Source organism: Pseudomonas sp. HLG18, from assembly GCF_051903985.1.
In the GTDB taxonomy this organism is placed as follows: domain Bacteria; phylum Pseudomonadota; class Gammaproteobacteria; order Pseudomonadales; family Pseudomonadaceae; genus Aquipseudomonas; species Aquipseudomonas fluorescens_BT.
In genome coordinates, this window is sequence record NZ_CP195831.1 from 679,414 (window position 1) to 791,152 (window position 111,739).

The 111,739-nt window shown below is 60.1% G+C and carries 113 protein-coding genes, 4 tRNA genes and 1 riboswitch (2 of these 118 running past the window's edge); of the genes, 63 read left to right on the forward strand and 54 right to left on the reverse strand.

Annotated elements, in window-relative coordinates:
- The 5 genes from sucC to ACSPX5_RS03230 all read left to right on the forward strand — a co-directional run.
- On the forward strand, positions 1–34 hold the end of the coding sequence (gene sucC / locus ACSPX5_RS03210; protein WP_007959029.1) for an ADP-forming succinate--CoA ligase subunit beta. 1,133 nt of this gene lie to the left of the window's left edge; only the last 34 of its 1,167 coding nucleotides appear in the window; its start codon lies beyond the left edge, outside the window; its stop codon occupies positions 32–34.
- A complete protein-coding gene (sucD, locus tag ACSPX5_RS03215) occupies positions 34–918 on the forward strand; it encodes a succinate--CoA ligase subunit alpha (RefSeq protein WP_011333119.1) in 885 nt (294 codons plus the stop codon). Before sucC ends, sucD begins: the two co-directional genes overlap by 1 nt.
- A gap of 329 nt (positions 919–1,247) precedes the next feature.
- Positions 1,248–2,561, forward strand: coding sequence for a branched-chain amino acid transport system II carrier protein (brnQ, locus tag ACSPX5_RS03220; protein ID WP_169429452.1), 1,314 nt, complete (start codon positions 1,248–1,250; stop codon positions 2,559–2,561).
- 150 nt (positions 2,562–2,711) lie between these two features.
- On the forward strand, positions 2,712–3,449 hold the full coding sequence (locus tag ACSPX5_RS03225) for a DUF599 domain-containing protein (protein WP_115077041.1): 738 nt from the start codon (positions 2,712–2,714) through the stop codon (positions 3,447–3,449).
- The gene (locus tag ACSPX5_RS03230; RefSeq protein WP_169429453.1) at positions 3,449–3,850 is read left to right on the forward strand and encodes an MAPEG family protein; all 402 of its coding nucleotides are present in this window, start codon (positions 3,449–3,451) and stop codon (positions 3,848–3,850) included. Before ACSPX5_RS03225 ends, ACSPX5_RS03230 begins: the two co-directional genes overlap by 1 nt.
- A gap of 77 nt (positions 3,851–3,927) precedes the next feature.
- Here the strand turns inward: ACSPX5_RS03230 and ACSPX5_RS03235 are convergent, their stop codons facing one another.
- Positions 3,928–4,164 (reverse strand): hypothetical protein, encoded by a 237-nt coding sequence (locus ACSPX5_RS03235; RefSeq protein WP_007959016.1) that lies wholly within the window; start codon positions 4,162–4,164, stop codon positions 3,928–3,930.
- Positions 4,165–4,322: 158 nt separating this feature from the next.
- Between ACSPX5_RS03235 and ACSPX5_RS03240 the strand changes: the two genes are divergently transcribed.
- The 4 genes from ACSPX5_RS03240 to ACSPX5_RS03255 all read left to right on the forward strand — a co-directional run bounded on the left by ACSPX5_RS03240 (position 4,323) and on the right by ACSPX5_RS03255 (position 8,031).
- Entirely contained in the window at positions 4,323–4,799 is a 477-nt protein-coding gene (locus tag ACSPX5_RS03240) for a PaaI family thioesterase (protein ID WP_085710556.1), read from the forward strand.
- Positions 4,796–5,248, forward strand: a complete 453-nt coding sequence (locus ACSPX5_RS03245) for a PaaI family thioesterase (RefSeq protein ID WP_439820937.1) — start codon at positions 4,796–4,798, stop codon at positions 5,246–5,248. Before ACSPX5_RS03240 ends, ACSPX5_RS03245 begins: the two co-directional genes overlap by 4 nt.
- A gap of 81 nt (positions 5,249–5,329) precedes the next feature.
- Positions 5,330–7,234, forward strand: a complete 1,905-nt coding sequence (gene htpG / locus ACSPX5_RS03250; protein WP_439820938.1) for a molecular chaperone HtpG — start codon at positions 5,330–5,332, stop codon at positions 7,232–7,234.
- Between the two features lie 68 nt (positions 7,235–7,302).
- The gene (locus ACSPX5_RS03255; protein WP_439820939.1) at positions 7,303–8,031 is read left to right on the forward strand and encodes a dienelactone hydrolase family protein; all 729 of its coding nucleotides are present in this window, start codon (positions 7,303–7,305) and stop codon (positions 8,029–8,031) included.
- A 42-nt stretch (positions 8,032–8,073) separates the two neighbouring features.
- Here the strand turns inward: ACSPX5_RS03255 and ACSPX5_RS03260 are convergent, their stop codons facing one another.
- Together ACSPX5_RS03260 and ACSPX5_RS03265 are read right to left on the reverse strand one after the other, a co-directional pair.
- On the reverse strand, positions 8,074–8,964 hold the full coding sequence (locus tag ACSPX5_RS03260) for a pirin family protein (RefSeq protein ID WP_169429457.1): 891 nt from the start codon (positions 8,962–8,964) through the stop codon (positions 8,074–8,076).
- A 61-nt stretch (positions 8,965–9,025) separates the two neighbouring features.
- Entirely contained in the window at positions 9,026–9,442 is a 417-nt protein-coding gene (locus tag ACSPX5_RS03265; protein ID WP_007959010.1) for an OsmC family protein, read from the reverse strand.
- A gap of 128 nt (positions 9,443–9,570) precedes the next feature.
- Here ACSPX5_RS03265 and ACSPX5_RS03270 point away from each other — a divergent pair, with 128 nt between their 5' ends.
- Together ACSPX5_RS03270 and ACSPX5_RS03275 are read left to right on the forward strand one after the other, a co-directional pair.
- Positions 9,571–10,626, forward strand: coding sequence for an amidohydrolase family protein (locus tag ACSPX5_RS03270; protein WP_439820940.1), 1,056 nt, complete (start codon positions 9,571–9,573; stop codon positions 10,624–10,626).
- 130 nt (positions 10,627–10,756) lie between these two features.
- Positions 10,757–12,382 (forward strand): methyl-accepting chemotaxis protein, encoded by a 1,626-nt coding sequence (locus tag ACSPX5_RS03275; protein WP_439820941.1) that lies wholly within the window; start codon positions 10,757–10,759, stop codon positions 12,380–12,382.
- Positions 12,383–12,435: 53 nt separating this feature from the next.
- On the opposite strand, the gene ACSPX5_RS03280 is transcribed toward ACSPX5_RS03275, so the two are convergent.
- Genes ACSPX5_RS03280 through purM form a run of 3 tightly spaced genes read right to left on the reverse strand, consistent with a single transcriptional unit; the run spans position 12,436 to position 14,866 of the window.
- Positions 12,436–13,149, reverse strand: a complete 714-nt coding sequence (locus tag ACSPX5_RS03280) for a DUF3108 domain-containing protein (protein WP_169429460.1) — start codon at positions 13,147–13,149, stop codon at positions 12,436–12,438.
- 8 nt (positions 13,150–13,157) lie between these two features.
- Positions 13,158–13,808 (reverse strand): phosphoribosylglycinamide formyltransferase, encoded by a 651-nt coding sequence (gene purN, locus ACSPX5_RS03285; protein ID WP_439820942.1) that lies wholly within the window; start codon positions 13,806–13,808, stop codon positions 13,158–13,160.
- The gene (gene purM, locus ACSPX5_RS03290) at positions 13,808–14,866 is read right to left on the reverse strand and encodes a phosphoribosylformylglycinamidine cyclo-ligase (protein ID WP_169429462.1); all 1,059 of its coding nucleotides are present in this window, start codon (positions 14,864–14,866) and stop codon (positions 13,808–13,810) included. The genes purN and purM overlap by 1 nt, the downstream gene beginning before the upstream one ends.
- Before the next feature lie 376 nt (positions 14,867–15,242).
- Between purM and ACSPX5_RS03295 the strand changes: the two genes are divergently transcribed.
- From ACSPX5_RS03295 to ACSPX5_RS03315, 5 genes are all read left to right on the forward strand, one after another.
- The gene (locus ACSPX5_RS03295) at positions 15,243–16,298 is read left to right on the forward strand and encodes a DUF2066 domain-containing protein (protein ID WP_439820943.1); all 1,056 of its coding nucleotides are present in this window, start codon (positions 15,243–15,245) and stop codon (positions 16,296–16,298) included.
- Positions 16,299–16,334: 36 nt separating this feature from the next.
- Complete coding sequence (locus tag ACSPX5_RS03300; RefSeq protein ID WP_169429464.1) at positions 16,335–17,408, forward strand: AI-2E family transporter; 1,074 nt, start codon at positions 16,335–16,337, stop codon at positions 17,406–17,408.
- Between the two features lie 221 nt (positions 17,409–17,629).
- Positions 17,630–18,334: a DnaA regulatory inactivator Hda gene (gene hda / locus ACSPX5_RS03305; RefSeq protein WP_025111852.1), complete on the forward strand. Its 705-nt coding sequence runs from the start codon at positions 17,630–17,632 to the stop codon at positions 18,332–18,334.
- Positions 18,335–18,548: 214 nt separating this feature from the next.
- Positions 18,549–19,169, forward strand: coding sequence for a C40 family peptidase (locus tag ACSPX5_RS03310; protein ID WP_169429466.1), 621 nt, complete (start codon positions 18,549–18,551; stop codon positions 19,167–19,169).
- A 218-nt stretch (positions 19,170–19,387) separates the two neighbouring features.
- Positions 19,388–19,924: a C40 family peptidase gene (locus tag ACSPX5_RS03315; RefSeq protein WP_169429467.1), complete on the forward strand. Its 537-nt coding sequence runs from the start codon at positions 19,388–19,390 to the stop codon at positions 19,922–19,924.
- Between the two features lie 70 nt (positions 19,925–19,994).
- Here the strand turns inward: ACSPX5_RS03315 and ACSPX5_RS03320 are convergent, their stop codons facing one another.
- Both ACSPX5_RS03320 and ACSPX5_RS03325 read right to left on the reverse strand, forming a co-directional pair.
- A complete protein-coding gene (locus ACSPX5_RS03320) occupies positions 19,995–21,308 on the reverse strand; it encodes a PQQ-dependent sugar dehydrogenase (RefSeq protein ID WP_323162071.1) in 1,314 nt (437 codons plus the stop codon).
- 66 nt (positions 21,309–21,374) lie between these two features.
- On the reverse strand, positions 21,375–21,959 hold the full coding sequence (locus tag ACSPX5_RS03325; protein ID WP_169429469.1) for a hypothetical protein: 585 nt from the start codon (positions 21,957–21,959) through the stop codon (positions 21,375–21,377).
- Positions 21,960–22,125: 166 nt separating this feature from the next.
- Positions 22,126–22,351: riboswitch (cobalamin riboswitch) on the forward strand.
- A gap of 81 nt (positions 22,352–22,432) precedes the next feature.
- Between ACSPX5_RS03325 and cobO the strand changes: the two genes are divergently transcribed.
- From cobO to ACSPX5_RS03395, 14 genes are all read left to right on the forward strand, one after another.
- On the forward strand, positions 22,433–23,044 hold the full coding sequence (gene cobO / locus ACSPX5_RS03330) for a cob(I)yrinic acid a,c-diamide adenosyltransferase (RefSeq protein ID WP_007950401.1): 612 nt from the start codon (positions 22,433–22,435) through the stop codon (positions 23,042–23,044).
- Positions 23,041–24,336: a cobyrinate a,c-diamide synthase gene (locus ACSPX5_RS03335; protein ID WP_439820944.1), complete on the forward strand. Its 1,296-nt coding sequence runs from the start codon at positions 23,041–23,043 to the stop codon at positions 24,334–24,336. The genes cobO and ACSPX5_RS03335 overlap by 4 nt, the downstream gene beginning before the upstream one ends.
- Complete coding sequence (gene bluB / locus ACSPX5_RS03340) at positions 24,333–24,983, forward strand: 5,6-dimethylbenzimidazole synthase (RefSeq protein ID WP_439820945.1); 651 nt, start codon at positions 24,333–24,335, stop codon at positions 24,981–24,983. The genes ACSPX5_RS03335 and bluB overlap by 4 nt, the downstream gene beginning before the upstream one ends.
- Positions 24,980–25,888, forward strand: a complete 909-nt coding sequence (gene cbiB / locus ACSPX5_RS03345) for an adenosylcobinamide-phosphate synthase CbiB (protein ID WP_439820946.1) — start codon at positions 24,980–24,982, stop codon at positions 25,886–25,888. Before bluB ends, cbiB begins: the two co-directional genes overlap by 4 nt.
- A complete protein-coding gene (gene cobD, locus ACSPX5_RS03350; RefSeq protein ID WP_207866246.1) occupies positions 25,881–26,891 on the forward strand; it encodes a threonine-phosphate decarboxylase CobD in 1,011 nt (336 codons plus the stop codon). Before cbiB ends, cobD begins: the two co-directional genes overlap by 8 nt.
- Positions 26,888–28,390: a cobyric acid synthase gene (locus ACSPX5_RS03355; RefSeq protein ID WP_323162066.1), complete on the forward strand. Its 1,503-nt coding sequence runs from the start codon at positions 26,888–26,890 to the stop codon at positions 28,388–28,390. Before cobD ends, ACSPX5_RS03355 begins: the two co-directional genes overlap by 4 nt.
- Before the next feature lie 99 nt (positions 28,391–28,489).
- On the forward strand, positions 28,490–29,011 hold the full coding sequence (gene cobU, locus ACSPX5_RS03360) for a bifunctional adenosylcobinamide kinase/adenosylcobinamide-phosphate guanylyltransferase (protein ID WP_439820947.1): 522 nt from the start codon (positions 28,490–28,492) through the stop codon (positions 29,009–29,011).
- Complete coding sequence (cobT, locus tag ACSPX5_RS03365) at positions 29,008–30,063, forward strand: nicotinate-nucleotide--dimethylbenzimidazole phosphoribosyltransferase (protein ID WP_439820948.1); 1,056 nt, start codon at positions 29,008–29,010, stop codon at positions 30,061–30,063. The genes cobU and cobT overlap by 4 nt, the downstream gene beginning before the upstream one ends.
- Positions 30,060–30,635 carry an alpha-ribazole phosphatase family protein gene (cobC, locus tag ACSPX5_RS03370; protein ID WP_439820949.1) on the forward strand — a complete coding sequence of 192 codons (576 nt, stop codon included), beginning with the start codon at positions 30,060–30,062 and terminating at the stop codon, positions 30,633–30,635. The genes cobT and cobC overlap by 4 nt, the downstream gene beginning before the upstream one ends.
- 1 nt (position 30,636) lies before the next feature.
- Positions 30,637–31,368 carry an adenosylcobinamide-GDP ribazoletransferase gene (locus tag ACSPX5_RS03375; protein ID WP_439820950.1) on the forward strand — a complete coding sequence of 244 codons (732 nt, stop codon included), beginning with the start codon at positions 30,637–30,639 and terminating at the stop codon, positions 31,366–31,368.
- 43 nt (positions 31,369–31,411) lie between these two features.
- On the forward strand, positions 31,412–31,816 hold the full coding sequence (locus ACSPX5_RS03380) for a MarR family winged helix-turn-helix transcriptional regulator (protein WP_169429479.1): 405 nt from the start codon (positions 31,412–31,414) through the stop codon (positions 31,814–31,816).
- Between the two features lie 54 nt (positions 31,817–31,870).
- Positions 31,871–33,079: an MFS transporter gene (locus ACSPX5_RS03385; protein ID WP_169429480.1), complete on the forward strand. Its 1,209-nt coding sequence runs from the start codon at positions 31,871–31,873 to the stop codon at positions 33,077–33,079.
- Complete coding sequence (locus ACSPX5_RS03390; RefSeq protein ID WP_439820951.1) at positions 33,076–33,201, forward strand: hypothetical protein; 126 nt, start codon at positions 33,076–33,078, stop codon at positions 33,199–33,201. The genes ACSPX5_RS03385 and ACSPX5_RS03390 overlap by 4 nt, the downstream gene beginning before the upstream one ends.
- Positions 33,202–33,252: 51 nt before the next feature.
- Positions 33,253–33,813: a glutathione peroxidase gene (locus ACSPX5_RS03395; protein ID WP_323162061.1), complete on the forward strand. Its 561-nt coding sequence runs from the start codon at positions 33,253–33,255 to the stop codon at positions 33,811–33,813.
- Between the two features lie 81 nt (positions 33,814–33,894).
- Here the strand turns inward: ACSPX5_RS03395 and ACSPX5_RS03400 are convergent, their stop codons facing one another.
- The 3 genes from ACSPX5_RS03400 to ACSPX5_RS03410 form a co-directional block, all read right to left on the reverse strand.
- The gene (locus tag ACSPX5_RS03400) at positions 33,895–35,166 is read right to left on the reverse strand and encodes an OmpP1/FadL family transporter (protein WP_169429482.1); all 1,272 of its coding nucleotides are present in this window, start codon (positions 35,164–35,166) and stop codon (positions 33,895–33,897) included.
- 146 nt (positions 35,167–35,312) lie between these two features.
- Positions 35,313–35,795 carry a hypothetical protein gene (locus ACSPX5_RS03405; protein ID WP_085710598.1) on the reverse strand — a complete coding sequence of 161 codons (483 nt, stop codon included), beginning with the start codon at positions 35,793–35,795 and terminating at the stop codon, positions 35,313–35,315.
- Positions 35,796–36,071: 276 nt separating this feature from the next.
- A complete protein-coding gene (locus ACSPX5_RS03410) occupies positions 36,072–36,296 on the reverse strand; it encodes a hypothetical protein (protein ID WP_007950419.1) in 225 nt (74 codons plus the stop codon).
- 956 nt (positions 36,297–37,252) lie between these two features.
- Between ACSPX5_RS03410 and ACSPX5_RS03415 the strand changes: the two genes are divergently transcribed.
- Complete coding sequence (locus ACSPX5_RS03415) at positions 37,253–37,576, forward strand: sel1 repeat family protein (protein ID WP_207866236.1); 324 nt, start codon at positions 37,253–37,255, stop codon at positions 37,574–37,576.
- 175 nt (positions 37,577–37,751) lie between these two features.
- The gene (gene rmuC / locus ACSPX5_RS03420; protein ID WP_169432607.1) at positions 37,752–39,116 is read left to right on the forward strand and encodes a DNA recombination protein RmuC; all 1,365 of its coding nucleotides are present in this window, start codon (positions 37,752–37,754) and stop codon (positions 39,114–39,116) included.
- A 9-nt stretch (positions 39,117–39,125) separates the two neighbouring features.
- Here the strand turns inward: rmuC and ACSPX5_RS03425 are convergent, their stop codons facing one another.
- Positions 39,126–42,596 carry a hybrid sensor histidine kinase/response regulator gene (locus ACSPX5_RS03425; RefSeq protein WP_207866234.1) on the reverse strand — a complete coding sequence of 1,157 codons (3,471 nt, stop codon included), beginning with the start codon at positions 42,594–42,596 and terminating at the stop codon, positions 39,126–39,128.
- A gap of 134 nt (positions 42,597–42,730) precedes the next feature.
- Positions 42,731–43,273 (reverse strand): TetR/AcrR family transcriptional regulator, encoded by a 543-nt coding sequence (locus ACSPX5_RS03430; protein WP_323162059.1) that lies wholly within the window; start codon positions 43,271–43,273, stop codon positions 42,731–42,733.
- 91 nt (positions 43,274–43,364) lie between these two features.
- Between ACSPX5_RS03430 and ACSPX5_RS03435 the strand changes: the two genes are divergently transcribed.
- The 4 genes from ACSPX5_RS03435 to ACSPX5_RS03450 all read left to right on the forward strand — a co-directional run bounded on the left by ACSPX5_RS03435 (position 43,365) and on the right by ACSPX5_RS03450 (position 48,158).
- Complete coding sequence (locus ACSPX5_RS03435; protein ID WP_169429486.1) at positions 43,365–44,552, forward strand: MFS transporter; 1,188 nt, start codon at positions 43,365–43,367, stop codon at positions 44,550–44,552.
- Positions 44,553–44,604: 52 nt separating this feature from the next.
- Entirely contained in the window at positions 44,605–44,916 is a 312-nt protein-coding gene (locus ACSPX5_RS03440; protein ID WP_439820952.1) for a cupin, read from the forward strand.
- Positions 44,917–45,021: 105 nt separating this feature from the next.
- On the forward strand, positions 45,022–46,173 hold the full coding sequence (locus ACSPX5_RS03445; RefSeq protein ID WP_169429488.1) for a TDT family transporter: 1,152 nt from the start codon (positions 45,022–45,024) through the stop codon (positions 46,171–46,173).
- A 110-nt stretch (positions 46,174–46,283) separates the two neighbouring features.
- The gene (locus ACSPX5_RS03450; protein ID WP_207866226.1) at positions 46,284–48,158 is read left to right on the forward strand and encodes an MFS transporter; all 1,875 of its coding nucleotides are present in this window, start codon (positions 46,284–46,286) and stop codon (positions 48,156–48,158) included.
- A 42-nt stretch (positions 48,159–48,200) separates the two neighbouring features.
- Here ACSPX5_RS03450 and sugE read toward each other — a convergent pair whose 3' ends face one another.
- The 3 genes from sugE to rdgC all read right to left on the reverse strand — a co-directional run bounded on the left by sugE (position 48,201) and on the right by rdgC (position 50,594).
- The gene (sugE, locus tag ACSPX5_RS03455; RefSeq protein ID WP_039769847.1) at positions 48,201–48,515 is read right to left on the reverse strand and encodes a quaternary ammonium compound efflux SMR transporter SugE; all 315 of its coding nucleotides are present in this window, start codon (positions 48,513–48,515) and stop codon (positions 48,201–48,203) included.
- A gap of 118 nt (positions 48,516–48,633) precedes the next feature.
- Positions 48,634–49,599 carry a bile acid:sodium symporter family protein gene (locus ACSPX5_RS03460; protein WP_207866224.1) on the reverse strand — a complete coding sequence of 322 codons (966 nt, stop codon included), beginning with the start codon at positions 49,597–49,599 and terminating at the stop codon, positions 48,634–48,636.
- Positions 49,600–49,673: 74 nt separating this feature from the next.
- A complete protein-coding gene (gene rdgC, locus ACSPX5_RS03465; protein WP_169429491.1) occupies positions 49,674–50,594 on the reverse strand; it encodes a recombination-associated protein RdgC in 921 nt (306 codons plus the stop codon).
- Positions 50,595–50,753: 159 nt separating this feature from the next.
- Here rdgC and ACSPX5_RS03470 point away from each other — a divergent pair.
- The 4 genes from ACSPX5_RS03470 (at position 50,754) to ACSPX5_RS03485 (ending at position 51,288) form a co-directional block, all read left to right on the forward strand.
- Positions 50,754–50,829: transfer RNA gene (locus ACSPX5_RS03470), tRNA-Val, on the forward strand.
- 20 nt (positions 50,830–50,849) lie between these two features.
- Positions 50,850–50,926: transfer RNA gene (locus ACSPX5_RS03475), tRNA-Asp, on the forward strand.
- A 190-nt stretch (positions 50,927–51,116) separates the two neighbouring features.
- Positions 51,117–51,192: transfer RNA gene (locus tag ACSPX5_RS03480), tRNA-Val, on the forward strand.
- 19 nt (positions 51,193–51,211) lie between these two features.
- Positions 51,212–51,288: transfer RNA gene (locus ACSPX5_RS03485), tRNA-Asp, on the forward strand.
- A gap of 145 nt (positions 51,289–51,433) precedes the next feature.
- Here the strand turns inward: ACSPX5_RS03485 and ACSPX5_RS03490 are convergent.
- Positions 51,434–52,570 (reverse strand): catalase family protein, encoded by a 1,137-nt coding sequence (locus ACSPX5_RS03490; RefSeq protein ID WP_323162057.1) that lies wholly within the window; start codon positions 52,568–52,570, stop codon positions 51,434–51,436.
- Positions 52,571–52,596: 26 nt separating this feature from the next.
- Positions 52,597–54,405, reverse strand: a complete 1,809-nt coding sequence (locus ACSPX5_RS03495; RefSeq protein WP_439820953.1) for a di-heme-cytochrome C peroxidase — start codon at positions 54,403–54,405, stop codon at positions 52,597–52,599.
- A 270-nt stretch (positions 54,406–54,675) separates the two neighbouring features.
- Here ACSPX5_RS03495 and ACSPX5_RS03500 point away from each other — a divergent pair, with 270 nt between their 5' ends.
- The 9 genes from ACSPX5_RS03500 (at position 54,676) to ACSPX5_RS03540 (ending at position 63,583) form a co-directional block, all read left to right on the forward strand.
- Entirely contained in the window at positions 54,676–55,392 is a 717-nt protein-coding gene (locus ACSPX5_RS03500; protein WP_169429493.1) for an FKBP-type peptidyl-prolyl cis-trans isomerase, read from the forward strand.
- A gap of 294 nt (positions 55,393–55,686) precedes the next feature.
- Positions 55,687–56,142, forward strand: a complete 456-nt coding sequence (locus tag ACSPX5_RS03505) for a YkvA family protein (protein WP_065260414.1) — start codon at positions 55,687–55,689, stop codon at positions 56,140–56,142.
- Between the two features lie 114 nt (positions 56,143–56,256).
- Positions 56,257–56,598: a helix-turn-helix domain-containing protein gene (locus tag ACSPX5_RS03510; protein ID WP_007950435.1), complete on the forward strand. Its 342-nt coding sequence runs from the start codon at positions 56,257–56,259 to the stop codon at positions 56,596–56,598.
- The gene (locus tag ACSPX5_RS03515; protein WP_003223109.1) at positions 56,595–56,966 is read left to right on the forward strand and encodes a hypothetical protein; all 372 of its coding nucleotides are present in this window, start codon (positions 56,595–56,597) and stop codon (positions 56,964–56,966) included. Before ACSPX5_RS03510 ends, ACSPX5_RS03515 begins: the two co-directional genes overlap by 4 nt.
- The gene (locus tag ACSPX5_RS03520; RefSeq protein ID WP_169429494.1) at positions 56,967–57,374 is read left to right on the forward strand and encodes an SEL1-like repeat protein; all 408 of its coding nucleotides are present in this window, start codon (positions 56,967–56,969) and stop codon (positions 57,372–57,374) included.
- Between the two features lie 225 nt (positions 57,375–57,599).
- Entirely contained in the window at positions 57,600–62,366 is a 4,767-nt protein-coding gene (locus ACSPX5_RS03525; RefSeq protein ID WP_439820954.1) for an RHS repeat-associated core domain-containing protein, read from the forward strand.
- Positions 62,366–62,716: a hypothetical protein gene (locus ACSPX5_RS03530; RefSeq protein ID WP_439820955.1), complete on the forward strand. Its 351-nt coding sequence runs from the start codon at positions 62,366–62,368 to the stop codon at positions 62,714–62,716. The genes ACSPX5_RS03525 and ACSPX5_RS03530 overlap by 1 nt, the downstream gene beginning before the upstream one ends.
- 43 nt (positions 62,717–62,759) lie before the next feature.
- Positions 62,760–63,167 carry a hypothetical protein gene (locus ACSPX5_RS03535; RefSeq protein ID WP_439820956.1) on the forward strand — a complete coding sequence of 136 codons (408 nt, stop codon included), beginning with the start codon at positions 62,760–62,762 and terminating at the stop codon, positions 63,165–63,167.
- Positions 63,167–63,583 carry a hypothetical protein gene (locus tag ACSPX5_RS03540; RefSeq protein WP_439820957.1) on the forward strand — a complete coding sequence of 139 codons (417 nt, stop codon included), beginning with the start codon at positions 63,167–63,169 and terminating at the stop codon, positions 63,581–63,583. The genes ACSPX5_RS03535 and ACSPX5_RS03540 overlap by 1 nt, the downstream gene beginning before the upstream one ends.
- A gap of 89 nt (positions 63,584–63,672) precedes the next feature.
- Here ACSPX5_RS03540 and ACSPX5_RS03545 read toward each other — a convergent pair whose 3' ends face one another.
- Together ACSPX5_RS03545 and ACSPX5_RS03550 are read right to left on the reverse strand one after the other, a co-directional pair.
- On the reverse strand, positions 63,673–65,463 hold the full coding sequence (locus tag ACSPX5_RS03545; RefSeq protein WP_439820958.1) for a bifunctional diguanylate cyclase/phosphodiesterase: 1,791 nt from the start codon (positions 65,461–65,463) through the stop codon (positions 63,673–63,675).
- A gap of 133 nt (positions 65,464–65,596) precedes the next feature.
- Positions 65,597–67,681: a carboxy terminal-processing peptidase gene (locus ACSPX5_RS03550; protein WP_439820959.1), complete on the reverse strand. Its 2,085-nt coding sequence runs from the start codon at positions 67,679–67,681 to the stop codon at positions 65,597–65,599.
- Positions 67,682–67,862: 181 nt separating this feature from the next.
- Between ACSPX5_RS03550 and ACSPX5_RS03555 the strand changes: the two genes are divergently transcribed.
- Positions 67,863–68,825, forward strand: a complete 963-nt coding sequence (locus ACSPX5_RS03555) for a zinc-binding dehydrogenase (protein ID WP_439820960.1) — start codon at positions 67,863–67,865, stop codon at positions 68,823–68,825.
- Positions 68,826–68,870: 45 nt separating this feature from the next.
- Here the strand turns inward: ACSPX5_RS03555 and ACSPX5_RS03560 are convergent, their stop codons facing one another.
- The 6 genes from ACSPX5_RS03560 to ACSPX5_RS03585 form a co-directional block, all read right to left on the reverse strand.
- Complete coding sequence (locus ACSPX5_RS03560) at positions 68,871–69,524, reverse strand: HAD family hydrolase (RefSeq protein WP_169429498.1); 654 nt, start codon at positions 69,522–69,524, stop codon at positions 68,871–68,873.
- Between the two features lie 34 nt (positions 69,525–69,558).
- Positions 69,559–70,548, reverse strand: a complete 990-nt coding sequence (locus ACSPX5_RS03565) for an ABC transporter ATP-binding protein (protein WP_207867729.1) — start codon at positions 70,546–70,548, stop codon at positions 69,559–69,561.
- Positions 70,545–71,345, reverse strand: a complete 801-nt coding sequence (locus tag ACSPX5_RS03570) for an ABC transporter permease (protein WP_169429500.1) — start codon at positions 71,343–71,345, stop codon at positions 70,545–70,547. Before ACSPX5_RS03570 ends, ACSPX5_RS03565 begins: the two co-directional genes overlap by 4 nt.
- On the reverse strand, positions 71,332–72,168 hold the full coding sequence (locus ACSPX5_RS03575) for an ABC transporter permease (RefSeq protein WP_169432609.1): 837 nt from the start codon (positions 72,166–72,168) through the stop codon (positions 71,332–71,334). Before ACSPX5_RS03575 ends, ACSPX5_RS03570 begins: the two co-directional genes overlap by 14 nt.
- A 5-nt stretch (positions 72,169–72,173) precedes the next feature.
- On the reverse strand, positions 72,174–72,980 hold the full coding sequence (locus ACSPX5_RS03580) for an alkaline phosphatase family protein (RefSeq protein WP_169429501.1): 807 nt from the start codon (positions 72,978–72,980) through the stop codon (positions 72,174–72,176).
- Between the two features lie 181 nt (positions 72,981–73,161).
- The gene (locus tag ACSPX5_RS03585) at positions 73,162–74,226 is read right to left on the reverse strand and encodes an ABC transporter substrate-binding protein (protein ID WP_323162095.1); all 1,065 of its coding nucleotides are present in this window, start codon (positions 74,224–74,226) and stop codon (positions 73,162–73,164) included.
- Between the two features lie 352 nt (positions 74,227–74,578).
- Between ACSPX5_RS03585 and ACSPX5_RS03590 the strand changes: the two genes are divergently transcribed.
- The 3 genes from ACSPX5_RS03590 (at position 74,579) to ACSPX5_RS03600 (ending at position 76,604) form a co-directional block, all read left to right on the forward strand.
- Positions 74,579–75,292, forward strand: coding sequence for a UTRA domain-containing protein (locus ACSPX5_RS03590; protein ID WP_085701120.1), 714 nt, complete (start codon positions 74,579–74,581; stop codon positions 75,290–75,292).
- Positions 75,293–75,450: 158 nt separating this feature from the next.
- Entirely contained in the window at positions 75,451–75,744 is a 294-nt protein-coding gene (locus ACSPX5_RS03595; RefSeq protein ID WP_169428789.1) for a transposase, read from the forward strand.
- Positions 75,741–76,604: an IS3 family transposase gene (locus ACSPX5_RS03600; protein ID WP_439820716.1), complete on the forward strand. Its 864-nt coding sequence runs from the start codon at positions 75,741–75,743 to the stop codon at positions 76,602–76,604. Before ACSPX5_RS03595 ends, ACSPX5_RS03600 begins: the two co-directional genes overlap by 4 nt.
- 291 nt (positions 76,605–76,895) lie before the next feature.
- Here ACSPX5_RS03600 and ACSPX5_RS03605 read toward each other — a convergent pair whose 3' ends face one another.
- From ACSPX5_RS03605 to minC, 8 genes are all read right to left on the reverse strand, one after another.
- A complete protein-coding gene (locus ACSPX5_RS03605; protein WP_169429503.1) occupies positions 76,896–79,055 on the reverse strand; it encodes a mechanosensitive ion channel family protein in 2,160 nt (719 codons plus the stop codon).
- A gap of 76 nt (positions 79,056–79,131) precedes the next feature.
- The gene (locus ACSPX5_RS03610; protein ID WP_169429504.1) at positions 79,132–79,308 is read right to left on the reverse strand and encodes a hypothetical protein; all 177 of its coding nucleotides are present in this window, start codon (positions 79,306–79,308) and stop codon (positions 79,132–79,134) included.
- 130 nt (positions 79,309–79,438) lie between these two features.
- Positions 79,439–80,728, reverse strand: a complete 1,290-nt coding sequence (locus ACSPX5_RS03615; protein WP_007960074.1) for a M18 family aminopeptidase — start codon at positions 80,726–80,728, stop codon at positions 79,439–79,441.
- 76 nt (positions 80,729–80,804) lie between these two features.
- On the reverse strand, positions 80,805–81,905 hold the full coding sequence (locus tag ACSPX5_RS03620; protein ID WP_169429505.1) for a hypothetical protein: 1,101 nt from the start codon (positions 81,903–81,905) through the stop codon (positions 80,805–80,807).
- 46 nt (positions 81,906–81,951) lie between these two features.
- Positions 81,952–82,587: an RluA family pseudouridine synthase gene (locus ACSPX5_RS03625; RefSeq protein ID WP_169429506.1), complete on the reverse strand. Its 636-nt coding sequence runs from the start codon at positions 82,585–82,587 to the stop codon at positions 81,952–81,954.
- Positions 82,588–82,678: 91 nt separating this feature from the next.
- Positions 82,679–82,933 (reverse strand): cell division topological specificity factor MinE, encoded by a 255-nt coding sequence (gene minE, locus ACSPX5_RS03630; protein WP_003223146.1) that lies wholly within the window; start codon positions 82,931–82,933, stop codon positions 82,679–82,681.
- Entirely contained in the window at positions 82,933–83,745 is an 813-nt protein-coding gene (gene minD, locus ACSPX5_RS03635; RefSeq protein WP_096822931.1) for a septum site-determining protein MinD, read from the reverse strand. Before minD ends, minE begins: the two co-directional genes overlap by 1 nt.
- A 169-nt stretch (positions 83,746–83,914) precedes the next feature.
- The gene (minC, locus tag ACSPX5_RS03640; RefSeq protein ID WP_207867731.1) at positions 83,915–84,652 is read right to left on the reverse strand and encodes a septum site-determining protein MinC; all 738 of its coding nucleotides are present in this window, start codon (positions 84,650–84,652) and stop codon (positions 83,915–83,917) included.
- Positions 84,653–84,768: 116 nt separating this feature from the next.
- Between minC and ACSPX5_RS03645 the strand changes: the two genes are divergently transcribed.
- Together ACSPX5_RS03645 and ACSPX5_RS03650 are read left to right on the forward strand one after the other, a co-directional pair.
- On the forward strand, positions 84,769–85,701 hold the full coding sequence (locus ACSPX5_RS03645; RefSeq protein WP_169429508.1) for a lipid A biosynthesis lauroyl acyltransferase: 933 nt from the start codon (positions 84,769–84,771) through the stop codon (positions 85,699–85,701).
- Positions 85,702–85,736: 35 nt separating this feature from the next.
- Positions 85,737–86,909 carry a patatin-like phospholipase family protein gene (locus ACSPX5_RS03650; RefSeq protein WP_169429509.1) on the forward strand — a complete coding sequence of 391 codons (1,173 nt, stop codon included), beginning with the start codon at positions 85,737–85,739 and terminating at the stop codon, positions 86,907–86,909.
- Positions 86,910–87,032: 123 nt separating this feature from the next.
- Here ACSPX5_RS03650 and ACSPX5_RS03655 read toward each other — a convergent pair whose 3' ends face one another.
- The 9 genes from ACSPX5_RS03655 to puuE form a co-directional block, all read right to left on the reverse strand.
- Positions 87,033–87,818 (reverse strand): outer membrane protein OmpK, encoded by a 786-nt coding sequence (locus ACSPX5_RS03655; RefSeq protein ID WP_169429510.1) that lies wholly within the window; start codon positions 87,816–87,818, stop codon positions 87,033–87,035.
- 30 nt (positions 87,819–87,848) lie between these two features.
- Positions 87,849–88,190, reverse strand: a complete 342-nt coding sequence (locus ACSPX5_RS03660; protein ID WP_439820961.1) for a hypothetical protein — start codon at positions 88,188–88,190, stop codon at positions 87,849–87,851.
- Between the two features lies 1 nt (position 88,191).
- Entirely contained in the window at positions 88,192–88,977 is a 786-nt protein-coding gene (locus ACSPX5_RS03665) for an outer membrane protein OmpK (RefSeq protein ID WP_439820962.1), read from the reverse strand.
- A gap of 159 nt (positions 88,978–89,136) precedes the next feature.
- Positions 89,137–90,495 (reverse strand): nucleobase:cation symporter-2 family protein, encoded by a 1,359-nt coding sequence (locus ACSPX5_RS03670; protein ID WP_207867734.1) that lies wholly within the window; start codon positions 90,493–90,495, stop codon positions 89,137–89,139.
- A 168-nt stretch (positions 90,496–90,663) separates the two neighbouring features.
- A complete protein-coding gene (locus tag ACSPX5_RS03675) occupies positions 90,664–91,977 on the reverse strand; it encodes a urate hydroxylase PuuD (RefSeq protein ID WP_323162092.1) in 1,314 nt (437 codons plus the stop codon).
- A 51-nt stretch (positions 91,978–92,028) separates the two neighbouring features.
- On the reverse strand, positions 92,029–92,532 hold the full coding sequence (locus tag ACSPX5_RS03680; RefSeq protein ID WP_027613342.1) for an ureidoglycolate lyase: 504 nt from the start codon (positions 92,530–92,532) through the stop codon (positions 92,029–92,031).
- A 120-nt stretch (positions 92,533–92,652) separates the two neighbouring features.
- Positions 92,653–93,648 carry an allantoicase gene (gene alc, locus ACSPX5_RS03685; protein ID WP_169429515.1) on the reverse strand — a complete coding sequence of 332 codons (996 nt, stop codon included), beginning with the start codon at positions 93,646–93,648 and terminating at the stop codon, positions 92,653–92,655.
- Positions 93,649–93,735: 87 nt separating this feature from the next.
- Positions 93,736–94,251, reverse strand: a complete 516-nt coding sequence (gene uraD, locus ACSPX5_RS03690; RefSeq protein WP_039769895.1) for a 2-oxo-4-hydroxy-4-carboxy-5-ureidoimidazoline decarboxylase — start codon at positions 94,249–94,251, stop codon at positions 93,736–93,738.
- Positions 94,248–95,174 (reverse strand): allantoinase PuuE, encoded by a 927-nt coding sequence (gene puuE / locus ACSPX5_RS03695; RefSeq protein WP_039769896.1) that lies wholly within the window; start codon positions 95,172–95,174, stop codon positions 94,248–94,250. The genes uraD and puuE overlap by 4 nt, the downstream gene beginning before the upstream one ends.
- Before the next feature lie 430 nt (positions 95,175–95,604).
- Between puuE and uraH the strand changes: the two genes are divergently transcribed.
- Positions 95,605–95,958: a hydroxyisourate hydrolase gene (uraH, locus tag ACSPX5_RS03700; protein ID WP_169429516.1), complete on the forward strand. Its 354-nt coding sequence runs from the start codon at positions 95,605–95,607 to the stop codon at positions 95,956–95,958.
- Between the two features lie 107 nt (positions 95,959–96,065).
- Here the strand turns inward: uraH and ACSPX5_RS03705 are convergent, their stop codons facing one another.
- The 4 genes from ACSPX5_RS03705 to ACSPX5_RS03720 all read right to left on the reverse strand — a co-directional run bounded on the left by ACSPX5_RS03705 (position 96,066) and on the right by ACSPX5_RS03720 (position 100,562).
- Positions 96,066–97,658 carry a hypothetical protein gene (locus tag ACSPX5_RS03705; RefSeq protein ID WP_439820963.1) on the reverse strand — a complete coding sequence of 531 codons (1,593 nt, stop codon included), beginning with the start codon at positions 97,656–97,658 and terminating at the stop codon, positions 96,066–96,068.
- A 140-nt stretch (positions 97,659–97,798) separates the two neighbouring features.
- On the reverse strand, positions 97,799–98,428 hold the full coding sequence (locus tag ACSPX5_RS03710) for a LysE family translocator (RefSeq protein ID WP_169429518.1): 630 nt from the start codon (positions 98,426–98,428) through the stop codon (positions 97,799–97,801).
- A gap of 87 nt (positions 98,429–98,515) precedes the next feature.
- Positions 98,516–99,865: an NCS2 family permease gene (locus ACSPX5_RS03715; protein ID WP_439820964.1), complete on the reverse strand. Its 1,350-nt coding sequence runs from the start codon at positions 99,863–99,865 to the stop codon at positions 98,516–98,518.
- A gap of 250 nt (positions 99,866–100,115) precedes the next feature.
- Positions 100,116–100,562, reverse strand: a complete 447-nt coding sequence (locus ACSPX5_RS03720; RefSeq protein WP_169429519.1) for a MarR family winged helix-turn-helix transcriptional regulator — start codon at positions 100,560–100,562, stop codon at positions 100,116–100,118.
- A gap of 82 nt (positions 100,563–100,644) precedes the next feature.
- Here ACSPX5_RS03720 and ACSPX5_RS03725 point away from each other — a divergent pair, with 82 nt between their 5' ends.
- Entirely contained in the window at positions 100,645–101,811 is a 1,167-nt protein-coding gene (locus tag ACSPX5_RS03725) for a PLP-dependent aminotransferase family protein (RefSeq protein ID WP_439820965.1), read from the forward strand.
- Positions 101,812–101,844: 33 nt separating this feature from the next.
- Here ACSPX5_RS03725 and ACSPX5_RS03730 read toward each other — a convergent pair whose 3' ends face one another.
- The 5 genes from ACSPX5_RS03730 to ACSPX5_RS03750 all read right to left on the reverse strand — a co-directional run bounded on the left by ACSPX5_RS03730 (position 101,845) and on the right by ACSPX5_RS03750 (position 104,617).
- Entirely contained in the window at positions 101,845–102,216 is a 372-nt protein-coding gene (locus ACSPX5_RS03730; protein WP_007960011.1) for a glutathione S-transferase N-terminal domain-containing protein, read from the reverse strand.
- 102 nt (positions 102,217–102,318) lie between these two features.
- Positions 102,319–102,864 carry a GTP cyclohydrolase I FolE gene (gene folE / locus ACSPX5_RS03735; RefSeq protein ID WP_003204506.1) on the reverse strand — a complete coding sequence of 182 codons (546 nt, stop codon included), beginning with the start codon at positions 102,862–102,864 and terminating at the stop codon, positions 102,319–102,321.
- A 77-nt stretch (positions 102,865–102,941) separates the two neighbouring features.
- On the reverse strand, positions 102,942–103,499 hold the full coding sequence (locus tag ACSPX5_RS03740) for a Smr/MutS family protein (RefSeq protein ID WP_439820966.1): 558 nt from the start codon (positions 103,497–103,499) through the stop codon (positions 102,942–102,944).
- Between the two features lie 75 nt (positions 103,500–103,574).
- Positions 103,575–103,895, reverse strand: coding sequence for a hypothetical protein (locus ACSPX5_RS03745; protein WP_169429522.1), 321 nt, complete (start codon positions 103,893–103,895; stop codon positions 103,575–103,577).
- A 131-nt stretch (positions 103,896–104,026) separates the two neighbouring features.
- Positions 104,027–104,617, reverse strand: coding sequence for a cysteine hydrolase family protein (locus tag ACSPX5_RS03750; RefSeq protein WP_169429523.1), 591 nt, complete (start codon positions 104,615–104,617; stop codon positions 104,027–104,029).
- Positions 104,618–104,856: 239 nt separating this feature from the next.
- Between ACSPX5_RS03750 and prmB the strand changes: the two genes are divergently transcribed.
- Positions 104,857–105,765 (forward strand): 50S ribosomal protein L3 N(5)-glutamine methyltransferase, encoded by a 909-nt coding sequence (prmB, locus tag ACSPX5_RS03755; RefSeq protein WP_085710643.1) that lies wholly within the window; start codon positions 104,857–104,859, stop codon positions 105,763–105,765.
- A 42-nt stretch (positions 105,766–105,807) separates the two neighbouring features.
- Here the strand turns inward: prmB and ACSPX5_RS03760 are convergent, their stop codons facing one another.
- On the reverse strand, positions 105,808–106,599 hold the full coding sequence (locus ACSPX5_RS03760; protein ID WP_439820967.1) for a hypothetical protein: 792 nt from the start codon (positions 106,597–106,599) through the stop codon (positions 105,808–105,810).
- 97 nt (positions 106,600–106,696) lie between these two features.
- Positions 106,697–107,650 (reverse strand): alpha/beta hydrolase, encoded by a 954-nt coding sequence (locus tag ACSPX5_RS03765; protein ID WP_169429524.1) that lies wholly within the window; start codon positions 107,648–107,650, stop codon positions 106,697–106,699.
- A 130-nt stretch (positions 107,651–107,780) separates the two neighbouring features.
- Here ACSPX5_RS03765 and aroC point away from each other — a divergent pair, with 130 nt between their 5' ends.
- The 5 genes from aroC to mtnC all read left to right on the forward strand — a co-directional run.
- A complete protein-coding gene (aroC, locus tag ACSPX5_RS03770) occupies positions 107,781–108,872 on the forward strand; it encodes a chorismate synthase (RefSeq protein WP_439820968.1) in 1,092 nt (363 codons plus the stop codon).
- 31 nt (positions 108,873–108,903) lie between these two features.
- Positions 108,904–110,049, forward strand: coding sequence for an MFS transporter (locus tag ACSPX5_RS03775; RefSeq protein WP_169429526.1), 1,146 nt, complete (start codon positions 108,904–108,906; stop codon positions 110,047–110,049).
- Positions 110,046–110,672 (forward strand): methylthioribulose 1-phosphate dehydratase, encoded by a 627-nt coding sequence (locus ACSPX5_RS03780; RefSeq protein ID WP_169429527.1) that lies wholly within the window; start codon positions 110,046–110,048, stop codon positions 110,670–110,672. The genes ACSPX5_RS03775 and ACSPX5_RS03780 overlap by 4 nt, the downstream gene beginning before the upstream one ends.
- Before the next feature lie 91 nt (positions 110,673–110,763).
- Positions 110,764–111,309, forward strand: coding sequence for a 1,2-dihydroxy-3-keto-5-methylthiopentene dioxygenase (locus tag ACSPX5_RS03785; protein WP_085710649.1), 546 nt, complete (start codon positions 110,764–110,766; stop codon positions 111,307–111,309).
- A gap of 4 nt (positions 111,310–111,313) precedes the next feature.
- Positions 111,314–111,739 carry the 5' portion of an acireductone synthase gene (mtnC, locus tag ACSPX5_RS03790; protein WP_439820969.1) on the forward strand. Its footprint extends 258 nt past the window's final position, so the window shows 426 of its 684 coding nt (coding positions 1–426); it begins with the start codon at positions 111,314–111,316; its stop codon lies beyond the right edge, outside the window.

Consider the following 111,739-nt stretch of genomic DNA (forward strand, 5'->3'; position numbering starts at 1 on the left):
TCAACAAGTCGTTAAAGCTGCGGAGGGCAAGTAATGAGCGTCCTGATCAATAAAGACACCAAAGTAATCTGCCAGGGCTTCACCGGTGCGCAGGGTACTTTCCACTCCGAACAAGCCATTGCCTACGGCACCAAAATGGTTGGCGGCGTGACACCAGGCAAAGGTGGCACCACTCACCTGAACCTGCCTGTGTTCAACACTGTGAAAGAAGCTGTAGAAGCCACTGGCGCCACCGCCAGCGTGATCTACGTTCCGGCTCCTTTCTGCAAGGACTCGATCCTGGAAGCAGCGTTCGGCGGCATCAAGCTGATCGTCTGCATCACCGAAGGCATTCCTACCCTGGACATGCTGGACGCGAAAGTTAAGTGCGACGAGCTGGGTGTTACCCTGATCGGCCCTAACTGCCCAGGCGTGATCACTCCGGGCGAGTGCAAGATCGGCATCATGCCAGGTCACATCCACTTGCCAGGCAAGGTCGGTATCGTTTCCCGTTCCGGCACCCTGACCTACGAAGCTGTTAAGCAGACCACTGACGCCGGTTTCGGTCAGTCGACTTGCGTCGGCATCGGCGGTGACCCGATCCCGGGCTCGAACTTCATCGACATCCTGAAGCTGTTCCAGGAAGACCCGAAGACCGAAGCGATCGTCATGATCGGCGAGATCGGCGGTTCGGCTGAAGAAGAAGCGGCTGCCTACATCAAAGCCAACGTGACCAAGCCGGTTGTTTCCTACATCGCTGGTGTGACTGCTCCTCCGGGCAAGCGCATGGGCCATGCGGGTGCAATCATCTCCGGCGGCAAAGGCACTGCAGACGAGAAATTCGCTGCGCTGCAAGACGCAGGCGTGAAAACCGTGCGTTCGCTGGCAGACATCGGCAAGGCTCTGGCCGAGCTGACTGGCTGGGAAGTGAAGAAGTAAGCTTCGGCTGACTTCTCTGCTCCAGCAACAAAGGCCACCTTCGGGTGGCCTTTGTCGTTTCTGTTGGGTGAGTTGACGAAGGTGAGTTATAGGCACCTGCCCAATTACATGCAAAAACGCGACACAGACATGTCGCGTATCGGATAGTTCGCCCTCAAACAGTGCGTTTGTCAGACAAATTCGTTAGGCTAGCAGCCATTTTTGCGTCTGCCGCCCACAAGGCATGCAACGCGCTAAACGGGTCAGTCCCATACGGATTGACAGCATTTCCCTAACCCCACAGGGAAATCCCCCTCTAAATTCCGATTCAGTAGTGTGGTATTTCCTTAATGAAAGTTTTGAAAGGTCAGGACATCCTGGCACTTGGCTTTATGACATTCGCCCTGTTCGTCGGGGCCGGCAACATCATTTTCCCGCCTATCGTCGGTTTGCAGTCCGGGCCAAACGTCTGGATGGCGGCGCTGGGCTTCCTGATCACGGCGGTTGGTCTGCCGGTGGTCACCGTCGTGGCGCTGGCCAAGGTCGGCGGAGCGATGGATGCCTTGAGCACGCCGATCGGCAAGATTGCCGGTGGCGTACTGGCAGCCGCGTGCTATCTGGCGGTCGGCCCGTTGTTCGCCACGCCGCGTACCGCAACCGTGTCTTTCGAAGTGGGCCTGGCGCCGCTGACCGGTGAAAGCCCGCTGGCGCTGTTCCTCTACAGCTCGGTGTATTTCCTGCTGGTATTCTTCATCTCGCTCTATCCGGGCCGTCTGCTGGATACCGTAGGACGTTTCCTGGCGCCGCTGAAGATCATTGCCCTGGCCGTACTCGGCATCGCTGCGTTCGCGCTGCCGGCCGGTGATATCGGCGTGGCCACTCCGGAATACGTCGCGGCACCGTTCTCTCAAGGCTTCATCAATGGTTACCTGACCATGGATACCCTGGGCGCCCTTGTGTTCGGCATCGTCATCGTCAATGCGATCCGCTCCCGTGGCGTCGAGTCGCCGGCCCTGATCACCCGTTACGCGATCATCGCCGGGCTGATTGCCGGTGTCGGTCTGGCGCTGGTGTATGTCAGCCTGTTCCGTCTGGGTTCCGGCAGTCATGAAGTGGCCGCTGGCGCTACTAACGGCGCGGCGGTGTTGCACGCTTATGTGCAACATACCTTCGGTTCGCTGGGCAGTGGCTTCCTCGCGGTACTGATCTCCCTGGCGTGTCTGGTGACGGCGGTCGGCCTGACCTGTGCCTGCGCTGAATACTTCAGTCGCGTAGTGCCGCTGTCCTACAAGACGCTGGTCATCATCCTCGCCGCATTCTCGTTGCTGGTGTCCAACCTGGGCCTGACCAAGCTGATCGCGTTCTCGATCCCGGTGCTGACCGCGATCTACCCGCCGTGCATCGTGCTGGTGGCCCTGAGCTTCTGTGCCGCGTTCTGGCATGAACAGAGCCGCATCATGGGCCCAGTGATGCTGGTGTCGTTCGTGTTCGGCACCATCGATGCGCTGAAAGGCGCCGGTCTGGCTGACTGGATGCCATCGCAACTGGCCCACCTGCCGCTGAGCGAGCAAGGCCTGGCGTGGCTGGTGCCTTGCGTGATGACCCTGGTAGTTGCCGTCGTTTGTGATCGCCTGCTGGGCAAGCGCGCCGAAGCACTTGCCTAAGATTGCCGGGCTGCCACAAGCGGCCTTGGGCGATTAAACAGAAATGCCCCGTATCAATCGATACGGGGCATTTTTTATGGGCGTGAGGCAGTGTCTTTTTCCCTCGACTAACGTCGAAGGGGAGCCGAAATCTTCATCACAGGGAATTGCATGTCGTTCATACAAGCCAACCTGATTCATCTGCTGGCCGCGCTCTGGTTCGTCATCTGCTGGGGCGGTTACACCCGTTATGCCACCTGGAAGGGCCGTGACACCGCGTGCCTGGCCAGTGTGTTGCACCTGTACCGCGAAGACTGGATGCGTCGCATGCTGCTGCGTGACAACCGCATCGCCGACGCCAGCGTGATCGGCAACCTTGAGCGCAATGCGTCGTTCTTCGCCTCCAGCACGTTGATTATCCTGGCCGGCATTCTGACTGTGCTCGGTGCTTCGGAGCGTGCAGTGTCGTTGCTGGCAGACATCCCGATGGTGCAGCAGGCCTCCCAGGGTATGTCAGAGATCAAGTTGCTGTGCCTGGCGCTGGTGTTTGTGTATGCCTTCTTCACCTTCAGCTGGTGCATGCGCCAATACAACTTCGCCGCCATTCTGGTCGGCTCGGCCCCGATGATCGGTGAGCGTCAGGTTTCCGAGCAGGAGCGCAAGGCGTTCGCTTCACGGGCGGCACGGGTGATTTCGATGGCGGCCAACCAGTTCAACTTCGGTCTGCGTTCCTACTACTTCGGGATGAGCATGCTGGCGTGGTTCGTCAGCCCGTGGCTGTTCATGTTGATGAGCGCTGGCGTTGTGCTGGTGTTGTATCGCCGCGAGTTTCATTCCGACGTGCTCGATGTAATGGTCTATACCCCTACAGAGGCGCCATTGCCCGAAGCGAACAAAGAGGTTGCTTGATGAGTATTCCGTTCTGGTGTGTGTTGATCAGTGCGTTGTTGATCTACGTGGCGCGCATGCCCGTGGGCAAGGCCATGAAAGAGCAGGGTGGCTACAACAACCACCTGCCGCGTCAGCAGCAGGCGCAGCTCACCGGTTACGGAGCCCGGGCGTTGGCGGCCCACCAGAACAGCATCGAAGCCTTCATCCTGTTTGCCGTCGGCGTGCTGATGGCGCATACCACGCAGACGGCGGGATGGCTCATCGATACATTGGCGATCATCTTCGTGATCGCACGGATACTCTATTTGTGGTTCTACCTCGCGGACATTCCCGCGCTGCGCAGTCTGGTCTGGCTGGTCGGCTTAGTTTGCTCATTGTTGTTGATGATTAGTCCGACTTTTAGAACTGTCTTGCTCTAAGGCGGCATGGGCAAAAAATCACAGGCAAAAGAAAACCCGCACTTGGCGGGTTTTCTTTTTTGCCAGCGAGAAGCGGTTTATTGCTTCTTGGCAGCTTCTTCTTGCGCTGCAGCGTTCGATTCAGCCTGAGCTTTGGCAGCTTCGGCGTTTTCTTTCGCTGCGTCGTTCACTTTATCCTGAGCTTTGTTCATGTCTTGCTGAGCTTGTTCAGCATGTTGGTTGGCATCTTGAGCTTTGTCCTCGGATTTTTTATCGCAGGCAGCGAGACCGAGGGAAGCGGTCAACATCAAGGCAATAGCTAAAGTCTTACGCATGGGGTGTTTCTCCTTATGGAAAATAACTACTGGCCTTAAGAGCTCGGGCCCAAGGGTTAAGTTCCTCATTTCTCACAGATATATAAGTTTGTTTTGCAATGGAACTTTTGCTGTTCTTGCCACTACCGGGAGCAGTGATTAACAAGAGTAATTATCAAATGGCCGAAAACCCTGTTTTTGAGCGCGCGACACGCTTTCTCTCGGCCCTGCGCCACTGCCAGGTACTGGGTTTGAAAGTGCACAGCGCCAGCAGCGAAGGCCTGACGGTGGTCCTGCCGTACAGCGCACAGATCGTTGGTAACCCGCTGACCGGCGTGGTCCACGGCGGGGCGATCACGTCGCTGATGGACACCGCGTGTGGCATGGCCACCCTGTGCGTGCTGCCGGAATTTGAAGTTTGCCCGACCCTTGATCTGCGCATCGACTACATGCACGCCGCCGAGCCGCATAAAGACGTCTATGGCTTCGCCCAATGTTATCGAGTCACCACCGATGTGATCTTCGCTCGCGGCTTCGCGTATCAGGATGATCCCGAGCAACCGATTGCGCATGTCGTCGGCACCTTCATGCGCATGGGCAAGGGTCTTAAAGGCACAAAAGGCTTTGGTGGCGCGATCAAGGGAGAGAACCCATGAGCGATGATTTCAAGCTGCAACTGCTAGAAGCTCACGAGAGGGGTGACTACGCGCCGCTGCTCAAACTGATTCCCTACGCCGGACTCATCGGCGTCGAGTGTTCGCGGGTCGGAGATGACCTGCTGTTCAAGCTGCCGGCCAACAAGGACAACATTGGTAACCCTTTATTGCCGGCGATCCACGGCGGAGTGATCGCCGGATTCATGGAGCTGTCTGCCGCCCTGCACCTGCTGATTTTCACCGGTGCGCCCGGTGTGCCGAAAATCATCGATTTCTCCCTCGATTACCTGCGGGCCGGGCAGTTTCGCGACACCTGGGCCCGGTGTCAGGTCTGCCGTCAGGGCCGGCGGGTGGCCAATGTCGCGGTCACTGCCTGGCAAAGCACGGAAAGTGAACCGATTGCTACCGCCCGCGCGCATTTCAAAATCGATGAGCCCTTGAAATCCTGAAGCACGCCCCCAACTCACAGAACAACCCGCCGCCGACCAGCAGGGTCGCGGCCAATGCCATCTGATTGGAGTTTGATGACCATGAGTGTGGAAACTCAAAAGGAAACCCTGGGCTTCCAGACCGAGGTGAAGCAGCTGCTGCACCTCATGATCCATTCGCTGTATTCCAACAAGGAAATCTTCCTTCGCGAATTGATCTCGAACGCCTCTGACGCCGTCGACAAATTGCGCTTCGAAGCCCTGGCCAAGCCAGAGTTGCTCGAAGGTGGCGATGAACTGAAAATCCGTGTGAGCTTCGACAAGGACGCCAAGACCGTCACCCTCGAAGACAACGGCATCGGCATGAACCGTGACGATGTGATCACCCACCTGGGTACCATCGCCAAATCCGGCACCGCCGATTTCATGAAGAATCTCTCGGGCGATCAGAAAAAGGATTCGCACCTGATCGGTCAGTTCGGTGTGGGCTTCTACTCCGCATTCATCGTTGCTGACAAAGTTGACGTGTACAGTCGTCGCGCCGGCACTGCCGCCAGCGAAGGCGTGCACTGGTCGTCGAAAGGCGAGGGCGAATTCGAAGTCGCCACCATCGACAAGCCAGAGCGCGGCACCCGCATCGTCCTGCACCTGAAACCCGGTGAAAACGAGTTCGCCGATGGCTGGCGCCTGCGCAACATCATCAAGAAGTACTCCGACCACATCGCGCTGCCGATCGAGCTGCCGAAAGAAGTGGCCGCTGCCGAAGGCGAAGAGAAGCCAGAGGTTGAGTGGGAAACCGTCAACCGCGCCAGCGCCCTGTGGACCCGTCCTCGTACCGAAGTGAAGGACGAGGAATACCAGGAGTTCTACAAACACATCGCTCATGACTTCGAAAATCCGCTGTCGTGGAGCCACAACAAGGTCGAAGGCAAGCTCGAGTACACCTCGCTGCTGTACCTGCCGGCCCGCGCACCGTTCGATCTGTATCAGCGTGAAGCGCCGAAAGGCCTGAAGCTGTACGTACAGCGCGTGTTCGTGATGGATCAGGCCGAGTCGTTCCTGCCGCTGTACCTGCGCTTCATCAAAGGCGTGGTCGACTCCAACGACCTGTCGCTGAACGTGTCGCGGGAAATCCTGCAGAAAGACCCGATTATCGACTCGATGAAGTCGGCGCTGACCAAGCGTGTGCTGGACATGCTGGAAAAACTGGCGAAGAACGAGCCTGAGCAATACAAGGGCTTCTGGAAAAACTTCGGTCAGGTCATGAAAGAAGGCCCGGCAGAAGATTTCGCCAACAAGGAAAAAATTGCCGGTCTGCTGCGTTTCGCATCGACCAACGGCGACGACGGCGAGCAGATCGTCGGTCTGGCCGAGTACCTGGCGCGCGCCAAGGAAGGTCAGGACAAGATCTACTACCTCACCGGCGAAACCTACGCGCAGGTCAAGAACAGCCCGCACCTGGAAGTCTTCCGCAAGAAAGGCATCGAAGTGCTGCTGCTGACTGACCGCATCGACGAGTGGCTGATGAGCTACCTCAACGAGTTCGACGGCAAGAGCTTTGTCGACGTCGCGCGCGGTGACCTGGACCTGGGCAACCTGGACTCGGAAGAGGACAAGAAGGCCGCAGAAGAAGTCGCCAAGTCGAAAGAAGGTCTGGTCGAGCGTCTGAAAACCGCACTGGGCGATTCCGTTGCCGAAGTCCGGGTTTCCCATCGCCTGACCGATTCGCCGGCCATTCTGGCGATCGGCGAGCAGGACCTGGGTCTGCAAATGCGTCAGATCCTCGAAGCCAGCGGGCAGAAGGTGCCGGATTCGAAGCCGATCTTCGAATTCAACCCGAGCCACCCGCTGATCGAGAAGCTCGACAACGAGGCCAGCGAAGATCGCTTCAGCGACCTGTCGCACATCCTCTTCGACCAGGCCGCTCTGGCGGCTGGCGACAGCTTGAAAGACCCGGCCGCTTACGTGAGCCGCCTGAACAAGCTGCTGGTCGAGCTGTCGGCTTGATCCAACTGTAGAAAAACCCGCTTCGGCGGGTTTTTTCATTCTGGAGTTCAACCAATCTGGAGTCAGAAATGAGCCAAGTCACTGTACGTTCCGTGGTCTATCAGATTGACGGCCAGCCTTATGAAGGTCGCCTTGCGTTTGACGCCGAGCACAAGGGCGCGCGTCCGGGCCTGCTGATGGCGCCGAACTGGATGGGTGTCAGCGCTGGCGCTGAGGAGATCGCCAAATCGGTGGCGGCCAAGGGGTATGTGGTGCTGATCGCTGACGTGTACGGCCAGGCCGTGCGTCCGCAGAACGCTGATCAGGCCGGTGCGGCGATGATGCCGCTGAAGAATGATCGCGCACTGCTGCGCAAGCGTATGCAGGCCGCGTTCGAACACTTGCAGAAGCAGGGCGAGGCGGCGGTCGATACCTCGAAACTGGCGGTGTTCGGTTTCTGCTTCGGCGGTTGCTGTGCACTGGACCTGGCCCGTACCGGTGCCCCGGTGAAAGCGGCGGTGTCGTTCCACGGCACACTGGATTCGCCGAACCCGGCGGACGCAAAGAACATCAAGGGCTCGGTGCTGGTGCTGCACGGTGCTTCCGATCCGTTGGTGCCGAAAGAGCAGTTGCCGGCATTCGAAGACGAGATGAACGCCGCTGGCGTGGACTGGCAGTTGTTGAGCTACGGCGGCGCGGTGCACTCGTTCACCGATCCGCACGCCAATGTGCCGGGCAAGATGATGTACGACGCGAAGACCGCAGCGCGGGCGTTCAAGTCGATGCATGACTTGCTGAATGAAGTGTTCAAAGGCTGATTCGGTTGAAAGCACTCCCACGCCTGGCGTGGGAGTGCTGGTTTAAAGCGGTGTCGGCTCGCTGCGTGATTTCGGCAGCTCGATCCGCTCGACTTCCCCCGGCACTGTCGGCCAGTCACCGGCCGCCCACTTGCGCCGCGCCTCATCGATTGCCGCCGGATCGCTCGCAACAAAATTCCAGTTGATCCGCCGTGGCCCGTCCAGTGGCGTACCGCCGAACAACACCGCGTGGCTGTCGCTCTCGGCGAACAAACTCATTTCTTCCCCGGTCGGCAATACCACAAGCGCATGGGGTTCGACCGCTTCGCCGTTCAATTGCACATCACCGCTCAAGACATACAGCGCCCGTTCTTCATGCTCGGTCGGGATCAGCAGTGTGGTCGCGGTTTGCATCTTCAGTTCGGCATAGAGCGTAGGAGAAAGCACCGGCACCGGTGATTCCAGACAAAAGCCTGACCCGGCGATCATGCGGATCTGCACGCCGAGGTTATCGCTGACCGGCAAGGTCGAGGCCGGGTGATGGCTGTAATGCCCCGGGCCTTGTTCGTGATCTTTGGGCGACGCGAGCCAGATTTGCAGGCCGTGCATCTTGAAGCTCTGATCCCATAGCGGTTCGGGTGTGCGCTCGACGTGAGCGATCGCCGTGCCGGCCGTCATCCAGCTGACATCGCCAGCACTGACCACCTGATCCGAACCCAGGCTGTCCTTGTGCTGGATCTGCCCTTCGAACAGATAGGTCAAAGTCGACAGACCGATGTGCGGGTGCTGTCGGATGTTCATGCCTTTGCCCGCCGGATAAACCGTTTCGAGCATGTGGTCGAAAAACACGAAAGGCCCGACGCTGCGGCATTTGGCTGACGGCAGCGGACGCAGGATCGGCTGGCCTTCGACGTCTTCGGCGCGCGGGCGGATGATCAGGGGTTGGGTGTCCATGGTCCATTCCAGGCTGAGCGGGTGATGCGTGGAGCATAACCCGCCGGTGTCGTCGGGGTGATTACTGGCTGTCGAAACCGACTGGCGCGTGGGTTTCGATGGTGACTTCGCTGGTGGTCATCAGCTTGTGAATCGGGCATCGATCGGCGACGCGCAGCAGTTCTTCGCGCTGGGCATCGGTGAGCACGCCCTTGAGGGTGAGGGTCACGTGCAGGGCGTATTTGCCTTTCTGTTCCTGGCTGTTGTCGCGTTTGACTTCAACACCGACGCCGGTCAGCGGGATGTCCTTTTTCTTTGCGTACAGCTTCAGGGTCAGGGCCTTGCAGGCGCCGAGGGCGGCGTCGAAGTAATCGTGCGGCTCCGGAGCCGAGCCTTCGCCGCCGGCGGTCGTCGGGACATCGGCGAACAGCTCATGCTCATCGATCTGTACAGTGTGGCGAAAACCTTCGGCAGACACGGTATTGACGGTAACGGTCATATGAACCTCGCAAGCTGTAGGAAAAGGGATTCGATCAAAAAAGACCTTGCAGGTATAGAGCATTCCCACACAGGCGCGTTCCACTTTCTTGCCGGGTGAACCCTCGTTGTCCGGCGAGGGTCTAGGCTATGCCTGTCTGCCGGAGAATGCTTGTGTCCGTGTTTCGTTTGAGTCTTGCCTGCCTGATGGTTTTCACCGGCGCCGCCAATGCCCGGGAATACATCTACAGTGACGCGCACCTGCATTACGTGGATTTTTTCCAGGAAACCGCCGGCATGCCGAAATTGCTGACGGCTATGGAGGAGAATTCCGTCGAGCATGTGATGATTTCCGGCATTCCCGTGGCGAAGAAATGGCACGAAGACGAGCCGAAGCGCCCGCGTTATTACGCTGGCGATGATGCCGATGCCTATTGGTACAGTGCGACTGACGTGATCGTCGCTGACGCGGTGCAGAAACTCGCCCCGGAACAGCGCCAGTACTTTCATCCGTTCCTTTCAGGCTTCAATCCCAACGACAAGAACTCCGCCGCGCACATCCAGCGCATGCTCGATCTGTATCCCGGCTTGTGGCAGGGCATCGGCGAAGTCTTCACCCGTCACGACGACCTGACCGCGCTGACCTCTGGCGACACGCCACGCGCCAACAACGAAGCGATGACTCGCATCTATCACCTGGCCGCCGAAAACGATCTGCCGGTGATGTTGCATTCCAACATCACCTCCAAGCGTGAGAAGAATCCGCTGTACCTGAAGGAAATCGAAGAGCCGCTGCGTAATCATCCGCACACCCGGTTCATCTGGGCCCATGCCGGTACCAGTGCCGAAATCCATCGTCATCAAACGCAACTGGATTTTCTGCTGCCGACCCTCGCGCGAATGCTGGAGGCGTACCCGAACCTGTTCATTGATCTGTCGTGGAGCCTGCTGACGCCTTATCTGCTGGATGAAAAGGGCCAGCCGCGAGCGGAGTGGGTGCAACTGGTGGAACGTTATCCGGATCGCTTCATGCTCGGTTCGGACGTGGTCGGGCGATTCAACAAACTCGGCAAGGAAATCCACGGCTTCAAGCCGTTTCTCGACGCCTTGCCGGAAGCGGTGGCGAAAAAAGTCGCACGGGACAACTTCCTGGCGATATTGCCGCGAACAGCGCTCAAGTCCGGCAAACCCGCGCTGAATCGATAATGCCGGAGGTTCGTAGGATCAAGGCCTTTTGATATCGCGTTTTGGTCTTACGCATTTTTTAAAAGGGCCGATACCTTCTAGAGCAACCAGCTGCAGGGTTGATGCAGCGCTTTTGGAAGGAACCAGAGCAATGAGTATCCGTAGTCTCAATATTGCACCCCGGGCCGGGCTGGGTTTTGGCGTGCTGGCGCTGATGGTGTTTGCCCTTGGCGCGTTCGCCCTGCTGCAGATGTCGAACATGCGAGCCCAGTCCGACGAGGTCGACAAGAACTGGCTGCCCAGCGTGATGGCCGTGGGTGAAATGAGTCAGGACATGCTGCGTCTGCGCGCCCTGACCATGCGTCTGTTGCTCAATCGCGATCCGCAGGCCCTGGACCAGAATGTGGCCAAGCTCAATGAGCTGCGCAGTGTGTTGAGCGAAGCCCAACAACGTTACGACATATTGATCGTGCTGCCCGAGGAGCGGGCGTTGTTCGACCGCTTCAAGGTCGCCGAACACAAATATCTGGAGTTTCAAGCGCAGGTGATGACCTTGTCCGCTCAAGGACGAGTGGAAGAGGCGGCCGCCATTCTCAACGGGCAGATGAGCCCGCTGGCGGATGAAATCGCAGTGACCCTGCGTGAACTGGTCGAGCTGAACAAGCACAACGCCAATCTGGCCACTGAGGCCGCACGGCTGGTGTTCACCAATTCGCGGGTCTGGGTCGGAGTGATGATCGGCATTACCGCGCTGATTACCATTGCGCTGGCGTTATTGCTGACCCGCAGCATCGTGGTGCCGCTCTCGCAGTCGCTGGGCGTTGCCGAAGTGGTGGCCGGCGGTGATCTGACCGGTGATATCAGCATCATCGGCAAAGATGAGCCGGCGCGACTGCTGCATGCGCTCAAGAGCATGCAGCACAGCCTGCGCGATACCATCCGACAGATTTCGGAGTCTTCCAGCCAATTGGCCTCGGCCTCGGAGGAATTGAGCTGCGTTACCGAAGACGCCACGCGCGGATTGCACCAGCAGAGTCTGGAAATCGAGCAGGCCGCCACGGCGGTCAACCAGATGACCGCCGCCGTGGAGGAGGTAGCCAGCAATGCCGTCGCGACCTCTGAGGCATCGCGGGAATCGGATCGCATCGCCCAACATGGTCGCGAGCAGGTGCAGCAGACCGTGTCGTCCATCGAGCTGCTGGCGGATGACGTAACCGCCAACGCTACGCAAGTTGAGGATCTGGCACAGAAGGTCTACAGCATCAGCAAGGTGCTGGACGTGATCCGCTCGATTGCCGAACAGACCAATCTGCTGGCGCTGAACGCGGCGATCGAAGCCGCGCGGGCGGGGGATGCCGGGCGGGGTTTTGCGGTGGTGGCGGACGAAGTGCGGGCGCTGGCCCATCGCACTCAGCAGTCGACCCAGGAGATCGAGCAGATGATCGGCGGCATTCAGCAGGGCACCGATTCGGCAGTCAGCTCGATGCAGCAGAGCAACATTCGCGCACGCTCGACCCTGGAGCTGGCGAAGGCCGCTGGCGTGGCGCTGGAGGAAATCGCTTCGGCGTTTACCTTGATCAACGAGCGCAACCTGGTGATCGCCAGTGCGTCGGAAGAGCAGGCCGCCGTGGCGCGGGAAGTGGATCGCAACCTGATGAACATCCGCGATCTGGCGATGCAGACTTCGGCGGGGGCCAATCAGACCAGCGCTGCGAGCCAAGAGCTGTCGCGGCTGGCGGTGGACCTGAACAGCATGGTGGCCAGGTTCTCGGTCTGATCAGCGTTCGACAGGCGAAAAAAAGCCCCGCGTTTGCGGGGCTTTTTGTTGAATCAGCTGCCTTTGACTGTCTTGCCGTTGACCGTGCCGTCCTGGAGCATGATGTTGTACTCCTTGCCGTCGGTCTCGACCTGTTGCAGGCGAACCAGCAGGTAATCCCAATCCTTGGCGAACCACATGACAGTGGTGCGCTTGCTTTGTGTCGGATCACGCACGCGTTCGACCTTGATCGCATCGATCTGGCCGGCTTTGGTTTCGACCTTCTCCGAACCCAGCACGCGGAAGTCGTAGGTATCGACTTCGCCATCATCGACTACCTGATAGCTCATGCTTTTCTTGCCGGCGGCCACGTCATGCTGCAGCGCCAATTGATAGGTGGATTTGTCGACCATGCCGCGGTTGAGCGGGACTTTCACCGCGTCGCCACGGTCGGTGCCGGTGACGAGCTTGTTGTTCCAGTCGAAGTCCAGATCAGCCTTTTTCGCCTTGCCCAGGCCACCACGTTCGAAGTGGTAGGACTGTGGCAGCAGGGTGTCCTTGTCCAGGGTCAGGGTGCTTTCTTCAGTCAGGCTGGCGATCATCATCGAAGCCTTGAAGCTGAGTTTCCAGACGCCGTTCGCTTCCTTGGTCAGGCTGCGTTCGGCGGTTCCGCTCATGGGCAGCTGCTTCCAGTCGGCGGTGTAGCTGGCGGAGAACGGTTGAAGGTCTGCCGCCTGCGCGAAAGGCAGGGTGAGCAGAGCGCAAGCGAAGAGCAGGGCGCGACGCATAAAATCTCCTAGTTTCGAATCAAGTGACCGCTGGCCCCGAGTAACTGGCCATCCAGTAAAGCACCTTGCTCGCCGAGGGCCAGCCGTCCTTCGGCAAACCAGCGTACGGCCATCGGGTAGATCAGGTGCTCCTGAACATGAACCCGTTGCGCCAGACTCTGTGGCGAATCGTGCAACTCTACCGGTATTACTGCCTGTACGACCAGTGGCCCGCCATCGAGTTCCTCGGTGACGAAGTGCACGGAGCAGCCGTGTTCGGCGTCGCCGGCTTCCAGCGCGCGCTGATGAGTGTGTAACCCTTTGTATTTGGGTAGCAGCGAGGGGTGGATGTTGAGCAGGCGACCCTGGTAGTGACGGACGAAGTCAGCGCTGAGAATGCGCATGAAGCCTGCCAGTACCACGAGTTTCGGATTGAATTCGTCGATCAGTTCGATCAGGGCGGCATCGAAGGCCTCGCGACCTTCGAAACCCTTGTGATCCAGCGAGCGGGTGGCGATACCCGCGTCACTGGCGCGTTGCAGGCCATAGGCGTCGGCGCGGTTGGAAATCACCGCAGCGATGCGGACCGGGCTGTCGCCGGTCCGCGTGCTGTCGATCAGGGCCTGCAAGTTACTGCCGGTGCCGGACAACAGCACCACGACATCACAGGTATTAGGCATTAGTGAGCCTTGAGGTTTTTCAGCTCGACCTGGGCCGCGCCTTCGGCAGCGACACCGATCTGGCCGATGACCCAAGGCTGTTCGCCGGCTTCACGCAGGTTGCTCAGTGCAGATTCAACGTGCTCCTGAGCCACGCAGATGACCATGCCCACGCCGCAGTTCAGTACGCGGTGCATTTCGGTTTCGTCGACGTTGCCTTGCTCTTGCAGCCAGTCGAAGACGGCCGGGCGAGTCCAGCTGGCCACGTCAACCACGGCTTGAGCGCCTTTTGGCAGAACGCGCGGGATGTTGTCCAGCAGGCCGCCACCGGTGATGTGGGCCATGGCCTTGACGGCGCCGGTGTCCTTGATCAGCTTGAGCAGCGGCTTCACGTAGATGCGGGTCGGGGCCATCAGCAGATCGGTCAGCGGCTTGCCGTCGAGCTGAACGGTTTCGATGTCGGCGCCGGAGACTTCGATGATCTTGCGGATCAGCGAGTAGCCGTTGGAGTGCGGGCCGGACGATGGCAGGGCGATCAGGGCGTCACCGGTGGCGACTTTCGAGCCGTCGATGATTTCCGCTTTTTCTACAACGCCGACGCAGAAGCCGGCCAGGTCGTAGTCTTCGCCTTCGTACATGCCAGGCATTTCAGCGGTTTCGCCGCCCACCAGCGAGCAGCCAGCCAGTTCGCAGCCTGCGCCGATACCGGTGACGACGGTGGCGGCAACGTCGACGTTCAACTTGCCGGTGGCGTAGTAATCGAGGAAGAACAGCGGCTCGGCACCGCATACCACCAGGTCGTTGACGCACATGGCGACCAGATCCTGGCCGATGCTGTCGTGCTTGTTCAGGTTCAGTGCCAGACGCAGTTTGGTGCCGACGCCGTCGGTGCCGGAAACCAGTACGGGCTGTTTGTAGCCGGCCGGGATTTCGCAGAGGGCGCCGAAACCGCCCAGTCCGCCCATGACTTCCGGGCGCGCAGTGCGCTTGGCGACGCTCTTGATGCGTTCGACCAATGCTTCACCGGCGTCGATGTCTACACCGGCGTCCTTGTAGCTCAGGGAGGGTTGCTTGCTCATGATCCAGGCCTTTAGGGGAGGGGATTCAGGGGTAACGACCGAGTCCAGCGGGAACGCCGAAACCGACGGGGGCGATTGCCTCACGCGAATTTCGATGTGCCCGGCTGTTGCCGGTCTGCGAAGGCGCGCGATTTTATCAGGCTTGAGGGGCAGCGGCCATCCTCGCGCCGACGGGCAGGGCCATATCGGCCGAAAAATTTTGCAATTGAAGCTGTGGGTGACATCACGGGTGCCTGTATAAGGAACCGTCTATCGTTAGGACTGTGCAAAAACTTACCGCCAGCGTGTGAATGTTTTGCAACGGCTTGTGGTCACAGGCTTGCTCTATCCGGTTCACGCGGCCTGTTCCAGCCGCTCTTGTCGACGGGAATTCTCCATGCGTTTGTGTAAATTGCTGTTTGTGGGCTGCTTGTCTCTCTTCAGTCTGGCGAGCCAGGCCGAAAACCTCAAAGGTCTTTATCAGGTTCGCGAGCCGGTTAATGGCCAGTCGCCCGAGGAGCGTGATCGCGCTACCCAGGCTGCACTGGATACGCTGGTGTTGCGTCTGACCGGTGACCCGAAGGCGCCGCAGAACCCCGGGCTGGCGCCGATTCGCAAGGATCCGCAGCAGATCATCAGTCAGTTCGGTTTCGATGCCGGGCCGCCGGAAGTATTGAAGGTCGATTTCGACCCGGCTACCACCGAGCAGGCGCTGCGCCGTGCCGGGTTGTCGCTGTGGGGCGCCAGTCGGCCGTCGATCCTGGGCTGGTGGCTGAACGACTCCGCTGAGGGGGCGAGTCTTGTGGGTGATGGTCAGGCCAGTGCCGCGCCGTTGCGACGTGCCGCCCAACACAGAGGTTTGCCATTGCGTTTGCCGCTGGCGGACCTGAGTGAGCAATTGGTTGCAACCGCTCCGACGCTCGAAGGTTCCGACCCCGCGCCGCTGAATGCCGCCTCGGAACGTTACAGCGCCGATGCACTGCTCGCCGTGCATGCCCGTGAAGAAGGCGGTCAGTGGCAGGCCAAGTGGCATTTGTGGCTGGGGGATCAAAAAGAGGCGGGAAGCGTGCAGGGGGCTGATCAGGCCGCTGTTGCCGATGCTGTGATGCTGGCGGTCGCCGAGCGCCTGGCGCCTCGCTTTGTCGCCAAACCGGGTGCCTCGGGGCAGCAGACTCTGGAAGTGCAGGGCATGAATCTGGAGCATTACGCAACGTTGCTGCGGATGCTCGAACCCTTTGGTGTGCGGCTGCAGAGTGTCGATGCCGATCGTATCGTCTATCGGGTCAACGGCAGTGCCGATCAGTTGCGGGCGCAGTTGTCGCTGGCGAAGTTACAGGAAATGCCGGCCGAGGCGCCGGCTCCGGTGGCTCCGCAGCCTGCGGTGCCAGGCGGTGCGCCTGTCGTTGCACCGGCGCCGGTTCCTGCGGCGCCGTCGTTGCGATTCCGCTGGTAGGTTTTTCTTTCATATATAGAAGCAATGGAGTGTTACATGGCCGATACGCGGCGTTGGTTCTGGCTCGGTGGGGTGCTCCTGCTTTGCGCGTTTGTCTGGTTGCTGCATCCGATCCTCACGCCGTTTCTGGTGGCGCTGTTGCTCGCGTATCTGTTCGACCCGCTGGTGGACCGTCTGGAGCGCCTCGGACTATCCCGCACCTGGGGCGTGATCGCGGTATTTGCCGTGTTCACTCTGATCGTCACTACGTTGTTGCTGGTGCTGGTGCCGATGCTCGCCAAGCAACTGCTGCGTCTTTACGAGCTGGCACCGCAGATGCTCGACTGGCTGCAGCACACGGCGCTGCCTTGGGCGCAGTCGAAGCTGGGGCTGGCGGATGGCTTCTGGAAGTTCGACAAGGTCAAGGCTGCGATCACCGAGCACATGGGCCAGACCACCGACATCGTCGGCGTGGTGCTGAGTCAGGCCACAGCCTCCAGTCTGGCCCTGATCGGCTGGCTGGCGAATCTGGTGTTGATCCCGGTGGTCAGTTTCTATCTGCTGCGCGACTGGGACGTGATGATGGCCAAGATCCGCAGCCTGTTGCCGCGTGATCGTGAAGAGCGCGTGGTGGCGCTGGCGGGCGAATGTCACGAGGTGCTTGGCGCTTTCGTGCGGGGGCAGTTGCTGGTGATGCTGGCGCTGGGCGTGATCTATGCGGCGGGCCTGATGATTGTCGGTCTGGAACTGGGCCTGTTGATCGGCCTGATCGCCGGGCTGGCGGCCATTGTGCCTTATATGGGGTTTGTGATCGGGATCGGCGCGGCGCTGATTGCCGGGCTGTTCCAGTTCGGCGGCGACCTGTACCCGATGATCGGGATTGTCGCGGTATTCATGGTGGGGCAGGCCCTGGAGGGTATGGTGCTGACGCCATTGCTGGTCGGTGATCGAATCGGCCTGCATCCGGTGGCGGTGATCTTTGCCATTCTGGCTGGCGGCGAGCTGTTCGGTTTTACCGGTGTGTTGCTGGCGTTGCCTGTGGCGGCGGTGATCATGGTGCTGGTGCGTCACGTTCATGACTTGTACAAGGACTCTGACATGTACAGCGGAGTGGATGATCCGAAGCTGTAACGTGAGGGAGGGCCCGCCCGGTGGATTGCCGGGTTGGCCCGTCTCGTGCAAAGCAATGCTGACGCCTGTGCGCCAAAGAAACTGTCATAAAACCAGCGTGTTAACGCAAACCTTTGATTTTGCTTGGGGTCTGTCGCATTGTGCGCTCCGCTTCACGGGTATAAACTTCGCACACTTTACACAGAGGCCACTAACGGTTCCTTGGGAACTGTTCAGTCAGCATGAAACCGATTCAGCTGCCCCTAGGTGTGCGTCTGCGTGACGACGCCACCTTCATCAACTACTACCCAGGCGCCAATGCCGCTGCACTCGGCTATGTCGAGCGTCTATGCGAAGCCGACGCCGGCTGGACCGAAAGCCTGATCTATCTGTGGGGCAAACACGGGGTGGGGCGTACGCATCTGTTGCAGGCCGCGTGCCTGCGTTTCGAACAGATGGGCGAACCGGCGGTGTACCTGCCGCTGGCCGAGTTGATGGATCGCGGCATAGAAATTCTCGACAACCTCGAACAGTACGAACTGGTCTGCCTGGATGACCTGCAGGTGATTGCCGGCAAGCCCGATTGGGAAGAGGCGATGTTTCACCTGTTCAATCGTCTGCGTGACAGCGGTCGCAGGTTGCTGATTGCCGCCTCCACCTCGCCACGTGAATTACCGGTGAAACTGGCGGACTTGAAATCGCGCCTGACCCTGGCGCTGATTTTCCAGATGCGTCCTCTCTCCGATGAAGACAAATTGCGCGCCCTGCAATTACGCGCATCCCGTCGCGGTCTGCACCTGACCGACGAAGTCGGGCATTTTATTTTGACTCGCGGTACCCGCAGCATGAGCGCGCTGTTTGACCTGCTCGAGCAGCTCGATCAGGCCTCTTTGCAGGCTCAACGCAAGCTGACCATTCCCTTCCTGAAAGAAACCCTGGGCTGGTAAAACCGGGGCTCTCAGCTGGTTTCGGCATATTTCAGGCGCCAGAAAATCCGCTTTCCTGTGCATTGCGCAGGCCGCGTCTCGATTCAAATAGGCTTAAGCGCTTAGATGTAAACGAGAAACCGAGAAGTCACAAAAAGATCGATTGAATTTGCAAATGAGGCTGATAGCGGGCATAGTCTCGGCTTCTTTACAACTATCAGCCACGGTCGTGCCCATGCTAAAGCGCTTCGCACCCCTCGTGCCTCTCGCACTCGTCACCCTGTTGTTCGGTTGCGCTGCTCATTCACCTGTCAATCAAGAGCAGCAACAGCAGGCTAAAAATTCTGCCACCGCCCAGTCTTCCGTTATTTATCAGGAAGAACTGGACACCGAAAAGGAACTGGCCGACTTCAACGGCAAGAAGCCTTACCAGCTTCCGGTTCTGGCCGACAGCATTCTTGAACGCGGCATGTCCCTGATCGGTACCCGTTACCGTTTCGGCGGCACCTCTGAAGCCGGGTTCGATTGCAGCGGTTTCATCGGCTACCTCTTCCGCGAAGAAGCCGGCATGAACCTGCCACGCTCCACTCGCGAAATGATCAACGTGGATGCCCCGCTGGTTTCGCGCGGCAACCTCGAGCCGGGCGATCTGCTGTTCTTCGCCACCAATGGTCGTCGCGGTCGTGTAAGCCACGCCGGGATCTATCTGGGCGACAATCAGTTCATCCACTCCAGCAGTCGTCGTAGTGGCGGTGTCCGTATCGACAGTCTGGGTGACAGCTACTGGAGCAAGTCCTTCATCGAAGCCAAACGTGCTTTGGCGAACGCTCCAACCGTGGTTACCGCTCGCAAGTAATCACGCCTATGTCGCCACGCTCGTGGCGACAAGCGGTCCTTCAGGGGCAATAGACTTAAACTTTACAAGGTGAAGTTAAAGTCTTACTTGAAGTTTGCCGCGTAGCCGCTAGAATCCTGATCTATATTGATGGCAAACCGCCTGCGTTCCCCCGCAGGCGGTTTTGTTTTCTGTCGAATCGGCAGTAAAAGCCGCAGCCAGATCAGGATGTTCTGCTTATGACGATGACGGCCCGCCTTGCCCTGATGTTCTTCGCAGCGCTGCTCAGCGCTTGCGCCAGTCGCACTCCGCCGCCAGCCCCCGTGGTTCGCGCGCCGGTTGTGTTCGGATCCTCCCAGGCTTTTTCTCCCGCTGCCGAAGACGTACTGTTCCGTGCGCTCGGGCTGGTTGGGACGCCTTATCGCTGGGGCGGCAACACGCCGGATTCCGGTTTTGATTGCAGCGGCCTGATTGGCTTCGTCTACCGCGATGCTGCCGGCATCAGCCTGCCGCGCTCTACCCGCGAGATGATCGTCATGCAGGCGCCGAATGTCGGCAAGGAAGGGCTGCAGACCGGCGACCTGATCTTCTTCGCCACCAATGGCGGCTCCCAGGTCAGTCATGCGGGGATTTACGTCGGGGAGGGGCGCTTCGTTCATGCGCCAGCCACCGGCGGTACCGTGAAGCTGGACAGCCTGTCGAAGGCCTATTGGCAGAAGGCCTATCTGAGTGCCAAGCGCGTTCTGCAGCCGGAGCATCTGGCGCATAACCCTTAGTCATTCGAAGCAATAAAAAAACCTGTGGGAGCACATCGGCTCTCACAGGTTTTTTTGTTTCAGGGTCGGGCTATTTGGCTGCCGACACTCGCCAGACCTTGTTCCCGACGTCGTCTGCCACCAGTAAGTCGCCTTGTTGATCAATCACCACGCCAACAGGGCGTCCCAGGGCGTTTTCATCCTTGTCGAGGAAGCCTGTCAGTACGTCTACAGGTGTTCCATTCGGCTTGCCGGCGCTAAACGGTACGAAGATCACCTTGTAGCCACTGTGGGGCTTTCGGTTCCACGAGCCGTGCTGACCGATGAACGCGCCTTCCTTGAATTGGGCCGGCAGCGTGTTGCCCTCGGCAAAGGTCAGGCCCAGTGAGGCGGTATGCGGACCGACGGCGTAATCCGGGGCGATGGCCTTGGCCACCAGGTCCAGGTTTTGTGGCTCGACGCGGACATCGACGTGCTGGCCGTAATAGCTGAACGGCCAGCCATAGAAACCACCGTCCTTTACCGAGGTGATGTAGTCCGGCACCAGATCGCTGCCGATCTCGTCCCGCTCGTTTACCGCTGTCCACAGCGCGCCGCTTTTCGGTTCCCAGGCGAGGCCGTTGGGGTTGCGAATGCCTGAAGCGAAGATCCGGTGATTGCCGGTGGCGCGGTCCACTTCCCAGATCGCCGCGCGGCCCTCTTCCTGATCCAGGCCGTTTTCGCCGACGTTGCTGTTCGAGCCGACGGTGACGTAGAGCTTGCTGCCGTCCTTGCTGGCAATGACGTTCTTGGTCCAGTGATGGTTGAGCGGGCCGCCCGGCAGGTCCACGACCTTGATTGGCTGGCTCTTGATTTCCGTTGCCCCGGGTTCGTAGTGGAAGCGTAACAAACGGTCGGTATCAGCGACGTACAGGTCATTGCCGACCAGTGTCATGCCGAACGGCGAGTTCAGGTTCTGCAGAAACACCGTGCGCGTTTCCGCCACGCCGTCGTGGTCGGCATCGCGCAGCAGGGTAATGCGGTTCGGGCTGGGAACCCCTGCGCCCGCACGGCCCATGACTTTCTTCATCACCCAGCCGCGTATGCCCTTGCTGTCGTCCGGTTTCGGCGGGGCATTGGTTTCCGCCACCAGTACATCACCGTTGGGCAATACGTAGAGCCAGCGCGGGTGATCGAGGTTTTCGGCGAATGCGGCCACTTGGGTGCCGGCGGCTGCGGTTGGTTTCGCACCGGCCGGCCAGCCGATCGCCGGGGCGATGTTCACCGTCGGAATCAGGGTTTTATTCGGTTCGGGCAGTTTGGGGGATGGGCCGGTGCCGTCCGAGACTTGCAGGCTGGAGGATTCACCACAGGCGGTGAGCCCTCCGGCGAGTGCGATGACGAAAACGAGCTGGGGCTTGCGCATTACTGATCTTCCCTATGAATGCATTCCTAATCATAGAGAAGTGCGCGAGCCCGATGGTTCAACCGCTCAGCCGCGCGCCTCCTTGAACAGCACGGCAATGCCGGGATGGTAGTTGCCGGCCTCGCTGCGCAATTTGCGGTAGGCGTAGGGGAAGTACCAGGCGACGGCGCAGGTGTGTTCCTTTTGCAGGTCGTCGACCATGTCCTGCAGTTCTTCCGGGCTGGCGCTGTGCTGGGCTTTCTGTGGGGCGACGAACAGGCAGCCGAGTTTGAGATCGCTGGCGTAGCTGATGCGCTTGGCATCGCTGGTGATATCGGCCAGGGCCTGAGTCAGATTCAGGTTGTTGACGCGCGGCCAGCGTTGGGTCGCCTGAATGTAAGCGCGATCTTCGGCGCCGGCCAGGAACAGGTCGGCACGGGCATTGCGTTCGCCTTCCTCATTCTGTTTGCGCGTGGCGGTGTCACGCAGGGTGACCAGTTCGGCCATCCATGCGGCGGCGGACAGCAGGCCGAGGTTGGCTTTTTCGTCGTGCCAGTAGGGCGTGTCGTTGTCGCCACGCACGGTGTTGTAGCGGTCGATACAGTCAAACCAGCGTTCCAGCACCGGGCGCAGGAATTCCAGCCGCGGATTGCTGATGATCATGCCTTGCATGGTGCTCTCCCTTGTTATTGTGATGTGCTCTCTGCAGTCAAAAAGCATGGCTCTTTGATATCACTGCTGGCAGTGTGGCACAAGATTGGCGTCAGTTAATTGATCGGCGGCAGTTATTCGCCGCACAAGCCCCTCTTCAATTGACGCTCCACCCCCAACCCTCTAACCTTCGCGGCTTGTTTCAGGTGCTCTGTGGCGCATGTCGACAGAGTGAAACAGGGAAGCCGGTGAGGCGGGTCTTCAAGTGATGAACCCTCACGATCCCGGCGCTGCCCCCGCAACGGTAAATGAGTAAAAGCTGCGTTCGATGCCACTGCTGCAAAGCGGGAAGGCGCGCAGCCAGGCACCAGCCGCTCATGAGCCCGGAGACCGGCCTGATCCATCCAGCGGCATCACGGTGGGCGATGCCAGGCTTGTTGCCGTCTGTTCTTGTGCCTGCCCGCCGTTATCCAGCCTCAACGGAGAGCTTCCCCATGACTGATTCCCCCGAACGCGACGAGCGTCACCTGGCGCGCATGCAGCGTAAAAAAGCCGTGATCGACGAGCGCATCGCCAATTCGCCAGACGAATGCGGCCTGGTGCTGGTGCTGACCGGTAATGGCAAAGGCAAAAGCAGCTCGGCGTTCGGCATGCTCGCCCGCGCCATGGGTCACGGCATGCAGTGCGGCGTGGTGCAGTTCATCAAGGGCCGCAACAGCACCGGTGAGGAACTGTTCTTTCGCCGCTTCCCGGAGCAGGTGCGCTTCCATGTGATGGGTGAGGGATTCACCTGGGAAACCCAGGACCGCCAGCGTGACATCGCCGCCGCCGAAGCTGCATGGGAAGTGTCCCGCGAGCTGCTGCGTGATCCGTCGATCGGTCTGGTGGTGCTCGATGAACTGAACATCGCCCTCAAGCACGGTTACCTCGATCTGGATCAGGTGCTCAGCGATCTGCAGGCCCGCCCGCCGATGCAGCACGTGATCGTCACCGGTCGCGCCGCCAAGCCGGAAATGATCGAGATGGGCGACACCGTCACCGAAATGGGCATGATCAAGCACGCCTTCCAGGCCGGCATCAAAGCGCAGAAAGGCGTCGAACTTTGAATCAACCACGTCACTGCCCGGCGGTACTGATCGCCGCGCCGGCCTCCGGTCAGGGCAAGACCACCGTCACCGCCGCGCTGGCCCGTTTGCATCGCAATCAGGGGCGCAAGGTTCGCGTGTTCAAGTGCGGTCCGGACTTTCTCGATCCGATGATCCTCGAGCGCGCCAGCGGTGCGCCGGTCTATCAATTGGACATGTGGATGGTCGGCGAGCAGGAAAGTCGACGTCTGTTGTGGGAAGCCGCCGATGAAGCGGATCTGATCCTGATCGAAGGCGTGATGGGTTTGTTTGACGGTACGCCGTCGAGCGCCGATCTGGCGCGGCATTTCGGCGTGCCGGTGCTCGGCGTGATCGATGGTACCGCGATGGCCCAAACGTTCGGCGCACTGGCCCTGGGCCTGGCGCGTTATCAGCCGGACCTGCCGTTCGCCGGGGTACTGGCCAACCGCGTTGGCACCGTGCGCCATGCGCAATTGCTCGAAGGCAGCCTTACCGAAGGCCTGCGCTGGTACGGCGCGCTGTCCCGTGAAACCGGGATCGAACTGCCAAGCCGTCATCTCGGTCTGGTGCAGGCCAGCGAACTCAATGACCTCGACGTGCGTCTCGACGCCGCCGCCGAAGCGCTGGCCGGCACCTGCGAGGTAGCGCTGCCGCCGGCCGTGGAATTCGCCGCGCCAGAAATCGTTGAGACTGAAAAGTTGCTCGAAGGCGTGCGAATTGCCGTTGCCCGCGACGAAGCCTTCGCGTTCACCTACGGTGCCAGTCTCGATCTGTTGCGGGCGATGGGCGCCGAGTTGAGTTTCTTCTCGCCGATCCGCGATGCGCAATTGCCCGACGCCGACAGCTTGTACCTGCCCGGCGGCTACCCGGAATTGCACCACGTTGCCTTGTCGCAGAACGCCGACATGCTCAACGCGATCCGCGCGCATCACGCCGCTGGCAAACCGCTGCTCGCCGAATGTGGCGGCATGCTGTACCTGCTCGGCTCGCTGACCGATGTCGAAGGCACCCGCGCTGACTTGGTCGGCCTGTTGAGTGGCGATGCCGTGATGCAAAAGCGCCTCGCCGCTCTGGCCTTGCAAGAGGTCGACCTGCCGGAAGGCCTGTTGCGCGGCCACACCTATCACCACTCCCTGACCACCACCGAGCTGACGCCAATCGCCCGTGGCCACAGCCCCAACGGCGGGCGCGGTGCCGAAGCGGTGTATCGGCAAGGGCGGATGACCGCCTCGTACGTGCATTTTTACTTTCCATCGAATCCGTCGGCGATTGCCGCACTGTTGGTGCCATGACCGACAACGCATTCACTGAAACCGAGCGCGAAGCGGTCTACCGCGCCATCGCCGAACGCCGCGACATGCGCCACTTCAGCGGCGGCACGGTCGAGCCTGAATTGTTGCGTCGTTTGCTGGAGGCCGCGCATCAGGCGCCGAGCGTCGGCCTGATGCAGCCGTGGCGCTTTATCCGCATCAGCGACCGCGCTTTGCGTGGCCAGATCCAGAACCTGGTTGAAGAAGAACGCGTGCGCACCGCTCAAGCCCTGGGCGAGCGCAGCGACGAGTTCATGAAGCTCAAGGTCGAAGGCATCAATGACTGCGCAGAAGTGCTGGTCGCAGCCTTGATGGACGATCGTGAACGACACATTTTCGGTCGTCGCACGCTGCCGGAAATGGACATGGCCTCATTGTCCTGCGCGATCCAGAACCTGTGGCTGGCGGCGCGTGCCGAAGGCCTGGGCATGGGCTGGGTGTCGCTGTTCGAACCGCAGGCGCTGGCCGATCTGCTGAAACTGCCAGCCGGGGCCAAGCCGCTGGCAGTGCTTTGCCTGGGGCCGGTCAAGGAATTCTATCCGGCGCCGATGCTGGTACTCGAAGGGTGGGCGCAGGCGCGTCCGCTCAATGAGCTGCTGTATGAAAATTTCTGGGGAGTGAGTCAATGAGTGTGGCGTTGTTGAGTGTCGCCGCGGTCGCGCTGGATGCGCTGCTGGGTGAACCGAAGCGCTGGCATCCACTGGTGGCGTTCGGCAATTTTGCCGGGCGCATCGAGCAACGTTTCAACACCGGCGGGCGTGGGTGGCGCAGCCATGGTGTCACCGCTTGGGTGATCGCGGTGCTGCCATTGACGTTAATTGCCACGGCATTGTCCTGGGCGCCTTATGTGGGCTGGGTTGTCGAGATCATCGCGCTGTATTGCGCCCTCGGCATGCGCAGTCTCGGTGAGCACGTCGAGCCGGTGGCCAAGGCTTTGCGCAGCGATGACCTGGAAGAGGCGCGCAAGCGCGTGGGTTACCTGGTCAGCCGTCAGACCAGTGAGCTGGACAGCACGGCTGTCGCCCGTGCCGCCACCGAGTCGGTGCTGGAAAACGGCAGCGATGCGGTGTTCGCTGCAATCTTCTGGTTTGTCGTGGCCGGTGTTCCGGGCGTGGTGCTCTATCGTCTGAGCAACACCCTCGACGCGATGTGGGGTTATCGCAACGAACGCTTCGAGCGTTTCGGTTGGGCCGCGGCAAAAATCGACGATGTCCTCAACTACATTCCCGCACGGCTTGTGGCGTTGACCTACGCGCTGCTCGGCAAAACCCGACTCGCGCTGAAATGCTGGCGCACCCAAGGCCCGAAATGGGACAGCCCGAACGCCGGCCCGGTGATGGCCGCCGGCGCAGGTGCCCTGGGCGTGGAGCTGGGCGGGCCGGCGATCTATCACGGCGAGCTGCACGAGCGTGCGCAACTGGGCGAGGGTGCGCCGGCGGATGCCGATTCCATCGATCGCGGCTGGCAATTGGTTCAGCGCGGGGTATGGTTATGGCTGCTGATTCTCTGCGTGGGGGCTGAATTCTATGCTTGAGCACGGTGGCCGGCTGCGCAGGGCGGCGCTTGAATACGGCATCGCGGAAGAAGACTGGCTCGACTTGTCCACCGGTCTGGCGCCGTGGCCGTTTCCGGTTCCGGAAATTCCGCTGCGGGCCTGGGCGCGCTTGCCGGAATCCGATGACGGTCTGGAGCAGGCCGCGTGCGACTACTACGGCGCCGCGCAGGTTTTGCCGGTGGCCGGTTCGCAGATGGCCATCCAGTTGTTGCCGCGATTGCGCCGGGCCGGCAAGGTTGGCGTGCTGTCGCCGTGTTATGCCGAGCATGGCGAAGCCTGGCGGCGCAGCGGTTACATCGTCCGCGAAGTGTTGGAGCAGGAAGTCGATTTCTTCCTCGACGGCCTCGACGTGCTGGTGGTGGTCAACCCGAACAATCCCACCGGCCTGAGCCTGACTCCGGCGCGCCTGCTCGACTGGCACGCACGGCTGGCCCAGCGCGGCGGCTGGCTGGTGGTTGATGAAGCGTTCATGGACAACACGCCGCAGTTAAGCCTTGCCCCGCATGCGCATCAGGTGGGGTTGATCGTCCTGCGTTCGTTCGGCAAGTTTTTCGGTCTGGCCGGTGTTCGACTCGGGTTCGTGCTGGCGGAGCGCAAGCTGCTCAGATTGCTGGCCGAGCAGGTCGGACCCTGGGCTGTCAGCGGGCCGACCCGGGTATTGGGGCAGGCCTGCCTGCAAGACACCGAAGGTCATACCCGCCAGCGGATCCGCAGTGACGAAGCCAGCGAACGGCTGGCTGCACTGCTCGAACGCTATGGCTTCAAGCCTCAGGGCGGCTGTGCGCTGTTTCAGTGGCTGATCACCGAGCATGCTCACGCACTGCACGAATTCATGGCCCGTCGCGGCATCCTCCTGCGTCTCTTCACGCACAACAGCAGCCTGCGTTTCGGTCTGCCCGCCAATGTCGCCGATGAAGCGCGTCTTGAGCAGGCCCTGCAAGCGTTTGCCATGGACCGCTCTATGGACAAGAAACCCGCATGACTACGTTAATGGTGCAAGGCACCACCTCCGACGCCGGCAAAAGCACGCTGGTGACGGCGCTGTGCCGCTGGGCAACCCGTCAGGGCGTTGCCGTAGTGCCGTTCAAACCGCAGAACATGGCGCTCAACAGCGCAGTGACCGCCGACGGCGGCGAGATCGGCCGGGCGCAAGCGGTGCAGGCGCAGGCGGCGTTTCTCGAGCCACACACCGACATGAATCCAGTGCTGCTCAAGCCCAACAGCGACACCGGTGCCCAGGTCATCATTCATGGACGTGCGGTCACCAGCATGAACGCCGTCGCCTATCACGACTACAAAGCCATCGCCATGCAGGCCGTACTGGCCTCTCACGAGCGCTTGAGCGCTGCGTATCCGCTGGTGATGGTCGAGGGCGCGGGCTCGCCGGCGGAGATCAATCTGCGCGCCGGTGACATCGCCAACATGGGCTTCGCCGAAGCGGTGGATTGCCCGGTGCTGTTGATCGCGGACATCAATCGGGGCGGCGTGTTTGCCCATCTGGTGGGCACGCTGGAACTGCTGTCGCCGAGCGAACAGGCACGGGTGAAGGGCTTCATCATCAACCGCTTCCGTGGCGATATCGCCTTGCTGCAACCGGGCCTCGACTGGCTGGAACAGCGCACCGGCAAACCGGTGGTGGGCGTGCTGCCGTACGTGATGGACCTGCATCTGGAAGCCGAGGACGGCATCGACCAGCGCCAGATCGACAAGGCCGAGCAAGTCTTGAAAGTGGTGGTGCCGGTGCTGCCGCGCATCAGCAATCACACCGATTTCGATCCCCTGCGACTGCATCCGCAGGTTGACCTGCAATTCATCGGCCCGGGGCAAACGATTCCGCCGGCCGATCTGATCATCCTGCCGGGATCGAAAAGCGTGCGCAGTGACCTGGCGTATTTGCGCGCCAATGGCTGGGAAACCGCCATCCGCCGTCATCTGCGCTATGGCGGCAAGCTGCTGGGGATCTGCGGCGGTCTGCAAATGCTCGGCGAGCAAGTGCATGATCCGCTCGGCCTGGAAGGCGCACCGGGCTCCAGCACCGGTCTGGGGCTGTTGGCGTTTGAAACGCAGCTCGAAGCCGAGAAGCAATTGCGCAATGTGCGCGGGCGTCTGGCGCTGGAAGATGCCGAGGTCAGCGGTTATGAAATTCATGCGGGTGTGACGACAGGGGCTGCGCTGGAAAACGCTGCTGTCCATCTGGATGACGGCCGCTGTGATGGCGCGCAAAGTCTCGACGGGCAGATTTTCGGTACCTACCTGCATGGCCTGTTCGAATCGCCGGCGGCCAGTGCGGCGCTGTTGCGCTGGGCCGGTCTGAACGATGTGCAGGAGGTGGATTACCACGGCCTGCGCGAACGCGATATCGAGCGTTTGGCGGATCTGGTGGAGAAGCATCTGGATACCGGGCTGTTGTGTGAACTCTGTGGTATCCAGGCCGGATGTGATGGCCTCTTCGCGGGCAAGCCCGCTCCCACAGGGTGTTGAGGTGTACTCAAGTGCCATGTCCGGCCGACATCCATTGTGGGAGCGGGCTTGCCCGCGAAGAGGTCAGTTGTCTCAACGAATTTTTTTCAGGATGCCTCCATGCTCCAGTTGATCCTCGGCGGCGCCCGCTCCGGCAAAAGTCGCCTGGCCGAAAAGCTCGCCACTGACAGCGCGCTGGCCGTGACGTACATCGCCACCAGTCAGCCGCTGGATGGCGAGATGAATGAACGCGTCGCCCATCACCGTGCCCGTCGTCCCGCCGAATGGGCGTTGATCGAGGAGCCGCTAAAGCTCGCCCGGGTGCTGCGCGAGAACGCCAGTGCCGAGCGTTGCCTGCTGGTGGATTGCCTGACGCTGTGGCTGACCAATCTGCTGATGCTCGAAGACGCCGAACGCCTCGCCGCCGAGCGCGAAGCCCTGCTTGAATGCCTGGCGTCGCTGCCGGGTGAAATCATTTTTGTCAGCAACGAGACCGGAATGGGTGTCGTGCCGCTGGGCGAATTGACTCGCCGCTACGTCGATGAAGCCGGTTGGCTGCATCAAGCTCTGGCCGAGCGTTGTCAGCGAGTCGTCCTGACCGTCGCCGGCCTGCCCCTGACTCTTAAAGGACCTGCGTTATGACTCAAGCCTGGTGGCTGAACCCGTGCAAGCCGGTGGATACGGACGCCGTTGAAAGCGCGGCAGCCCGTCAACAGCAATTGACCAAACCCGCAGGCTCCCTCGGGCGACTGGAATCTGTAGCAGTGCAACTGGCCGGATTGCAGGGGCAGATCAAGCCGAAACTCGATCAGGTCTGGATCGCGATTTTTGCCGGCGACCATGGTGTTGTCGCCGAGGGTGTTTCCGCGTTTCCGCAGGAAGTCACCGGTCAGATGCTGCTGAATTTCGTCAGCGGCGGCGCGGCGATCAGCGTGCTGGCGCGGCAGCTCGGTGCGCAACTGGAAGTGGTGGATCTGGGCACCGTGACCCCGTCGCTGAACCTGCCGGGCGTGCGCCACTTGAATATCGGCCAGGGCACGGCGAATTTCGCCAAGGGTGCGGCGATGACTTCGGCTCAGGGCGAGTTGGCCTTGCAGGGCGGCCGCGACAGTGTGCTGCGCGCGAAGGCGGCGGGCGCGCAATTGTTCATCGGTGGCGAAATGGGCATCGGCAACACCACGGCCGCCAGTGCGCTGGCCTGTGCGCTGCTCGATTGTCCGGTGGCACACCTGACCGGTCCCGGCACCGGGTTGAATGCCGAAGGCGTCAGCCACAAGGCGCTGGTGATCGAGCGGGCGCTGGCGCTGCACGCGGCGCAGCGTGGGGATGTGCTGCAGACCCTGTTCAATCTCGGCGGCTTCGAGATTGCGGCTTTGGTCGGCGCGTATCTGGCCTGTGCTCAGGAAGGTGTGGCGGTGCTGGTGGACGGCTTCATCTGCACGGTCGCTGCGCTGGTGGCGGTGCGTCTGAATCCGGCTTGCCGTGAGTGGCTGCTGTTCGGTCATCGCGGCGCCGAGCCGGGCCATCGTCATGTGCTGGAAACTCTGAGTGCCGAGCCGCTTCTTGAACTGGGCCTGCGTCTGGGCGAGGGCAGCGGCGCTGCGCTGGCGGTGCCGTTGTTGCGTCTGGCCTGTGATCTGCACGGCCAGATGGCGACCTTCGCCGAGGCCGCGGTGGCGGATCGTCCGGCATGACCTTGCGTCTGGACCTGCTGCGCCACGGTGAAACCGAACTCGGCGGCGGCCTGCGCGGCAGCCTCGACGACGCGCTGACTGAAAAAGGCTGGGCGCAGATGCGCGAGACGGTGAGCGGGCAGGGGCCGTGGGATCGGCTGGTCAGTTCGCCGTTGCAGCGTTGTGCGCGGTTTGCTGAAGAGCTGAGCGCGCAGCGGGATCTGCCGGTATCTCTGGACAAGAATCTGCAAGAGCTGCATTTCGGTGCCTGGGAAGGGCAGAGCGCGGCGGCGCTGATGGAAACCGATGCCGAAGCGCTTGGGCTGTTCTGGGCGGATCCGTATGGGTTTACCCCGCCGCAGGGGGAGCCTGTCAGCGAGTTTTCTGCGCGGGTGCTGGCGGCGGTCATGCGACTGCATGCGGCGCACGCGGGGGAGCGGGTGTTGCTGATCAGCCATGGCGGCGTGATGCGTCTGTTGCTGGCCCGGGCCCGTGGTTTGCCTCGTGAGCAGTTGCTGAATGTCGAAGTGGGTCACGGCGCGCTGTTTTCGCTGATCGTCGAGGCCGACGGTTCGCTCAGGGAAGTGTGCTGACATGCTGCCCCTGTGGATCGCCCTGCAATTTCTCAGCAGCCTGCCGATTCGTCTGCCGGGCATGCCGGCGCCTGAACAGCTCGGGCGCTCGTTGCTGTTTTATCCGCTGGTGGGCTTGCTGTTCGGGGTGATTCTCTGGGCACTGAACATTGCGTTGACTGGCGCGCCACTGCTGTTGCATGCGGCGCTGTTGCTGACGGTGTGGGTGCTGCTCAGCGGCGCTTTGCACCTTGATGGCCTGGCGGACAGCGCCGATGCGTGGCTCGGCGGCTTCGGTGATCGCGAGCGTACGCTGACAATCATGAAGGACCCGCGCAGCGGGCCGATTGCCGTGGTGACGCTGGTGCTGGTGTTGTTGCTCAAGTTTGCCGCGTTGCTGGCCTTGATCGAACAGCAGCAGGGTATGGCATTGATCATCGTGCCGCTGATCGGGCGAGCGGCGCTGCTCGGACTGTTCCTCACCACGACTTATGTGCGGGCCGGCGGGTTGGGTCAGGCGCTGGCCGATCATCTGCCGCGCAAGACGGGTTGGCAGGTGCTGGCGGTGAGTGCGGCGGTGTGCGTGGTGATTGCCGGGTTCAATGCTGTCGTGGCGTTGCTGCTGGCGGTCGTCGTGTTCATCTGGCTGCGACATTTGATGGTGCGGCGCCTGGGCGGAACCACGGGCGATACGGCCGGTGCGCTGCTGGAATTATTGGAAATGTCGGTGCTGGTCGGGCTGGCCTTGTTTTGATCTGTAACTTGATTTGACAGACTCGCGGGTATATACACGCATCATGCTTCCTTCTCAGTGTTTGTGCATCAACCTGCGTCGCGCCGCTCGTGGCGTCAGCAGGCATTACGACGGCGCTCTCGACGGCTTCGGGATCAACGTTGCCCAGTATTCTCTGCTGTGCAATCTGCAGCGGCTGGATCAGCCGAGCATCTCCGAGCTGGCCGAAGCGATGGGCCTGGATCGCAGCACTCTCGGACGCAATCTGCGGGTACTGGAAGGCGAAGGGCTGGTGGCGCTGGCTGAGGGCGAAGACATGCGCAACCGCATTGTCCGGCTCACCGAAACCGGTGCGCAACGCCTGGCAGCAGCCCTGCCGGCCTGGGAAGCGGCGCAGCAGCGGTTGATCGACCGACTGGGTGCCGAGAAGCGTGAAACCTTGCTGCGGCTATTGGATGAACTGGCCTGAGGGCCGGTTTTTTCCGAATCTAAGCGGGTATATACCCGCGACTGGAGAATAACAATGAGTTCGATGTGGCGTACGTGCGGTTGGGTGTTATTGGGGAGTGCGCTGATTCTGGCGTTGTCATTGGGCGTGCGGCACGGTTTCGGCCTGTTCCTGTCGCCGATGAGTGCCCAGTTCGGTTGGGGCCGTGAGGTGTTCGCCTTCGCCATCGCCTTGCAGAACCTGATCTGGGGCCTGGCGCAACCCTTCACCGGCGCACTGGCCGACCGCTTCGGCGCGGCAAAAGTGGTACTGATCGGCGGCGTGCTCTACGCCCTGGGCCTGGTGTTCATGGGGCTTTCGGAGACCGCTTTGGGCTTGTCCCTGAGCGCTGGCCTGCTGATCGGCATTGGGCTGTCCGGGACCTCGTTCTCGGTGATTCTCGGCGTCGTCGGCCGCGCCGTGCCACCGGAGAAACGCAGCATGGGCATGGGCATTGCCAGCGCCGCCGGATCCTTTGGTCAGTTCGCCATGCTGCCGGGCACCCTCGGGCTGATCGGCTGGCTCGGCTGGTCGGCGGCGTTGCTGGTGCTGGGCCTGCTGGTGGCGCTGATCGTGCCGCTGGTGAGCATGCTCAAGGACAAACCGCTGCCGGTGCTCGGCCATGAGCAAACCCTGTCCGAAGCCCTGCGCGAAGCCTGTTCGCATTCCGGGTTCTGGCTGCTGGCGTTCGGTTTCTTCGTCTGCGGTTTTCAAGTGGTGTTTATCGGCGTGCACCTGCCGGCCTATCTGGTCGACCAGCATCTGCCGGCCACCGTCGGCACCACGGTGCTGGCGTTGATCGGCCTGTTCAACATCTTCGGCACCTACACCGCCGGCTGGCTCGGCGGGCGCATGTCCAAGCCGCGACTGTTGACCGGCCTGTACCTGCTGCGCGCGGTGGTGATCGTGCTGTTCCTGTGGCTGCCGGTGACGACCACATCGGCTTATCTGTTCGGTATGGCCATGGGCTTCCTGTGGTTGTCGACGGTGCCGTTGACCAACGGCACGGTGGCGACTCTGTTTGGCGTGCGAAACCTGTCCATGCTCGGGGGGATCGTGTTCCTGTTCCATCAACTCGGCTCTTTCCTGGGCGGCTGGCTGGGCGGGGTGGTGTATGACCGAACCGGGAGTTATGACTTGATCTGGCAAGTGGCGATTCTCTTGAGCCTGTTGGCGGCCGCGCTGAACTGGCCGGTGCGCGAGCGCCCGGTCGCGCGTCTGCAGGTCCGTACGAGCGCAGCATGAAGCGGATCTGGCCGCAAGTCGCTATCACTGCACTGGGCGCCGCCTTGCTGACGCTGGTGTGGTGGGGCTGGCACCAGGGTGGCCTGGCACTGATGCAGTTGGGCATGGGTGCTTGCCTGTAGGCTTTGGTGGCGAGTAACGTCGGGTTCTGACGACTCTCAAGGATGCCCGACATGCTCAAGCGCTGGTGTGCTGTTCCTGTGTTGCTGATGGCGTTGACCGGACTGGCCCAGGCCGCGGATTGTCCGGATCTGTTGCAAGGTTCGTTGCCCAGGTTGCGGGCCAAGGAATCCATCGACCTGTGTCAGCGCTACGCCGACAAGCCGCTGGTGGTGATCAACACCGCCAGCTTCTGTGGTTTCGCCCCGCAGTTCGAGGGGCTCGAAGCGCTCAATCAGCGCTACAAGTCCCAGGGGCTGGAAATGCTCGGCGTGCCCTCCAATGACTTCAAGCAGGAGTCCAAGGACAGCGCCGAGACCGCCAAGGTCTGCTACGCCAACTACGGCGTGACGTTCACCATGACCGAGCCGCAGAAGGTGCGGGGTGACGATGCGACTCACTTGTTCCAGGTGCTGGCAAAACAGAGCAGCGCACCGAAGTGGAATTTCTACAAATACGTGGTTGATCGCCAGGGCAAGGTGATCGCCAACTTTTCCAGCCTGACCAAGCCGGATGATCCGGAGTTTCTCGCGGCTATCGAGAAAGCCATCGCCTCAAAACCCCTGAAACCCTGATCGACGCCCACTAAAAAGCCCCGCCTCTGTCGAGAGGGCGGGGCTTTTTAGTGGGCGAGGGGTTAGCCTCGCCGTACAGCATCAGAAGCGGTAGGTCGCGCCGACACCGAAGCCGTTTGCCGAGTTTTCATACTTGGCATCGTAGGTCTGGCCACGATTGTTTTCGTTGTGGACCTTGACGGCCTCTTCCTTCAGGTACGAGTACGCGACGTCGATGGTCAGGTCGTCAGTCGGGCTCCAGCCGGCACCGATGCTGAAGATGGTCCGGTCACCGGTAGGGATGCGCGGCGAACGGTCGACGTTGTTGGTCGGCGACTGGTCGAAGGTCAGACCGGTACGCAGTACCCATTCCTTGTTCAACTGGTAGGACGTACCGATGGCGTAAGCCCAGCTGTCATGCCAGTTCTGCTCTTCGGTGATTTCGCCAAACTGGCCGGCCAGCAGCGGCTGGACACCGGAGTTCTTGACGGTGATCTTTTCCAGCTGGCTCCAGCGGGTCCAGGTGGTACCGGCATAGACGTTCCAGCGATCGTTGATCGCCTGGGTAACCGAGAAGTCCACGGATTCAGGTGTGGTGATCTTCAGCGAAGCGTCGTACTTCTGGCTGGCACCCAGACCGACTGCGGCCAGTGCGCCGTAGTTGACCTTGGTGTTGCCTTCGAGCTTGTAGTCGACCTTGGAATGGTAGGTCAGACCCAGTCGAGTGGTGTCGGTCGCTTGTACCAGCACACCGATGTTGTAGCCCAGCGCGGTGTCATCACCCTTGATCTTGACCTTGCCGTCCGGCAGGGCCTGAGTGATCGACAGGTTCGATTCCAGGGTGCCGTCGATACGGTTGATGGTCGGACCGAAACCGACCGATACCACATCGTTGAACTTGTAGCTGACGGTTGGCTGGAAAGTGATGACCTGTACTTCGGACTTGCTGCCGAAGTAGCGGCCGGCGAAACCTTTTTCATAGTCGGTAATCAGGCCGAAGGGTACGTACACACCCAGGCCGAATGCCCAATGCTCATCGATTGGCTTGACGTAGAAACCCATAGGAACTGAGGTGAAGGGCACCATGTCGCCTTTGTTGCTGCCGCCGTTGGGGCTGGAGCTGGCGTCGCTGATATCGGTCTTGGCATCGAGGAATGCAACACCACCGGTGACTTGTTCGCGAGTGAGACGCGACATGCCGGCAGGGTTGCCATAAACAGTGCTTGCATCGTCGGCAGAAGAAGATCGCCCGGCGTACCCAGTCCCCATCCCGCTGATGCTGTGCTCGTTGATGGCAAAGCCAGCGGCGAAAATCTGCGTGGATGCCAGGGAAACGGCGAGGCTGATGGTGGTTTTGAGCATTACTTTTTTCATTATTAGAACTCCTGGTGATCACCGGGGCGGAAATTACCAACATTTTCGTCCCAGCGCTATAGTCCCTAAAGCCTGAGTTAGAGCGGTTTTGTAGGACAATCCGACCAGATTCGCGACCCGTTGGACGATCTTGCGAAACTGACGAGTCAGCACGCGACCTGATTCAGCGGTGAAACACAGGTCTGCCAGGCACAGGTGAAGTCACGCAGACGACCCTGGGGTTGAAAGGTCTGGCGCCAGATGCGGGCCATTGCGAGCAGGTCGTCCGGGTCGGGGAGGGTGGGGGTCTGTTCTTCCACCAGCAGCCAGGCGATGGCGGTGGCGTAACGCAGGTTGACGGTCAGTTCGAGGTGCGGACTGCTGAGAAAGGCATGCTGGCTGGCCAGGCCGCGAACCAGGCTGGCGCGCTCCGGATCGAGCGCCAGGTAATGGTCCCAGAGGGCCTGGTGGCGATGCTCGGCAATCCGGTACAGGCCGTGGCCACGGCGGTCATGCAGGGCGGAACCCAGGGCGGACTGACTGGCGGCGATGCCCAGCAGCAGGGATTCGGCGGTGGCGCAGTGACGTCCCAGATAAATCAGCGTTGGACGGATCACATAGCGGCACAGTTCGCTGGCAGCGATACCCATAAAACCCTCGGTTCTTGTTATTGGGCGGCGAGGCCTGAAGGGGAGCTTGGCAGCTGTGAATCGAATCAGGCCCGCCGAAAGCGGATCAAGCCGCTTGAGTTGAAGTGTAGTGTCATATTCGCGCCGTAAAGGCCTGTTTTTAAAATATTTCCGGCGAGCAGTTATAACCGTTATATCGGTTGGTGCTTAACCGTGAGCGGTAAAAAGAGAAACATCGGGCAATAAAAAGCCCCGCGTTTCAAGCGGGGCTTTTGCTTTTGCAGCCACTTCGGCCTCTCAGGCGATCAATGCCTGACGAGTGCGATCGATCACGGCCTGCAGCGGTTCGGCGCTGGAGTACTGATCGGGGTACAGACGCTCGCTGTGGCGGGCGATCCCGTGTTCATTGACCACGGTGAAGCTGAAGCAGCCTTTGCGAGCGGCCATGATCAGGCAGTTCATTGGAGCAAAAGCGTTGGTTAGGGTGCGAATGGCATCCTGAGTCTGGATTTGAGTAGACATAGTTATTAGGTGTTCCTACAAATGACACGGATAAGAACCGTGCAACGTTAAAACGTTCCAGTAACGCAGACCACCATTGGTCGAACGAAGAACCCGACTGGAACAAAGCAGCCAGTTTGAAGCGCTGAAAAGTTGGCGCGCTTGGGCTGGCAGGTAGGTACTTAGGAGGACAGGCAACACATCGAGGGCAGAGGTTCTGGGCCCGGGGTGAAGATCCTGATCAATTTGCAGGTTGGTTCGGTCAGAGTAAGTGGTCTTCGCAACACCCTTTGTATTCGATTCAAAGGCTGTGTCGTCGCAAGATTTACCTGGAAACCATCGAGGGGTCGGACCCGCTTTTATCGGTAGAGGCTTCTGTGAAGGAAGGCTGACCGTGGGGGTTTGTTCGACCGGAATTGACTTTCAGCTTGGTACTAACGCCGCGGATACTAACGGAACGCATCGAGGAAGGCAAACCTCATTTCTAAAATGAACCTGCGGGATGTTCTTCCGGCACCGGCCGCGCCCCGATTTGGCTCACATCCCGACCGTCGGTCGTCTCGCGGGGGCGGCGAGGTGGTTGCATCGCAGCCGCTTATCCCCAATCAGAATGCCGGAACGACCCGAAAAAGCGCATCGATATAACCGCGTAACAGGTACTTGTGCACATTAGTTGCGCAGACGGTAACCACACTGTCACATCGTTCCTGACCCCGATGGCTGCCTGTAACGAAAGTTTAAGTCAATGAAAAACATCGCTTTTTTTTACTGGTGAAAAAATCGTCAGTTTGACTGCGGGCCCCATTCCACAAGGCTTTGCGGCGTGTCGAGAGGGGTTGTCCACTGAGTTATCCACAGCTTCTGTGGATTGTCCCGAGCGCTTGCTCTAGCACGGGCGTGCCGGGATTTTTTTCGACTTTACCTGTGCGAAAAAAAGAGTAGAGTGGCGCGCCTTCCGATCTGCCCCACAGTGCTTTATGAAGTTTCGCTCAGCTCCAGATTCTGTTACTTCCCAACCCCCTCGTGTTACCGCCCCCAAGCGATTTTCCGTACGTGTGGCCGAATGGCTGCTCGACAGCCCGCGCCTGAGCGACAGCCAGAATGCCAAGCACCTCGCCGGCCGACTGCTCAAGCAACCGGCCCGCGAAGGCGTGATTGTGGCGCAAAGCCGTCTCGGACAGTTGATGTGTCGTGAGTGCGGCAATGCCCGGGATCGCCGCATCGGGCAGGACCTGCTGCGTCAGGCCGCCCGTGCGGGTGACCGGCGTGCGCAACAGGAACTCGGCCTGATCGAAGACTGAGCTGTCCAAGACCTGACGCCTTGGTTAACCTTCAGGCTTTATCGGATCGGCGGGAATGACTATGGCGATGGACTTGACCAGCATCTTGCTCGGGTTGGCAGGCGCGGCCTTGCCGCTGCTGGCGCTGGCCTGGCAACTGCAGCGCCGGGCCAGTCATGGCGAGTCTGAAGTTGCGTTGCTCGAAGAGCGACTGGCCATGGCGCAAATGGCCCAGGACGGCCTCAATGCCCAGCTTGAAGCCTGTCGCGACGAAATCGCCGACCTTGGCCAGGCCAATGCCTCCAAACAAGCCGATCTCGCGGCCGTGCGCCGGGAAGTCGAACTCTTGCAGATCGAGCGCGACGACGCCCGTGACGCCGCCCATGCCTGGAATCTCGAGCGCGCCAGCAAGGAAGCCGAGCTGCGACGTCTGGACGCTCAGGCCGCTTCACTGAATGCCGAATTGCGCGAGCAGCAGGAAAGCCATCAACAACGTCTCGATGACCTGCAAGGCTCCCGCGACGAGTTGCGCGCCCAGTTCGCCGAACTGGCGGGCAAGATCTTCGACGAGCGTGAACAGCGTTTCGCCGAAACCAGCCAGCAGCGCCTCGGGCAGTTGCTTGATCCTTTGAAAGAACGCATCCAGTCGTTCGAAAAGCGCGTCGAGGAAAGCTATCAGGCCGAAGCCCGCGAGCGTTTTTCGCTGGCCAAGGAACTGGAGCGTTTGCAGCAACTGAATCTGCGCCTGAGCGATGAGGCAACCAACCTGACCCGCGCCCTGAAGGGCCAGAAAACCCAGGGCAACTGGGGTGAACTGATTCTCGAGCGCGTGCTTGAGCATGCCGGGCTGGAGAAGGGCCGCGAGTACCAGACACAGGTCAATCTCAAGGGCCCGGACGGCGAGCGCTTTCAGCCGGATGTGATCATTTATCTGCCGGGCGACAAGCAGGTGGTGGTCGACTCCAAGGTCAGCCTCACGGCGTATCAGCAATATGTGGCGGCCGACGACGATGCCATCGGCCAGATCGCCATGAAGCAGCATGTGCTGTCGCTGCGCAGCCACGTCAAAGGCCTGGCAGGCAAGGACTACAAGCGTCTTGAAGGGCTGCACAGCCTCGATTTCGTCTTGCTGTTCGTGCCCATCGAAGCGGCGTTTTCCGCGGCGCTGCAAGCCGAGCCGGCGCTGTTTCAGGAAGCCTTCGACCGCAACATCGTGATCGTCAGCCCGACCACGCTGCTCGCCACCCTGCGGGTCATCGACAGCCTGTGGAAACAGGAACGCCAGAGCCAGAACGCCCGGGAAATCGCCGAGCGAGCCGGATGGCTGTACGACAAGTTCGTGCTGTTCATTCAGGATCTGGACGAAGTCGGCAATCGTCTGCAGCAACTGGATAAAGCCTACAGCGCAGCACGAAACAAACTGACAGAGGGGCGCGGCAACCTGGTCAGTCGCAGTGAACAGCTGAAATTGCTCGGCGCACGAGCGAGCAAGAGCCTGCCGGCGGATCTGCTGGAGCGCGCCATGACCGATGCCGACGGCCTGGTCGAACTGCCTGAATAAGCCACTCTTTTAGAGAGGCAAATAGCGGCTCAACAACGCCCGCAACGCCGCCGGTTTCACCGGTTTGGCCAGATAATCCAGCCCGGCCGCGTGCACCAGGGCCACGGTTTCCGGATGTCCGTCGGCGCTGATCACCACCCCGGGCACCGGTTCGCCCAGTCTCGTACGCAACCAGGCCATCAGGTCGGTGCCGGTTTCACCGTGATCGAGGTGGAAGTCCACCAGCGCCAGTTGCGGCCGCACGCCATCGTTGAGCAGCGCCGCACATTCTTCGCGGTTACGCGCCGTCCACACATGACAACCCCAGCGCGTGAGCAGGCTGTTCATGCCGATCAGGATGCTGTCTTCGTTGTCGATGCACAGCACCCGTGCGCCGCTGTGCAGTTTGCCGTTGAGTTCGACCGCAGCGCCCGGCTGCGCGGTTTGCGTCTTTGCCAGCGGCACCCGCACACTGAACACACTGCCGCGCCCCGGCCATGAACGCACGCGCAAGGTGTGCCCGAGCACCCGGCATAAGCCGTCGGCGATCGCCAAGCCCAGGCCCAGGCCTTTTTCGGCGCGGGTCTGATGGCTGTCGAGGCGTTTGAATTCTTCGAAAATCACTTGTTGCTTGTCTTCCGGAATCCCTGGCCCGCGATCCCACACCTCCAGGCAAATCTCGCCCTGTCGCCGGCGTACGCCCAGCAAGACCGGGCCTTTGGCGTAGCGGAAGGCGTTGGTCAGGAAGTTTTGCAGGATCCGTCGCAGCAACTTGATGTCGCTGTCGATGCGCAAATGACTGCCGCGGACCCGGAAGCTCAGGCCCTGTTCCTGCGCGAGCGCCTTGAATTCGGCACCGAGGGTGTCGAACAGCTCATTGACCGCGAACGGCTTGCGATCCGGATTGATCTTGCCGTTCTCCAGACGGGAAATGTCCAGCAGGTCGCTGATCAGGTCTTCGGCCGAGCGCAGCGAGCTGTCGAGATGCTGCACCAGTTTCTGTGCTTCACCGCTCAAGCCGTCCTCTTGGTGGGAGAGGGCGGCGGAGAACAGCCGTGCGGCGTTCAACGGTTGCATCAAGTCGTGGCTGACCGCCGCGAGGAAGCGGGTTTTCGACTGGTTGGCCGCCTCGGCATTGCCCTTGGCCTCAGTCAGCGCGACGTTGAGTTGCGACAGTTCCTGAGTCCGCTCGCTGACCCGTTGTTCCAGCCCTTCGTTAGCCTCGGTCAGTGCCTGTTCGGCTTCGCGGAACGCGGTGATGTCGGTGAAACTCATGACGAAACCGCCGCCGGGCATCGGGTTGCCGATCAGTTCTATCACCCGGCCGTTAGGGAACAGGCGCTCGGAGGTGTGGGCGCGGCCCTGACGCATCCAGTGCAGGCGCCGGGCAACGTGAACCTCTGCCTCGCCGGGGCCGCACAGACCGCGTTCGGCGTTGTAGCGAATGATGTCGGCAATCGGTCGGCCAACGCTGATCAAGCCGTCCGGATAATTGAACAACTCCAGATAACGCCGGTTCCAGGCCACCAGTTTCAGCGACTGGTCGACCACACTGATGCCTTGGGTGATGTTCTCGATGGCGCCTTGCAGTAGGGCGCGGTTGAACTGCAACACTTCCGAGGCTTCGTCGGCGATCCGGACGACATCCTCCAGTTGCATCTCCCGACCTTCAATGGCGGCTTTTACGACAGCCCGTGTCGAAGAAGCACCAAGAACACCCGCCAGCAAGCGCTCGGTGTGTGCGATCCATTCACCGTCGGCGTTCTGATTCGGGTTGAAGCCCTTGCCCTGCCGGTAGGCGAAGCGGATGAAGCTCTGCCGCGCACGTTCTTCACCGACAAAGCGCGCCGCCAGTTGCAGCAAGTCGTCGATCTGTACCGCCAGCATCGAGCGTGCGCTGGGTCGGGCGCTGATTTCCTGGCCGATGAAGCGTCCGGCCTGCCAGTGTTCCGACACCCGGGTGCGCGACAGTACCGAGACCCAGGCGAACAATGTGAAGTTACCCGCCAGCGATAGCACCACGCCTTGGGTCAGCGGGGTGATCGGTAAGTTCAGCGGATTGCTGTGCAGCCAGGCCAGACCGGGGAAAGTGTCCAGCGACCAACCGAGACTGCGCGCAGCGATCGGCAGGATCAGGGTGTAGAACCACAGGAATGTGCCGGCGGCGAGGCCGGCAAACACGCCGCGGCGGTTGGCCTGTTTCCAGTACAACGCGCCGAGCATCGCCGGCGCCAGTTGGGTCACGGCGGCGAACGCGATCTGGCCGATGGTCGCCAGGCTTGCGGTAGAGCCAAGCAGGCGATAGCTGACGTAAGCCAGCAACAGTATGACCACGATGCTGACCCGGCGTACCGAAAGCATCCACTGGCGGAACACTTCGAACGGCCGCTCGGCATTGTTGCGGCGCAACAGCCATGGCAGCAGCATGTCGTTGGACACCATGGTCGACAGCGCCACGCTTGCCACGATCACCATGCCGGTGGCCGCCGAGGCGCCGCCGATAAACGCCAGCATGGCCAGCGCCGGGTGAGCCTGGGCCAATGGCAGGCTGATCACGAAGGAGTCGGGGATGACCGAACTGGGCAGCATCATCTGACCGGCCAGAGCGATCGGGACTACAAACAGCGCAGCCAGTGCGAGGTAGGCCGGGAACACCCATTTGGCCAGGCGCAGATCCTGCGGGTCGATGTTCTCCACCACTGTCACATGGAACTGTCGGGGCAGGCAGATGATCGCCATCATCGCTACGCCGGTCTGTACCACCATCGACGGCCAGTTGATGGTTTCTTTCCAGTATTCCTCAAGGCGCGGGGCGAGCATCGCCTGATTGAACAGGTCGTCGAAGCCGTCATACAGGCCATAAGTGACGAAGGCGCCGACGGCGAGGAAGGCGAACAGCTTGACCAGCGACTCGAATGCAATCGCCAGCACCATGCCCCGGTGGTGTTCGGTGGCGTCGAGGTTGCGCGTACCGAAAACGATGGTGAACAACGCCAGCACCAGTGACACGATCAGTGCCGTGTCCTGGGCGCGGGTGCCCATGGCATCGGCACCGGCGCCGATCAGCAGGTTCACGCCCAGGACGATGCCCTTGAGCTGCAAGGCGATGTAAGGCAGGACGCCCACCAGACAAATCAGCGCCACGACCACCGCCAGCGATTGGGATTTGCCGTAACGGGCGGCGATGAAGTCGGCGATGGAGGTGATGTTCTCCTGCTTGCTGATCATCACCATTTTTTGCAGAACCCACGGCGCACCCAGCAACAGCAGGATCGGCCCGAGGTAAATCGGCAGGAATGACCATAGCTGTTCGGCGGCCTGACCGACCGCGCCAAAGAACGTCCAGCTGGTGCAGTAGACCGCCAGCGACAGGCTGTACACCCAGGCACGCATCCGCGGCGGCAACGGTGCGCTGCGGCGGTCGCCGTAGAAGGCGATGGCGAACATGATGGCCATATAGGCCAGGGCGACGGCGGCGATCAGCCCGGTGGACAACGACATGGAACACTCCCGACAGAAAACGACCGGACTTGCGCCCGGTCAGACAGTCTCGCACGGGCGCGGCAGTTAGTCAGTGTCGACCAAGGTCGTGGCGTGGCGGGGTGTCGCAGGAACAGAGCCGGGCAGTTCTGTGGTCAGTCCGGTTTGAGCGCGATGTCGATCAAACGGTGCAGTTCTTCGACTTCCAGCGGCGCTGCCGAAAACAGAATGCGGAACACCACCGGGGACACCACCAGATTAATCAGCCGATCCACGCTCGGCGCCGTTTCCTCGGGGTGGCGTCCAATGATGGTCTGCAATTGCGCGCCGATGATCGTTACGCAATAACCCGGGGTCGCACTCGCCTGCACGTCGCGCATCATGTTGCGCCCGGGCTCCGAACTCATTTCGTCGAGATATTGTTCAGCCCAGGCACGGATATCGCCGCGCAGGCTGCCGGTTTGCGCCGGCTCGCTGTCGGGGCGCATGCGGGCGAGGGCGACGTCGGCCAGCAAGGCGGCCAGATCGCCCCAGCGCCGGTAAATCGTCGACGGCGTCACCCCGGCGCGCGCCGCGATTTGCGGGACGGTCACCGTTGAGCGCTCCTGTTCTTGCAGAAGCGCGCGGACTGCCGAGTGAATCGACTCCTGCACCCGGGCACTGCGACCGCCCGGGCGTAAACCTTCTTTAATAGCCATGCGGCAGACCTTAACACAAAGAATTTGCTTTAAGCGCAAGCCGAGAGCACACTCCGCAAAAGCAAAAAATTAGCTTTTGCGGAGTGTGCCCATGACCAGCCTTGCTTCCAACCGTTCCAGCCTGTGGTTTCTGGCGATCACCTTACTGAGTTTTCTCGCCGCTTCCACTGCGCCGACGCCGTTGTATCACCTGTATCAGGATCAGCTGCATTTTTCGGCAGCGGTGCTGACCCTGATTTTCGGCGTCTACGCCCTCAGTTTGCTGGCCGCGTTGCTGACGGTCGGCTCGCTATCGGATCACCTGGGACGCAAACCGGTGATCTTCACCGCCGTGACGCTCAATGCGCTGGCGATGCTGCTGTTTATCTACGCCGACAGCGTGGGCTGGCTGATCGGCGCGCGAGTGCTGCAAGGTTTCGCCACCGGGATGGCCACCGCCGTGTTGAGCGCGACGCTGCTGGACACTGATCGCCAGCAAGGGCCGTTGATCAACAGCGTTGCTCCGTTGCTCGGCATGGCATTGGGCGGCATGGGCTGCGGCTTGCTGGCCGAGTTCGCCCCGGCGCCGTTGCAATTGACCTATTGGTTGCTGCTCGCGCTGTTTGTGTTGCAGGGCATTTATGTCTGGCGCGTGCCGGAAAGTGTTTCTCGTCAGGCCGGGGCATGGGCCTCGTTGCGGCCGACCCTGCATGTGCCGGTTCAGGCGCGCTCGACGCTGTGGCGAGTGTTGCCGCTGAACACCGCGACCTGGGCGCTCGGCGGTTTTTATGCCTCGCTCGCGCCGTCGCTGGTGCGCACGGCCACCGGTTCCACCTCCAACCTGATCGGCGGCGCGACCGTGGCGGCGCTGACCGTGACCGGTGCGTTGATGATCTTCACGTTGCGCAATCGTCCTGCCTCCCGCGCGCTGCAACTCGGGGCGAGCCTGCTGCCGGCCGGTATCGTGCTGATTCTGTTGGGCGTGCACAGCGCCAGTCTGTCGCTGTTCTTCTTCGGCACGCTGGTGGCCGGTTGTGGCTTTGGCTCCGGTTTTCTCGGTGCGGTGCGCAGCCTGGTGCCGCTGGCATTGCCCCACGAGCGTGCTGGTTTGATGTCGGCGTTTTATGTACTGAGTTACCTGGCGTTCTGCCTGCCGGCGTTGCTGGCCGGGCACTTCACCCACAGTGTGGGCCTGCTGGCCACCACCGATGTGTACGGCGCGGTGCTGATTGTGCTGGCGGTCGGAGCGCTGCTGATGAGTTTCCGCGCGCAAGCGGCAAAGACCTGCAGCGCGCCATAAGCCTGCGGATTCGGTTAGCCTTGGCCAGCCCATTCTTCTCACGGATCGACGCATGAAGATTATCCGCAGCAAGACCTTCACCGCCGAGCGCGCCTGGGGGGCGCTCGACATCGCCAACATGAACGGCATCACCACGCGTCTGCACTGGACTGATCAGCCCTACAAATGGCACGTCAATGAAGGCGAAGAAGTGTTCGTGGTGCTCGACGGTCAAGTGCTCATGCACTATCGCGAAGAAGGCGAGGAGAAGCAGGCCTTGCTCGACGTTGGCGATATTTTCTACGCGTCCATCGGCACCGAACACGTCGCTCATCCTCAGGGCGCGGCGCGGATTCTGGTGATTGAGACGGAAGGCACTGTCTGACTGCATATCTACGAAACAGATAACAGTTAGAGAAATTACCCGTTATATAGATATTCGATTCGGTTCTACCATGAGCTCAACCTCACCCGAGGACAGGAGTTCATGATGATTTGCCCCAATAGCGCCAAACCCGGCATCAAGCCATTCAGCCAGCTTCAGCATCCGCGTGAGGTGATCCGCCAATTCACCCCGAACTGGTTCGCCGCCACCATGGGCACCGGCGTACTGGCGTTGGCGCTGGCGCAATTGCCCGTCTCCATTCCCGGTCTGCACGCCGTGGCCGAAGGGCTGTGGCTATTCAACATTCTGTTGTTCGTGCTGTTTACCGCTGCCTACGCCGCCCGCTGGATTCTGTTCTTCGACGAAGCGCGGCGGATCTTCGGACATTCCACGGTTTCGATGTTCTTCGGCACCATTCCCATGGGCCTGGCGACCATCATCAACGGCTTTCTGTTGTTCGGTCTGCCGCGCTGGGGAGAGGCCGTCATTCATCTGGCCGAAGTGCTGTGGTGGCTGGACGTTGCGATGTCGCTGGCCTGCGGTGTGCTGATTCCCTACATGATGTTTACCCGTCAGGAGCACAGCATCGATCAGATGACCGCCGTCTGGCTGCTGCCGGTGGTGGCCGCAGAAGTGGCGGCGGCCAGCGGTGGACTGCTGGCGCCGCACCTGGCCGACGCGCACTCGCAACTGGTGGTGCTGACGACCAGCTACGTGCTCTGGGCTTTTTCCTTGCCGGTAGCGTTCAGCATTCTGACCATCCTGCTGCTGCGCATGGCGCTGCACAAATTGCCCCACGAAAACATGGCCGCTTCGAGCTGGCTGGCCCTGGGGCCGATCGGCACCGGCGCTCTGGGCATGTTGCTGCTGGGCGGCGACGCCCCGGCGATCTTCGCGGCCAATGGTCTGCCAGGCATCGGCGAAATCGCTTCCGGCCTGGGGCTGGTCGCCGGGATCACGCTGTGGGGCTTCGGCCTGTGGTGGATGCTGATGGCGCTGCTGATCACCGTGCGTTACCTGCGTGATGGCATCCCGTTCAACCTTGGCTGGTGGGGTTTCACCTTCCCGTTGGGTGTTTATTCGCTGGCAACCCTGAAACTGGGCAGCACGTTGCACCTGACGTTCTTCAGTGTGGCCGGTTGTGTACTGGTGACGTTGCTGGCGGTGATGTGGCTGATCGTCGGTAAACGCACGCTGCAAGGTGCGTGGCGCGGCGAGCTGTTTGTTTCACCGTGCATTGCAGGTTTGAAGAAATAACCTGCAAAGATTAGGTAATGTGTGGCCTGGATCGCGGTTCGAGATTCTTATAAGCGTAGCCAGGCCACTCGCTACCTTCTCTTTCCAAAAACAACAGGGTCACACGGAAGATGAGTCACCCCTCACAGTTCAACCTGCTGCGCACCCGGCGCTTCCTGCCGTTCTTCATCACCCAGTCGCTGGGCGCGTTCAACGACAACGTGTTCAAGCAGTCGCTGATCCTCGCCATTCTGTATCGGCTGACCATCGAGGGTGACCGCTCGATCTGGGTCAACCTGTGTGCGCTGCTGTTTATTCTGCCGTTCTTCCTGTTTTCGGCATTGGCCGGACAGTTCGGGGAAAAATTCGCCAAGGATGCGTTGATCCGTCTGATCAAACTGGCAGAAATCGCCATCATGGCGGTGGGATCCGTCGGCTTCCTGTTCGATCACCTGTCGCTGATGCTGGTGGCACTGTTCGCCATGGGCACCCACTCGGCGCTGTTCGGGCCGGTGAAGTATTCGATCCTGCCGCAAGCTTTGCGGGAAGACGAATTGGTCGGTGGCAACGGACTGGTGGAAATGGGCACGTTCCTGGCGATCCTGGCCGGGACCATTGGCGCCGGGGTCATCATGTCTTCGTCGCAGTATGCGCCGCTGGTGTCGACCGCGATTGTCGGCATCGCCGTACTCGGTTACCTCGCCAGCCGCAGCATTCCCCGGGCGGCGGCCGCTTCGCCGGAAATGCGCCTGAACTGGAACATTTTCAGCCAGTCCTGGGCCACGCTGAAGCTCGGGTTAGGCCAGACGCCGGCGGTGTCACGCTCGATTGTCGGCAACTCGTGGTTCTGGTTCGTCGGGGCGATTTATCTGACACAGATCCCGGCTTACGCCAAGGAATGGATGCACGGCGACGAAACCGTGGTCACCCTGATTCTGACGGTGTTTTCGGTCGGTATCGCGCTGGGTTCGATGCTGTGCGAAAAGCTTTCCGGGCGCAAAGTCGAGATCGGCCTGGTGCCGTTTGGCTCGTTCGGCCTGACCGTTTTCGGGCTGTTGCTGTGGTGGCATTCCGGTGGAATTCCGGAGAGCGCGCTCGGCCATAGCTGGACTGAAGTGCTGAGTTTCGGCCATGCCTGGGCGGTGCTGATCGATGTGCTGGGCCTCGGGATCTTCGGCGGTTTCTACATCGTGCCGCTGTACGCATTGATCCAGTCGCGCACCGCCGAGAACGAGCGGGCGCGGGTGATTGCCGCCAACAACATTCTTAACGCGCTGTTCATGGTGATTTCGGCGATTGTCACCATCGTGTTGTTGAGCGTGGTCAAACTGTCGATTCCACAGCTGTTCCTGGTGGTGTCGCTGCTCAACATCGGCGTCAACGCCTACATCTTCAAGATCGTCCCCGAGTTCAGCATGCGTTTCATGATCTGGCTGCTCAGCCACTCCATGTACCGCGTCGAGCATCGCAACCTTGAGGCGATTCCCGATGAGGGCGCGGCGTTGCTGGTGTGCAACCACGTGTCGTTCGTTGATGCCTTGCTGATCGGCGGCGCGGTACGTCGGCCGATTCGCTTTGTCATGTACTACAAGATCTACAACCTGCCGGTACTGAATTTTATCTTCCGTACGGCGGGGACCATTCCTATCGCCGGACGCCAGGAAGACATCCAAATCTACGAAAAGGCCTTCACCCTGATTGCCCAGTATCTGAAGGAAGGGGAGCTTGTGTGCATCTTTCCGGAAGGCAAGTTGACCGCTGATGGCGAGATCAACGAATTCAAGGGCGGGCTGACGCGGATTCTCGAAGAGACGCCGGTGCCGGTGATTCCGCTGGCGTTGCAGGGGTTGTGGGGGAGTTTCTTCAGCCGCGATCCCGATAAGGGGTTGTTTCGCCGGTTATGGTCGCGGGTGACGCTGGTGGCGGGTTCGCCGGTGGCGGTTGAAGCGGCGCAGCCTGCCGAGTTACAGGCGCTGGTCGGGGCGTTGCGCGGGACTGTCAGGTAGTCGCTTATAAAGCCGCCATCCTTGACGGATGGCGGCAACGGCTCAGGCGCTGACCTTGAGCCCGATCAACCCGGTGACGATCAGCGCGACGCTGGCCAGCCGAATCAATGCCATCGACTCACCGAACAGAATGATCCCGGCAATCACCGTGCCCACGGCACCGACGCCCGTCCAGATCGCGTAAGCCGTGCCCAGCGGCAATTCCTTCATTGCCAGGCCCAGCAAGCCCAAGCTGACTGCCATGGCGGCAACGGTGAGAACGGTCGGCAGCGGACGGGTGAAGCCATCGGTGTATTTGAGGCCGACGGCCCAGCCGACTTCGAACAGGCCGGCAAAAAACAGAATGATCCAGGACATGAAAGACCTCCATCGATTGACGGGGCCGTCCCCAGATTGAAAACTCGATTGAGCCGCAGGGTCGTCCCTGCGTGGCGCACATACTACCTAAAAATGTGCGCCGCGCCTTGATACGGGATCAGTCGGCCGCCTGTTGCGCCAACGTTTCACGGTCTTCTTTTTCGCTCATCCGTCGGAAGTACGTCGAAAGCAGCGCCCCGGAAATGTTGTGCCACACACTGAACAACGCGCTCGGCACCGCCGCCAGCGGCGAGAAGTGCGCACTGGCCAGCGCAGCACCCAACCCCGAGTTCTGCATGCCGACTTCCAGTGCCAGGGATTTGCGCTGCGGCAGCGGCAGGCCGAACAGGCGTCCGGTGAAATAACCCAGCAAATAGCCGAAGCTGTTGTGCAACATCACCACGGCCATGATCAGCAGGCCGGATTCGGCGATTTTCGCCTGGCTGGCGGCAACCACGGCGGCAACGATGATCACGATGCTGATCACCGACACCAGCGGCAGTACGTCCACCGCGTGGCGTACTTTGTCCCCAAGCAAACGTTGCGCGACCACGCCGAGGACGATCGGCAGCAGCACCACTTGCAGGATCGACCAGAACAACTCCATGAACGAGACCGGCAACCACGCCGAGGCCAGCAGCCAGATCAGCGCCGGTGTCAGCAGCGGGGCGAGGAGGGTGGTGACGGCGGCGATGGCCACCGACAGCGCCAGGTCGCCACGGGCCAGCCAGGTCATGACGTTCGATGAAGTGCCGCTCGGGCAGCAGCCGACCAGAATCACCCCGACGGCGATTTCCGGTGGCAGGTGAAAAACCTGGCAAAGCAGCCATGCCATCCCCGGCATGATCACGAAATGTGCAACCACGCCCAGCGCCACGCGCCAAGGATGACGCGCGACGGCGGCGAAGTCGTCGAGTTTGAGGGTCAGGCCCATGCCGAACATCACCAGCCCGAGCAACGGCACGATCGCGCCTTTGAGGCCGAGGAACCAGGCCGGTTGCAGGAAAGCGATCACCGCGAAAATCAGAACCCAGTAAGCGAAGGTATTGCCGACAAAACGACTCAGTGCAGCCAGTGCGCGCATGGCCTGTTCCTTATTATGTGAAAACGCCACCGAAGCGGTGGCGTTTGAAGATAACCCAAAGACTGCGCAGAGGCTTAGATGCCCTGCGGAGTCTCTTCGCCGCCCAGTGCTTCAACCAGCGCCGGCAGGAAGTCGCCGAACGTCAGCATCATCAGGGTGAAGCTGGCGTCCAGTTGGCCGAGGGCTTCGTCGCCGCCGTCCTGTTCCGCCTGATCCTGCAACAGGTCTTCGAATTTCAGGCGTTTGACGGTCATCTTGTCGTCGAGCATGAACGACAGTTTGTCCTGCCAGGCCAGCGACAGTTGAGTCACAACCTTGCCGGTGCTCAGGTGCAGCTGGATTTCTTCGCTGGTCAGGTCCTGACGCTTGCAACGCACGATGCCGCCGTCTTCGTGGGTGTCACGCAGTTCGCATTCGTCCAGAACGAAGAAGTCCGGAGCGGCCTGCTGGGTGGTGACCCATTCGGTCATTACGGCAGTCGGTGCGGTTTTCACGGTCAGCGGGCGAACCGGCAAGGTGCCGATCACTTCACGCAGGGTGGAGAGCAGGTCTTCGGCGCGTTTCGGGCTGGCCGAGTTGACCAGGATCAGACCCTGTTTCGGCGCGATGGCGGCGAAGGTCGACGAGCGGCGGATGAAGGCGCGCGGCAGGAACGCCTGGATGATTTCATCCTTGATCTGATCGCGTTCCTTCTTATAGACCTTGCGCATCTGCTCGGCTTCGATCTCTTCGACCTTTTCCTTTACGGCATCGCGTACGACGCTGCCCGGCAGAATGCGTTCTTCTTTACGGGCGGCGATCAGCAGGAAGTCACCGCTGACATGCACCAGTGGCGCATCTTCGCCTTTGCCGAACGGCGCGACGAAACCGTAGGTGGTCAACTCCTGGCTTGCACATGGACGCGCCAGTTTGGTGGCCAGTGCAGTTTCCAGCGCCTCGGCATCGACAGGCAGGTCTTGGGTCAGGCGATAGATAAGCAGGTTTTTGAACCACATGGGGTGAGTCTCTCCTTTATACAAAGGGGGGCATTATTGTCTTCGCCGGGTCATAGGCCAACCCTTCTCTAAGCCTTTGGAAGGGCTAAGAAAATTAATTAAAAAAGTGCTTGCCAGAGGTTGGGTCGCTCCGTAGAATGCGCGCCACACCGAAGCGAAGGGTGATTAGCTCAGCTGGGAGAGCGTCTGCCTTACAAGCAGAATGTCGGCGGTTCGATCCCGTCATCACCCACCATTCGTTTCAAAGTGTTTAGCGCAGCGGTAGTTCAGTCGGTTAGAATACCGGCCTGTCACGCCGGGGGTCGCGGGTTCGAGTCCCGTCCGCTGCGCCATATTCGGTAACCTGGAACACTGAACGCCAGGTCACCACGGAAAAACCCGCCAAGGCGGGTTTTTTTCTGCCTCGAGTTGTACATGCGGGATGTGTCGTTTCACCGGTTTTCGGATTTATTTGAAAAAAACTTCAATTAAATCAACACATTACGAAAATCTGTGGCATAATGCGCCCCGTAACGAAGCGAAGGGTGATTAGCTCAGCTGGGAGAGCGTCTGCCTTACAAGCAGAATGTCGGCGGTTCGATCCCGTCATCACCCACCATTCGTTTCAAGCGTTTCGCGCAGCGGTAGTTCAGTCGGTTAGAATACCGGCCTGTCACGCCGGGGGTCGCGGGTTCGAGTCCCGTCCGCTGCGCCATATTCGATAACCTGGAACACTGAACGCCAGGTCATCACAGAAAGCCCGCCCAGTGCGGGCTTTTTGCTGTCCGGAATTTGGCTTTTGCCGGGCCTGACCACCAGAAAGCGACCTTTGACGGTCGCTTTTTTCGTTTCTGGCGCTGCTATTGCGCCGAGTTGCGACTGTGCCGGTAATCACTCACCGCTTCATACACCGCCTTGCGCAAGCGGTTGATCCCGCCAATCGGGCGATGGGCTTCGATGCCGAACCAGGGATTGAACGACAGGTTGTCGCATTGCAGGTTCAAGGCCGGGGTATCGAAGTCCTGCGGGGGCAGGGTGATTTTGGCTACGGTCTGGAATGGACTGTCCTGTTCGCGCCATTCGATGCTGGTGTCTTCGATCGGCATGAACCGATTGGCGTCCTGGCGCTGGATCTGCAACACAAAACACGCAGGCACCCGATCCGTGGACAGTTGTTGATTCAGCGCACTGCGCAAAAAGTTCGGCAGATCCTGGTTTTGCTTCGGCAGTGTGTAGGCCGGGCAGTTGTCCGGATCCGGCATCACCCGAAACTTCGCATTGGCCTCGCCGAACTTGTAGGGCGAAACCGAAAAGTAGGTCGTACGTGTCGGGCTCTCTGGCGGCGGAGAAAGCGTTGCCAGCGCAATGAACAAATGCCTGACCTGCCAGGTTCTCGGGTCCCAGCCTGGAAAAAACGCCATGACCTTCTTGCCGTCAGCCTGCGCCGCCACATTCTGACGATACTCGGCGACATCGCTGACAAAGAAGTTCGGGTGACTGAACATCACGAAATCCTGCTCGTGCAGACCCTGACGGTCGCCCAGCAACTGTTTGCCGGGCACATCGAGCAGTTTGATCGCCATGCCCCGGGCATCGCGGATGCTATCGAACTGTGGGTAGGCGTTGCCGTTGGACAGGCGCATCGTTGCCTGCCATATCTTGCCCGGCTCGCTGAAAACACCTCGGCGCAGGTCCTGAGTCAGATCCGGCAGCACTTGCACGTCGGCCTTCACGCAACCGTGGGCCTTGGCATGGGCGTCGCGCAGAAAACGCGTGCTTTCCCGGTGCTGATCGACAATTCGCACGGCAGTCTGGATCACGTCTTGCGTCATCGCTGCTTCTCCGTCCGGAATCTGCTCCAGTGCCGATACCGGCCCCCGGTGCTGCCAGGCGAACCAGGCGGTTGCCAAAGCCCAGCCGATCAGGCCGATCACCAGCAAAAGCAGCAGGGTTTTGCCCAGCAACCGTCCCAGCCACAACCAAAAACGTGACAGCATCGATGGCTTCTTGAACGAATTGAAGATCATGGCAGTTGCGCCTCCAGCGGTCCGCCCAGCACTTTCAAATATTCCAGCAGCGCCCAGCGCTCCTCCGGCTGTAACAGCCGCCCGATAACCCCGTTACCGCGCTCGCCGGCGCGGAATTCGTGCCCGCTGTTGTGGTTGCCGGTAATGCGGGTGTCGAACAGGAACGCGTTGGTAAAGGCTTCGGTGCGGTAGCCCAGATGCCGAGGGTCGTATTCCAGAGTGCCTTTATAGAAAGTCGTGGAGCGTTCATCTTGCGGCGACAGCAGTTGATACAGGCTCGGCACCGAGCCGTTGTGCAGGAAGGGCGGGGTGGCCCACACGCCAGCGAGCGGGCGAGCCTTATAGGCGACTTTCTCGCGTACGCCGATGGGCAGACCGAAACCGTCGAGTTTTGGTTTTTCCTCCGCTGTGACGCCCGCTTCACGATAAGCACGGTTTTCAACGAATGCCGTCACGTAAGCCAAGCCCTTGGCCACGGATAACTGGCTGAGGTCCAGCGGCTCCTTGGGCGCGGGATGCAGTTTCACGTCCATCTGCTCAAGTTCTGCCGGATTCCATTGCAGGGCTGTCAGGTCGAAACGGTGGTTGGCGATGTTGTTGGCCGCGTTCGGATCGGTGCCGATGACGTCGACGGGCAACATGGGCAGATGCTTGACCCAGCGTTCGCCTTCTTGCGTCGCCCGTGGGACGTGGCAGCCAGCACAGTTTTCGGCAAACAGGGCGCGTCCCTTGGCTGCCAGTGGTTTGTCGACCTTTCCAAACAGTTCTTCCGGCCATTCGGGTGGCTGAAGTTTTTGCAGGGTTTCTTCGATCTTGTGCAGATCGCGCACGCGCACGCTCGATGCATAACGTTCATCGCCCTGCAGCGGCTGGCCATTGGAATCGAAGAAATTCAGGGTTGCGCCAACCCCCAGTGCCTCGCCGATATTGCGTGCCATCGGCTGTTGCGCCGAGCCGTTCCACTGCACCCAGTCGAACGTCCACATGTCCCACAGTTGCGGGTAATCCACGGGAGCGTTGGCCACGCGGTAATTGATCGGGGAAATCGCGTCGCCGAAGGTCGCATTGGCGATGCGACCGAATGCATCGGTGCGTCCCGGGCCTTCCTCGGTGGGATAGAGACCACGGTGAGTGTCGTTCCATGCCACTTTGAGGAAGGTGTTCAGCGATCCTTTGAAGTCTTTGCGCAGTTGTTCGTGGCGCGCGTCGTATTCTTCGCCGAGAACGGTGCGGGCGAACCGTTCGAATTTCCAAGGGTTGTAGTAAGTGGAGGCCAGACTGGCGACCAATGCCTGTCCGAAACTGCCGCCACGCAATGTAGGAACGCTGGAAGGCAGCACATGCTGAGCCGAGCCGCCGTCGATGCGCAGGGCCTGACCGTTGAGATGCAGTTCACCGGTGTGGCAGGCCGCGCAGGTGATGTCCAGATATTGCTCGGAGCTGCCGGGATTCTGATGCCGGGTGAATCCCACCGGGAGATTCCCCGGGTTACTTGGCGTGGCTTTCTGCTGCGGATCGACCAGAAAACCGAAGCGTGCAAGGTATTCCGGCGAGGCGAAACGTTGCGGCGAAAACGGCAGCTCCAGTGCCTGGAACCACTCATAACGCAGGCCTTTTACCTGAGTGCCTTGCGGCGTGAAATAGTAGGTCTGGCGCTCTTCGTCGGTCCACTGGTTCAGGTAATGCAGCTGTTTTGCAGGCGCGGGGAAGGGCAATCTCGGATTGGCGACATAGTAGAGAACCACCGCCAGGACCAGTCCCAGCAGTACCACGATCAGCGTCAGCACACGGAATAAGAGGCGCAAGATGAACATCCTTGTCGAGTTGTTGCGCTGTTATGCCTCAGCCGAGTGCTGTGCGGCAAGTGGCCATTACGCCAAGTGTTGTGGGAAGGGGCGTCGGTCACTGTCAGGGCAAGATGACAGAAGCTTCACCCTGCCTTTGCTCAAATGCTTTTTAATCCCTGAACTTATCGGAAGATTCCTGCTCTCATGCCGGTAGCCATTGGTCGTGGCGGCCTGATAAGCTCGCGGCTTTACTCGATTGCCCTTTCGGCGCATGAACAAGGAAATAGCATGAAACAGCATCGGTTGGCGGCGGCGGTAGCCCTGGTTAGCCTGGTACTCGCGGGTTGTGATTCGCAGACCAGCGTGGAGCTGAAAACCCCGGCGCAAAAAGCTTCCTACGGCATCGGCCTGAACATGGGCAAGAGCCTTGCTCAGGAAGGCATGGATGATCTGGACTCCAAAGCGGTAGCCCAGGGCATCGAAGATGCCGTCGGCAAGAAAGAACAGAAGCTGAAAGATGAAGAACTGGTTGAAGCTTTCGCTGCGCTGCAAAAGCGCGCCGAAGAGCGTATGGCCAAGATGAGCGAAGAGTCGGCAGCCGCCGGCAAGAAATTCCTCGAAGAAAACGGCAAGAAGGCCGGCGTGACCACCACCGCTTCCGGTCTGCAGTACGAAGTGATCAAGAAAGCCGACGGCCCACAGCCTAAGCCTACCGATGTCGTGACCGTTCACTACACCGGCAAGCTGACCAACGGCACCGTATTCGACAGCTCCGTCGAGCGCGGCAGCCCGATCGATCTGCCGGTCAGCGGTGTGATCCCGGGTTGGGTCGAAGGCCTGCAACTGATGCACGTTGGCGAGAAGTACAAGCTGTACATCCCTAGCGATCTGGCTTACGGCGCACAATCGCCAAGCCCGGCAATCCCGGCCAACTCGGTTCTGGTCTTCGACCTGGAACTGCTGGGTATCAAGGATCCAGCCAAGGAAGACGCCGCAGCCAAGTAATTGGCCTCGGTTTCGATAACAACGCCTCGCTAATGCGGGGCGTTGTTGCATCTGGTCGACGCCCGGCGTAAACAGAGCGAACCGACAGGCGTCATGACAGTCCTAGACTTTGTGGCTGGCCGCACTAGACGCCCTGAGCCGCCAAGTCAATGAAATATTGGGGTTTTTTATGTGAGTAAAAAACGCCCGATCTGAGCGCGGCCCTTATGAACCGGGGCTCTCAGCGTTGAAATGCAGCTCTGTTCACAAGGTTATCCACAATTTGTGTGGATAACATTTCAACGGGAGAAATAGATGAAAGCTCCGTGGAATTTCGCCCGATTCCTGCCATTGGCCGGACGACTCCTGGCCCGTGGCCGTTTGCCGACGCTGTTGTTTGCCGTGGCCAGCAAAGGCGCCGCTCAAGGCAATCGTCTGGGCAAGTTGAAGGATGACCTGCGTCTGCTTCAAGCACTGTGCCTGGCGTACTGGCGGGGTGAGTATCGCGCGATCAGTCCCAAGGCCATCGTTTCGGTCGTTGCGGGCCTGATGTACTTCCTCAGTCCGGTGGATGCGATCCCGGATTTCATTCCCGTTTTCGGCATGCTTGATGACATCGCCGTCCTTGCCTGGCTAATGAAAACCCTCGACGACGAACTCAGTGCATTCCGTTTGTGGCGCCAACGGCAGGCACCGGAAAAGCTCAGGGTTGTCGAGCGTCTGCCCGATACGCCCGAACAACTTCAGCTTCAGGGGCCGAAAAAGTCCTGAATCGCGACAGCCTCTTATACAGATAGATACCCCCCACGACCTTGGCCGCTGTTAGGATTACACTTCTAGGGAAAAGTGCCGACTCGCTAAGTGTTGTTGTCCTACGGGGTAGTCATGGATATTCAGATAATTGCACGCGATGGCGAGCCCGAGTATGCGGTTCTGCCATGGGCTCAGTATCAGGCTCTACTGAAAGCAGCAGGCATTAACGAAGCACCGTCGCAACCGGCTCCAGCGCCGCTTGCGGCCACACCGGACCCGATTCTTCCAGGTCTGGATCAGTTACGCAGTTTGCGCGAAGGGAAGGGCATCGCCATCGAGGCGCTCGCCCGCACGGTAGGCATCAGCCCGTCTTACCTGGCCATGATCGAAAGCGGAGAGCGTCTGCCCGACGCTGCAATTCGCCGCAGCCTGGCCTGGGAGTTGACGGTGCCAGGGTGGAGGGAACAATCGTGAGCGTACGCATCAGTCGTCAACATTGGGACGGATTGCTGGGGGAGCTGGACCAGGCGCGCAGGCAGCGCCATCTTCTGACCTATCGAGCCTTGCTCGAGCGTCTGCAATTGCCCACGCCGGCGATGCAGACATTGACCGCTGCACTGGAGCATCTCGCCGCTCTGGACGCGAAAGCAGAACAACCGTTGCGCAGTTCGCTGGTGATCAGCCAGGGCGCCAGTCGCCTGCCACGCACCGGTTTCTTTGAATGTGTCGAGCGTCTTGGGCGCTTTTCCGGGCCGTCCGATGGTGTTGCCGCTGCTTCATGGCATGCCTCGGAAGTGGTGCGGGTCTTTGAGTACGAATACCCGGAATCGGCGGAGGCCTGAGTGTTTTTACGACTCAAGGCGCGGGTCAGTTACTGGCTCGCCCGCAGGCTCTTTCACTGGTCTTGGTTTGTCCGTCAGCCCCGAGGCTGGCGCTGGCTCGAAGGGCAGTTTGCGCGCATGGCCAACCTGGGCGATGTCGGCGCGCAAAGTTTTTACGGGCACATCCTGACGTTTCGCGGCGTGGGCCTGGGTGCGCGTGAAGAAGGTGTGCGGTTGTTGCGACTGGCGGCGCTGGCCGGTGATGGCAAGGCGGCGTATCAAGTAGGTGTCATCAGTCTTGCAGGTACGCCGAGCAAAGCGCCAGATCCTTCGGAGGCCGCTCGTTGGTGGACCATGGCCGCGCAGGCCGGGCATCCGCTGGCCGAGCTCAAGTTGAAAGAACTGGTCGGCCGGGACGCTTCTCGATAAACAAATCCGGTGTTCCGTGAACGGGGCGTGAGGGAAACCTCCCGCCCCGTTCTTGCGTCAGCTATTCGATAAAGATCAGTTACAGACTTCTCCTACATCCCTCGCCTACTCGCCTGACTTCTTTTCTGATTGATCCCCCGCAAAGTCCTTCGCCTGATTTTTGCGCGAGGGAACGCACATGCTCGACCCGGTTTTTCATTTCGTCATGCGCATGGGAATGCGTTGATGGAGGCCGTCGCCCGCATCGAGCAAGAGCTCGACAGCTTTCCCCGCACCCTCGATCTCTATCGCGACCAGCTCAGGCACTGGTTCAGCCGCTCGGCAGACAGCGTCAGTCATGCAGCCGATCTGCCGTCGCTGATGGGGATGGAGCGGATCATCCGTTTCGGCGAACACGGCACGGCGGTCGCCATTGACGACAACCGTTTCTCTTCGGCTGTCGTGCAATGCCCGGCAACCGGGCGAATGGAGATCGAGAGCAAGTTCGAGTCGGTGTACGACATTCCGTTGGGCGACATCGTTGTTGATGTCGTGGCGGTGGATGGCGGCCAGGTCAAGTCCGTCACGCTCGATGCTCAGGGCAACGGTTTGTTTACCGGTGAGGCAGGCAAGTTCTACCGGGTAGTGGTGCACGGCGAGGCCAGCGAGAAGCAGGTTGATGCGCTGTTCGAGTCCTACGATGGTCTGACCCGACAGCTGGATAGCTGGCTGCGCAGCGAGTGGCAGGGCTTCAGGCCGCAGTGGTCGCAGTCGGTGGCGACGGCGGCGGGCAACGGCATGCTGGCCGGGAGCTGGGCGGCGATCGAGGGGGCGTGGGACAGCATCGGGTTGCTGTCGGAGATTCTCAAGGATCCTCTCGAGTTTGCTGGGCGCTTGGGAGATGGCGCGACGACGTTGGCCGAATTCGCAGTGGCGATGCCGGAAAAGATGGAGCAGCTCCAACTGCTCGTCAGTGACGAGGCCGCGCTGTGTCTGTTGTTACGCACGGCCAGTTTGTGGCTCGAAATGCTGCCACCCAGCGAAGTCGCCGGGAAAACTGCCGAGGCGGTTTCGATGGTGGTGGTGCAACTGCTGATCGATGTGTTGATCGGTGTTGTGCTGACCTTTGTCGGCGCCGGGGCGGGGATTGCGTATCTGACCTTGCGTTTGGTGGATCGTGGCGCTCAGTTGCTGTCGGCTGTGACACGTCTGATGAAGGCGATGTTCGGCATCGTCAGCACCTTCATCGGCTATGTGAACCAGTACAAATCCGTCGCCGCACGGGGCATCGCCGCCGGGGTGAAAAAGGGGCGCATGCAATTGCGCTGGGATGCCCGGCGCAATGCCTCCCTGAAAAAAGACGAGCCCCACGACGACACGCCGGATCAGGCTAAAAACCCCAACGGTGACAGCGCCGATTGTGCGCCGCGGACCTGCACCAACGGCTGTCCGGTGTCGATGGTCACCGGTGAGGAATTGCTGACGCTGACCGACGGCGTGCTCGACGGGCTGTTGCCGTTCGAGTTCAGCCGCTTGTATCGCACCAGTGCAGCCGAGATCGATGTCGGGCTGGGGTTTGGCTGGAGTCATTCGCTGGCGCATCGGCTGGAGGTCGATGGTGCTTCGGTGGTCTGGGTTGACCATGAGAACCGGCGCACGCGGTTTCCATTGCCGAGCGTCGAGCGGCCGGCGATTCACAACAGTTTGTCGCGGGCGGCGATTTTTCTCGGGGACGAGCCGGAGGAACTGATCGTCGCGCTGGCGGGGGACGCGGCGCGGTTTTATCACTTTCGGGCTGGACGTCTCACCGCTGTCAGCGATGCCTATGCGAATCGTCTGACGGTGCATCGGGATCATTCCGACCGGATTCAGCGCCTGGATAACGGGGCCGGTCGTTCGCTGCTGCTGCGTTACGAGCGGGCGCATCTGGTCGCCGTCGATTATCAGGTTTTTTGTGAGTCGGCCTGGCGCACCGAGCAGACGCTGGTCAGCTACCGCTTTGATGCCCGTCATCGGTTGATCGACGCGACCAACGCCGTCGGCGAGAGCGAGCGTTACGACTACGACGACCAGCACGTCATTCTGCAACGGCAATTGAGCGGCGGCGCGAGCTTCTTCTGGGAGTGGGAACGTGCCGGCAAGGCGGCGCGTTGCGTGCGGCACTGGGCGTCGTTTTCGCAGATGGACACGCGTTACGTCTGGGATGACGCCGGCAGCGTCACGGTGCATTACGTCGATGGGACTGAAGAGACTTACGTCCACGACGACACGGCGCGGCTGGTGCGTCAGGTCACCGCCGACGGGGGCGAGCAGCTCAAGGCCTACGATGCTCAGGGCCGGCTGATCGCCGAGCAGGATGCGCTGGGCGCGGTCACCGAATACCGCTACGACGACGTCGGACGGCTGATCGCGCTGATTCCGCCGGACGATGCGCCGACGTCCTACGAGTACCGCCACGGTTTCCTGCACAGCCGTTCGCGTGGCGATGCGGTGTGGACGTACCGGCGCAACGCCCAGGGCGACGTCACCGAAGCGGTCGATCCCGACGGCCATGTCACCCATTACTACTACGACCCGCAGGGGCGGTTGCTGTCGATCCGTTATCCGGATTCGGGTCGGCATGTGTTCGTGTGGAATGACCTTGGGCAACTGGTCGAGGAAAGTCTGCCGGACGGTGGCGTGCGCCGGTTTTCCTACGATGCGCTGGGACGGCGGATTACTGCGCAGGACGAACATGGCGCGATCACCCGCCATGCCTGGGACGCCGTCGGCCGGCTGATCCAGACCACGATGCCGACCGGTGCCACCCGTGCCTGGTCCTACAGCGCCTACGGTCAGGTCACCGCCGAACGCGATGAACTGGGGCGCATCACCCGTTACGAATATGACGACGACCTGCATTTGGTCAGCCGGCGGATCAACCCCGACGGCACGCGGATTCAATACCGCTACGACCATGCGCAGCTGTTGCTCACGGAAATCGAGAACGAGTCGGGCGAAAAGTACCGGCTGGACTACACGCCGACCGGACTGATCCGACAGGAAACCGGCTTCGATGGCCGGCGCACCGCCTACGCCTACGACCGCAACGGTCATCTGCTGGAAAAGACCGAGTTCGGCGACGACGGCTCGACGCTGGTCACCACTTACCAACGCGACAGCGCCGGGCGCCTGCTGCTCAAGACCCTGCCGGACGGGGTCGAGGTCAGCTACCGCTATGACCGTTTGGGCCGTTTGGTCGGCGTGGATGACGGCCAGGATCACCCGCTGGCCTTCGAGTACGACCTGCAGGACCGCCTGGTGCGTGAGCATCAGGGCTGGGGCACCTTGCGTTACACCTACGACGCCTGCGGCCAGCTCACTCGCCTGCGTCTGCCGGACAACAGCAAGCTCGATTATCACTACGCCAAGGGCGGCGCGCTGACCGCGATCGACCTCAACGGCGCCTTGCTCACCCGCCACACCTACCAGAACGGCCGCGAGCAGCAGCGCCAGCAAGGCCTGCTGCTCAGCGAATACTCCTACGACGAACAGGGCCGCTTAAGCGCCCACGCTGTCGGCCATCAACGCAGCGCGCTGTACCGCCGCGATTTTGCCTACAGCGCCAACGGCAACCTCGAACACATCGCCGACACCCGCCACGGCCAGCGCAGCTACCAGTACGACGCCCTCAACCGCTTGATCCGCGTACGCCACACCCGCGACGACCTGCCGGAAAACTTCGCCCACGACCCGGCCGGCAACCTGCTGATGCAGGACCGGCCGGGCCCGACCAGCATCAAAGGCAATCGCCTGCTGATGCAGGGCGACCGCCACTATGACTACGACGCCTTCGGCAACCTGATCCGCGAACGCCGCGGCCGCGCGCAGCAACTCGTCACTGCATACCGCTACGACAGCCAGCACCGCCTGATCGGCCTGACCCGCCCTGACGGCACCACCGCCACCTACCAATACGACGCCTTCGGCCGGCGCATCCGCAAGACCGTCGACGGCCAGACCACCGAGTTTTTCTGGCAAGGCGACCACCTGATCGCCGAAAGCAGCAAGGAACAGCACCGCAGCTTCATCTACGAACCCGGCACCTTTCGTCCGCTGGCGATGCTCGACGGCAAAGGCCCGAAACGCGCCTGCCCGTTCTACTACCAGCTCGACCACCTCGGCACCCCGCAGGAGTTGACCGACTACAGCGGCGACATCGTCTGGTCAGCCAAATACAGCGCCTACGGCAAAGTCACCTCGCTGGAACTGGCAACCGAGGATTACCTGAACCAGCCGCTGCGCTTTCAGGGGCAGTACTTCGATGACGAAAGCGGGCTGCATTACAACCGGCACCGGTATTACGACCCGGACGTGGGGCGGTACCTGACGCCGGATCCGGTGAAGCTGGCCGGAGGACTCAATCAGTATCAGTACGTGCCGAATCCGACGGGGTGGGTGGATCCGTTGGGGTTGAGCTCCAATTGTCCGCCGCCGAAAAAACCGTGTCGACCAGTGAAACATGGGACAACTGGCTCAGTCGTTAATGAAGGGGAGCCACCACTACCGAAGATGACCGCGCAAGAACGACGGTCGCGGATTGATGAGCTGGCAGAGGAGAATGCTTATCGGCGCTTATATGAAATGGAAAATGCAGATAATGGAGAGCATTTTTTGGAAAAGCATGGTGCTCAAACTACATTGGGATCTCAACTTGAAAGGTTGAATTCAGGCAGGAATCCTACCACGGGTGAAATAGAGAGATACGTTGGTGGTAGTAAGGATGGGGAACCAAAAATTCCGTCTGCAGCAACACATTTTTTGAGTCATAGGGATCAGTTAAATGCGATCTATAGAGCGCAATTGATTTTTAAGTATACGAATTTACAATTTTCCAAGAGGCCTATTGATATGGGTAAGATTATTGGTGAGGGGTATAAGGGAGGAAGTCTTGAATATGGTAGGCAATCTAGGGCTGTGGTGATTCTTACGCCGCAGCAGCGTGTCAGGACAGCTTATGCGGAGTTTGATTGATGAGGAAGTTGTATGAAATTGTAGATATTAAAAATTTGCTTTTTGTTTTTGATATAGAAAATACGACGAATGATGCTAGAGAGCGATTGATAGTTTCAAAGGATGTGAATAACCGGTTAGAGCTTGCTGAGCTGTTTGACGATTTGTTGCGCGCTGAGTTTTTTGAGTACACAACAAATGAGCAGGATTCATTAGTTGAAACTATTAGTTATTTCTTAAAAGAAGGCGACGATTTTGAGCAAGTTTTTGGAAGGATGACAACTTACTTTGATACTGAGGTCGAAGACAGGAAACAATTTATGACCGTGCTTCTAGAATGTCTTTCAAGGTATCGTCGTGAGGTTCTATGATGTTTTGTGAGGTTGATTAGGGTTTTGGGTTGTGGGGTAGCTTGTGATTAAAGATTTTTTCCGTTTTGTTTTGTCGTTTTTTGGTGCTCGTTGTAGGGCTGGAGTACAAGTTGGTAATGAGGTTTTTTTACGAACTGATGATGCGGATTCTGATAAGCCTGGAAAGTGTCGGGGTGTTCACAGCTCTCGTTTTTTAAGTCACAAAGCACAGATGAATGCATATAACGAGGCCATGACGAGAGAATCCAGAAAAATGCCCCGCTTCACGGGAGAGGATAGTATGGGAAATCTGGTAGTGAGAATGCAGACTGAAAATATAGGTGAAGGATATGAACCAAATCCTGCCGATCCATCTGACCCACGCTACATCTCTGAAATGTATGGTTTTGAAATGAGATTTGATTTCGAGACGCTGGAGCCGTGGGCTCTTTATCCGATAGAGAAAGCATAATGTTGATGCATCCTTATCTTGATATTCCTTATCGTCCGAGGTTGTCCCACTTTCTCGGTGGGTTTGATACATATGATCGCGAGGAGAGTTTGGGGGAGGAGTTGGCGGCGTACGATCCTGAGGATCCATCAGACAGAAGTATTTTAATATCCAGGTACGTAATCAAGCGGTTTTCGAAACTGAGCTATCGGCATAAATTCGTTTTGTTTGCTGTGCTGGGAGAGGCACTTGAAGAAAGTGGTGATGTCTTTCAAGAGGTGCTGGAGCATGATCCATTCTCTCATTCCTTGCTACCTGATGGCTGGGACGAGATGAGTGACCCAAAGGCGTTTTTCGAAGGCATGTACTTTCAGTTGTCCGAAGCATGGATGGACGAGCTTTACAAAGCCAGTCAAGAAGACTCATCAACTTGGTAGGCGCGACTTGGTGCTCGCTGCGATTTTGTAAGTTTTTGGGGCATTCATAGGTTGAAGGTGCTGATTGCACGAGATTCGGTTATGTCGAATCACCGATGTCCGAGTGTAAGTGCTTCTGCAGGTGGCTGAGCAAACAGGCTATCAATCAAATGCACGCTATACCCCGGAACATTCTTCGCATGATGCTTCGCCTGCGAAGCCATCTCCGCCAACTGACTCGCATCCAATTGCGCACACGCTTCAGGATGTAAATGGACGACTCCGATGGACAGTGACAACAACGGAAACTCCTGACGAATACCCTGGCGATTAGGCGCAACAAAACATCCAGCCTCAAGATGTTCAGGGCGATAAAACCGTCGGCATTGGCTCTGGAAATCATCAAGCAATTGATTGAGCCGTTTACGCCAATCCTCCGGACCGAGCACCAACAGGAAATCATCTCCCCCGATATGCCCGACGAAATCACGGGACGGGTCGACGCGTTCGTTGAGGCACTGCGCCAGACACAGCAACACCTCATCCCCACGCCCATACCCATAGATATCGTTAAAAGGTTTGAAGCTGTCGATGTCGACGTAGCAGATCACCGATTCCCGCCCCTGTTGCAGAAGGCGAGTCAAACATTGCTGAATCGGCACGTTCCCCGGCAGCAAGGTCAGCGGATTGGCATAACGGGCCTGCTGGATTTTCAGTTCGGTAATCAGTTTGAGCACGTCGATCACCCGGCCCAGGCCCAGGTAACTGCCGTTGAGGGTGATGATGAAATCTTCTTCGATGCGTTGCCGGGCGCGGCTGGTGATCAGGCGGCTGACCTGTTGCAGCGACTGGCTCATTTCCACGGCGAGGAAGTCGTCGTTCATCAAGCGGCTGATCGGTTTGCGGGCGAAGAGGTCGGTGGCGAACGGCTTGAGCAACGCATCGGACAACGAGTGACGATGAACGATGCCGCACGGCTGACCCTGTTCGTCGAGTACCGCCAGCGAGTTCAGGTTGGCCTGGCGGCGGAAGGCCTCAAGTACGGTGGCGGTCGGCGTGTCGCGATTCACGGCCGGTTGGTCGTTGAGCAGGGCGCTGAGGTCGCTGCCTTCATCGTTCAGCGCAACGGTGCTGCTGTCGTGTTTGGGCATCAAGGCCCGGGCATCGCGTGGTGGGTATTCCTGAGGGCGCCCGAGCAGATAGCCCTGGACCAGATCCACACCCATCTCGGTCAGCACCGCCAACTCTTCCGGCAGTTCGATGCCTTCGGCAATCACCTGGGCCCGGGAGGCCTTGGCGATTTGCAGGATCGATCCGACGAACTCGCGCTTCAATGCGTCCTGGTGAATGCCGTCGATAAAGTGCCGGTCGATTTTCACGTAGTCGGGACGCAGCTCCGACCAAAGGCGCAGACTTGAATAACCCGCCCCGAGATCGTCCAGCGCAATGGAAAACCCCATCGCCCGATAGTGATGCAGCGCAGTTTGCAGCAACTGGAAATCATCGATCGGCGTCTGTTCGGTGAGTTCGATCACCACCTGGCTCGGCGGAATACCAAAATCCTGAAGCAGCCGCAGCGTGCGCCCCGGCTGGTGCGCGGCTTCGAGCAGGGATTCGGGAGAGACGTTGAGAAACAGCTTGCCCGGCAATTGCTGTTCGTTGAAACGGCGGCAGGCGCTATGGCGGCAGGCGATTTCCAGTTCGCTCAAGCGTCCGGCCTGACGGGCCACGGCGAACAGGGCGATAGGGGAGTGCAGCGGGCTGTTGGAAGGACCGCGAGTCAAGGCTTCATAGCCAAGAATGCGTCGTTCGGAGAGGCAAATGATCGGTTGGAACAGGCTGTGCAAACCGCTTTGAGTCAGGATCGAGCTCAAGGCACTCAGCTGTTCGGTCGTGGTCATGGCAATCTCTGGCGATAAAAAAGGACTGGGAGCGCTCTCGATGAAGAGAACCGCTCCCAGTCCTTTATTGCACGACAGAATGATGACTGTTTGATGACGATCCGGGGATCGTCAGCATTAAATTGCCATCATCTTACTTCTTGGCCACCTGATTGCTCAGCTTCAAGTAATCCAGCAGCACGCGCCCGGTCTCGCTCAAGTAGGCGTCGTCTTCCGGTTTGACCTTGTCCGGCTCGGCGGCTGCCAGAGCGTCTTCGTCTTCTTTCTTCAGCTCTTTGAGCGGTTCTTCGCCTTTGGCCTTGCGACGGATGTTCTCCATCGCCAGTTGCTTGGCGTCGATGTCGGCGTGCTGGGCACGGCGTTCGGCTTCATTGAGGCTGACGGTTTTTTCTTCCAGCAGCTTCTGCGCCAGGGCCAGCTTGTCGCGGATGAACACGAACTCCGCGTCCTTGGCAGAACGGGTGTCATGCTCGGATTTCAGCTGGGCCAGGAACGGCTTGAACGGATCGCTCGCCGGTTTGATCGCCGCGCGGATGGTGTCCCATGGCATGGCTTCCGGCAGGGCGCTCTCGCCGATTTCCTTGGTGTCGATGATCGACGGGTAGTCGATGTCCGGCAGTACGCCCTGATGCTGGGTACTCTGACCGGAAACCCGGTAGAACTTGGCCAGGGTCAGTTTCAGTTCGCCATGGTTCAGCGGCTGGATCGTCTGCACAGTGCCTTTGCCGAAGGTCTGGCCACCGATGATCAGTGCGCGGTGGTAGTCCTGCATGGCGCCGGCGAAGATTTCCGAAGCCGAGGCGGACAGGCGGTTGACCAGCAGCGCCATCGGGCCTTTGTAGAACGCACCCGGGTTTTCGTCTTCCAGCACGTCGACCCGGCCATCGGCGTTACGCACGAGTACGGTAGGGCCCTTGTCGATGAACAGGCTGGTCAGCTCGGTGGCTTCCTGCAGGGAACCGCCGCCGTTGTTGCGCAGGTCGATGACCACGCCGTCGACTTTCTCTTTCTGCAACTCGGTCAGCAGCTTCTTGACGTCGCGAGTGGTGCTCTTGTAATCCGGATCACCGGCACGGAACGCCTTGAAGTCCAGGTAGAAGGCCGGAATCTCGATCACGCCGAGCTTGTAGTTCTTGCCGTCCTGTTTGAGGCTCAGGATGGATTTCTTCACGGCCTGGTCTTCGAGCTTCACCGCTTCACGGGTGATCGGCACGATCTTGCTGGTCTGGTCGTTCGGCGCATTGCTGGCCGGGATGACTTCCAGACGGACCACGGTGCCTTTCGGACCACGGATCAGCTTGACCACTTCGTCCAGGCGCCAGCCTACTACGTCGACCATCTCTTTGTTGCCCTGGGCAACGCCGATGATCTTGTCCGCCGGTGCAACCTGTTTGGTCTTGTCGGCCGGGCCTGCCGGCACCAGACGCACGACTTTCACCTGATCGTTGTCGCTTTGCAACACGGCGCCGATGCCCTCGAGGGACAGGCTCATGTTGATGTCGAAGTTTTCCGCGTTATCCGGCGACAGGTAGTTGGTGTGCGGATCGTAAGACATGGCGAAGGTGTTGATGTACGCCTGGAAGATGTCTTCGGCACGGGTCTGGTCCAGACGCGCCAACTGGTTCTTGTAGCGCTTGGTCAGGGTTTCCTGGATCTGCTTCGGCTCTTTGCCGGCGATCTTCTGTCGCAGCACTTCGTCCTTGACGCGTTTGCGCCACAGGTCATCGAGTTCGGCGGTGGACTTGAGCCACGGGGCGTCCTTGCGATCGATCAGCAAGGTTTCATGGGTGGTGAAGTCCATCTTGTCGACGCCTTTGTTCAGCTCGGCAAGGGCGAAGTCCAGACGCGCCTTCACGCGGTCCAGATAGCGCTTGTAGATGGTGAACCCGGCGTTGAGGTCGCCGCTCTTGAGGAAGTCGTCGAACTGGGTCTTCCACTTGTCGAATTCGGCGATGTCGCTGGCCATGAAATAGCTGCGCGACGGGTCGAGCAGCTTGATGTAGCTGTCGTAGATGATCACCGAGCGCGCATCGTCGAGCGGCGGCTTGCTGTAATGGTGGCGCTTGAGCAACTCGACGACGTTCAGACTGGCGATCACTTCATCGCGATCAGGCTGCAACTTGTCCCAGCTGTTGGCTGCGAATGTACTGCCCGACACCGGCAAGAGGCCGATACCGATGAAAAGAGCGAGGGCGGTGCTGGGGAGCAAATGCTTCATGCTGATTCGACGCGGGGACAATTGATAACGCATATTAGGCCGTCTTTGAAGTCGCCGGTACCTCTGCGCTCTGTACGATCATTGCTGTTCAGCGATCGTTCAGACCCCAGGGCCGGTCGCATAATGCAAAAAGCCCGGCGCTACAGCTTCGGGCTCAGTCCAGACTCACTATGGAGGCACTGTGAAGGCATTGCAAGGCGTTGAAGGTCAAGTGGCATGGGTTGATGAACCAAGTCCTACGTGCGATGTAGGACAAGTTCGCATCCGGGTGGCGGCAGCGGGCCTCAATCGCGCGGATTTATTACAGAAGGCGGGGCTTTATCCACCGCCACCGGGTGCCAGTCAAGTACTGGGTCTTGAATGTTCCGGGGTGATCAGCGAGGTCGGCGCCGGCTCGTCGTGGCAGGTCGGTGATCGGGTCTGCGCCTTGCTGGCCGGGGGCGGGATGGCCGAAGAAGTGGTCGTCGACGGGCGGCATGTGTTGCCGGTTCCGGAAGGTGTATCGCTGATCGAAGCCGCAGCGTTGCCCGAGGTTTACGCGACCGTCTGGCTGAATTTGTTTCAACTCGCTGCGCTCAAACCGGGTGAGAAAGTTCTGCTGCATGCCGGCGCCAGCGGCATCGGTTCTGCCGCCATTCAACTGTGCAAGGCGTTTGGCAATCCATGCTGGGTGAGCGTCGGTTCGGCCGAGCGCCTGGCTTACTGTGAAGCGCTGGGTGCTCAGGGCGGCGTGGTGCGCACTGATGATCTGGAAAGCCTGCGGGATTTCGGGCCGTTCGATGTGATTCTGGATCCGGTCGGCGGCCATTATTCGGCGCTGAACCTGAAGCTGATGGCTCAGGATGGACGCTGGGTACTGATCGGTCTGATGGGCGGCCGCGAGGCAAAACTGGATCTGGCCCAGGTGCTGGCCAAGCGCGTGCAACTGCTGGGCTCGACCCTGCGCAGCCGTGACGATCAGTTCAAGGCCGATCTGTTCAGCGATCTGAGCCAGCACGTGTGGCCACTGTTTTCCGAGGGGCGCCTGAAGCCTCAACTGGCCAAGACCTTTGCGATCAAGGATGCCGAGGCGGCATTTGCCGAGCTGGCGAGCAACACGGTAGCCGGGAAGCTGGTGCTGGTGATCGACGACAGCCTGAGCTGATCATGGATGCTTGTGGGAGCAGGTCTGCTCCCACAAGGCAATCGCTTACTTCCAGAGATGAATCGGCCACCCGGATTTCTCGGCCTGCTCGCGCAATACCGGATCCGGATTGACCACATGCGGATAATCCACTTTCAGCAACAGTGGCAGATCATTGCGTGAGTCAGAATAGAAACTTGCGCCTTCAAGGTTTTCTTCTTCGGCATCCAGCCATTCCAGCAAGCGGGTGATCTTGCCTTCGCGGTAGGTCAGGGTGCCCACGGTCTGGCCGCTGTACACGCCATGCGCCACTTCCAGTTCGATACCCAGAATCTCATCGATGCCCAATCGATCGGCAATCGGCTTGACCAGGTGCGTACCCGAGGCCGAGATCACCAGAATCCGGTCGCCGGCCTTGCGGTGCGCGGCGATGATCTTGGTCGCGTCGCTGAAGATGATCGGCTCGATGAAGTCTTCCACCCACGGCCCGACCAGATGCTCGACTTCTTCCGGGGTACGGCCGATCAGCGGTTCGAGGCTGAACTCCATGTAGTCCTCCATGCGCAACTTGCCATGGCTGTAGGCGTCCATCAGCTCGTTGTTCCTGCGCATGAACGACTCGGGATCGACCCAGCCCAGGCGCCCCATCTGCTCGCTCCAGAGCGTGGCGCAGTCGCCGTGGATCAGGGTGTCGTCCAGATCAAAAATTGCCAGAGCCATCAGTTCAGTTCCCTCTTGGGTGTCAGCAAAGTCATCAGGCTACCTCACACAGGGCGGTGGGATCGATGGAAAGTGCCAGGCGCTGACCGTCGGGATGCAGATCCGCCGCCGAACGGTTGAGCACATCCACCACCAGTTCCACGCCCCGGGCTTCGACGCGGTAGCGGATCACGTTGCCCAGCAGGCTGTGGCTGCGAATCTGTGCATCGAGTTCGCCGTTCAGGCTCAGTTCGATGGCCTCCGGACGAATCGCGATGCGATGGTTGACCGGCCGCTGCAACAGCTTCGAGGCGCTCTCGGCATCGAGCAGGTTGTAGTTGCCGATGAAGCCGGCGGCAAACACGTCGACCGGTGCGGTGTAGAGGGTTTCGGCATCGCCGCTTTGTACGATTTTTCCCTGGTTCATCAGGAAAATCCGGTCAGACATGGTCAGTGCTTCTTCCTGATCGTGTGTGACGAAAATCGTGGTCAGGCCGAGTTCACGCTGGATCTGACGGATCTGTTCACGCAGATGTTTGCGAATCCGCGCATCAAGAGCCGACAGCGGCTCATCCAGCAGCAACAGGCGCGGACGCGTCACCAGCGAGCGGGCGAGGGCGACACGTTGGCACTGACCACCGGAGAGTTGATGCGGATAACGACTGGCGAAGTCATTAAGTTCAACCAGTTTCAATGCTTCGGCGACGCGCTTGTGGCTGTCGTCCGGGTTGACCTTCTGCATGCGCAGACCAAAGGCGACGTTCTGCTCCACGGTCATGTTGGGAAACAGCGCATAGCTCTGGAACACCATGCCGATCCCGCGCTTTTGCGGGGTGAGCGGCACGATGTCGACGCCATCGAGCAGTATCTTGCCGCCATCCACCGGTGTCAGGCCGGCGATGCAACGCAACAGGGTGGATTTGCCGCAACCGGACGGGCCAAGCAGGGTGACGAATTCACCTTTCCGGATTTCGCAGTTGATGTCGCTGAACACCGTGGTGCCGGCGTAGTTTTTCTGAAGGTGTTGGACGCTGACATAGCTCATTCGCTTTTGTCCTTGTTCAAGATGTTGGCGACCCAGGTCAGGACCAGCACGAAAAAGAAGTAGGAAATCACCAAGGCACTGGTGAAGTGACCGCTGCTGTTGCGCATGTTGTTGAGGTAGACCTGCAGGGTTTCGTAACGGGTGCCGACCAGGATATTGGCGAACACGAACTCACCGAACAGGAACGAGAACGACAACAGCAACGCGACCATCAGGCCCTTGCGCAAGTTCGGCAACACCACCAGGAATGCTGCCTGAAAGGTACTGGCGCCGAGCAGTTGGGCGGCGTCCATCAGGTCGCGCAGGTTGATCGCTTGCAGGTTGTTGGTGATCGCCCGGTACATGAACGGCAACGCCACGGTGAAGTAGCAACCGATAAGGATCCAGGGTGTGCCGACCATCGCGAACGGCCCGGAACCGTAGAGCTGCAACAGCCCCACCGACGACACCACCGGCGGCACCGCGAAAGGCAGCAGGATCAGGATGTTCATCAGCGCATCGAGTTTCGGAAAGTGGTAATGCACCACGAACAGCAGCGGCAGGATCAGCACCACCGACAAAATCAACGCCCCGACGCACACCAGCAGCGACTGGCCGAAGGCATGCAGGAAGCGCGGATCGCTCCACAACTGGATGTACCACTTGAAGGTGAAGCCGCTGGGCAGGATGGTGGCCGACCAACTGCTGGCGATCGAGTAGATCAAGGTGCCCAGCAACGGCAGCAGCAGAATGGCGAACAGCAGATAGACCACGACGCGGTGGTAGACGCCGGCCGGGCCGGATTCAGCGCGAGACATGGTAGCTCCTCTTCAACAGCAGTTGATGCACGACGGTCACCAGGGTCATCAGCGCCACCAGCACCACGGCCAGGGCGCTGGCCAGGTTCGGATCGAGGGAAATGTCGCCCGACACCATCGCTGCGATCCGGATCGGCAGCACGTTGAAGTTGCCGGTGGTCAGCGCGTAGACAGTGGCGTAGGCGCCGAGGGCGTTGGCCAGCAGGATCACGAAGGTGCCGAGCAGGGCCGGGGTCAGCACCGGCAGGCCGATGTGACGCCAGAACTGCCAGCCGTCGGCGCCGAGCAGCGCTGCGGATTCGCGCCAGTCTTCACGCAGGGCGTCGAATGCCGGGTACAGCAGCAGCACACCGAGGGGAATCTGGAAGTAGGTGTAAAGGATGATCAGCCCGGTTTTCGAGTACAGGTTGAAATCCTGAATGATTCCGGCCTGCTTCAGCATGATCGTGATGCTGCCGTTGAAGCCGAGCAGGATGATGAACGCAAAGGCCAGAGGCACGCCGGCGAAATTGCTGGTCATGTTGGCGAAGGCGTTGACGAAGTTGCGCAGCTTCGAATCGACCCGGCGCAGGGAGTAGGCGCCCAGCACCGCGATGATGATGCCGAATACGCTCGACCAGAAGCTGATTTCGAGGCTGTACTGGATCGCCTGCAGATAGAACTTCGAATTGAAGATCTTGCTGAAGTTGGCGAACCCCCAGCCGAATTCTTCCGATTGCAGGCTGTTGATCATCACCCAGATCAGCGGGGCAATTTCGAACACGATAAAGAACAGCGCGAAAGGCACCAGGCACAGGGCGGCCAGCCATTTGCCGCGAATCATTGAGTTCACTTGAGCAACTCCCGGCACACAGGTTTGTCGTGAGGTACGCCGAGCAGCTCGCAGACCGTGCCGCAGATGTCGGTCTGCTTCGGTGAAGCTTCGCTGTTCAGGCTGAAGGCATCACCGAACACGAACAGCGGTACCTGGCGTTCTTCCGGCAGCAGGCCGTTGTGCGAGCGGTCGTTGTTCATGCCATGGTCGGCGGTCACCAGCACCTGGCAGCCGGCGTCGAGCCAGCCTTGCAGGTAGTCGGCGAGGATGATGTCGGCGCTGCGGGCACTGTTGCGGTATTGCGGGGTGTCGAGGCCGTGCTTGTGCCCGGCGTCGTCGATGTTCATCGGATGGATCAGCAGAAAGTCCGGAGCATGGCGCAGGCGCAGGTTTTCGGCGTCGGCGAACAGGTGCGAGTCCGGATAGTGATCGTTCCAGTAGAAGTGGCCGTGCTGGATCGGTAGCGCCGGGTCGTCGGTATGACGATCTCTGGCGGCCACGAACGGCGAGCGGTTGTACAGCTCGCTGACCCAGTGGTAAGCCGCGGCAGCGGTTTTCAGACCGGCATCGCGGGCGTAGTGATAGATGCTGCGCTGACTGGACAGGCGCGAGACGTTGTTGTGGACGATGCCGCTGTCGATCGGCGGTACGCCCGTGAGGATGCATTCGTAAAGCGGTCGGGACAGGGCCGGCAGCTCGCACTCCAACTGGTAGAGCGCGGCGCGTCCTGCGCCAACGTAAGCCTGCAGATGCCCCATGGCGTGACACGCGACCTCGTAGTTGAGGCCGTCGAGCACGACAAGGATGACAGTTTGCTTCATAGGGGCAAAAACTCCGCGAAGTTCAAATATCTCGAAATCAACCCAATCCCTTGTGGGAGCGGGCTTGCTCGCGAAAGCGGTAGATCATTCAACATTGATGTCGACTGACAAGACGCCTTCGCGAGCAAGCCCGCTCCCACATTTGGATCTTCAACAGATCACAAAAGGGTGATCAGCCGCTTTACTTCATTTCTACGATGACTTTTTCGTTCCACTCCTGCGGCAGGGCCTTGGAGGTTTTTTCCCATGCATCGGCGTCCTTGATCGGCGTGACCTTCTTGTACTGCTCGTTTGGCAGCAGCTTGGCTTTCACGTCTTCCGGCAGTTGCAGGTGCTCGGCGCGGATCGGGCGGGCGTTGCCGCGGGCGAGGTTGGTCTGGCCGGCGTCGCTGAAGATGTATTCGCGGGTCAGCTTGGCGGCGTTCGGGTTCTTCGCGTATTTGTTGATGATGGTGGTGTAGCCGGAAATCACCGAGCCGTCGGACGGGATCAGCACCACGTAGTCATCCGGGTTGGCCATCTTGGCCTTGTAGCTCAGGCCGTTGAAGTCCCAGACCACGCCGACTTCGATCTCGCCTTTTTCCATGGTGGCGATGGTCGGGTTGGCCATCGACAGGCGACCCTGCTTGGCGATGTCTGCGAACAGCAGCAGGGCAGGCTGGAGATTTTTCTCGTCGCCGCCGTTGGCCAGCGCAGCGGCGAGTACGCCGTTGGCAGCTTGCGCGGCAGTGCTCACGTCACCGATGGAGACCTTGTACTTGCCGCCCTTGAGGTCAGCCCATTTGGTCGGCACTTCGGAGCCGTGCAGCAGTTTCTTGTTGACGATGAAGGCGATGGTGCCGGTGTAGGCCAGTGCCCAGTTGCCGTCCTTGTCCTTGGCCCAGTCCGGCACTTGGTCCCAGGTGGTCGGCTTGTACGGTTGCACCACGCCTTGCTTGACCGCGATCGGGCCGAAAGCCGCGCCGACGTCGCCGATGTCGGCAGTGGCGTTATCTTTTTCAGCCGCGAACTTGGCGATTTCCTGGGCCGAACTCATATCGGTATCGATGTGTTTCAGGCCGTATTTCTTGGCCAGGTCTTCCCAGGTGCCTTTCCAGTTGGCCCAGTCATCGGGCATGCCGACGCTGTTGACGGCGCCTTCCGCTTTCGCAGCGGCTTCGAGGGTTTTCAGATCGTCAGCCGCCATGGCGGCGGTGCACATGGCAATGGTCGAGCCTAACAGTGTTGCCAGGAAAAGCTGTTTCATTCCGAAGCTCCTTGGTCGTGTTCAACGCTGCGATTGCGGTTTGTGTTGGTCTAGGTCAGCAATACCTGAGCCAATGTAGGGGGGCTGGATGACACTTTGATGTCGGCGGATACCCGATCCGCGTTTTATTCCGCCGGTATCGACGGCTGCCCGGTAAGCGTAGACCACCCGCAAAGTCCCGGTGGGCAAGGGACTTGGCCGATGTATTGCAAGTTGTCAGGGCGACCGTTCGGTAGTTTTGTCATCTCTCGGTCATCTGCACTGCCTAGGCTTGCAACACGACCAAACGGCGCAATAGCTGTGCGGTTTTTGCCCCGAAACAGTGCTGGTCTAGTCCAGATAGGTAACGTTGATGCGCGATGAGGCAACAAAAGCGGTGACAGCCATTGGCCAGATCCTTCAGGAACAACTCGACCATGGGTTGCTCGCGGCGGGGAGCAAGCTGCCGGCGGAGCGCAAGCTCAGCGAGTTGTTCGGCACGACGCGGATTACGGTGCGTGAAGCGTTGTTGCAACTGGAGGCGCAAGGCCAGATTTATCGCGAGGAACGTCGGGGCTGGTTCGTGTCGCCGCCGCGTCTGGCCTACAACCTGATGCAGCGCAGTCACTTTCACGCGATGGTCAGTGCGCAGGGGCGGGTGCCGTCGACCGAGGTGATTTCGGCGCGGCTGCAACCGGCGTCAGCGGCGGTCTGTGCGTGGTTACAGTTGCCGGCGTTGTCGAGCGTGATTCAGATTTGCCGGTCGCGGCGGATCGATGGGCGGCTGGTGTTGTATGTGGAGCATTATCTGAATCCGCAGTTTTTCCCGGGGATTCTGGAGTTTGATTTGAATCAGTCGATTACCGAGCTGTATGCGCGGCATTACGATTTGCACTATGGGCGGGTGCGGTTCGAGATTGTGCCTACGTCGTTGTCGGTGGATGCGGCGGCGGCCTTACGGGTTTCGGTGGGGAGTCCGGGGTTGAGGATTGCCCGGGTCAATTATGATCAGGCTGGGCGGTTGATTGATTGTGATCTGGAGTTTTGGCGGCATGATGCGATTCATGTTGGGGTTGATGTTGTTTGATCGCTCTGTGTGAATATCCGTTTTTTCGGGTGCTGCGGCTTATGGTTCCGCCCTTACGGCGGGTCACTTTTGGCAAACGCCCCAAAAGTAACCATGGACCTGTCCCGTGACAACGGACGCCAAGAAGCGATACTTAAATCGCTATCTTGGAGGTTGCCATGTACCCAAGCACTCGCCGTAACTACACCGATGAGTTCAAGGCTCAAGCTATCGCACTCGCGGAAAGCGTTGGTAGAACCGAAGCCGCACGTCAGCTCGAGATGTCCGTGAAAACGCTCGATAACTGGGTTGATGCTGCGCGCAAGGGATTACCGTTGAGTTCTCCAGAACGCAAAGCCATCACCAAAGAAGACAGCGAGCTTGCGCGTTTGCGAGCGGAGGTGGCCGAACTCAAGATGGAGCGCGAAATCCTAAAAAAGGCGGCGGTATTCTTTGCCAGAGAGTCCAGGTGAGATACGCCTTCGTCGCTGCTGAACGGGCTCACTTCCCGGTGCGCATGCTGTGTCGGGTGATGGATGTTTCGATTTCAGGTTTTTACGACTACCAGCATCGCGAGGAGCGTCCAGATCGGGATGCGCAGATTCGCGTTGATTTGCGTAAGGTTTATATGGCCAGCCGAAATACATATGGCCGACCACGGCTGGTCGAGGCCTTACGGCGAAAAGCGCATACAGTGGGCCACAAGCGAGTGAGCCGGCTGATGCACGAAGAACGCATACGCGGTAGATCCAAAGGCGGTTTCAAGCCCCGTACCACCGACAGTCACCACTACTTGCCTGTTGCGAGAAATTTGCTCGCTCGTCAGTTTTCCATCGATAACCCCACACCGACTTGGGTCAGTGATATCACCTATATCTCAACCAAAGAAGGTTGGTTGTATCTCGCAGTGGTTTTGAGCATCCAGACGCGCCAAATATTGGGCTATAGCCTGTCGGATCGGATGCCCGACGATTTGGTCGAGAATGCCTTCCTGAATGCCTGGAGCGCCTGTTCCGGCTCTAGTGGTGTGGTTTTTCATTCCGACCAAGGGCGTCAGTATGCGAGTAGCAAATTCCGACTGGCCTTGGCCAAGAAAGACTTCACGCAAAGCATGAGTCGAAAGGGAAATTGTTGGGATAACGCAGTGGCTGAGAGCTTTTTCGCTACTCTGAAAAGGGAGGAGGCGTATGGCGTCTATCCCAGCAAGAGGCTGGCTCAACTATCAATCGCTAACTACATCCATGGGTTTTATAACAGCAGCCGACTGCACTCTGCCTTGGGGTACCGTTCTCCGAACGAATACGCCAGGGTCTTAAGGCAGGCGGCTAAATAGCCAGCTTCTTGGCGTCCGTTGTGATGGGGCAGGTCCACCAAAAGGTCTAGGCCCCGGCGTTCGGCACCTCGCCTAGGCTCGGTGTTCCTTCGTTCCGGGATTCATCCGGGGGCATCGCCTACGGTTTGCTTCGCTGCACCTCCTCTCGATGCATGCGGCTTCGCCGCACGGTCGCTGCGCTCCCACCCCCGGATGAATCCCTCCACTCAGCCTTCCGATGGGGCCGGAACGTCAAAAGCGGTACTTGAGCTAACGCTCATCGTTTTGAGTCGGGGAGGCGTGGAGGTTGGCCTATTCCTGAGTCTGGCCACCACCGCCTGCGGTAATCACCTGAACATTCATCCTCGGCGTCGCCAGATCAAGCCCGGCCTCATCCAGATGCCGTTTCAGCGACAGATTGAACGCCCGTGAAACTTCCCACTGTTTGATCGGTGCGGTCTTGAACCGTGCGCGCAATATCGCGTTTCCCGATTCAAAACTTTCCACGCCCTGGATCTCCAGTGGCGACCAGATGTTGCGTCGCTGCAGCGGGTCGGTGCGCATTTTCTGGCCGACTTCGCGCATCAGTTTGATGGCTTCGTCGATGTTCATGTTGAACGGCACGGCCACGCGGAAGATCGCGTAGCCGAATTCCCGGGAGTAGTTTTTGATGCTTTTGATTTCGCTGAACGGGATGGTGTGGACGATGCCGTCGATGTCCCGCAGGCGTACGGTGCGGATGGTCAGGCCTTCGACGGTGCCCAGGTGCCCGCCGACGTCGACGTAGTCGTCGATGGCCAGGGAGTCTTCGATGATGATGAACAGGCCGGTGATCAGGTCGGCCACCAGCGACTGGGCGCCGAAGCCGATGGCCAGGCCGATCACGCCGGCACCGGCCAGCAGGGGCGTGACGTTCATACCCATGTTCGCCAGCGCGACGATCAGGGCGATGATGAAGATCGCCACGAACAGCACGTTGCGGATCAGCGGCATCATGGTTTGCGCGCGGGCGTTGGCCAGGCCTTTGCGTGAGCGGGTGAGGGCGTGGTGGACGGCGGTGTCGCTGAGGATCCAGATCAGCCAGGCGAAGATCAGTGTGCCGATCAGGCTGAACAGTTTGACGCTGATGTCGTGGCCTTCGCCTTCGGTGAAGCCGATCAACGACATGCCCCAGACCCTCAGGCCCAGTTCGATGAAGGCCAGCCACACCAGTAAATGGGCGAGGGTGTAGAAGAAGCTTTTCAGGCGCTCGGAATACAGCGCGTGGCGTTTCGGCCCGCGTTGGGGTTTGAGGGCGTGGCGGCGGACGAGGCCGTTGATCACCATGCACAACACCAGCAGCACGGTGCAGATCAGCGACTGGCGCAAGGCCGTGCTGGTGTCGCCGGCGGAGACGAAGGTGGCGAACAGGGAAATGCCCACCAACACCAGCGCCGGCACGTACCAGAAAGTGCCGAGGATTTCGATGGTGTCGCTGAGGGCGCGGCGGGTCAGGCGGCGGGACAGTGGCTGGTTGCGGATCAGGTGGGCGATGGGGCGGCGAAAGCGCAGGATGAACAGGCCGGTCGAGAGCGCCGCCAGTACATTGGTGACGGTGGCGGCGGTGTGAGCCAGGTGTACACCCAGACCCGCCACCAGGCGCGGATCGTTCAGTGCTTCGCCGAATGCGGCGAAGCTACCGATCAGCCACAGCGGCCGGAACGCCTGATGGCGCAGTATGTACAACGCGCGGTGGCGGTGCGGGCCGTCGAGTACGGAAAAGGCGATCACGCAGATCGCCGAGAAACAGGTGCCGACCACCAGTGCGTAGGCCAGGACCATCGCCAGGCTTTTGCCCAGGGACGATGGCAATGCGTAGCTCATGTAAACCGTGATGACCAGCGCGATCATCCAGGGCCCGAGCTTGCGCAGGGCGAAGCGCAGCATGTCGAGGGCCCGGGGGTGTTGCGGCAGTTCTTCGGTCAGGCCGAAACGCATGCGCACCCGGTGACCGAGCCAGATCAGCGCGGCGGCCAGCAGGCTCCAGACCATCAGGATCACGGCGAAGCCGAAGATGATCGGCAGCCATTCACTGGCCGGCATCATCAGTGCGGACAGTTCATCCTTGGCCAGTTCGAATTCGGTGGACCAGCGATTGAGCGGGCTGTCGCTGCCGGTGAACTGTTTTTCGAAATTGGCCAGGGTGCCGCCGATCAGGCCCAGCACGCCTTCTTCCGGGGTGGCCTGGGCTTTTTTCGTGGCGTCGCGCAGTTTTTTCAGGTCGCTCAGCAATTGGCTGCGCTGCTGATCGTTTTCCAGGGACTTGATGACTTCGTCGAGGGATTGGCCAAGCGGTTCCTGGGCTTCAGGTTGCGCCTTGTTCGAACCATTGAGCAGGCCGGGCAGACTCACCGCCTGGGCAGGCGCCGACGGCAGGAGCGTCATCAGGCAGACAAGGAAGAGGCAGGGCAGGGCAAAGAAACGAGCGAACACTAGGCGGTCAACCTCGCAAGGGGCGGATCGGGCGAGTGTACGAGTCCGCCAGAATCAATGCGAGCCGGGCGCGGATTTATTCGTTGAGCTTGGCCAGGATCTTGTAGACCACGGTGGCCAGGATCATCAGCATGCCGATCCACATGGCGAATACTCCGGCGTTCTTGTCGCGGAAGTTGAAGCCGATCGCCAGCAGAATCATTCCGGACAGGATCGGAATGAGCATGGAGTGGAACGCAGACATCGAGATCATGGCGACAGCCTTGTCGAAGGGGATGATTTAAGTCTAGGTCGCTTTTTACCGACCGGTGGTGATGTGAATCAGAAATGAGCCGGTTTCGCAGGGCAGGAGATCGCAGCGTGAGGCTGCGATCTCTCGTTGGTTACGGCAGTTCTCGACTGGCGTAGAAGGCGCTCAGCACTTTCACCAGATGGGCCAGGTCATGGCTGCCGCACAGTTCGCGGATCGAGTGCATGGCGAAGGTCGGCAGGCCGATGTCGACGGTGCGCACGCCCAGATGACTGGCGGTGATCGGGCCGATGGTCGAGCCGCAGCCCATGTCGCTGCGCACCACGAAGCTTTGTACCGGCACTTCTTCGGCCATGCACAGGTGACGGAAGAAACCGGCGGTTTCGCTGTTGGTGGCGTAGCGCTGGTTGCTGTTGACCTTGATCACCGGGCCGGCGTTGAGTTTCGGGCCGTGGTTGGCGTCGTGTTTCTCGGCGTAGTTCGGGTGTACGCCGTGGGCGTTGTCGGCCGAGACCAGCAGGGATTTCTGAATGGTGCGAACGAACTCGTCACCTTCCGGCAGCAGACGGCGCAGGGTCTGTTCCAGCATCGGGCCGTCGGCGCCGCAGGCGGAGCAGGAGCCGACTTCTTCGTGATCGTTGCACACCAGCACGCAGGTTTCTTCGGTGTCGGCGGTCAGCAGGGCTTGCAGACCGGCATAGCAGGACAACAAGTTGTCGAGTCGGGCGCCAGCGATGAAATCACCGTGCAGGCCGATGACCGCTGCGCTCTGGGTGTCGTAGAAACTCAGCTCGTAATCGAGCACTACGTCGGCATTCAACCCGTGTTCGCGGGCCAGTTGATCGGTGAGCACTGCGCGAAAGTCCACGCGTTCGTCACCGGCGAACTGAGCGAGAATCGGTGGCAGTTCGGTCTGGGCGTTAATGGCCCAGCCCTGGTTGGCTTCACGGTTGAGGTGAATCGCCAGGTTGGGAATGATCGCGATCGGGGCCTTGAAGTCGATCAATTGGCTCTCGACCTTGCCGTCGCGACGGAAGGTGACGCGACCGGCCAGAGACAGGTCGCGGTCGAACCACGGCGCCAGCAGCGCGCCGCCGTAGACTTCGACACCGAGTTGCCAGAAACCCTGACGTTGCAGTTCAGGTTGCGGCTTGACCCGCAGGCACGGGCTGTCGGTGTGGGCGCCGACCAGACGGATGCCGTCGTGCAGCGGGGAGTTGCGGCCCATCTTGATCGCGACGATCGAGGAGTCGTTACGGGTGACGTAGTAACGGCCATTGGCTTCGGTGTGCCAGGTCTCACGCTCGTCGAGGCGTACATAACCGGCGGCCTCCAGGCGTTGAACAAGGCTGGCGGTGGCGTGGAACGGGGTAGGGGAGGCCTTGAGGAAGTCGATCAGGCCTTGGTTCAACTCTTCGCGCATAAGAAGCTCCAGACAGCAATGGGCGGGAGTTTAACGCATCGGCCTGATGCTTGGGACATGACGTGTGCCGCTCGCGTCAGCGAGCGGTGGCCACGCGTTTTTTCAGGTAGCTCATGATGACTTTTTCGTCTTCAGGCTTTTCAGGACGGGGCAGTTGTTGCGGCCAGTTGCTCTGATTCAGGAGCTTTTTCTGACGGCTCTTGTCCCAGCGAAGAATCTCCCGCGAGGCACATTCCCACCATTCATGGCGGCAGGCGGTGTAGTACGGATGATCCGGTGCTGCGCTGCCGTACAGCAGATCGCGACCGACCTTGCGCAGGGTGCCGCTCTGGTTGCGCAGCTTCCATTTGATTTTCAGACGCTGCCACGCGGACGGGAACGGCTTGACCCGCGGCACGTCCTTGCACAGATCCACCAGCCGCTGACTGAACTGCTCGCCGTGCTGGGCAAAGAAGAACGCCTGCATCGCGTGGAAAAAGCGTTTTTCCGCGAAGTAGTGATAGACGTATTTGCGGGCCTCGACCACCGGCCGTTTGCGCATGGCGAACGACAGCGCGACTTGTTCGATGGTATGGATCTGGAAACCGTCTGCCGTCCATTCGTCGATCAGGCGGATCGACTGCTCGAACAACGCCCCGTCGCTGTCGGTCACGCCACACAGCCCGCTGTTGTAGAGCTTGAAGCCGTTTTCCGGAGTGATGCCATGGGCACCGAGATCGCGACCGAGCTTCAGGTAGTCGTCGCGCTCGAAGACATCTTTCCAGTCGTATTCGAAGCGATCCATCACCGACTGCTGCGCAGTGATGTGCGGGAACAGGCGATTGGGGTCGCTGGTGAACAGGGTGTCGGTGTCGACGAACAAGGTCTTTTCGGCCAGTTGCAGGCCGGCGGCGATGGCGCAGGCCTTGCGTCGGTGGTGATAGCCGTTGTGGCCCTGCCAGCGAGTCAGTGTCGGTTCGTCGAGCAGCACGGTATCGACCGGCCAGCCTTCATAGTCCTGCGGCCGGTCAGTGAGGATCCTGATCGCCGGGCGTTTGCCGGTCCTGGCCTGGGAGAGGGCGGTCAGGATGCTGAACTTGGCTTCGCGCCGGTAAACATCCTGGTTGCCGTAAATCAGGTAAAGCAGTTGGTGACGGGTCTTCTTGACGGGTGTTGCCAGGGAATCAGTACAACTCATCCGGAACAAAATCCTTTAAAACAGGCGACTGCCAGTCAGGCAGTGCTTAAAACGGAGCCGGGCATTCGAAGCGCAAGCGTTCGCCGGACTGTGGGTGGGTGAAGCTGAGCATGCTGGCGTGCAGGCACAGGCGTGGCCAGGCCGCGAGGGCTTGGGGGTGAGCGTAGAGCCCGTCGCCGAGCAGTGGATGACCGATGGACAGCATGTGCACGCGCAACTGGTGCGAACGGCCGGTGATTGGCGTCAGTTCGACGCGGCACCAGTCGCCGCAACGCTCCAGCACGCGCCAGAAGGTCAGGGCGTGTTTGCCATGTTCGTGATCGACCACGTGGCGCGGTTTGGTCGGCGGGTCATAGCGCAACGGCAGATCGATGCTGCCACTGTCCAGTTCCGGCTGACCCCAGGCCAGGGCGGTGTAGGCCTTTTCGGTTTCGCGGTCGTGAAACTGCCGCGACAGTTCGCGGTGGGTGTCCGCGTCGCGGGCCAGCAGGATGATGCCCGACGTTTCCCAGTCCAGGCGATGGACGATACGCGCTTCGGGGTAGCCATTTTCCTGCAGGCGGGTGATCAGGCAATCCTTGTTGTCGTCGGCGCGGCCGGGCACCGAGAGCAGCAGGGTCGGTTTGTCGACCACCAGCACGGCGGCGTCCTGATGGATGATGCGGATGTTGGACAGCGGCATTAAAACAGCCTCGTAACAAATGCCAACGGCGGCTCAGGGCCCTTCCGGTGTCGGAAGGGCCCTGAGCCGCCGTCGTTCCTGCCGGATCGACTCAGCGATCTGGCAGGGTGATGTTGAGTTCCAGAATCGAGCAACTGCCCTGGCTTTCCAGTGCAACATGTACGTCGTCGTTGCCGATGTTGACGTACTTGCGGATCACGTCCACCAGTTCCTTCTGCAAGGCTGGCAGGTAATCCGGCGTGCTGCGCTGGCCGCGCTCATGCGCCACGATGATCTGTAGACGCTCTTTCGCTACCGAGGCAGTGCTTGGCTTTTTGTTGGCACGAAAGAAGTCAAAAAGGTTCATTACCTACCTCCAAACAGGCGCTCGAAGAATCCCTTCTTCTCGACATCGAGGAACCGGTGTGCTTTGTCTTTGCCCAGCAGGCGGTCGACGGTATCGCTGTAGGCCTGGCCGGCATCGCTCTGGTCGTCGAGGATGACCGGGACGCCCTGGTTGGAAGCCTTGAGCACCGCCTGGGATTCCGGGATCACGCCCAGCAGGGTCACCGAGAGGATTTCCTTGACGTCTTCGACGCCGAGCATTTCGCCCTTTTCAACGCGCTCCGGGTGGTAGCGGGTGATCAGCAGGTGTTCCTTGATCGGGTCTTCGCCACGTTCGGCGCGACGGGATTTGCTGGCCAGCAGGCCGAGCATGCGGTCCGAGTCACGTACCGAAGACACTTCCGGGTTGGTCACGACGATCGCTTCGTCAGCGAAGTACATGGCCAGGTGGGCGCCTTTCTCGATGCCCGCCGGGGAGTCGCAGACCACGAACTCGAATTGTTCCTTGAGCTCCATCAGGACTTTTTCCACGCCTTCGACGGTCAGCGCGTCTTTGTCGCGGGTCTGGCTGGCGGCCAGCACATAGAGGTTTTCCAGGCGCTTGTCTTTGATCAGGGCCTGCTGCAGGTTGGCTTCGCCGTTGACCACGTTGACGAAGTCATACACCACGCGGCGCTCGCAACCCATGATCAGGTCGAGGTTTCGCAAGCCCACGTCGAAGTCGACGATCACTGTTTTGTGGCCGCGCAGAGCGAGGCCGGTACCGATAGCGGCGCTGGTGGTGGTCTTACCCACACCACCCTTGCCGGATGTAACCACGAGAATCTTGGCCAAGGTGTTTCACCCCTAAGGAAGAAGGACTGTTCAGCCCCTGAAAAACATCTCTTGAAAACTACTGCAGTCGGACAGCCTTGGCTGGAATTCGGCTTTTGGCCTTTTTCCTACTTCGTTTGAGCCGTTTTCGCTACGTTTTAGAGATGCTTGGAAAATGCGGCAGTATCCGTTAAAGCCGAATGATGTTCAACACGTCGCCCGACAGGCTGACCTGTACACCCGAACCCCACATCGGATCGCGACGCAGGTCCTCGGAAACCTTGTAATGGCCTGCGATGGAGATCAGTTCAGCGCTCAATTGCTGACAGAAAATCCGCGCCTTGGTGTCGCCCTTGACCCCGGCCAGCGCACGACCGCGCATCGGGCCGTATACATGGATGTTGCCATCGGCGAGAAGTTCCGCCCCCGGGCTGACCGACGACACCACCACCAGATCGCCACCCTGGGCATAGATCTGTTGGCCACCACGTACTGGCGTGGTGATGACGCGGGTCGGTTTGACGGTCGGCTCCGGCGGCTTTTCCGGCTTCTTCGGAGCAACAGGCTCAGCGGTTTCCAGCGGTCGCTCACGGGCGCCGGACGGCGGCAGTACCGGGATGTCGATGGCGATGGCGGCGGCGATGTCTTCGATGCGGCTGGCGCGGATCGCCAGGGTGCGCAGGCCGTGCTGGCGGCACACGCGCATCAGTCCCGGCAGGTCGACAGCGCCTTCACTTGGCGGCAGTTTGTCCAGCGCCAGAACCAGCGGCGCGTTGCTGAAGAAATTCGGTGCCTGGGCGACTTTGGCGGCCAGTTGCCGATCGAGGCTGTCGAGGTCGTTGCGGGCCAATTCCAGCACGGTAATGGCGAGCATGCTGCCCTTCAGCTGGAACACGGGATCTTGGTCTGGCGATTCGTTTTGGCTCATGTCGGCATACAACGGCTTGTCACTAAAAGTGCCGAGACTTATAACGAGAACGCCCGCCAGCCGCAAGCCGGGCTGAACGATGTAGAATGCGCGGCCACTTATTTACGGAAGCTTTAATGGATCGCCCGCGTTTTCGAAAAGCATTTCTTGCTCCTCGCTTCTGGCCGCTCTGGTGCGGCCTGGGGCTGTTGTGGCTGACGGTGCAGTTGCCCTATCCGGCATTGCTGGCCATCGGTCGTTTTCTCGGTGCCCTGATGTATCGCTTCGCAAGCGACCGGCGGCGTATCGCCAAGCGCAATCTGGAACTGTGTTTCCCGGAAAAATCCGCCGCCGAGCGCAAACGCCTGCTCAAGGAAAACTTCGCCTCCACCGGCATCGCGTTCTTTGAAATGGCGATGAGCTGGTGGTGGTCCCGTCAGCGTCTGGCGAAACTGGCCCATGTCGAAGGCCTCGAGCACCTGCAAAAGGCCCAGCGCGAAGGCAAGGGCGTGATTTTGATGGCAGTGCATTTCACGACACTGGAAATCGGCGCGGCGCTGCTCGGCCAGCAGCACACCATCGATGGTATGTACCGCGAGCACAAGAACCCGTTGTTCGACTTCGTTCAGCGTCAGGGCCGCGAGCGGCACAATCTCGATTCGCTGGCGGTGGAGCGCGACGATGTCCGCGGCATGCTCAAGCTGCTGCGTTCCGGGCGTGCGATCTGGTACGCGCCGGATCAGGACTACGGCGCCAAGCAAAGCATCTTCGTGCCGTTGTTCGGCATTCAGGCCGCAACCGTCACCGCCACCAGCAAGTTCGCCCGGCTGGGCAAGGCCCTGGTGGTGCCGTTCACCCAGGAGCGTCTGGCGGACGGCAGCGGCTATCGTCTGGTGATCCATCCGCCGCTGGAAGGGTTTCCGGGCGAAACCGAAGAAGCCGACTGCATCCGCATCAACCAGTGGGTGGAAGGTGTGCTACGCGATTGCCCGGAGCAATACCTGTGGGCGCACCGGCGTTTCAAGAGCCGTCCGCCGGGCGAGCCGAAGCTGTACGCCAAACGTCGTTGATTCACCCCATCCCATAAGCACCACGGAGCGTTGCGATGAGCCCAGCTGAACCGGTCACAGGTTTGATTCTTTCCGGCGGCGGGGCTCGGGCGGCGTATCAGGTGGGGGTGCTGGCGGCAATTGCCGAACTGCTGCCGCTGGGCGCGGACAATCCGTTCCCGGTGATCGTCGGCACATCGGCCGGGGCGATCAACGCGGTCAGCCTGGCCAGCGGTGCGACCGATTTTCGCGCGGCCATCGAGCGTCTGACGCTGTTCTGGCAAGGCTTTCGCAGCCATCGCGTGTTGCGCAGCGACTGGCCGGGGGTGATCCACCAGGCCAGTCGTTTTGTCAGCCACAGCCTGTTGGGCATGGGCAGGCAAGTGCCGGTAGCACTGCTCAACAGTTCGCCGCTGCGCCATCTGCTCAATGAAAAACTGCACATGCCCGGCATCGCCGAGTCCATCGCGCGCAAGCAATTGCACGCGGTGGCGGTAACAGCGTTCGGCTACGAGTCGGGGCAGGCGGTGACCTTCTATCAGGGCGGCGGGACCATCGATTCCTGGCTGCGTCACCGGCGCATCGGTGTGCCGACGCAGTTGTCGGTGGAACACTTGCTGGCCAGTTCGGCGATCCCGCTGTTGTTCGCGCCAGTGAAGATTGGCGATGAATATTTCGGCGATGGCGCGGTGCGGCAATCGGCGCCGATCAGCCCGGCACTGCATCTGGGTGCGAGCCGGGTGCTGGTGGTGGGCGTCAGCGGCAACCCTCGGGGGTTCGATCCGGCACATCCGCTTGAGCGCACTTACACGGGAAAGCAGCCGACACTGGCGCAGATCGGCGGGCACATGCTCAACAGCACCTTCATTGACAGCCTGGAAAGCGATATCGAGCTGCTTCAGCGTCTGAACCAGTTCAGTCACCTGATGCCTGACGGAACGCCGACCCGCGCGCTGGGCGTAGCGCCGGTGGACGTGCTGGTGATTTCGCCGAGCCAGCCGATCGATGAAATCGCGGCGCGGCATCGACAGGAGCTGCCAGCGGCGTTGCGGCTGTTCTTGCGCGGTCCGGGTGCGACCAAGACCAGTGGGGCAGGGGTATTGAGTTACTTGCTGTTCGAGGCCGGGTATTGCAGCGAACTGATCGACCTTGGGCGACGCGATGCCTTGGCCAAGCGCGATGAGCTGTGCCGGTTTTTGGGGATAACCGCGGCGTTGGCTCCCGCTTGAGATTTGTGGTGCCGCCCATTCGCGAGCAAGCCCGCTCCCACATTGGTTTTGTGTCGTTCACAAACCAATGTGGGAGCGGGCTTGCTCGCGAAGGCGTCCCTTCAGACGCCATTGACACCAGGATCAGAAGTGGAACTTCACCAGGAAGCTCGTGGTGCTCTGATCGGTCTTGAAATACTGGCTGTCCTTGATCCCGTACTTGTCCGACCAGTAGTCGTACTCAACACCCACATACAACTGCTTCTCGCCAATGCTCAGCGCCTTGCCCAGGTCGTATTTGACCTGTGGGTTGAAGTGCAGGTTGGCGTGGTAATCGCCTTTGGAGTTGGAGTCGTTGTCGACCACCCAGTCCATGAACCCGTCGATCAGGATGTTCGAGTCGCCGACCGGAATCGTATAGGACCAGACCGGGGTGATCTGCCAGACGTTGTCTCCGGCGCGGGAGCCTTCGGTGTGGCGCTGATAGAAGTTCAGCTGGAAGTAGTCGAAGCCCGGGATCGCCAGGTCAAAGCCTGGACCGATCAGGTACGACTCGGTATCACCCTCACCGAACTCGTAAGTCATGGCCAGCAACACGTCGGTGACCGGACCGAAAGCCAGTTTCTGGTCGAATATCTTGCCGAACGACAGACGCGGGCTGATTTCGCCGTAGTAAGTGTTCGAGCCGACACCGCCGTCATCCTTGCCGTTGTAGAAGATCTTGTCGACGAACAGGAAGTTGTCGCCGTACTTCCAGGCATCGGCGTGTTCGAAGGTGACGGTCTGCTGAATGCGCGGGTTGACCTGGAAATCCTTGCCATAGAGGTAGGTCAGGCTGTTGTTCTGCCATTGCAGCAGGCCGTCGGCCATGGCCTGGCCCCCCGCCAGCATGGTTCCCGCAAGCATCAGGCTGGTGCTCATACGTTTCATTCGGTTGCTCCCAAAGTAGGTGTTCCACGTTTATTTTTTTGAGTCGGCGCTCTGGTGTGGCGCCTTTTTTCGTTGTTGCAAAAAATCATCCATCCGGTCAGCTTTAATGCTGTTAGCAAGAGCTGAGCCAAGGCTTTTCGAAAAGCAAAAAAACGCCCGTCGGCTGCTGAAAAACAGTCGACTGAGCGTGTTTTCGGGATGCCTCGGTACTGACTGCGGCCGGGATAAGTTGGCTCGTTGGTCAGGAATTAAATCCGGGCTTTTTTTTAGACCGAATTCAGGAGGCCGCGGAGAATACTGACTCAACGGCCAGGTCTCAAGTGCCCCGCAACAGAGCACCGACGACAGGTAGGGGGCACGGTTGCGGGTCATTTTAGAAGTGCACCTTCACCAACAGGCTGGCGGTGTTTTGGTTGGTGTCGAAACGGTGGGTGCTTTCGACGCCGTATTTGTTCTTCCAGTAGCTGTATTCGGTGCCGACGTACACCTGCTTCTGGCTCCAGCCGAGGGCTTTGCCCAGGTCGTATTTGATCTGCGGGTTGATGTGCAGGTTGGCGTGATAGGTGCCGCGCGAGTTCTTGTCGTTGTCGACCACCCAGTCGAGGTAGCCGTCGATCAACAAATCGGAATTGCCCACGGGAATGCTGTAGGACCAGCCCGGGGTGATCTGCCAGACACCATCACCCGGGCGCGGGCCTTCGGTCTGGCGGCGGTAGAAATTCAGGGTGAAATAGTTGAAGCCCGGCACTTTCAGGTCGAAACCGGGGCCGATCAGATAGGCCTCGCTCTCGCCTTCGCCGTATTCGTAGGTCATCGCCAGCAGCACGTCCTTGATCGGGCCGAACTCCAGCTTCTTGTCGAAGATCTTGCCGAACGACAGACGCGGGCTGAATTCGCCGTAGAAGGCGTGGGGGCCTTTGTTGCGGTCTTCCTGGCCGTTGTAGAAGGTCTTGTCGACGAACAGGAAGTTGTCGCCGTACTTCCACTTGTCGGCGTGCTCGAACGTCACCGTCTGCTGGATCGACGGGTTGATCGCGAAGTTCTTGCCGTAGAGGTAGCTCAGGCTGTTGGTCTGCCACAGCAATAAATCGCCGGCCATGGCTTGCGAGGCGGCCAGCAGGCCGCCGCTCAACAACACGTTGGTTTGAGTCCGGATCATCTGTTGCTCCCTCTTGTTTTTATTGTTTGAGGCAGGGCGTTGCTTACCCCTGTGGGAGCGGGATTGCTCGCGAAAGCGAAGGGTCATTCACGGTGATGGTGACTGACATGACCCTTTCGCGAGCAAGCCCGCTCCCACAAGGGGATTTTTGTGTCGCTGTTAATGTTGGTGTGCGTGGCAGTCGTTGATCGCGGCGCGTTCGGCGCCGCCGAGAATGTTGAACAACAGGTTCAGCGTCAGCGCGCTGAGGGTGGCCATGGCGATCCCGCTGTGGGTGATCGGACTCATCCACAACGGCAGGTGGGCGAAGAACTCCGGACGCACTACCGGGATCAGGCCCATGCCGATGCTCACGGCTACCAGCAATTGATTGCGACGGTCACCAATGTCGGCTTCCTGCAGGATCTTGATACCGGTAGCCGCGACCATGCCGAACATCGCAATCGCCGCACCGCCGAGTACTGCCGGTGGAATCGACGCCACCAGGAACGCCGCTTTCGGCAGCAGGCTCAGGACGATCAGCAAACCGCCGGCGACGATGGTCACCGAACGGCAGCGCACACCGGTCATCTGCACCAGGCCAATGTTCTGCGCGAAGGAGGAGTGGGTGAAGGTGTTGAAGAATCCGGCGAAGAACGACGCGCCGGCATCACACAGCAAGCCCCGGCGCAGCATGCGCGGACAGACTTCCTGGCCGGTGATCTTGCCCAGTGCGAGGAACATCCCGGTGGACTCGACAAAGATGATCACCACCACCAGGCACATCGACAGGATCGGTGCCAGTTCGAACTTCGGCATGCCGAAATGCAGCGGGGTGACGAACTGAACCCATGGCGCACTGGCCATGCCGCTCAGGTCGACCATGCCGATGGCGCCGCAGAGCACGTAACCCAGGCACATGCCGATCAGCACGGAAATATTGACCCAGAAACCGCGCATGAAGCGGTGGATCAACAGAATGGTGGCCAGCACCAGTGCGGCGATGGCCAGGTAAATCGGTGAACCGAATTGAGCGGCGCCAGCGCCGCCACCGGCCCAGTTCACGGCCACGGGGAACAGCGACAAACCGATCGAGGTGATGACCGTGCCGGTCACCAGGGGCGGGAAGAAGCGCACAACTTTGGACATGAACGGCGCTATGATCATGCCGAAGAACCCGGCGGCGATGGTGGCGCCGAAGATTCCCTGCAGACCGATGCCGGGCATGCCGGCCATGGCGACCATGCTGCCGACGGCGGCGAAACTGGCGCCCATCATCACCGGCATGCGAATGCCCATCGGGCCGATCCCCAGGGACTGCACAATGGTGGCGATGCCGGCGACCAGCAGGTCGGCGTTGATCAGGAAGGCGATTTCTTCACGACTCAGGCCAGCGGCCTGTCCAATGATCAGCGGTACCGCGATGGCGCCGCCGTACATCAGCAGTACATGTTGCAAACCGACCAGGATCAGTTGCAAAAGGGGCAAACGCTGAATGGCGGGTGCGTCGGGGATGCGCGCTTTGGACAGCTCGGACATGCAACACCTCGGATCTTTTTTATTCTTGTGATTGAACAGCTGCCGGGTTGCTCACAGCTGTCCTTTTGCATCAGGTAAACCGCGTTGCGGCTAATCGCAGGCAAGCCAGCTCCCACGGGATTGTGTGAATCCCTGTGGGAGCGGGCTTGCCCGCGATGCTTTTATTGCTTAGTTGGTCCGGGCTCCCTGGGCGATCCATGCACCGATCAGATCACGTTCCTGCTGGGTCATCTGCGTGATGTTGCCCAGTGGCATGATCTGCGTGGTGATGGCTTGCGCCTGAATCCGCGCCGCGTTCTGGCGGATCTGCTCGGGGGTGTCGAACATCACACCGGCCGGTGCCGCGCTGAACAGCGGGCTGGTCGGTTTGGCCGAATGGCAGACCGCGCAGCGCTCCTGGATCACGTTGTGCACCTTGTCGAACGCAGGACCGGCGTTGGACGCCTGAGCCGGAGCTGCGGCCGCTGCAGAAGGTGCGGCCGGTTGTGCAGCTTCAGCCGGTTTCGCGCCACCACCCAGCGCCGTTTCCGGCAACGGCTGGTACTCGATTTTCGCAGGCGCCTTGGCCACGTCCGGAGCGGTCGACATCGGCGCCGGGCCGGTGACGTACGCCAGACTGATCATGCCCACCGCTGCCACCGGCAGGGTCCAGGCAAACTTGTGGCTGTCGTGACGGGTGTTGAAGTAGTGACGCACCAACACCGCCAGCACCGCGATCCCGGCCAGGATCAGCCAGTTGTACTGGCTGCCGTAAGTGCTCGGGAAGTGGTTGCTGATCATGATGAACAGCACCGGCAGGGTGAAGTAGTTGTTGTGACGCGAACGCAGCAGGCCTTTGGCCGGCAGCGCCGGATCCGGCGTGCGGTTCTCGGCAATCGCGGCCACCAGTGCGCGCTGGGCCGGCATGATGATGCGGAACACGTTGCCGACCATGATGGTGCCGATGATCGCGCCGACGTGCAGGTACGCACCACGACCGCTGAACACCTTGCTGAAGCCATACGCCGCGCCGATGATCAGCACGAACAGGATGAAGCCCAGCAGCGCGGGTTTCTTGCCGAGGGGCGAATCGCAGAGGAAGTCGTAGATGAACCAGCCGGCGATCAGCGAACCGATACCGATGGCCACGCCTTCAGGGCCGGTCAGGCCGCTGCCGGGTGCCACAAGGTAGAGCACGGGGTTGGAGTAGAACACCACGCAAAGGAGCGCGATCCCCGACATCCAGGTGAAATAGGCTTCCCATTTGAACCAGTGCAGGTTCTCCGGCATCGACGGAGGGGCCAGTTTGTATTTTTCCAGGTGATAGATACCGCCGCCGTGGATCGCCCACAGATCACCGGCAAGACCGGTTTTCGGGTTGACGCGGTTGAGGTTGTTCTCCAGCCAGACGAAGTAGAACGACGCGCCGATCCAGGCCACGCCAGTGATCATGTGAACCCAGCGCACGCTCAGGTTCAGCCATTCCAACAGATGTGCTTCCACAGTCTTTACCTCTCGCCTGTCACTCTTGTTGTCGAGTGATCAGACCTTCTCTTATTGGTGGGGGGCGAGGATCAAACGCTCATCCTCTTTGAAAAAATGCTCATCGCAGTTATTGCCTGTGCCACTGCGATCAACCACCAGGAAGTCATCCCGCTTTTCGATCGTCAGCACCGGGTGGTGCCAGACGCCGCGATGGTAATTGATGCCCTGCCTGCCGTTGGTGACGAAGGCGCGGACCAAGCCTGATACAGGTACATCGCCAAGTGGCGCGACCACGATCAGAAAGGGGTTGCCGAGCAGCGGAATGAAAGCCTGGCTGCCCAGCGGATGGCGTTCCAGCATGCTGACGGTCAGCGGCATGTCCTGCGCGTCGGCGCGGAAGATGCTGATGATCGCGTTGTCCTCAGGCGTCGCGGTTTCGACCGTCGCCAGTTTGTGGAAGCGCATGGTCGAACCGTTGTTGATCATGAAGTGATCGCTGCCGTCGGTTTCGATCACGTCACCGAATGGGGCGAAGGCTTCTTTGGTCAGCGGTTCAATCGTCAGTGTGCGCATGCTGTTCTTCTTTTCGTTGAGTTCTGTGTTGTTGGTTCTGACGCCTTCGCGAGCAAGCCCGCTCCCACATTCGACCGCATTCCCCTGTGGGAGCGGGCTTGCTCGCGAAGGGCGCACCGCTTATTTAGCGACCTTGCCCAAAACGCGCAGGCGGCTCACACCACCGTCCGGGAACACGTTCAGACGGATGTGGGTGATCGGGCCCAATGCCTTGATCTGTTCGACGAAGGTGTGTTCGGCGTGCATTTCCAGCTTCTGGCTCGGCAGCAGTTCGCGCCAGAACAGCGACTGGGTTTCGATCTGGCTGTCGGTGCCGCCCTTGACGAACGCGCCCTGGATCGAGCAGGTGTCCGGGTAGTTGCCCTTGAAGTGCAGGGTGTCGACGATGATTTTCTCGATCTCGCCCGGGTGGCCCAGCGCGACGATCACCCAGTCATTGCCTGGCGTGCGACGACGTGCGGTTTCCCAGCCGTCGCCCATGTTGATGCCACGGCCCGGGTTGAGGATGTTGCTCATGCGGCCGAAGTGTTCGTCGGAGCAGGCGAGGGCGCGGCCGCCGTTGAGGGCTGCAGCCAGGTCGACTTGCTCGTTGTCGCCAACTGCCGACCAGTCGCGGAACGGAATGCCGTACACGCGCAGACGGGCAACGCCGCCATCCGGGTAGATGTTGAAGCGCAGGTGGCTGAACGCCTTGTCGTTGTTGATTTCGTGGTAGTGGTGGCTGTTGCCTTGCAGCTCGACGGCCGACAGCACTTCAGTCCACTGGGTGTTTTCGTCCGGCTCGCCCGACGCCAGGAAGCAGGCTTCCAGCGAGGCCGATGGCGGGAAGTTGCCGGTGAAGAATGAAGTGTCGATGTCCACGCCTTTGATCGAACCCGGTACGCCCAGGCGAATCACCGCGCTGTCGTAGCCCTCGAAGCGCTTGCGGCGCGATTCCCAGCCGTCCATCCACTTGCCGTTGTCATCGAACACGCCCTCCTTCCACACGGCCGGGGTCGGCTGAAACAGACGATTGGCGTCTGCGAACCAGTCATCGGTGACCGAGATGATTTTGGTGCCCAGACGGGCATCGGCCAGGTTGACGAACTTCTCGAAAGGTACGGCGTAAGCTTTCATTCTTCTTGTCTGCCTTTAAATAAGTGGCTTGGGATGCTTGCAAGACCCTGGGTGCTCTCCGCGTTTGATGCACTCGGGTCAGGCTTGCTAGAGAGTCAGTAATCGGAACAGGGCGATCTTGTTGATCTCCGCCAGCGCGCATTTGAACTCGGTGTCGACCGGGTTGTGAATGCGCGTTTCGAACGCCGCGAGGATCTGATGCCGGTTGCTGCCTTTTACCGCCATGATGAAGGGAAACTTGAACTTGGCCTTGTAGGCGTCGTTCAGCTCGGTGAAGCGCTGGAACTCTTCGGCCGTGCATTGGTGAATACCGGCGCCAGCCTGTTCATGGGTGCTGGCTTCGGTCAACTCGCCCTGGACGGCAGCTTTGCCGGCCAGGTCCGGGTGAGCGTTGATCAGTGCCAGCTGACTGGCGTGATCGGCGCTCAACAGGATGTCGCTCATGCGCTGGTGCAGGGTTTCGATCTGATCGATCGAGGCGTCCTGGCCCAGGTCGAAGGCCTTCTCGGCCACCCATGGCGAATGTTCGTAGATGTCGGCGAAGGCTTTGACGAAGGCGTCGCGGCTCAGGGTCGACGGTTTCAGGGTTTGAAAGGTGCTCATTTGGCAGCCCCTTGGTACGGGTGGGTTTCGTGCCAGTGACGTGCGATGTCGACGCGGCGGCTGAACCACACCTGCTCATGACTTTTAGCGTATTCGATAAAGCGCTTGAGCGACGCCAGGCGCGCGGGACGGCCGATCAGGCGGCAGTGCAGGCCGATCGACAGCATCTTCGGTGCTTCGGCGCCTTCGGCGTAGAGCACGTCGAACGCATCTTTGAGGTATTCGAAGAAGTCGTCGCCCTTGTTGAAACCCTGGACCTGGGTGAAGCGCATGTCGTTGGTGTCCAGGGTGTAAGGAATCACCAGGTGCGGCTTGCCGGTCGGGTTGTTCGGTTCCCAGTAGGGCAGGTCGTCGTCGTAGGTGTCGCAGTCGTAGAGGAAACCGCCTTCTTCCATCACCAGGCGACGGGTGTTCGGGCCGGTGCGACCGGTGTACCAGCCCAGCGGGCGCTCGCCGGTGAGTTCGGTGAGGATGCGGATCGCTTCGAGCATGTGCTCGCGTTCCTGCGCTTCGTCCATGTACTGGTAGTCGATCCAGCGGTAGCCGTGGCTGCAGATCTCGTGACCGGCCTCGACCATCGCGCGGATCACGTCCGGGTGGCGCTGGGCGGCCATGGCCACGGCGAAGATGGTCAGCGGAATGTCGAATTCCTTGAACAGTTTCAGAATCCGCCAGACGCCGGCCCGGCTGCCATACTCGTAAAGCGATTCCATGCTCATGTTGCGCGCGCCTTGCAGAGGCTGGGCGGCGACCATTTCCGAGAGGAAGGCTTCCGATTCTTTGTCGCCGTGCAGGATGTTGCGCTCGCCGCCTTCTTCGTAATTGAGTACGAACGACAGGGCGATCCGGGCATTGCCCGGCCAGTGTGGGTGAGGAGGGTTACTGCCGTAACCGATCAGGTCGCGTGGGTAGTCAGCGCTCACTGCAGTCTTCCTTCTTATTCGTTGACAGATTGTGTGGCGCCCTGAAGTTTGGATGGCAGGCTGGCGTCACAGCGATGGGATGATTGTATACAACTTTATTCTCAATTTGTAAGCCTGAATTTTCGCATTTTTCACCGGCCGTCATCTTTTGCTGTTAATGGCGTGAACCTGCAAGAAACCTGCCTGACCAGTCAGCTAGTGGATGGAGGGTTCAATGAATGCAAGGTTGAAGGGCAAACCACCGGGAAATTCAAGGATGGCGGCGGTGGAAGGAAAAATGTCGTTTTTATTGTGTACAATTTTTTTGAAAAGTGTCTTAATCAATCGCTCGCCGCAGCTTTTCGTGCTCCGAAACGGTGCGGTCTCCTTTTCAACTGACTTCGGGAGGCGCGAAGTCTGACTGCTCCAGGCAGGCAGGCGCGCAGAATCAATGGGACGTTTGACAACACACGTTTTGGACGCTGCACACGGTTGCCCGGGCAGCTCGATCAAGATCGAGCTGTACCGCGTTGAAGGTTCGCACCTGGAATTGGTTGCCAGTGCGCTTACCAACAGCGATGGCCGGGTCGATGCGCCGCTACTGCAAGGCGATGACTACCGTACCGGTGTCTATCAGGTTCAGTTCCACGCCGGCGATTACTACCGCGCCCGTGGCGTCCAGTTGCCGGAGCCGGCATTCCTGGACGTGGTGGTGCTGCGGTTCGGCATCTCTGCCGAACAGGATCACTACCACGTACCGTTGCTGATCTCGCCTTACAGTTATTCCACCTATCGGGGCAGTTGACCCCCAAGCAGCTGCCCCTGCCGGGAAGCGACTGCGCATATAGCTTCTTTGGTCTTTCGCCCGCTCACACTGCGGGCTTTTTTTCGTCTTGCCAAAAGCATCCCGGATTACAAGTCGGCAAGCGTTCCGAGTCTCGACTCATCATCCCTGACGATGAAAATGCTGTCCGGTTGCGAAGCATGAATCTGAGAGCCACCCTTGAGCCACACCAGTCTGTTTTCAGCGTGCGCCTGGAGCATTTCCTGCAAAGCCGGGTATCCGACCTGGGTGTTCAACCGGGCTTCGCTGGCATCAGGAGCGGAATTCAGAGGTTGATGAATTTTCTTGCCCCTGACGCGATGCAGGCTGATGAAAAAGACAAAGGGATGATTCTCCCGGCGAAATACCAAGGCTGGAAAGGAAGTTGAAGGCGTTGGCGTGAAAACATCATAGCCCTGGCGATTCAGGATATTGGCCATGAGCCGCTTGAGGTCAACGCCTGACTGCGTCGCTTTGAAATAATCCCACTCTTGCCTTGTCAGGGCGAAGTCAAGCCGCTGCAGAGGGCCTTCCGGGGTCAGGGTTGGCAATTCCAGGGTGCGACCGAGCCCTGGCATAGCGCTGGATGTTGCCAGCGTCGGCAGCATCAGTAATGGATCGGCCAGTGACGGATGGGGCGTGCTGTTACCGCGTTTCCAATCGTTGAACGTTTGCCTGAGGCGAGTCAAACCCACGCCGGTTGCCATATCCCCATCGTTGGCCAGGCCGAATTGATGTCTGGCCACCTTGTTCACCGAGGTATACGACAACAGCGGAAAATAAGTGGCGATGTACTGCGTCAGCGGGTGTTGAAAGGGCAGGTTCGGATCGACCTCCCACTGATTGGCGGGCGGAACACGGATCGCACCTCTGGGTTGCTGCATCAGGTCAGTGCCGAGGATGCGTTCCATGTAGTCGAAGTCATACATCCAGTGTTCCGGATTCTTGATGTAAACGATCGGGTGATCCGGGTCGCTACCGTGCGGCACAAGCAGAAACCGGATGCCATCGACTTCAATGCCGCCGATGGATGTCTCCCGAGGTGGCGCATCCCATTTTTTCCAGGGGTCGGACCATTCATTACCCGTCGAGGTGGAAGAACGTTTGGGCGCGACAACCTCTTGCGGATCATCATCCGTGCTTCGCAGCCGCTTGAGCGTTAATCTGGAATCGCTGCCGCCGGCGCCCTCGTCGATGGGTTTCACGCGCCAGGTGAGAGTACCTTCCACCCGTTCGACTCGTGGACCGGAAGGTCTGTAGTCGCTGTTCAATCTGGCCCGGAAATGATTCTCCGCATCAATGCCCAGCAACACGGTTCCCCCTTCCTGAAGATCCACGAAATGCCTTTGCGTCCCGAGTTCCCGAATGCCGGAAAGCGCATTCGGCGCCGGAAGCCTGGATAGCTGATTGGGGGGGAGAAAATAGTGTTCGATCGGCGCATGGACCACGACAGGGGTGATGTGGGTCTCGGCCGGAAGGTCGACGATCTCCAAAGGTACAGGTCGGGAGGAAGATGATTGAACAGCCGTCCCGGGGGGATCGACAGGTACTCGCTCTTCGCCATGGGGAGCGATGTTCAGCGGCAGCCTGTGGAGTGCCGGAGGCCCGACGTCGGGAAGGTTGAAGGGCGTTTCGGGGGAGGTGGTTGATGCACCGGGTTTTATCGGGCGTTTGGGGCTCATGGGTATTTCACTCGCAAGGTCGATTCACGTTGATCTGGCCAGAAGAGGCCGGATGTTCGGTGAATCAACGCTGCGAAGTGCGGTACATATATCTATTCGTGAGGTGAAATGTTGCCGGGCATCACCCGTTCTCGACGAACTTAGTGACTGCTCAGCAATGAGGCCGCACCTGCGCCACCAAACAATCCGGCACTGATACGGTTGAACCAGCTCTGGCCCTTGCCGCTGCGCAGGTAGCGTGCCGCACCGTGGGCGCCGAGGCCGTAGGTCAGCTTGCAGAGCAGGTCAAGCAGCGTCCAGGTCACAATCATCACCAGCAGTTGTGGCACAAACGGCTGTTCGGTGCTGAGGAACTGCGGCAGAAACGCGGCGAAGAACAGGATATCTTTTGGATTGCTGGCGCCCAGTACAAAGGCTCGCCCGAACAGTGCGCGAAAGCGCGGAGCCGGCGCTGAGTGTGGAACCTGGGCCCCGACTGATGGTTGACGCGATTGCTGCCAGCTCTGCCAGGCGAGGTAGAACAGATACAGCGCACCGACGATTTTCAGCGCGCTGAAGAGTTTTTCCGATGCCAGCAACAGGGCGCCCAGTCCCAGGGCCGAAGCGCTGAGCAGGCAGATCGACGCGCTTACGCCACCCAGGAAGGCCGGGTATGAGCGGCGCAGACCGTAATTCAGACTGTTGCTGATCATCAGCAACGACAGTGGCCCCGGAATCAGGATCACCACCAGCGCAGCGCCGCTGAACAGCAGCCAGGTTTCCAGACTCATCACGTTCTCCCTTTTATCGTTATCAAGAATGTGCAAAAGCCCCACCCGGCAGGGTGAGGCTGTTTTGAAGCGTGAACCGCGTATCGCTTACAGGAAGATGAACTTGGCGATGAAGATCGCGCAGAGCACCCACAGACTGACGGAAATCTCTTTGTATTTACCGGTGCCGGCCTTCAGCGCGACATAGGTAATGAAACCCAGTGCGATGCCGTCGGCGACCGAGAAGGTCAGTGGCATCATGATCGCGGTAACGATGGCCGGAATGCTGTCGGTCGCTTCGTCCCATTCGATGTGCGCCATGCCGCCCATCATCAGCATCGCTACATAGATCAGCGCGCCAGCGGTGGCATAGGCGGGAATCATGCCTGCCAGCGGTGCAAAGAACATCGCGGCTATAAATAGCACACCGACGGTCACTGCGGTAAGACCAGTCCGACCACCAGCGGCTACACCCGCGGCACTTTCCACGTAGCTGGTGACCGGCGGTACACCGACGACCGCACCAAATACGCTGGAGGCGGAGTCTGCTTTCATGGCGCGAGAGAGGTTTTCGATGCGGCCGTCAGCCCCCACCAGATTGGCACGCTGGGCGACGCCCATCAGGGTGCCGGCGGTGTCGAACATGTGCACAAAGAGGAAAGCGAGCACCACGCTGATCATGCTGACGTTGAACACGCCGGCAACGTTCATGGCCATGAAGGTCGGCGCCAGGCTTGGCGGAGTCGACATGATGCCTGAGTAGTGCACGATGCCCAGGCCCCAGCCGGCCAGGGTCACGGTAATAATGCTGATGAGGATTGCGCCGAATACCCTGTGGTAGCTGAGGATCGCGATCATCAGGAAGCAGATGGCGGCGAGCAGCGGGCCGGGTTCACGCAGCGAGCCGAGTTTGATCAGGGTGGCCGGGCTATCGACGACGATGCCGGCGGTTTTCAGGCCGATCAGCCCGAGGAACAGACCCACACCGGCACCCATCGCATAGCGCAGGCTGACCGGGATGCTGTTAAGCAGCCATTCGCGAATCCGCGAAAAGGTCAGGATCATGAACAGCACGCCTGAAACGAACACCGCACCGAGGGCGGTTTCCCAGTTGTAGCCCATGGTGCCGACCACGGTGTAGGTGAAGAACGCGTTGAGGCCCATGCCCGGCGCCAGGCCTACCGGCCAGTTGGCGTAGAGACCCATCAGCAGGCAACCCAGCGCGGCGGCGATACAGGTGGCGACGAAGGCTGCACCGTGATCGATCCCGGCATCGGCCATGATGTTCGGGTTGACGAAAATGATGTAGGCCATGGTGATGAAGGTTGTCAGACCGGCGATCAGCTCGGTCTTCACCGTGGTGCCATGCAAGCTGAGTTTAAAGAGGCGCTCAAGCAGCCCATTGCGTAACGGCGGCGAGAGTTCCAGCGTCGATGCTTCGGATTTGCGGCTTTCCACAGCGAGTACTCCTCAAGAGTTTTATTGTTATTTCCAGAGCCGGACCCTATGAGGGGGTGGCAGCGGCCCTTTGAGGCATACGCGAATTTGTTGACCATGCAGTCAGGAACTCGCACGCAGTGGATTATGCTTTTGTATACAAATAAAGCAAATAATGTTTTTGGTTTTGTTGACGAAAGTTTTGCCGATAGGGATATATCGCTTGCAGGGGGCTCTCTTCGCTGGCTTGCCAGCGAAGAGGGCAGGACATTCAGTCGAGAGTTGTCTGGTTTTTTCCCAGCGCCATATTCACCGCCAGCCAGCCATTCACCGCGGTTTCGCCGGCCTCGGCAAACACCCGCTCAAGTAATTTCACCTGCTCGCGACGCAGCGCCTGTTCAAACTTCGCACCTTCGATAGTCAGTTCCAGCAGACGCTTACGCTTGTCAGTCTCGGACGCCACGCTGTCCACCAGGTGCATTTCCTGCAATTGCCGCAACGGCATGTTCAGCGCCTGTTTGCTCACGCCGAGCAGCGCGAGCAACTCCTTGACGCTCAGATTGGGATAGCGGGCGATAAAAAACACGATGCGCTGATGCACTCGGGACAGGCCACGACGCTCGAGCATTTCGTCGGCCTTGGCAGTGAACGCCTGATAGCCGAAGAAGAACGCTTCCATGGCTTGCTGTTGGCTGCTGCAGTTTTTAAGGTCAAGCATGTTGACGCTTCCAGTGAGATTGTCGTAATTTCAGTCAACAAGTTTGACTCATTTTTCTCATGCCTTGCTAGCGGTGACTTCCATGGCTTTTTCCGAACGTGTCTCGCGTCTCAAAAGTTCTCTGATCCGTGAAATCCTTGCAGCGGCCCAGCGCCCGGAAGTGATGTCCTTCGCCGGCGGTTTGCCGGCTGAAGCGATGTTGCCGAAGGTCGACTGGACCGACATGCCGCTGTCTCTGGGCCAATACGGCATGAGCGAAGGAGAACCTGCGTTGCGCGAAGCCCTGGCGGCAGAGGCGAGGGCGCTGGGTTTGCCATGTGAGGCGAGTCAGGTGCTGGTGGTCAGTGGTTCCCAGCAAACTCTCGATCTGGCGGCCAAGTTGTACATCGACAAGGGCACAGAAATCCTGCTCGAAGCGCCAACCTATCTGGCGGCCCTGCAGATCTTCCAGCTGTTCGGCGCCGATTGCCTGACCGTGCCGCTGGAGGCTGACGGTCCGAACCTTGCGCAATTGCGTCAGCGTCTGGAGCAGCACCGCCCAGCGTTCATCTACCTGATCCCGACCTTCCAGAACCCGTCCGCCGTGCGCTACAGCGAAGCCAGGCGCGAAGCTGTTGCGGCATTGCTCGACGAGTTCGGCGTGACCCTGATCGAAGACGAGCCTTACCGCGAACTGACCTTCGACGGCGGCAGCGCCCAACCGATTGCCGGACGTCTGAAGAAATCCAGCTGGATCTACACCGGCACCGTATCGAAAACCCTGCTGCCGGGTCTGCGCGTCGGCTACCTGATCGCCAGCCCGGATCTGTTTCCGCATCTGCTCAAACTCAAGCAGTCGGCGGATCTGCACACCAACCGCATTGGTCAGTGGCAGGCATTGCAGTGGATCGGCAGCGAGAAATATCAGCAACACTTGAGCGAACTGCGCGGCTTTTACCGTCAGCGCAGAGATGCCTTTCAAGCGGCGCTGGAAATCCATTTCGCCGATCTGGCGGACTGGAACACGCCGCAGGGCGGGCTGTTTTTCTGGCTGACCCTGAAACAGCCGCTGGACACCCGCACGCTGCTGAACACTGCACTGGCCAACGATGTGGCGTTCATGCCGGGCGAACCGTTCTTTCCCGAGCCGGATCGCAATCCCGGTCATCTGCGCCTGAACTTCAGTCACATCGATCCGGCACGACTGGACGAAGGGCTCAAGCGTCTGGCGGCGGTGGTGCGCCAGGCCCAGGCCGCGCAGGCGGCATGAAAAAACCGGCCATCAGGCCGGTTTTTTTTGGGTTCAGACTGCGGCGAACCGCTTGTTCAGGTATTCGATGATGGTGTTGGACTCATACATCCAGGTGGTCTGGCCGTTCTCTTCGATGCGCAGGCACGGCACCTTGATCTTGCCGCCCTGTTCCAGCAGGGTCTGGCGATCCTGCTCGTTGTTTTTCGCATCCTTCAGCGCCACCGGCACATTCAGGCGGCGCAGGCTGCGGCGGGTCTTCACGCAGAACGGGCAGGCGTGGAACTGATACAGGGTCAGGTCTTTTGCGGCAGCGTCGACCTGGGCCTGGGCAGCGGCGGGGCGCTGTTTCTTGCCCGGGCGGGTCAGGAAGTCAACGAAGATGATCAGTTGGCCGAGGCCGACACGAAGCGCTTTGACGAACACGTTACAAGCCTCACAGGGACATTGAAGAAGGCGCGCAGCTTACCCGATTTTTCACGGACGAAAAAAAACCGGCGATCAACGCCGGTTTTTTTGTGTCGCAAATTACTTGATCAGACTGAGAAACTCGCTGCGGGTCGCCGCGTTTTCGCGGAACTCACCGAGCATCACCGAGGTGATCATCGACGAATTCTGTTTCTCCACACCGCGCATCATCATGCACATGTGCTTGGCCTCGATCACCACGGCCACGCCCAGCGCGCCGGTGACCTGCTGGACGGCATCGGCGATCTGGCGGCTAAGGTTTTCCTGGATCTGCAGGCGGCGGGCGTACATGTCGACGATCCGCGCGACCTTCGACAGGCCCAGCACCTTGCCGCTCGGGATATACGCGACGTGGGCCTTGCCGATGAACGGCAGCAGGTGGTGTTCGCACAACGAGTAGAGCTCGATGTCCTTGACCAGCACCATTTCGCTGTTGTCGGAGCTGAACAGGGCACCGTTGGTGACCTCTTCGAGCGTCTGTTCATAACCGCGGCAGAGGTACTGCATGGCTTTGGCGGCACGCTTTGGCGTGTCGAGCAGGCCCTCGCGGGAGACGTCCTCGCCCAGTTGGCCGAGAATCGCGGTGTAATTCTGTTCCAGGGACATGAAACTACCTGTGGGGATTTTCGCAAAGGGCAAGGGTACGGTGGCGGACACGCCCCTGCAAGTTCGGTGTGACGGGATTATTCGTCGCGGCCTTCCATCATGGTGCGTTTGAGCATCACGTAGACCGCGCCGGCCCCGCCGTGTTTCGCCTGGCACGAGCAGAAACCGAGCACTTGCGCATGCTGGCGCAGCCAGGTGTTGACGTGGCTCTTGATCATTGGCCGCTTGCCGTCGAGTCGCACAGCCTTGCCGTGGGTGACGCGCACGCAGCGGATTTCGAATCTGGTCGCTTCGGCAAGAAACGCCCAGAGGGTTTCCCGGGCCTTTTCGACGCTCATGCCGTGCAGGTCGAGGCTGCCTTCGAACGGGATCTGCCCGATCTTGAGCTTGCGCATCTGGCTTTCCTGCACGCCGTCGCGGGCCCACATCAGTTCGTCTTCGGGACCGACGTCGATCACGAACTGATCGGACAGACCATCAACGGTAGTGGTTTCGGTGCGCACGGTGGCGGACTGGCGCAGCTTGGCGATCCGGTCGCGGTCAGCCTTGGGTTTGCCGGTGTCGGCGCGGTCGTGCTTGATCGGCTTGACGCCTTGGATCGCACTTTTGAACAGGGAAAAATCGTCGTCTTGCATAATCAGCCTCCGCGAAGGGCGGCCAGTTTACCCAAACAGACACAAAACGGCCCGGCAAAAAGCCAGGCCGTCGATTCAGTCGTGTTTTTTCATCAGGTGCGGGGACATGTTCAATTCCCGGGATTGCCGGGCGCGACGCCGGCAACGACGCCACAGGGCCACGCCGAAATACAGGAACAACAGGCCGACGGCCAGTATGATCGCCGAACCCATCGGCGTCGCATTCAAGTCGCCGAGTGCCGGCGGGTGGCCGATCAGGCTGGCAACCCCGGCCATCGCCAACAGCACGCCGAACGTCGCCAGAATGGCGGCGATCGCTGCGCCGAATCGAAAACGCCAGTTGCTTTGGCCTTTGGGCCGCAAGCGGCGTGCGTCAAATCCATCGGATAACTTCATTCCGACCTTCCTCAATGGGTATCGGCCCTTCGACCGGGAGTTGACCGGGTTGTTCCTGAGGCTAGGGTAATTGAAGCAAATGCGAGGCTTTTGCGGATGAGCGGCGGGCAGAGCCGCTCATTGGCGGTCGATCAGATCAGGTCATTGGTCAGCGCGAGGGTGGCGAAGTTGTCGGCCATGATCGCCATTTCCGCTTCCTGCACCTGTGCGGCACTGAGTACGCGGCCCTTGAACGGCAGGTCACGGGTGGCGCAGGCGTCTTCGACCAGCGTGCAACGGAAACCCAGGTTCTTCGCGGCACGCACGGTGGTGCTGACACTGGAGTGGCTCATGAAACCGCAGACGATCAGATCCAGCGAGCCGATGGTTTGCAGGCGATCGTAGAGTTCGGTGCCGTGGAAAGCGCTCGGCAGCAGTTTGCCGATGATGGTTTCATCGCCCTGGGGTTCCAGACCGGGGATGAATTCGCCGCGTTCGCCTTGCGGGTCGAACAGACCGCCGACGGTGCCGAGGTGGCGCACGTGCACGATCGGCCGGCCGGCTGCGCGGGCGGCGGCAACCAGTTGTTTGATGTTCGCGACAGCCGCGTCCATGCCGCTCAGGGCCAGCGGGCCGCTGAGGTACTCTTTCTGGGCATCGATGATGACCACGGTGGCATGGCTCAACGTGGCCGCTGCGTAACCGCGACCGCTGAGTTGAAACATCGTTTTTGGAACGGACATTCTGGGGCTCCTTGGGGTGGGGCTTTTGCGACATTGTCCTCTGGCTGAGCGGTTCTGTGAATCGCTACTGTCGTAGGCGCCGTCGTTGCTGGCCTGCAGCCTTGTCAAGTTACACGATCTGTTCAATAGCCGAGGGGAAAATCGGAAGAGTCCTACCGTCGCCCCGGAGTTTTTCCTGCGTCGTCGTGGCGCGTTTTGGCTGGTAGAATCCCCAGTCGTTTTTTCTGGAGTTCTGCCCCGTGATCACTTCCCGACTTCGTACCCTGCGCGACCACATCCGTTGGGCCGTCAGCCGCTTCCATGGGGAGGATCTGTTTTTCGGCCATGGCACCGACAATGCCTGGGACGAAGCCCGGCAACTTGTGCTCGGTGCCTTGCATCTGCCTTGGGAAATCGCTGACAGCTATCTGGACTGCGCACTGGAAGACGATGAACTGGTCAACCTGCAACGCCTGCTCAAGCGTCGCATCGAAGAGCGCATTCCGACCGCCTACCTGCTGGGCGAGGCCTGGTTCTGCGGCATGTCGTTCATTGTCGACGAGCGCGTGCTGATCCCGCGTTCACCGATTGGCGAGCTGATCGAAAACCGTTTTGCCCCATGGATCGGCGACGAGCCGGCGCGAATTCTCGACCTGTGCACCGGCTCCGGCTGCATCGGCATCGCCTGCGCTTACGAGTTCCAGAACGCCGAAGTGGTACTGGCGGACCTGTCGTTCGAAGCGCTGGAAGTGGCGAACCAGAACATCGAGCGCCATGGCGTCGATGAGCGGGTGTTCACCGTGCAGGGCGATGGTTTCGATGGTCTGCCGGGTCAACGTTTCGACCTGATCGTGTCTAACCCGCCCTACGTCGATGCGGAAGATTTCGCCGACATGCCGGACGAATACCAGCACGAGCCGGAGCTGGGCCTGGCCTGCGGCGATGATGGTTTGAATCTGGTGCGCCGGATGCTCGCCGAAGCGGCGGATCATCTCACCGAGAAGGGTTTGCTGATCGTCGAGGTGGGCAACAGCCAGGTACACGTCGAAGCACTGTACCCGGAAGTCGATTTCGCCTGGCTGGAATTTCAGCGCGGCGGGCATGGCGTGTTCATGCTGACCGCCGAACAGTGCCGCGATCATCAGGCACTGTTCGCTTCCCGCGTCTGACCTGAACCGATCGTTCCCACCTCGGTGGGAACGGTCATTGGCTCAGCGGTGCGTTGCAATCCAGATCAGCAACCCGGCCTGAAACACCGCAAACGCCACCAGACAAGTAATGGTGAAGCGCAGCCCGGCGTCTTCGCGCTTGAACTTGCTGACCTTGTCTTCCTGCTTCTTCAGCTTCACTTCCTGCTCGGCCAGATTCTGCTCGGCCTGTTGCAACATCTGCGCAGCTTCAAGAATTTCGACGATCTGTAGCTTTTCGCTGTTCCAGTCGCCCAGCAGGTCACCGACCTTGACTTCCTTGACGCTGCCCTTCAAATGCTGGGCGTCGGCGTAAACCACGTCAAAGCCATGCACGCGCAGAAAGTGATCGCGGCGCAGGCGAGTGTCTTCGTTCAGCGCGTCCTTGTTGTTCAAGTCCATGCCGTCGACGGTATAGGTGGGCCAGCGCTTTTTCGCCCAGTTGATGCCCTGGGCGGCCATGAAACGGCCGATGCCACGGTTCAGCGGTTCTATCTGCAAACCGCTGTCCGGGCCGAAATGCACGCGTTTGGTCTTGTGGTCGACCCACACGTCGAGCTGGTTCTGTTCCTTGCGTACACGCTGCGCTGGCAGTTTGATCGACATGCGCATCAGGCTGTGTTCTTTGCTGTTGCGCTCGGCGTAACCGAATTCAACAAAGCGTAACGGCCGCCCGCCGGTGTTGCGGTCGGTCTGCAACGGCGCCAGGCGGAGCATCTTGTGGTGCTCGACGTGGACATCCGCCCAGGGCAGCTCGACCGCTGGCGGTGCGTCTTTTTCAGCGGTGGTGTCGGGTGAAGTCTGGGTATCGGTCATAACGGCGAGATCCTGTCCAAGCTGCTTGCCGCCAGCCAGTACGCTGGCGACAAAGGCTTATCGGCCGTTTTCATCAAGACTGGAGGGCGAAAAGCGCTTAACGGGTGCGAAGTCCGTCAATAAATTCGAGGATCCGGGTGCCCAGTTCCGCCGCCAGCGGCAAATTCGGATCCTTGTAGGAGGCCATTTGCCGCTTCACGTCGTTGGGCACGATGCGCATCACGTGGTTCATGCCCTCGATCAACGCCAGCGTCGCATCGGGTTTTGCCGCCTTGAGCAGGTTGGCGTCATCGACCTGAACCTGAATGTCGTTGCTGCCCTGGACAATCAAGGCCGGCATTTTCAGTTGAGCGAAGGCGGCGGACGGATCCTGTCGGAACAGCGAAATCAGATACGGTTGCACGCTCGGGCGGAAAATCGCCTGCAACGGCGGCGGGACATTGTCGTCGGTGTGACCGGCCTTGAGGCTGTCGAGCAGTTCATTACTGCGCTGCATCAAAGATGGTGGCAGGCTGCGGGCCAGTTGCCGGCGCAACACCTGATCGATCGGTCGGGCGGTGCCGGACAGTGAAATGACCGCGGCGGCGTCGACTTTCGGTGCGGCCAGGCTGGCGATCAGTGCTCCCTCGCTGTGGCCGAGCAAGATCAACGGGCCGAAACGCGGGTCAGCCTTGAGCTTCTGGCCCCAGGCCACGGCGTCCGCCACATAGGCGTCCACCGACAGATTGCGCTCATCCGGCGTCGCGGCCAGGCTCGCGGCCACCCCGCGCTTGTCGAAACGTACGCTGGCGATATTGTGCTTGGCCAGCACCCAGGCCAGCCGTTTGAGGCTGTCGTTGCGCCCGCCGTCGGGGTTGTTTCCGTCACGATCCGTAGGACCCGAGCCAGAAATAATGAGGACAACCGGCACCGGATTGTCAGACTTTGGCAGCAACAGGGAGCCGAAAAGTTCTCCGCTGCCGGTGTCCAGAGTCACCGGACGTTGCAGGACGGTCGCCTGGACAAAGCCAGTAAACAGGGTAAGGCTCAAGATCAAAACTCGCAGCATCATCACGCCATCATTTGCAAAGGTGCCGGTTGGACTCACCAACACCGCCAAGGTTCGAGGATGAACTACTCGGTTAGCCTGCGTATACTGGCGCGCATCATGAATTTGGGTTTGATTTCACGGAGCGTCCTGCATGTCCGGCAATACCTACGGCAAGTTGTTCACTGTCACCACCGCGGGCGAAAGCCATGGTCCGGCGTTGGTCGCCATTGTCGACGGCTGCCCGCCGGGCCTGGAGATTTCCCTTGAGGATCTGCAACGCGACCTCGATCGCCGCAAGCCGGGGACCAGCCGCCACACCACCCAGCGCCAGGAAGCGGACGAAGTCGAAATCCTGTCCGGCGTGTTCGAGGGCCGCACCACCGGCTGCTCCATCGGCCTGCTGATCCGCAACACCGACCAGAAGTCAAAGGACTACTCGGCGATCAAGGATCTGTTTCGTCCGGCCCATGCCGACTACACCTACCACCATAAATACGGCGAGCGCGATTACCGCGGCGGCGGTCGCAGCTCGGCGCGGGAAACCGCCATGCGCGTGGCCGCCGGCGCGATTGCCAAGAAATACCTGGCGACCCAGGGCATCGTCATTCGCGGCTACATGAGCCAGCTCGGCCCGATCGAAATCCCGTTCAAGACCTGGGAGTCGGTCGAGCAGAATGCCTTCTTCAGCCCGGACCCGGACAAGGTGCCGGAGCTGGAAGCTTATATGGATCAGTTGCGCCGCGATCAAGACTCCGTCGGGGCGAAGATCACCGTGGTTGCCGAAGGCGTGATGCCGGGCCTGGGCGAGCCGATCTTCGACCGTCTCGATGCCGAACTGGCCCATGCGCTGATGAGCATCAACGCGGTCAAAGGCGTGGAGATCGGCGCCGGTTTTGCCTGCGTCGCCCAGCGCGGCACCGAGCACCGTGACGAACTGACCCCGGAAGGTTTCCTCAGCAACAACGCCGGCGGCATTCTCGGCGGAATCTCTTCGGGTCAGCCGATCGTCGCGCACCTGGCGTTGAAGCCTACCTCGAGCATCACCACCCCGGGCCGTTCGATCGACATCGACGGCAACCCGGTCGATGTCATTACCAAGGGCCGTCACGACCCATGCGTCGGCATCCGCGCCACGCCGATTGCCGAGGCGATGATGGCCATCGTGCTGATGGATCACCTGCTGCGTCACCGTGGCCAGAACGCCGACGTGCGCGTCAGCACCCCGGTGCTGGGTCAACTTTGATGGGTGATCTCGAAGCCGCCGCGGTCTGACCGTGGCGGCGCTCCCGTACTGGCGGCTGTCCAGTTTCTATCTGTTCTATTTCGCCTTGCTCGGCTCGACGGCGCCGTTTCTGGCGTTGTACTTCGATCACCTCGGATTCAGCGCCGCACGCATCGGCGAGCTGGTGGCGATCCCCATGCTGATGCGCTGCGTGGCGCCGAACATCTGGGGCTGGCTCGGCGACTACAGCGGCAGACGACTGGCCATCGTGCGCTTCGGCGCGGTGTGTACGCTGCTGACTTTCTCGCTGATTTTCGTCAGCAAGACTTACGCCTGGCTGGCGATGGTCATGGCGTTGCATGCGTTCTTCTGGCACGCGGTGTTGCCGCAATTTGAAGTCATCACCCTGGCGCATCTGCAAGGTCAGACTTCCCGCTACAGCCAGATTCGGCTGTGGGGTTCCATCGGTTTTATCATCACCGTGGTGGCGCTGGGGCGATTGTTCGAATGGCTCAGCCTCGACATTTACCCGGCGGCGCTGGTGCTGATCATGGCCGGCATCGTGCTCAGCAGTCTGTGGGTGCCGAATGCGCAGCCGCCTCAGGGCAACCGGCCGACGGGCGAGGGTTTTCTCAAGCAGTTGCGCAGTCCCGGGGTGCTGGCGTTCTACGCTTGCGTGGCGCTGATGCAGATGAGTCACGGGCCGTATTACACCTTTCTGACCTTGCACCTCGAGCGATTGGGTTACAGCCGTGGCGTGATCGGCATGCTCTGGGCCGTTGGCGTGGTGGCGGAAGTGCTGATGTTCATGGCGATGAGCCGGATCCTTGCGCGTTTTTCCCTTCGCCGGGTGCTGATGGCAAGTTTTCTGCTGGCGGCGCTGCGCTGGTTGCTGCTAGGTTCATTCGCCGAATTCCTCTGGGTGCTGCTGTTCGCCCAGGTGCTGCACGCCGCGACGTTCGGCAGCTTTCATGCCGCTGCCATCGCGTTCGTGCAACGTAGCTTCGGCGCGCGCCAGCAAGGGCAGGGCCAGGCGTTGTATGCCGCACTGGCCGGCACTGGCGGCGCGCTCGGCGCGTTGTATTCCGGCTACAGCTGGAATGCCCTCGGTGCGACATTGACCTTTAGTATTGCCAGTCTCGCAGCGCTCGCCGCTGCCGTTATCATTGCCATTCGAATGCAAGAGGACAGGCCATGAGCCTTACCCGTGAACAGCTTGCCCAGCAAATCGTCGATGCCGGGCGTTTTCTTTATGGTCGCGGCTGGTCGCCGGCCACCAGCAGCAACTATTCGACGCGCCTGTCGCCGAGCGAAGCGCTGTTGACCGTGTCCGGCAAGCACAAGGGTCAGTTGGGGCCGGACGATGTACTGGCCACCGATCTTTGCGGCAACAGTCTGGAACCGGGCAAAAAACCGTCCGCCGAAACCCTGCTGCACACCCAGCTGTATAGCTGGCGCCCGGAGATCGGTGCCGTGCTGCACACCCACTCGGTAAACGCCACGGTGCTGTCGCGCCTGACGCCCGAAGACTTCATCGAGTTCGAAGACTACGAACTGCAGAAAGCCTTCAGCGGCATCTCGACCCACGAATCCCGGGTGCGAGTGCCGATCTTCGACAACGATCAGGACATTGCTCGCCTCGCCGCCAAGGTGCAGCCTTGGCTCGACGCCCATCCCGATTGCGTGGGTTATCTGATACGCGGCCACGGTCTCTACACCTGGGGCGCGCAGATGAGCGACGCGTTGCGCCAGATCGAGGCCTTTGAATTTCTGTTTGAATGCGAGTTGAAGACCCGCAGCGTCATGAACCGCCAAGGCTGACTTCACCAGAACCAGCCCATTTGCCTGATGAATGCACTGCCCGACCGGTCTGAAAGAACCGGACGGCAAGGCCGATACCGAGGAATGCCCCATGAGCAGCCTGTCCGTCTATCACGTTTCCAGCCCCGAGATTCCGAACAAGGTGCTGACCCATTTCGAAGACATCGCCTCGACCCTGGCCGAGCAGGGCGTGCGCTTCGACCGTTGGCAAGCCGCCGCGAAGATCCAGCCCGGCGCCAGCCAGGAAGAAGTGATCGGTGCTTATAAAGAGCAGATCGACAAGCTGATGACCGAACGCGGTTACATCACAGTCGATGTGGTCAGCCTCAACAGCGATCACCCGCAAAAGGCCGAGTTGCGCGCCAAGTTCCTCGAAGAACATCGCCATGGCGAAGATGAAGTGCGTTTCTTCGTCGCCGGTCGTGGCCTGTTCACCCTGCACATTGACGATTACGTCTACGCCGTGCTGTGCGAGAAGAACGACCTGATTTCGGTACCCGCGGGCACCAAACACTGGTTCGACATGGGCGAGAACCCGCATTTCGTGGCGATCCGGCTGTTCAACAACCCTGAAGGCTGGGTTGCCAACTTCACCGGCGAAGACATCGCCGGCCGCTTCCCGCGTCTGGAGGACTGAGGCGATGTCGATCAAGGTCATCCTCACCGATATCGAAGGCACCACCAGCGCGGTGAGTTTTGTGTTCGACGTGCTGTTTCCGTATGCCGCCAGACACCTGCCGGACTTCGTTCGCCAGAACGCCGCACGTGCAGACGTTGCCGGGCAACTGGACGCTGTGCGCCGTGACAGCAACGAACCGCAGGCCGATGTTGAACGGGTCGTGGACATTCTGCTGGCCTGGATTGCCGAGGATCGCAAGGCCACGCCACTGAAGGCGTTGCAAGGCATGGTCTGGGAGCAGGGTTATCAGGCCGGGCAGTTGAAGGGCCATGTTTACCCGGACGCTGTCGAAGCGCTACAGCGCTGGCATCAGGCCGGGTATCAACTGTTCGTGTATTCGTCCGGTTCGATCCAGGCGCAGAAGCTGATTTTCGGCTGCTCGGAAGCA

Coding starts and splice junctions, on each gene's coding strand:
- ACSPX5_RS03550 (WP_439820959.1), bottom strand. CDS start 67,681: ATGAAGCATTTGCTCCCCAGCACCGCCCTCGCTCTTTTCATCGGTATC.
- alc (WP_169429515.1), bottom strand. CDS start 93,648: ATGAAAGCTTACGCCGTACCTTTCGAGAAGTTCGTCAACCTGGCCGAT.
- ACSPX5_RS03395 (WP_323162061.1), top strand. CDS start 33,253: ATGCTCAAGCGCTGGTGTGCTGTTCCTGTGTTGCTGATGGCGTTGACC.
- ACSPX5_RS03415 (WP_207866236.1), top strand. CDS start 37,253: ATGAAGTTTCGCTCAGCTCCAGATTCTGTTACTTCCCAACCCCCTCGT.
- ACSPX5_RS03400 (WP_169429482.1), bottom strand. CDS start 35,166: ATGAAAAAAGTAATGCTCAAAACCACCATCAGCCTCGCCGTTTCCCTG.
- ACSPX5_RS03460 (WP_207866224.1), bottom strand. CDS start 49,599: ATGCGCGCACTGGCTGCACTGAGTCGTTTTGTCGGCAATACCTTCGCT.
- sucD (WP_011333119.1), top strand. CDS start 34: ATGAGCGTCCTGATCAATAAAGACACCAAAGTAATCTGCCAGGGCTTC.
- ACSPX5_RS03240 (WP_085710556.1), top strand. CDS start 4,323: ATGGCCGAAAACCCTGTTTTTGAGCGCGCGACACGCTTTCTCTCGGCC.
- ACSPX5_RS03245 (WP_439820937.1), top strand. CDS start 4,796: ATGAGCGATGATTTCAAGCTGCAACTGCTAGAAGCTCACGAGAGGGGT.
- ACSPX5_RS03440 (WP_439820952.1), top strand. CDS start 44,605: ATGAAGATTATCCGCAGCAAGACCTTCACCGCCGAGCGCGCCTGGGGG.
- ACSPX5_RS03580 (WP_169429501.1), bottom strand. CDS start 72,980: ATGAAGCAAACTGTCATCCTTGTCGTGCTCGACGGCCTCAACTACGAG.
- ACSPX5_RS03585 (WP_323162095.1), bottom strand. CDS start 74,226: ATGAAACAGCTTTTCCTGGCAACACTGTTAGGCTCGACCATTGCCATG.
- ACSPX5_RS03570 (WP_169429500.1), bottom strand. CDS start 71,345: ATGTCTCGCGCTGAATCCGGCCCGGCCGGCGTCTACCACCGCGTCGTG.
- ACSPX5_RS03490 (WP_323162057.1), bottom strand. CDS start 52,570: ATGCTGTCACGTTTTTGGTTGTGGCTGGGACGGTTGCTGGGCAAAACC.
- hda (WP_025111852.1), top strand. CDS start 17,630: ATGAAACCGATTCAGCTGCCCCTAGGTGTGCGTCTGCGTGACGACGCC.
- ACSPX5_RS03650 (WP_169429509.1), top strand. CDS start 85,737: ATGAGCCCAGCTGAACCGGTCACAGGTTTGATTCTTTCCGGCGGCGGG.
- ACSPX5_RS03435 (WP_169429486.1), top strand. CDS start 43,365: ATGACCAGCCTTGCTTCCAACCGTTCCAGCCTGTGGTTTCTGGCGATC.
- ACSPX5_RS03665 (WP_439820962.1), bottom strand. CDS start 88,977: ATGATCCGGACTCAAACCAACGTGTTGTTGAGCGGCGGCCTGCTGGCC.
- ACSPX5_RS03545 (WP_439820958.1), bottom strand. CDS start 65,463: ATGACCACGACCGAACAGCTGAGTGCCTTGAGCTCGATCCTGACTCAA.
- ACSPX5_RS03315 (WP_169429467.1), top strand. CDS start 19,388: ATGACGATGACGGCCCGCCTTGCCCTGATGTTCTTCGCAGCGCTGCTC.
- ACSPX5_RS03430 (WP_323162059.1), bottom strand. CDS start 43,273: ATGGCTATTAAAGAAGGTTTACGCCCGGGCGGTCGCAGTGCCCGGGTG.
- ACSPX5_RS03660 (WP_439820961.1), bottom strand. CDS start 88,190: ATGACCCGCAACCGTGCCCCCTACCTGTCGTCGGTGCTCTGTTGCGGG.
- folE (WP_003204506.1), bottom strand. CDS start 102,864: ATGTCCCTGGAACAGAATTACACCGCGATTCTCGGCCAACTGGGCGAG.
- uraH (WP_169429516.1), top strand. CDS start 95,605: ATGGGACGTTTGACAACACACGTTTTGGACGCTGCACACGGTTGCCCG.
- ACSPX5_RS03670 (WP_207867734.1), bottom strand. CDS start 90,495: ATGTCCGAGCTGTCCAAAGCGCGCATCCCCGACGCACCCGCCATTCAG.
- ACSPX5_RS03780 (WP_169429527.1), top strand. CDS start 110,046: ATGAGCCTTACCCGTGAACAGCTTGCCCAGCAAATCGTCGATGCCGGG.
- purN (WP_439820942.1), bottom strand. CDS start 13,808: ATGCCTAATACCTGTGATGTCGTGGTGCTGTTGTCCGGCACCGGCAGT.
- aroC (WP_439820968.1), top strand. CDS start 107,781: ATGTCCGGCAATACCTACGGCAAGTTGTTCACTGTCACCACCGCGGGC.
- ACSPX5_RS03230 (WP_169429453.1), top strand. CDS start 3,449: ATGAGTATTCCGTTCTGGTGTGTGTTGATCAGTGCGTTGTTGATCTAC.
- uraD (WP_039769895.1), bottom strand. CDS start 94,251: ATGAGCACCTTTCAAACCCTGAAACCGTCGACCCTGAGCCGCGACGCC.
- cbiB (WP_439820946.1), top strand. CDS start 24,980: ATGAGTGTGGCGTTGTTGAGTGTCGCCGCGGTCGCGCTGGATGCGCTG.
- ACSPX5_RS03645 (WP_169429508.1), top strand. CDS start 84,769: ATGGATCGCCCGCGTTTTCGAAAAGCATTTCTTGCTCCTCGCTTCTGG.
- cobO (WP_007950401.1), top strand. CDS start 22,433: ATGACTGATTCCCCCGAACGCGACGAGCGTCACCTGGCGCGCATGCAG.
- ACSPX5_RS03385 (WP_169429480.1), top strand. CDS start 31,871: ATGAGTTCGATGTGGCGTACGTGCGGTTGGGTGTTATTGGGGAGTGCG.
- ACSPX5_RS03705 (WP_439820963.1), bottom strand. CDS start 97,658: ATGAGCCCCAAACGCCCGATAAAACCCGGTGCATCAACCACCTCCCCC.
- ACSPX5_RS03265 (WP_007959010.1), bottom strand. CDS start 9,442: ATGACCGTTACCGTCAATACCGTGTCTGCCGAAGGTTTTCGCCACACT.
- ACSPX5_RS03590 (WP_085701120.1), top strand. CDS start 74,579: ATGCGCGATGAGGCAACAAAAGCGGTGACAGCCATTGGCCAGATCCTT.
- sugE (WP_039769847.1), bottom strand. CDS start 48,515: ATGTCCTGGATCATTCTGTTTTTTGCCGGCCTGTTCGAAGTCGGCTGG.
- ACSPX5_RS03750 (WP_169429523.1), bottom strand. CDS start 104,617: ATGTCCGTTCCAAAAACGATGTTTCAACTCAGCGGTCGCGGTTACGCA.
- cobD (WP_207866246.1), top strand. CDS start 25,881: ATGCTTGAGCACGGTGGCCGGCTGCGCAGGGCGGCGCTTGAATACGGC.
- ACSPX5_RS03275 (WP_439820941.1), top strand. CDS start 10,757: ATGAGTATCCGTAGTCTCAATATTGCACCCCGGGCCGGGCTGGGTTTT.
- ACSPX5_RS03680 (WP_027613342.1), bottom strand. CDS start 92,532: ATGCGCACACTGACGATTGAACCGCTGACCAAAGAAGCCTTCGCCCCA.
- ACSPX5_RS03260 (WP_169429457.1), bottom strand. CDS start 8,964: ATGGACACCCAACCCCTGATCATCCGCCCGCGCGCCGAAGACGTCGAA.
- purM (WP_169429462.1), bottom strand. CDS start 14,866: ATGAGCAAGCAACCCTCCCTGAGCTACAAGGACGCCGGTGTAGACATC.
- ACSPX5_RS03310 (WP_169429466.1), top strand. CDS start 18,549: ATGCTAAAGCGCTTCGCACCCCTCGTGCCTCTCGCACTCGTCACCCTG.
- ACSPX5_RS03300 (WP_169429464.1), top strand. CDS start 16,335: ATGGCCGATACGCGGCGTTGGTTCTGGCTCGGTGGGGTGCTCCTGCTT.
- cobU (WP_439820947.1), top strand. CDS start 28,490: ATGCTCCAGTTGATCCTCGGCGGCGCCCGCTCCGGCAAAAGTCGCCTG.
- brnQ (WP_169429452.1), top strand. CDS start 1,248: ATGAAAGTTTTGAAAGGTCAGGACATCCTGGCACTTGGCTTTATGACA.
- ACSPX5_RS03620 (WP_169429505.1), bottom strand. CDS start 81,905: ATGAGTTGTACTGATTCCCTGGCAACACCCGTCAAGAAGACCCGTCAC.
- ACSPX5_RS03445 (WP_169429488.1), top strand. CDS start 45,022: ATGATTTGCCCCAATAGCGCCAAACCCGGCATCAAGCCATTCAGCCAG.
- ACSPX5_RS03525 (WP_439820954.1), top strand. CDS start 57,600: ATGGAGGCCGTCGCCCGCATCGAGCAAGAGCTCGACAGCTTTCCCCGC.
- ACSPX5_RS03320 (WP_323162071.1), bottom strand. CDS start 21,308: ATGCGCAAGCCCCAGCTCGTTTTCGTCATCGCACTCGCCGGAGGGCTC.
- rdgC (WP_169429491.1), bottom strand. CDS start 50,594: ATGTGGTTCAAAAACCTGCTTATCTATCGCCTGACCCAAGACCTGCCT.
- ACSPX5_RS03425 (WP_207866234.1), bottom strand. CDS start 42,596: ATGTCGTTGTCCACCGGGCTGATCGCCGCCGTCGCCCTGGCCTATATG.
- minE (WP_003223146.1), bottom strand. CDS start 82,933: ATGAACCTTTTTGACTTCTTTCGTGCCAACAAAAAGCCAAGCACTGCC.
- ACSPX5_RS03295 (WP_439820943.1), top strand. CDS start 15,243: ATGCGTTTGTGTAAATTGCTGTTTGTGGGCTGCTTGTCTCTCTTCAGT.
- ACSPX5_RS03655 (WP_169429510.1), bottom strand. CDS start 87,818: ATGAAACGTATGAGCACCAGCCTGATGCTTGCGGGAACCATGCTGGCG.
- ACSPX5_RS03740 (WP_439820966.1), bottom strand. CDS start 103,499: ATGCAAGACGACGATTTTTCCCTGTTCAAAAGTGCGATCCAAGGCGTC.
- ACSPX5_RS03575 (WP_169432609.1), bottom strand. CDS start 72,168: ATGATTCGCGGCAAATGGCTGGCCGCCCTGTGCCTGGTGCCTTTCGCG.
- cobC (WP_439820949.1), top strand. CDS start 30,060: ATGACCTTGCGTCTGGACCTGCTGCGCCACGGTGAAACCGAACTCGGC.
- ACSPX5_RS03610 (WP_169429504.1), bottom strand. CDS start 79,308: ATGATCTCGATGTCTGCGTTCCACTCCATGCTCATTCCGATCCTGTCC.
- ACSPX5_RS03615 (WP_007960074.1), bottom strand. CDS start 80,728: ATGCGCGAAGAGTTGAACCAAGGCCTGATCGACTTCCTCAAGGCCTCC.
- ACSPX5_RS03760 (WP_439820967.1), bottom strand. CDS start 106,599: ATGACCGATACCCAGACTTCACCCGACACCACCGCTGAAAAAGACGCA.
- ACSPX5_RS03625 (WP_169429506.1), bottom strand. CDS start 82,587: ATGCCGCTGTCCAACATCCGCATCATCCATCAGGACGCCGCCGTGCTG.
- ACSPX5_RS03710 (WP_169429518.1), bottom strand. CDS start 98,428: ATGAGTCTGGAAACCTGGCTGCTGTTCAGCGGCGCTGCGCTGGTGGTG.
- ACSPX5_RS03270 (WP_439820940.1), top strand. CDS start 9,571: ATGCCTGTCTGCCGGAGAATGCTTGTGTCCGTGTTTCGTTTGAGTCTT.
- ACSPX5_RS03595 (WP_169428789.1), top strand. CDS start 75,451: ATGTACCCAAGCACTCGCCGTAACTACACCGATGAGTTCAAGGCTCAA.
- ACSPX5_RS03500 (WP_169429493.1), top strand. CDS start 54,676: ATGAAACAGCATCGGTTGGCGGCGGCGGTAGCCCTGGTTAGCCTGGTA.
- cobT (WP_439820948.1), top strand. CDS start 29,008: ATGACTCAAGCCTGGTGGCTGAACCCGTGCAAGCCGGTGGATACGGAC.
- ACSPX5_RS03255 (WP_439820939.1), top strand. CDS start 7,303: ATGAGCCAAGTCACTGTACGTTCCGTGGTCTATCAGATTGACGGCCAG.
- htpG (WP_439820938.1), top strand. CDS start 5,330: ATGAGTGTGGAAACTCAAAAGGAAACCCTGGGCTTCCAGACCGAGGTG.
- ACSPX5_RS03235 (WP_007959016.1), bottom strand. CDS start 4,164: ATGCGTAAGACTTTAGCTATTGCCTTGATGTTGACCGCTTCCCTCGGT.
- ACSPX5_RS03380 (WP_169429479.1), top strand. CDS start 31,412: ATGCTTCCTTCTCAGTGTTTGTGCATCAACCTGCGTCGCGCCGCTCGT.
- ACSPX5_RS03510 (WP_007950435.1), top strand. CDS start 56,257: ATGGATATTCAGATAATTGCACGCGATGGCGAGCCCGAGTATGCGGTT.
- bluB (WP_439820945.1), top strand. CDS start 24,333: ATGACCGACAACGCATTCACTGAAACCGAGCGCGAAGCGGTCTACCGC.
- ACSPX5_RS03325 (WP_169429469.1), bottom strand. CDS start 21,959: ATGCAAGGCATGATCATCAGCAATCCGCGGCTGGAATTCCTGCGCCCG.
- ACSPX5_RS03410 (WP_007950419.1), bottom strand. CDS start 36,296: ATGTCTACTCAAATCCAGACTCAGGATGCCATTCGCACCCTAACCAAC.
- ACSPX5_RS03530 (WP_439820955.1), top strand. CDS start 62,366: ATGAGGAAGTTGTATGAAATTGTAGATATTAAAAATTTGCTTTTTGTT.
- ACSPX5_RS03375 (WP_439820950.1), top strand. CDS start 30,637: ATGCTGCCCCTGTGGATCGCCCTGCAATTTCTCAGCAGCCTGCCGATT.
- ACSPX5_RS03565 (WP_207867729.1), bottom strand. CDS start 70,548: ATGAGCTATGTCAGCGTCCAACACCTTCAGAAAAACTACGCCGGCACC.
- ACSPX5_RS03505 (WP_065260414.1), top strand. CDS start 55,687: ATGAAAGCTCCGTGGAATTTCGCCCGATTCCTGCCATTGGCCGGACGA.
- minC (WP_207867731.1), bottom strand. CDS start 84,652: ATGAGCCAAAACGAATCGCCAGACCAAGATCCCGTGTTCCAGCTGAAG.
- ACSPX5_RS03405 (WP_085710598.1), bottom strand. CDS start 35,795: ATGGGTATCGCTGCCAGCGAACTGTGCCGCTATGTGATCCGTCCAACG.
- ACSPX5_RS03450 (WP_207866226.1), top strand. CDS start 46,284: ATGAGTCACCCCTCACAGTTCAACCTGCTGCGCACCCGGCGCTTCCTG.
- ACSPX5_RS03785 (WP_085710649.1), top strand. CDS start 110,764: ATGAGCAGCCTGTCCGTCTATCACGTTTCCAGCCCCGAGATTCCGAAC.
- ACSPX5_RS03355 (WP_323162066.1), top strand. CDS start 26,888: ATGACTACGTTAATGGTGCAAGGCACCACCTCCGACGCCGGCAAAAGC.
- ACSPX5_RS03765 (WP_169429524.1), bottom strand. CDS start 107,650: ATGATGCTGCGAGTTTTGATCTTGAGCCTTACCCTGTTTACTGGCTTT.
- ACSPX5_RS03725 (WP_439820965.1), top strand. CDS start 100,645: ATGGCTTTTTCCGAACGTGTCTCGCGTCTCAAAAGTTCTCTGATCCGT.
- ACSPX5_RS03745 (WP_169429522.1), bottom strand. CDS start 103,895: ATGAAGTTATCCGATGGATTTGACGCACGCCGCTTGCGGCCCAAAGGC.
- ACSPX5_RS03280 (WP_169429460.1), bottom strand. CDS start 13,149: ATGCGTCGCGCCCTGCTCTTCGCTTGCGCTCTGCTCACCCTGCCTTTC.
- ACSPX5_RS03390 (WP_439820951.1), top strand. CDS start 33,076: ATGAAGCGGATCTGGCCGCAAGTCGCTATCACTGCACTGGGCGCCGCC.
- ACSPX5_RS03560 (WP_169429498.1), bottom strand. CDS start 69,524: ATGGCTCTGGCAATTTTTGATCTGGACGACACCCTGATCCACGGCGAC.
- ACSPX5_RS03720 (WP_169429519.1), bottom strand. CDS start 100,562: ATGCTTGACCTTAAAAACTGCAGCAGCCAACAGCAAGCCATGGAAGCG.
- ACSPX5_RS03225 (WP_115077041.1), top strand. CDS start 2,712: ATGTCGTTCATACAAGCCAACCTGATTCATCTGCTGGCCGCGCTCTGG.
- ACSPX5_RS03540 (WP_439820957.1), top strand. CDS start 63,167: ATGTTGATGCATCCTTATCTTGATATTCCTTATCGTCCGAGGTTGTCC.